Origin of the sequence: Flavobacterium endophyticum (assembly GCF_003634455.1) — a bacterium.
Lineage (GTDB): Bacteria > Bacteroidota > Bacteroidia > Flavobacteriales > Flavobacteriaceae > Flavobacterium > Flavobacterium endophyticum.
Window position 1 is genome coordinate 57,672 of record NZ_RBLC01000004.1, and the last position, 115,343, is coordinate 173,014.

The 115,343-nt window shown below is 38.6% G+C and carries 94 protein-coding genes and 3 tRNA genes (1 of these 97 only partly in view); 41 read left to right on the forward strand and 56 right to left on the reverse strand.

Annotated features, from left to right (window positions below):
• Positions 1–15: 15 nt before the first annotated feature.
• Complete coding sequence (locus CLV94_RS13375) at positions 16–414, reverse strand: glyoxalase (protein ID WP_121377006.1); 399 nt, start codon at positions 412–414, stop codon at positions 16–18.
• A gap of 69 nt (positions 415–483) precedes the next feature.
• On the reverse strand, positions 484–1,749 hold the full coding sequence (locus tag CLV94_RS13380; protein WP_121377007.1) for an OmpA family protein: 1,266 nt from the start codon (positions 1,747–1,749) through the stop codon (positions 484–486).
• 472 nt (positions 1,750–2,221) lie between these two features.
• Here CLV94_RS13380 and CLV94_RS13385 point away from each other — a divergent pair, with 472 nt between their 5' ends.
• On the forward strand, positions 2,222–2,611 hold the full coding sequence (locus CLV94_RS13385) for an acyl-CoA thioesterase (protein WP_121377008.1): 390 nt from the start codon (positions 2,222–2,224) through the stop codon (positions 2,609–2,611).
• A gap of 5 nt (positions 2,612–2,616) precedes the next feature.
• Here the strand turns inward: CLV94_RS13385 and CLV94_RS13390 are convergent, their stop codons facing one another.
• From CLV94_RS13390 to nhaA, 3 genes are read right to left on the reverse strand one after another with little or no spacing between them, the layout of a single operon-like run.
• Complete coding sequence (locus tag CLV94_RS13390; RefSeq protein ID WP_121377009.1) at positions 2,617–3,867, reverse strand: mechanosensitive ion channel family protein; 1,251 nt, start codon at positions 3,865–3,867, stop codon at positions 2,617–2,619.
• A 3-nt stretch (positions 3,868–3,870) separates the two neighbouring features.
• Positions 3,871–4,161, reverse strand: coding sequence for a DUF3817 domain-containing protein (locus CLV94_RS13395; protein ID WP_121377010.1), 291 nt, complete (start codon positions 4,159–4,161; stop codon positions 3,871–3,873).
• 17 nt (positions 4,162–4,178) lie between these two features.
• On the reverse strand, positions 4,179–5,519 hold the full coding sequence (nhaA, locus tag CLV94_RS13400; RefSeq protein WP_121377011.1) for a Na+/H+ antiporter NhaA: 1,341 nt from the start codon (positions 5,517–5,519) through the stop codon (positions 4,179–4,181).
• 135 nt (positions 5,520–5,654) lie between these two features.
• On the opposite strand from nhaA, the gene CLV94_RS13405 reads away from it, so the two are divergent.
• On the forward strand, positions 5,655–6,167 hold the full coding sequence (locus CLV94_RS13405; protein ID WP_121377012.1) for a DUF6155 family protein: 513 nt from the start codon (positions 5,655–5,657) through the stop codon (positions 6,165–6,167).
• Positions 6,168–6,170: 3 nt separating this feature from the next.
• Here the strand turns inward: CLV94_RS13405 and CLV94_RS13410 are convergent, their stop codons facing one another.
• Positions 6,171–6,878, reverse strand: a complete 708-nt coding sequence (locus CLV94_RS13410) for an endonuclease V (protein ID WP_121377013.1) — start codon at positions 6,876–6,878, stop codon at positions 6,171–6,173.
• A 173-nt stretch (positions 6,879–7,051) separates the two neighbouring features.
• Here CLV94_RS13410 and CLV94_RS13415 point away from each other — a divergent pair, with 173 nt between their 5' ends.
• Positions 7,052–8,587: a DEAD/DEAH box helicase gene (locus tag CLV94_RS13415; RefSeq protein WP_121377014.1), complete on the forward strand. Its 1,536-nt coding sequence runs from the start codon at positions 7,052–7,054 to the stop codon at positions 8,585–8,587.
• A gap of 31 nt (positions 8,588–8,618) precedes the next feature.
• A complete protein-coding gene (locus tag CLV94_RS13420; protein WP_121377015.1) occupies positions 8,619–9,965 on the forward strand; it encodes a DEAD/DEAH box helicase in 1,347 nt (448 codons plus the stop codon).
• A gap of 1 nt (position 9,966) precedes the next feature.
• On the opposite strand, the gene thrC is transcribed toward CLV94_RS13420, so the two are convergent.
• The 3 genes from thrC to thrA are packed head-to-tail and all read right to left on the reverse strand — an operon-like array spanning position 9,967 to position 14,643.
• On the reverse strand, positions 9,967–11,256 hold the full coding sequence (thrC, locus tag CLV94_RS13425) for a threonine synthase (protein ID WP_121377016.1): 1,290 nt from the start codon (positions 11,254–11,256) through the stop codon (positions 9,967–9,969).
• A gap of 5 nt (positions 11,257–11,261) precedes the next feature.
• Complete coding sequence (locus tag CLV94_RS13430; protein WP_121377017.1) at positions 11,262–12,194, reverse strand: homoserine kinase; 933 nt, start codon at positions 12,192–12,194, stop codon at positions 11,262–11,264.
• 4 nt (positions 12,195–12,198) lie between these two features.
• Positions 12,199–14,643 carry a bifunctional aspartate kinase/homoserine dehydrogenase I gene (thrA, locus tag CLV94_RS13435; RefSeq protein WP_121377018.1) on the reverse strand — a complete coding sequence of 815 codons (2,445 nt, stop codon included), beginning with the start codon at positions 14,641–14,643 and terminating at the stop codon, positions 12,199–12,201.
• A gap of 410 nt (positions 14,644–15,053) precedes the next feature.
• Here thrA and hutH point away from each other — a divergent pair, with 410 nt between their 5' ends.
• Entirely contained in the window at positions 15,054–16,562 is a 1,509-nt protein-coding gene (gene hutH / locus CLV94_RS13440) for a histidine ammonia-lyase (protein ID WP_121377019.1), read from the forward strand.
• Positions 16,563–16,609: 47 nt separating this feature from the next.
• Here the strand turns inward: hutH and CLV94_RS13445 are convergent, their stop codons facing one another.
• The 3 genes from CLV94_RS13445 to CLV94_RS13455 form a co-directional block, all read right to left on the reverse strand.
• Positions 16,610–17,125, reverse strand: coding sequence for a DUF421 domain-containing protein (locus tag CLV94_RS13445; RefSeq protein WP_121377020.1), 516 nt, complete (start codon positions 17,123–17,125; stop codon positions 16,610–16,612).
• A complete protein-coding gene (gene rimK, locus CLV94_RS13450) occupies positions 17,125–18,495 on the reverse strand; it encodes a 30S ribosomal protein S6--L-glutamate ligase (protein WP_121377021.1) in 1,371 nt (456 codons plus the stop codon). The genes CLV94_RS13445 and rimK overlap by 1 nt, the downstream gene beginning before the upstream one ends.
• A 90-nt stretch (positions 18,496–18,585) precedes the next feature.
• Entirely contained in the window at positions 18,586–21,132 is a 2,547-nt protein-coding gene (locus CLV94_RS13455) for an ATP-dependent Clp protease ATP-binding subunit (protein WP_121377022.1), read from the reverse strand.
• A 261-nt stretch (positions 21,133–21,393) separates the two neighbouring features.
• On the opposite strand from CLV94_RS13455, the gene gyrA reads away from it, so the two are divergent.
• Together gyrA and CLV94_RS13465 are read left to right on the forward strand one after the other, a co-directional pair.
• Positions 21,394–23,934, forward strand: a complete 2,541-nt coding sequence (gyrA, locus tag CLV94_RS13460; protein WP_121377023.1) for a DNA gyrase subunit A — start codon at positions 21,394–21,396, stop codon at positions 23,932–23,934.
• 24 nt (positions 23,935–23,958) lie between these two features.
• On the forward strand, positions 23,959–25,233 hold the full coding sequence (locus CLV94_RS13465; protein ID WP_121377024.1) for a tetratricopeptide repeat protein: 1,275 nt from the start codon (positions 23,959–23,961) through the stop codon (positions 25,231–25,233).
• A gap of 52 nt (positions 25,234–25,285) precedes the next feature.
• Here the strand turns inward: CLV94_RS13465 and CLV94_RS13470 are convergent, their stop codons facing one another.
• The 5 genes from CLV94_RS13470 to CLV94_RS13490 form a co-directional block, all read right to left on the reverse strand.
• The gene (locus tag CLV94_RS13470; protein WP_121377025.1) at positions 25,286–26,047 is read right to left on the reverse strand and encodes a C40 family peptidase; all 762 of its coding nucleotides are present in this window, start codon (positions 26,045–26,047) and stop codon (positions 25,286–25,288) included.
• Positions 26,048–26,147: 100 nt separating this feature from the next.
• Positions 26,148–27,326 carry an acetyl-CoA C-acyltransferase gene (locus CLV94_RS13475; protein ID WP_121377026.1) on the reverse strand — a complete coding sequence of 393 codons (1,179 nt, stop codon included), beginning with the start codon at positions 27,324–27,326 and terminating at the stop codon, positions 26,148–26,150.
• Between the two features lie 154 nt (positions 27,327–27,480).
• Positions 27,481–27,554 (reverse strand) — tRNA-Arg (locus tag CLV94_RS13480).
• A gap of 30 nt (positions 27,555–27,584) precedes the next feature.
• Positions 27,585–27,659 (reverse strand) — tRNA-Pro (locus CLV94_RS13485).
• 13 nt (positions 27,660–27,672) lie between these two features.
• Positions 27,673–27,756 (reverse strand) — tRNA-Ser (locus tag CLV94_RS13490).
• 259 nt (positions 27,757–28,015) lie between these two features.
• Here CLV94_RS13490 and CLV94_RS13495 point away from each other — a divergent pair.
• The gene (locus CLV94_RS13495; RefSeq protein WP_121377027.1) at positions 28,016–28,861 is read left to right on the forward strand and encodes an NAD(P)H-hydrate dehydratase; all 846 of its coding nucleotides are present in this window, start codon (positions 28,016–28,018) and stop codon (positions 28,859–28,861) included.
• Between the two features lie 13 nt (positions 28,862–28,874).
• Complete coding sequence (locus CLV94_RS13500) at positions 28,875–29,423, forward strand: GNAT family N-acetyltransferase (RefSeq protein ID WP_121377028.1); 549 nt, start codon at positions 28,875–28,877, stop codon at positions 29,421–29,423.
• 3 nt (positions 29,424–29,426) lie between these two features.
• Here the strand turns inward: CLV94_RS13500 and CLV94_RS13505 are convergent, their stop codons facing one another.
• Positions 29,427–30,062 (reverse strand): hypothetical protein, encoded by a 636-nt coding sequence (locus tag CLV94_RS13505; protein WP_147406631.1) that lies wholly within the window; start codon positions 30,060–30,062, stop codon positions 29,427–29,429.
• Positions 30,063–30,333: 271 nt separating this feature from the next.
• Here CLV94_RS13505 and CLV94_RS13510 point away from each other — a divergent pair, with 271 nt between their 5' ends.
• Positions 30,334–31,797 (forward strand): glycoside hydrolase family 130 protein, encoded by a 1,464-nt coding sequence (locus tag CLV94_RS13510; protein ID WP_121377030.1) that lies wholly within the window; start codon positions 30,334–30,336, stop codon positions 31,795–31,797.
• Positions 31,798–31,809: 12 nt separating this feature from the next.
• Positions 31,810–32,115 (forward strand): hypothetical protein, encoded by a 306-nt coding sequence (locus CLV94_RS13515; protein ID WP_121377031.1) that lies wholly within the window; start codon positions 31,810–31,812, stop codon positions 32,113–32,115.
• Positions 32,116–32,513: 398 nt separating this feature from the next.
• On the opposite strand, the gene CLV94_RS13520 is transcribed toward CLV94_RS13515, so the two are convergent.
• The 3 genes from CLV94_RS13520 to CLV94_RS13530 all read right to left on the reverse strand — a co-directional run bounded on the left by CLV94_RS13520 (position 32,514) and on the right by CLV94_RS13530 (position 34,331).
• Positions 32,514–32,801 (reverse strand): chaperone modulator CbpM, encoded by a 288-nt coding sequence (locus CLV94_RS13520; protein WP_121377032.1) that lies wholly within the window; start codon positions 32,799–32,801, stop codon positions 32,514–32,516.
• Between the two features lie 10 nt (positions 32,802–32,811).
• Complete coding sequence (locus CLV94_RS13525) at positions 32,812–33,705, reverse strand: DnaJ C-terminal domain-containing protein (RefSeq protein ID WP_121377033.1); 894 nt, start codon at positions 33,703–33,705, stop codon at positions 32,812–32,814.
• A gap of 119 nt (positions 33,706–33,824) precedes the next feature.
• Entirely contained in the window at positions 33,825–34,331 is a 507-nt protein-coding gene (locus CLV94_RS13530; protein WP_121377230.1) for a DUF2911 domain-containing protein, read from the reverse strand.
• Between the two features lie 175 nt (positions 34,332–34,506).
• Here CLV94_RS13530 and CLV94_RS13535 point away from each other — a divergent pair, with 175 nt between their 5' ends.
• From CLV94_RS13535 to CLV94_RS13570, 9 genes are all read left to right on the forward strand, one after another.
• Positions 34,507–35,373, forward strand: a complete 867-nt coding sequence (locus tag CLV94_RS13535; protein WP_121377034.1) for an EamA family transporter — start codon at positions 34,507–34,509, stop codon at positions 35,371–35,373.
• A 92-nt stretch (positions 35,374–35,465) separates the two neighbouring features.
• Positions 35,466–37,382 (forward strand): DUF294 nucleotidyltransferase-like domain-containing protein, encoded by a 1,917-nt coding sequence (locus CLV94_RS13540; RefSeq protein ID WP_121377035.1) that lies wholly within the window; start codon positions 35,466–35,468, stop codon positions 37,380–37,382.
• Between the two features lie 2 nt (positions 37,383–37,384).
• Positions 37,385–37,978 (forward strand): 3'-5' exonuclease, encoded by a 594-nt coding sequence (locus tag CLV94_RS13545; protein WP_121377036.1) that lies wholly within the window; start codon positions 37,385–37,387, stop codon positions 37,976–37,978.
• A 188-nt stretch (positions 37,979–38,166) separates the two neighbouring features.
• A complete protein-coding gene (locus tag CLV94_RS13550) occupies positions 38,167–39,255 on the forward strand; it encodes a sensor histidine kinase (protein WP_121377037.1) in 1,089 nt (362 codons plus the stop codon).
• A gap of 2 nt (positions 39,256–39,257) precedes the next feature.
• Positions 39,258–40,583: a sigma-54-dependent transcriptional regulator gene (locus CLV94_RS13555; protein ID WP_121377038.1), complete on the forward strand. Its 1,326-nt coding sequence runs from the start codon at positions 39,258–39,260 to the stop codon at positions 40,581–40,583.
• 167 nt (positions 40,584–40,750) lie between these two features.
• The gene (locus tag CLV94_RS16920) at positions 40,751–40,966 is read left to right on the forward strand and encodes a hypothetical protein (RefSeq protein WP_147406632.1); all 216 of its coding nucleotides are present in this window, start codon (positions 40,751–40,753) and stop codon (positions 40,964–40,966) included.
• 4 nt (positions 40,967–40,970) lie between these two features.
• Positions 40,971–42,251, forward strand: coding sequence for a Glu/Leu/Phe/Val family dehydrogenase (locus CLV94_RS13560; protein WP_121377231.1), 1,281 nt, complete (start codon positions 40,971–40,973; stop codon positions 42,249–42,251).
• 15 nt (positions 42,252–42,266) lie between these two features.
• Positions 42,267–42,674, forward strand: a complete 408-nt coding sequence (locus CLV94_RS13565) for a GreA/GreB family elongation factor (RefSeq protein ID WP_121377039.1) — start codon at positions 42,267–42,269, stop codon at positions 42,672–42,674.
• Between the two features lie 3 nt (positions 42,675–42,677).
• Entirely contained in the window at positions 42,678–43,064 is a 387-nt protein-coding gene (locus CLV94_RS13570) for a hypothetical protein (protein WP_121377040.1), read from the forward strand.
• A 106-nt stretch (positions 43,065–43,170) separates the two neighbouring features.
• Here CLV94_RS13570 and CLV94_RS13575 read toward each other — a convergent pair whose 3' ends face one another.
• Positions 43,171–43,695 carry a hypothetical protein gene (locus CLV94_RS13575; RefSeq protein ID WP_121377041.1) on the reverse strand — a complete coding sequence of 175 codons (525 nt, stop codon included), beginning with the start codon at positions 43,693–43,695 and terminating at the stop codon, positions 43,171–43,173.
• Positions 43,692–44,597 carry a hypothetical protein gene (locus tag CLV94_RS13580; protein ID WP_121377042.1) on the reverse strand — a complete coding sequence of 302 codons (906 nt, stop codon included), beginning with the start codon at positions 44,595–44,597 and terminating at the stop codon, positions 43,692–43,694. The genes CLV94_RS13575 and CLV94_RS13580 overlap by 4 nt, the downstream gene beginning before the upstream one ends.
• Positions 44,598–44,759: 162 nt before the next feature.
• On the opposite strand from CLV94_RS13580, the gene CLV94_RS13585 reads away from it, so the two are divergent.
• Positions 44,760–45,761: an SIMPL domain-containing protein gene (locus tag CLV94_RS13585; protein WP_121377043.1), complete on the forward strand. Its 1,002-nt coding sequence runs from the start codon at positions 44,760–44,762 to the stop codon at positions 45,759–45,761.
• 65 nt (positions 45,762–45,826) lie between these two features.
• On the opposite strand, the gene acs is transcribed toward CLV94_RS13585, so the two are convergent.
• The 7 genes from acs to CLV94_RS13625 all read right to left on the reverse strand — a co-directional run bounded on the left by acs (position 45,827) and on the right by CLV94_RS13625 (position 54,865).
• On the reverse strand, positions 45,827–47,734 hold the full coding sequence (gene acs, locus CLV94_RS13590) for an acetate--CoA ligase (RefSeq protein WP_121377044.1): 1,908 nt from the start codon (positions 47,732–47,734) through the stop codon (positions 45,827–45,829).
• 97 nt (positions 47,735–47,831) lie between these two features.
• Positions 47,832–48,200 carry a response regulator transcription factor gene (locus tag CLV94_RS13595; RefSeq protein WP_121377045.1) on the reverse strand — a complete coding sequence of 123 codons (369 nt, stop codon included), beginning with the start codon at positions 48,198–48,200 and terminating at the stop codon, positions 47,832–47,834.
• Positions 48,201–48,210: 10 nt separating this feature from the next.
• A complete protein-coding gene (locus CLV94_RS13600) occupies positions 48,211–50,907 on the reverse strand; it encodes an ATP-binding protein (RefSeq protein WP_121377046.1) in 2,697 nt (898 codons plus the stop codon).
• Between the two features lie 257 nt (positions 50,908–51,164).
• On the reverse strand, positions 51,165–51,389 hold the full coding sequence (locus tag CLV94_RS13610) for a DUF6814 family protein (protein ID WP_121377048.1): 225 nt from the start codon (positions 51,387–51,389) through the stop codon (positions 51,165–51,167).
• Between the two features lie 12 nt (positions 51,390–51,401).
• Positions 51,402–52,940: an MFS transporter gene (locus CLV94_RS13615; protein WP_121377049.1), complete on the reverse strand. Its 1,539-nt coding sequence runs from the start codon at positions 52,938–52,940 to the stop codon at positions 51,402–51,404.
• A 20-nt stretch (positions 52,941–52,960) separates the two neighbouring features.
• Positions 52,961–54,340: a porin gene (locus CLV94_RS13620; protein ID WP_121377050.1), complete on the reverse strand. Its 1,380-nt coding sequence runs from the start codon at positions 54,338–54,340 to the stop codon at positions 52,961–52,963.
• Between the two features lie 105 nt (positions 54,341–54,445).
• A complete protein-coding gene (locus CLV94_RS13625; RefSeq protein WP_121377051.1) occupies positions 54,446–54,865 on the reverse strand; it encodes an IS1/IS1595 family N-terminal zinc-binding domain-containing protein in 420 nt (139 codons plus the stop codon).
• 254 nt (positions 54,866–55,119) lie between these two features.
• Here CLV94_RS13625 and CLV94_RS13630 point away from each other — a divergent pair, with 254 nt between their 5' ends.
• Both CLV94_RS13630 and CLV94_RS13635 read left to right on the forward strand, forming a co-directional pair.
• A complete protein-coding gene (locus tag CLV94_RS13630; RefSeq protein WP_121377052.1) occupies positions 55,120–56,382 on the forward strand; it encodes a chloride channel protein in 1,263 nt (420 codons plus the stop codon).
• Positions 56,382–56,969 carry an HPP family protein gene (locus CLV94_RS13635; protein WP_121377232.1) on the forward strand — a complete coding sequence of 196 codons (588 nt, stop codon included), beginning with the start codon at positions 56,382–56,384 and terminating at the stop codon, positions 56,967–56,969. Before CLV94_RS13630 ends, CLV94_RS13635 begins: the two co-directional genes overlap by 1 nt.
• Positions 56,970–56,983: 14 nt before the next feature.
• Here the strand turns inward: CLV94_RS13635 and CLV94_RS13640 are convergent, their stop codons facing one another.
• From CLV94_RS13640 to CLV94_RS13675, 8 genes are all read right to left on the reverse strand, one after another.
• Complete coding sequence (locus CLV94_RS13640) at positions 56,984–57,418, reverse strand: DUF2147 domain-containing protein (RefSeq protein ID WP_121377053.1); 435 nt, start codon at positions 57,416–57,418, stop codon at positions 56,984–56,986.
• Positions 57,415–58,317, reverse strand: coding sequence for an outer membrane beta-barrel protein (locus CLV94_RS13645; RefSeq protein ID WP_121377054.1), 903 nt, complete (start codon positions 58,315–58,317; stop codon positions 57,415–57,417). Before CLV94_RS13645 ends, CLV94_RS13640 begins: the two co-directional genes overlap by 4 nt.
• 343 nt (positions 58,318–58,660) lie before the next feature.
• Positions 58,661–60,670, reverse strand: coding sequence for a glycoside hydrolase family 97 protein (locus CLV94_RS13650; RefSeq protein WP_121377233.1), 2,010 nt, complete (start codon positions 60,668–60,670; stop codon positions 58,661–58,663).
• Positions 60,671–60,697: 27 nt separating this feature from the next.
• Positions 60,698–61,939, reverse strand: coding sequence for a glycoside hydrolase family 71/99-like protein (locus CLV94_RS13655; RefSeq protein WP_121377055.1), 1,242 nt, complete (start codon positions 61,937–61,939; stop codon positions 60,698–60,700).
• Positions 61,940–62,012: 73 nt separating this feature from the next.
• Positions 62,013–63,515, reverse strand: coding sequence for a RagB/SusD family nutrient uptake outer membrane protein (locus tag CLV94_RS13660; protein ID WP_121377056.1), 1,503 nt, complete (start codon positions 63,513–63,515; stop codon positions 62,013–62,015).
• Positions 63,516–63,544: 29 nt separating this feature from the next.
• Positions 63,545–66,481 (reverse strand): SusC/RagA family TonB-linked outer membrane protein, encoded by a 2,937-nt coding sequence (locus CLV94_RS13665; protein WP_121377057.1) that lies wholly within the window; start codon positions 66,479–66,481, stop codon positions 63,545–63,547.
• A 21-nt stretch (positions 66,482–66,502) separates the two neighbouring features.
• A complete protein-coding gene (locus CLV94_RS13670; protein ID WP_121377058.1) occupies positions 66,503–67,582 on the reverse strand; it encodes a hypothetical protein in 1,080 nt (359 codons plus the stop codon).
• 4 nt (positions 67,583–67,586) lie between these two features.
• Entirely contained in the window at positions 67,587–68,105 is a 519-nt protein-coding gene (locus tag CLV94_RS13675; protein ID WP_121377059.1) for a DUF5004 domain-containing protein, read from the reverse strand.
• 450 nt (positions 68,106–68,555) lie between these two features.
• On the opposite strand from CLV94_RS13675, the gene CLV94_RS13680 reads away from it, so the two are divergent.
• Positions 68,556–70,154: a DUF6377 domain-containing protein gene (locus CLV94_RS13680; RefSeq protein ID WP_121377234.1), complete on the forward strand. Its 1,599-nt coding sequence runs from the start codon at positions 68,556–68,558 to the stop codon at positions 70,152–70,154.
• Between the two features lie 8 nt (positions 70,155–70,162).
• On the opposite strand, the gene CLV94_RS13685 is transcribed toward CLV94_RS13680, so the two are convergent.
• The 3 genes from CLV94_RS13685 to CLV94_RS13695 form a co-directional block, all read right to left on the reverse strand.
• Positions 70,163–71,068 carry a glycerophosphodiester phosphodiesterase family protein gene (locus CLV94_RS13685; protein WP_121377060.1) on the reverse strand — a complete coding sequence of 302 codons (906 nt, stop codon included), beginning with the start codon at positions 71,066–71,068 and terminating at the stop codon, positions 70,163–70,165.
• 212 nt (positions 71,069–71,280) lie between these two features.
• Positions 71,281–73,896 (reverse strand): DUF7619 domain-containing protein, encoded by a 2,616-nt coding sequence (locus CLV94_RS13690; RefSeq protein WP_121377061.1) that lies wholly within the window; start codon positions 73,894–73,896, stop codon positions 71,281–71,283.
• 174 nt (positions 73,897–74,070) lie between these two features.
• The gene (locus CLV94_RS13695; protein ID WP_121377062.1) at positions 74,071–75,033 is read right to left on the reverse strand and encodes a DUF4421 family protein; all 963 of its coding nucleotides are present in this window, start codon (positions 75,031–75,033) and stop codon (positions 74,071–74,073) included.
• A 114-nt stretch (positions 75,034–75,147) separates the two neighbouring features.
• Here CLV94_RS13695 and CLV94_RS13700 point away from each other — a divergent pair, with 114 nt between their 5' ends.
• The gene (locus CLV94_RS13700; protein WP_121377063.1) at positions 75,148–75,495 is read left to right on the forward strand and encodes a DUF2200 domain-containing protein; all 348 of its coding nucleotides are present in this window, start codon (positions 75,148–75,150) and stop codon (positions 75,493–75,495) included.
• A gap of 40 nt (positions 75,496–75,535) precedes the next feature.
• Here the strand turns inward: CLV94_RS13700 and CLV94_RS13705 are convergent, their stop codons facing one another.
• The 9 genes from CLV94_RS13705 to CLV94_RS13745 all read right to left on the reverse strand — a co-directional run bounded on the left by CLV94_RS13705 (position 75,536) and on the right by CLV94_RS13745 (position 87,457).
• Complete coding sequence (locus CLV94_RS13705; protein ID WP_121377064.1) at positions 75,536–76,684, reverse strand: hypothetical protein; 1,149 nt, start codon at positions 76,682–76,684, stop codon at positions 75,536–75,538.
• Positions 76,677–78,536, reverse strand: a complete 1,860-nt coding sequence (locus CLV94_RS13710) for an AAA family ATPase (RefSeq protein WP_121377065.1) — start codon at positions 78,534–78,536, stop codon at positions 76,677–76,679. Before CLV94_RS13710 ends, CLV94_RS13705 begins: the two co-directional genes overlap by 8 nt.
• Positions 78,537–78,538: 2 nt before the next feature.
• Complete coding sequence (locus tag CLV94_RS13715) at positions 78,539–79,663, reverse strand: DNA methyltransferase (protein WP_121377066.1); 1,125 nt, start codon at positions 79,661–79,663, stop codon at positions 78,539–78,541.
• Positions 79,656–81,035, reverse strand: a complete 1,380-nt coding sequence (locus CLV94_RS13720) for a DNA double-strand break repair nuclease NurA (RefSeq protein WP_121377067.1) — start codon at positions 81,033–81,035, stop codon at positions 79,656–79,658. The genes CLV94_RS13715 and CLV94_RS13720 overlap by 8 nt, the downstream gene beginning before the upstream one ends.
• Positions 81,019–83,166 (reverse strand): helicase HerA domain-containing protein, encoded by a 2,148-nt coding sequence (locus CLV94_RS13725; protein WP_121377068.1) that lies wholly within the window; start codon positions 83,164–83,166, stop codon positions 81,019–81,021. Before CLV94_RS13725 ends, CLV94_RS13720 begins: the two co-directional genes overlap by 17 nt.
• The gene (locus CLV94_RS13730) at positions 83,159–84,193 is read right to left on the reverse strand and encodes a PIN-like domain-containing protein (RefSeq protein ID WP_121377069.1); all 1,035 of its coding nucleotides are present in this window, start codon (positions 84,191–84,193) and stop codon (positions 83,159–83,161) included. The genes CLV94_RS13725 and CLV94_RS13730 overlap by 8 nt, the downstream gene beginning before the upstream one ends.
• A 101-nt stretch (positions 84,194–84,294) precedes the next feature.
• A complete protein-coding gene (locus CLV94_RS13735; RefSeq protein ID WP_147406633.1) occupies positions 84,295–85,890 on the reverse strand; it encodes a hypothetical protein in 1,596 nt (531 codons plus the stop codon).
• A gap of 239 nt (positions 85,891–86,129) precedes the next feature.
• Positions 86,130–86,771, reverse strand: coding sequence for a DUF6266 family protein (locus CLV94_RS13740; RefSeq protein ID WP_121377071.1), 642 nt, complete (start codon positions 86,769–86,771; stop codon positions 86,130–86,132).
• A 464-nt stretch (positions 86,772–87,235) separates the two neighbouring features.
• Complete coding sequence (locus tag CLV94_RS13745; protein ID WP_121377072.1) at positions 87,236–87,457, reverse strand: helix-turn-helix domain-containing protein; 222 nt, start codon at positions 87,455–87,457, stop codon at positions 87,236–87,238.
• 211 nt (positions 87,458–87,668) lie between these two features.
• Between CLV94_RS13745 and CLV94_RS13750 the strand changes: the two genes are divergently transcribed.
• From CLV94_RS13750 to CLV94_RS13795, 10 genes are all read left to right on the forward strand, one after another.
• Positions 87,669–88,274, forward strand: a complete 606-nt coding sequence (locus tag CLV94_RS13750) for a flavin reductase family protein (protein ID WP_121377073.1) — start codon at positions 87,669–87,671, stop codon at positions 88,272–88,274.
• A 90-nt stretch (positions 88,275–88,364) separates the two neighbouring features.
• A complete protein-coding gene (locus CLV94_RS13755; protein ID WP_121377074.1) occupies positions 88,365–90,662 on the forward strand; it encodes an oxidoreductase in 2,298 nt (765 codons plus the stop codon).
• 77 nt (positions 90,663–90,739) lie between these two features.
• Positions 90,740–92,353, forward strand: coding sequence for an AMP-binding protein (locus CLV94_RS13760; protein WP_121377075.1), 1,614 nt, complete (start codon positions 90,740–90,742; stop codon positions 92,351–92,353).
• Positions 92,354–92,406: 53 nt separating this feature from the next.
• The gene (locus CLV94_RS13765; protein ID WP_121377076.1) at positions 92,407–93,987 is read left to right on the forward strand and encodes an FMN-binding glutamate synthase family protein; all 1,581 of its coding nucleotides are present in this window, start codon (positions 92,407–92,409) and stop codon (positions 93,985–93,987) included.
• A 45-nt stretch (positions 93,988–94,032) separates the two neighbouring features.
• The gene (locus CLV94_RS13770) at positions 94,033–94,464 is read left to right on the forward strand and encodes an acyl-CoA thioesterase (RefSeq protein ID WP_121377077.1); all 432 of its coding nucleotides are present in this window, start codon (positions 94,033–94,035) and stop codon (positions 94,462–94,464) included.
• A gap of 93 nt (positions 94,465–94,557) precedes the next feature.
• Entirely contained in the window at positions 94,558–95,538 is a 981-nt protein-coding gene (locus CLV94_RS13775; RefSeq protein WP_121377078.1) for a carbon-nitrogen hydrolase family protein, read from the forward strand.
• Between the two features lie 112 nt (positions 95,539–95,650).
• Positions 95,651–96,259: a hypothetical protein gene (locus tag CLV94_RS13780; RefSeq protein ID WP_121377079.1), complete on the forward strand. Its 609-nt coding sequence runs from the start codon at positions 95,651–95,653 to the stop codon at positions 96,257–96,259.
• A 106-nt stretch (positions 96,260–96,365) separates the two neighbouring features.
• Positions 96,366–97,478, forward strand: a complete 1,113-nt coding sequence (locus tag CLV94_RS13785) for a cupin domain-containing protein (RefSeq protein ID WP_121377080.1) — start codon at positions 96,366–96,368, stop codon at positions 97,476–97,478.
• A 102-nt stretch (positions 97,479–97,580) separates the two neighbouring features.
• Positions 97,581–98,492: a fumarylacetoacetate hydrolase family protein gene (locus CLV94_RS13790; protein WP_121377081.1), complete on the forward strand. Its 912-nt coding sequence runs from the start codon at positions 97,581–97,583 to the stop codon at positions 98,490–98,492.
• 63 nt (positions 98,493–98,555) lie between these two features.
• Complete coding sequence (locus CLV94_RS13795) at positions 98,556–99,305, forward strand: maleate cis-trans isomerase family protein (RefSeq protein WP_317125123.1); 750 nt, start codon at positions 98,556–98,558, stop codon at positions 99,303–99,305.
• A 229-nt stretch (positions 99,306–99,534) separates the two neighbouring features.
• Here CLV94_RS13795 and CLV94_RS13800 read toward each other — a convergent pair whose 3' ends face one another.
• A complete protein-coding gene (locus tag CLV94_RS13800) occupies positions 99,535–100,251 on the reverse strand; it encodes a 3-ketoacyl-ACP reductase (RefSeq protein ID WP_121377082.1) in 717 nt (238 codons plus the stop codon).
• Positions 100,252–100,468: 217 nt separating this feature from the next.
• Here CLV94_RS13800 and CLV94_RS13805 point away from each other — a divergent pair, with 217 nt between their 5' ends.
• The gene (locus tag CLV94_RS13805) at positions 100,469–100,990 is read left to right on the forward strand and encodes a thioredoxin family protein (protein ID WP_121377083.1); all 522 of its coding nucleotides are present in this window, start codon (positions 100,469–100,471) and stop codon (positions 100,988–100,990) included.
• Between the two features lie 57 nt (positions 100,991–101,047).
• On the opposite strand, the gene CLV94_RS13810 is transcribed toward CLV94_RS13805, so the two are convergent.
• From CLV94_RS13810 to CLV94_RS13820, 3 genes are all read right to left on the reverse strand, one after another.
• On the reverse strand, positions 101,048–103,318 hold the full coding sequence (locus CLV94_RS13810) for a multicopper oxidase family protein (protein ID WP_121377084.1): 2,271 nt from the start codon (positions 103,316–103,318) through the stop codon (positions 101,048–101,050).
• A gap of 58 nt (positions 103,319–103,376) precedes the next feature.
• A complete protein-coding gene (locus tag CLV94_RS13815) occupies positions 103,377–104,219 on the reverse strand; it encodes a DUF3347 domain-containing protein (RefSeq protein WP_121377085.1) in 843 nt (280 codons plus the stop codon).
• A gap of 85 nt (positions 104,220–104,304) precedes the next feature.
• Entirely contained in the window at positions 104,305–104,673 is a 369-nt protein-coding gene (locus tag CLV94_RS13820) for a hypothetical protein (RefSeq protein ID WP_121377086.1), read from the reverse strand.
• A gap of 302 nt (positions 104,674–104,975) precedes the next feature.
• On the opposite strand from CLV94_RS13820, the gene CLV94_RS13825 reads away from it, so the two are divergent.
• From CLV94_RS13825 to CLV94_RS13840, 4 genes are all read left to right on the forward strand, one after another.
• Positions 104,976–107,072 (forward strand): glycoside hydrolase family 97 protein, encoded by a 2,097-nt coding sequence (locus tag CLV94_RS13825; protein ID WP_121377087.1) that lies wholly within the window; start codon positions 104,976–104,978, stop codon positions 107,070–107,072.
• Between the two features lie 140 nt (positions 107,073–107,212).
• The gene (locus tag CLV94_RS13830) at positions 107,213–108,013 is read left to right on the forward strand and encodes a TIGR00266 family protein (protein WP_121377088.1); all 801 of its coding nucleotides are present in this window, start codon (positions 107,213–107,215) and stop codon (positions 108,011–108,013) included.
• 52 nt (positions 108,014–108,065) lie between these two features.
• Entirely contained in the window at positions 108,066–108,521 is a 456-nt protein-coding gene (locus tag CLV94_RS13835) for a DUF2750 domain-containing protein (protein WP_121377089.1), read from the forward strand.
• A gap of 25 nt (positions 108,522–108,546) precedes the next feature.
• The gene (locus tag CLV94_RS13840; RefSeq protein ID WP_121377090.1) at positions 108,547–110,952 is read left to right on the forward strand and encodes a mechanosensitive ion channel family protein; all 2,406 of its coding nucleotides are present in this window, start codon (positions 108,547–108,549) and stop codon (positions 110,950–110,952) included.
• An 80-nt stretch (positions 110,953–111,032) separates the two neighbouring features.
• On the opposite strand, the gene CLV94_RS13845 is transcribed toward CLV94_RS13840, so the two are convergent.
• A complete protein-coding gene (locus tag CLV94_RS13845; RefSeq protein ID WP_121377091.1) occupies positions 111,033–112,778 on the reverse strand; it encodes a DUF885 domain-containing protein in 1,746 nt (581 codons plus the stop codon).
• Positions 112,779–113,543: 765 nt separating this feature from the next.
• On the opposite strand from CLV94_RS13845, the gene CLV94_RS13855 reads away from it, so the two are divergent.
• Positions 113,544–113,939: a hypothetical protein gene (locus tag CLV94_RS13855; protein WP_121377093.1), complete on the forward strand. Its 396-nt coding sequence runs from the start codon at positions 113,544–113,546 to the stop codon at positions 113,937–113,939.
• Positions 113,940–114,347: 408 nt separating this feature from the next.
• Here the strand turns inward: CLV94_RS13855 and CLV94_RS13860 are convergent, their stop codons facing one another.
• Positions 114,348–115,343: the 3' end of a T9SS type A sorting domain-containing protein gene (locus tag CLV94_RS13860; RefSeq protein WP_121377094.1), read on the reverse strand. Its footprint extends 3,351 nt past the window's final position; 996 of the gene's 4,347 nt are visible here — the last part of the coding sequence; the start codon falls outside the window, past its right edge; its stop codon occupies positions 114,348–114,350.

Sequence of the window (115,343 nt, forward strand, 5' to 3'; positions counted from 1 at the left end):
CATTTGCCTCTTTTTTTATTCTTGCATTTCAAAAAGCTGTACTTGATTTTTCAGCCTTTCAATCAGCATGTTCATCATTCTTTTGTTGAGAGAAGAGGAGTTCTTTATGTATTCGTTGTATTCGGCAATTGTAAACAATCCTATGACGATTCCTTTTAGCGAATTCCTGAACTTGATATCTTTTTGGATCGAGTTTTCGATATAGGCTAATTTCTTTTCGACAGAATAGGCATAAAAATCATTTTTGTACTTTGATATGTAATTTCTAAAAACGTCGATGAAAAGATCATTCTGCAGTTTTAAGATGGGGCGTAAGACCTGGTTTTGAAAAATTTCATCTGATGAAGACTGACTTGTGACTGTTCCTAAAGTTTCACCTCTGAATTCAGAAATGAAAGCGTCTCTATTTTCCATGGTTTTTCTTTTAAAGATAAAAAAAAACCGCCGTATTGCTACAGCGGTTTTAAAATATTTATGAAGAAATTATTTTACTCTAAAAGTAACTCTTCTTACGATTTGACGTGCTTCTTTAGAATTTTTATTCACAGAAGCATCTTCACCATTTCCGATAACAGTTAATCTTGAAGCATCAATTCCTGAGTTGGTAACAATTGCTTTTACAGCATCAGCTCTTCTTTGAGAAAGTTCTTTGTTGTAGTCTGAATTACCAATTTCGTCAGCATATCCAATAATTTCAGCATTAGCCGATGGATTTGCTTTCAAATATTTCACTAAGAAATCAACACCTGAAAGAGAAGAATTTGTTGGTTTTGCAGAATTAAAGTCAAAATACACGTTTACATAACCGCCATTGATTAGTTCTTCAATTGTGCTGTTAGATGCTGTTGCTTTACCATTTTGTCCGTAAGTCTTGTCTAAATAGCTTTCTAGCTCATCTGGAACACCATTTTGGTTTCTATCGATTGACTGGCCTTTTGTATTTACAGCAACACCAGCAATAGAATTAGGCTCAAGATCATACATGTCTGGCACGCCATCTTTATCAGAATCAGCTAATCCAGTTTCAATCATTCCAACTCTGTCTTCAAGTGCTTTCAGCTCATCGCTTTTATCTTCAGAATACCAGTCAGCATGCTTCTCGTTTTTACCTAGATAGAAAGTGAAACCTACAGAAGCATTAAGCAAGGTCCCATCAAAAGCTCCAGTAGTTGTATTTCCTTGGCCATCAAAATTATAGTTTTGCTTTCCATTAACGATTCCCGTTAGGTCACCTGTCAATACGATACTGTTACTTAATTTAATTTGTCCAGTAAGACCCAAGATACCATGTCCCATGTAGTCTTCGCCATCAAAACCATCTTTAGAAGTCAGCTGAGATGCACCAAATCCACCATGCGCCAATAAGCCGAAAGTATCTGTCCAGTCTTCAAAATTTAGGACTCTTCCTAAATTGACAACTCCTTGCAAGCTGGTTCTTAGGTAAGTGCTTTCAAATGGAGCGCTGTCATCATGCTCTTGGAATTTATCATACCCGAAATCCAGTTTCAAACCAAATTTTGGATTAAACATATACCTTACGCCTAAATCAGCATGGAAAAGGTTTAATGTTGATGTATAATAACCATCGGTCATTGTTCTAGTTGGCTTATTCACCCCTCCGTTTACCTCAATAGACCATTTGTTGTAGTCATCTGCTGGTGCTTTTTCCACAACGGCTGCGGATTCTTGTGCATTCGCCGAAGCAAAAGCCAGCAATAAAAACGATAGTAATGGTAAATTCTTTTTCATAATTCTTAATGGATTTTATTTAAGTTTTAATTTAAATTGTTCTTTACAACTTTAAAATTATGAGGCAAAGATAGACCATAAGATTTTAACATTTCCGGCTTTTTGTTATATAATTCCCATATTTATATTTTTTTTAATAATTCCATAACTTTTTTTTATGACGGTTATAAATCTCTTTTTTAATCGTTGATACTCTTGTATTTCCTAGAAAATACTATGTATTTCAGAGAGTTACAAATTAAATAAAATTAATAGTTAAGTTTGAGTTTTGGCTTTTTTATAGTAGGAACTATAAAATTGAGAAAGGACCATTAAGAGGGAATTTCTAAGAAAAAAATTAACATTTATTAAGAATTGGACGTGTTTCCAGTTTGTTTTTGCAAGATTAACTTAAGATTTTAGGCTAAATGATTGGCAAGAATTGTCTTAGGATGACAGAGAAATCGTTAATTTTGCCTTACAAATTAAGACTATGAGATTTCATACAAGAAAATGGGTCAAACCAGAGGATTTAAATCCTAACCAAACGCTATTTGGAGGAAAACTTTTATCGTGGATCGACGAAGAAGCAGCTTTATATTCCATAATTCAATTAGAAAACGAACGTGTTGTTACCAAACACATGTCCGAAATTAACTTTATAAGTTCGGCCAAGCAAGGAGATATTGTTGAAATTGGTATCGATGTGGTAAAGTTTGGAAAGACTTCTATAACGTTGAAATGCGAAGTGCGAAATATCATGACCAAAGAAACCATCATTACTGTTAACTCTATAACAATGGTAAATCTGGATAGCTTTGGACGTCCTTCGATGCATGGAAAAACTTCCATTGAATTTATCCGCGACCGGATGAAGAAATAGTTTTCTTATTCTGAAAAGACTCCTTTTTCTGAAGGAAGCTCATATATTTCCAAATCAAAATAAGGCACGGCTGCTATGATATGGTCAAAAATATCGGCCATAATATATTCGTAGTTAATCCATCTCTTGTCATTTGAGAAGGCATAAATCTCAATAGGAATACCCTTTTCTGTCGGCTGTAGGTGGCGGCACATCATGGTCATGTCTTTATTTATTCCAGGATGGTTTGACAGATATTGGTTGATATACTTTCTAAACAATCCTAAATTAGTCATGTTTCTGCCATTGATCGTCAGGCTTTTATCGATGTTGTTATTTGTATTGTACTTTTCGATATCCTGCTGCCTGTGTTCGATATACGACGAAACAAGCTGTATTTTTTTCAAGCCTTCTAGCTCGTCATTATGTAAAAAGCGAACACTGTTAGCCTTAATCAAAATGTATCTTTTTATGCGCCTTCCTCCTGAATTTTGCATCCCGCGCCAGTTTCGGAAAGAATCAGAAATCAAGCTATACGTCGGAATCGTAGTTGTAGTATTATCAAAATTTCGCACTTTTACTGTAGCCAGATTTATTTCGATTACATCACCGTCGGCGCCGAACTTTTCAAAAGTGACCCAGTCGCCAATCCTCACCAAATCGTTTACAGAGACTTGTATGCTGGCTACAAATCCTAGAATTGTATCCTTGAAAATCAAGATAACAATAGCTGAAATGGCTCCGAAAGTTGCAAATAGTTTTATAAACGAAGTTTCGAAAAGAATCATGACAATGGTCGTGATTCCAAAAATCCAAAGCACAATCATAAATACCTGAATGTAACTATCAATCGGCTTGTCGTTAAAATCAGGCAGTCTTTTAAGATAATCTTTTACGGCATTGAGGATGCTTCGTATAATCCAGAGGACCAAAAAGACGATATAAATTTCCAATCCTTTTCTGAAGAATCCTTCCCAATAGGCAAAATCCTTCAGAATGATCGGAACGGTTACATTTACAAAAAGAAGCGGAATCAGGTAGGCAATATATTTTGTGGTTTTATTAGTAACCAGCAAATCATCAAACTGAGTTTTTGTCCTTTCTGCTACGCTGCTAAATATCTCAATCAATATTTTCTTGAATATATAATGTATGATGTATACAGAAATGGCAAGTAATACAAAGTTAACGGCAACATTCACGTAAGAAGATACCGTTTCGCTGTAGCCCCAGCCTTTCAGAAGCTTATATGTCCAATTAAATATTTTTTCAATCATGTCTTAATTTGTGCTTGTGCTTAAATATTTCTTTTCAACATAAAAAGTTCCGAAAGGAATTACAGAAGCAATGGCGATGATGCCGAATTTTTTCCAGTTCCAGCTTAATTCAATCTTAAGCATGATAGATAAGATGATATAGCCGATAAATAAAAGTCCATGCGCCATTCCAATAGGGAATAAAAGCGTTTTGTAAAGTTCAGGATTGCTATTTTTAACGAATAGCATATTTGCAAATAAAACCAGATAGGACACTCCTTCTAGTATGGCGACGATTTTAAAAAGTTTAAGCATTGTAAAAGTTATAGAATTTATGAATTAATTGAAATTTTCTTTTTCTTGACAAGAAGGACATAACCTAATATACCACCAATCAAAGACGCTGCAAAGATGCCTAACTTGGCCTGTAGTTCATGCTCTGGGTTATGGAAAGCCAGATTCGTAACAAAAAGTGACATCGTAAACCCGATAGAAGCAAGGAATCCTACACCAAATAGGCTTTTGCTGGTAAGGCCATCTGGAAGGCTTGCCAGTTTCATTTTTATTAGAAGCGCAGATACACCATACACACCTATTACTTTTCCTGCTAGGAGTCCAAAGACAACACCTAATGTCACATTACTTGCTGCACTTTCAATAATTCCGCTAGAAAAAGTTACTCCTGCGTTAGCCAGTGCAAAAACAGGCATGATAATAAAACTTACAAAAGGATGCAGTCCGTGTTCCAGTCGGTGTAGCGGCGACATGGCATCTTTTGACAGTTTACGCATATCTTGCAGCACATGCAACTGATCTTCTGATAAGACAGGAGAATCCGTAGGATCAAGTTCTTTGAATTGGTTCAGCCTAGTCTTGATTTTTGAAATGAATAAATTTTCGTCTATTCTTGAACCGGCCGGAATGACAAAGGCAACCAATACTGCTGCGATTGTCGCATGAACGCCAGAAAGGAGGAAAGGAAGCCAAACGCCAGCAATTCCGATAATAGCATAAAACAGAATATTTCTAATGCCAAATCTACTGCAGACAAATAAAAATAGAAGGACTCCCAGTCCGATGCCTAATGCGATAAAATTAATAGAAGCAGTATAAAAAAATGCGATGACCAAAACAGCGCCAAGATCGTCGACAATAGCCAAAGCCGTCAAAAATATTTTCAGAGTTGCAGGAATCCTATCGCCTAAAAGATATAAAACGCCCAAAGCAAAGGCAATATCTGTTGCCATTGGAATTCCCCAGCCATGTGCTGAATCAGTTCCAAAATTAAATAAAGTATAAATCAGGGCAGGGAAGACCATTCCTCCAATTGCTGCTACTATAGGCAGCATTGCTTTTTTAGGCTGCGATAATTCGCCTCCAATGATTTCTCTTTTTAATTCCAGACCAACAACAAAAAAGAAAATAGCCATTAAGCCGTCATTTACCCAATGATGAATGGTGTAATTTAGATACAATTCATCATTAATCGTCAAGCCGATTTTATGTTCCCAAATATGATGATACCAGTCTTTCAATGGAGAATTTGCCAAAAAGACAGCCACTACAGCGGCCAGAAAAAGAATAATTCCTCCTGTTGTAGATTTACTTATGAAATTATTTAGAGGGTTGATAATCCATTTCTCTGCTGGGGTTGCTTTTAGCTGATCATCCATCGAGTCTTTTTTGAGATTTGTCAAATTTAAGCAATATTGACGAGGATTAAAAACTTGAGCGTGACGATCTAATAATTTTAATATAGTCTCTTAAATTATCGCATAATACTATCTTTGTAAAAAGAGAATTCTAAAATGAGCAAGAGAGATCTAAAAAAATATCTTAAAGAATTAGATAAAGAACAGCTGGAAGAACAGCTGTTGGAGCTATATGAGAAATTCTCTGACGTAAAAGTATATTACGATTTTGTATTTAATCCTAAAGAAGAAAAATTACTCCAGGAAGCCAAGCTCAAGATTTCAAACGAATATTTCCCTTTAAGAAGCAAGCGCCCGAAATTGAGACGTTCTGTAGCCCAAAAATACATCAAGCATTTTTTGAGTTTGGGTGTAGATCCTTTTGTCGTGGCCGATCTGATGCTTTATAATATTGAAGTAGCACAAAAATATTCAGCGCGACGAGAAATGCGCTATACTTCTTTTTACAAAAGCATGCTGAATTCTTTCGAGCAGGTTGTAAAGTTTAGTATTGAAAATGGAATGATTTCTGAATATAAAAACAGAATTTTTGAGATAAAAGATGTTGCTTTTAAACAAAATTGGGAAAACAAAAAAGAATTTGAAAGACCGCTGGACCTGATAGATTAGGCTTTAAAATAAAGGAAGCTGGTTATTGAATTCATGAAAACCAGCTTGGCGCTGTCCTGTCCTGAACAGATTGACCATCAAATGAGCATGTCTCGTAGGCTCCGGAATCCGATATTTCTGTATCGTATTAGTCATGATTTCAAGGCTGTCATCAACAGATATATGATGTCCGGGTGAAATAAAGACAGGCTTGACATTTGTTTTTGTACGCAACGCAAAGCCCAGTTTTTCTTGATTTTTAAAAATAGCACTGTAACTGAATTTTTCATCTTCCAAGACGCTGTATTCTCCATGAAGCATATTTTTAGCACAACCGATTGTTGGATGGTCAGCTAGGAGTCCGAAGTGAGACGCGATTCCCATTCTTCTAGGATGCGTGATTCCTTGTCCGTCTAAAATCAGCAGATCTGGTTTTATCGGAATTTGTTCCCAGGCTTTCATTAACGTCGGAACTTCCCTAAAAGCCAAATATTCAGCTTTATATTCAAAATTGGAATTTCCTTCTGCTAAAGAATAGGATAGTGGTATCATGTCAGGATAACTTAAAATCACAATTCCTGCAAATAATCTAGAACTGCCAACATCATGCGAAATATCAGCACCGGCAACGGTTCTGATGTTTTTGTTACGCGTATTTAAAGAAATATCCTCCTTCATCTTATTTTGAAGAAGGGTTGCCATTTCAATAGTAAAATCGTCGTAACTCAGCATGGAAAATTGTATTATGGATGAGATGATGCGCTTGTTTCTCAAAATTAGAGTATTTAAAATCGAACAGCGTTATATCTTTTGCTAATATTTATATAAAGTTTTTCAAATTAAACCGCTAAAACCTCGATTTAACCCTTTTTAGTACGTACTTTTGCAAATTATTCAAAACAGCAATGTCCCAAAAGAACCTAGAATTAGAGATCGAAGAAAAAAAAGAACTTTATGCCTATCAGCAAGGGGATATTGATGCCATTTTTGAACGAATCAATAATGCTCCTCACAACCATCATCTGCTTTATCAGCTTCCGACAGGAGGAGGAAAGACCGTAATATTTTCTGAAATCGTAAGAAGATATCTTTCTTATAATGATAAAAAAGTATTGGTTCTGACGCATAGAATTGAGCTTTGCAAGCAAACTTCTAAGATGCTCAAAGGCTTTAATGTTAAGAATAAAATCATCAACAGCAAAATTAAGGAACTGCCTGATCAGGACGAATATTCTTGTTTTGTAGCGATGGTTGAAACGCTTAAAAACAGGCTGAATGACGAGAAACTTCAGATTGAAAACATAGGCCTTGTGATTATTGACGAAGCGCATTACAATTCTTTCAGAAAATTGCTTTCGTCTTTCAAAAATTCATTCATACTCGGCGTTACAGCTACGCCTTTAAGTTCGAACATTAAGCTTCCGATGAATGAAAATTATGATGAATTGATAGTGGGCGACCCGATCAACAAATTAATAGAAAACGGATTTTTAGCCAAAGCAATAACCTATAGCTATGATGTTGGACTGACTTCGCTTAAGGTGGGAATTAATGGTGATTATACCGTTAAATCTTCAGACGATTTATATACAAATATGGCCATGCAGGAAAAACTTTTGCATGCCTATACTGAAAAGTCACTCGGAAAAAAAACCTTGATTTTTAATAACGGAATCAATACATCCTTATACGTTTTCGAAACTTTTAAGGAAGCCGGATATCCTATAAAACATTTAGATAATACCACTTCCAACGAAGAACGAAAAGATATTTTGACTTGGTTCAAACATACGCCAGACGCCATTCTGACATCAGTAGGAATTTTAACTACAGGATTTGACGAACCAACGGTAGAAAGCATCATCTTGAATAGAGCAACCAAATCGCTTACGCTGTATTTTCAGATGATTGGGCGTGGCTCTAGAAAATTGCCGCACAAAGATAACTTTACAGTAATTGATTTAGGGAACAATGCCGCTCGATTTGGGTTATGGAGCGAGCCTATAGATTGGCAGCACATTTTCAAATCGCCTGAATTCTATCTCGAAAATCTCCGAAATGATGCCGAAATCGAGATGCATTTCAAATACCAGATGCCGCCAGATGTCCGAGCAAAATTCAGCAAAACGGCTGTTGTTGAATTCGATGTAGAAGAAGAACACAGGCTTGCCATTTCGCAAAACCTTCGTTCAAAAGTAGTTTTAGACAAATCGTTAGACCAGCATGCTTCTATGTGCGTTGATAATACGGAAACTTTAAACGAAGCAAAAAATCTTTCTAAATTACTTCAGGAAGATGTTGAATGTCGTATCCGCTACTACACCAACTGCTTGAGCAAGAGCAGTAAAAACTACCGCGAATGGCTCGTAGAAGATTACAAGACCAAATTGCTTTTGTTGATCGGTAAAAAATACCGTGAAAAAATCATGAACGAAGACTAACAAATTATCTGCCTTTCAAAATATAAAAATTATGGCTAGCACATTTTCAGACTTTGGCTTTTCAGCCGCTATTACTAAAGGAATACAAAAATTAGGATTTTCTATCCCGACGGAAATCCAGCAAAAAGCAATTCCAGTTTTACTAGATACAACAGAAGATTTTGTTGGTCTTGCCAAGACAGGAACAGGAAAAACAGCCGCTTTCGGATTGCCTTTGCTTCAATTGATTGATATAAAAACTACAAGCATACAAGCTATAATTCTAGTGCCTACGAGAGAATTAGGGCATCAGATTTTTGATAATTTAACTGCTTTTGCCCAGTTTCTACCTGAAGTTTCAATTGCTTCAGTTTGTGGAGGAATCCCTATCAAACCTCAAATCGAACGTCTTTCTCAAGGGGGCCACATTGTTGTAGCTACGCCTGGAAGATTGATTGATTTGATAAAAAGACAAGCTGCGGATATTAGAAGCTGTAAATTTTTAATTTTAGACGAAGCTGACGAAATGATGGCTGCCCTAAAAGAAGGCTTGGATGAAATTGTACATGAACTTCCAAAAAATAGAAGAACCTGGCTATTTTCAGCTACGATGCCTGGCCCAATGAAACAATTGGTACAGCAATATATGTCAAAGAATATCGTCCAAGTGAGTGCCGATATGACCACTTCCGGAAATCAAGGAATCGACCATCATTACATTGTCGTGGAGCCTGAAGAAAAGTTAGACGTTCTTATGCACTTCTTGAATTCAAAAGAAGGACAGCGCGGTATTATTTTCTGCAAGACAAAAGCGGCAGTAAACAAACTGGCTAAAAATTTAGCAATCAATCGTTTTTCTTCTGGAGCGTTGCATGGAAGCCTGACGCAGCCGATACGCGATCGCATTATGGAACAGTTCCGAGAAGGACATATTTCAATACTGGTCGCTACTGATTTAGCAGCAAGAGGAATTGATGTGAAAGAAATTGCTTATGTTGTAAACTACCATCTTCCTGATACGTATGAAACCTATGTGCATAGAAGCGGAAGAACGGCAAGGGCAGGAGCCAAGGGACTTTCATTGACAGTTTTGCAACCCGAAGAAGTTGCCGAAATGGCTAATTTTGAAAAAGAATTAGGAATTACATTCAGTGAGTTCAAAAAACCTTCGGCCGAAAGTCTTGAAGAAAATACCGCTTTTTTATGGGCGAAACAGATTTTCAAGACCAAACCAAACCACGAGGTTTCAAAAGAATTTAAAGATAAGATCAAGACTGTTTTTCATCACTTGACTAAAGACGAGCTGATCGAAAAATTATTAGCCCATCAGCTTTTACAGACTAAAAATCCAGTTGCTGCAAAAACAGATGAGCCAAAGAAAAAGTTCAAAAAGAAATAATCTAAGATAACAAGAAAGCTTTCAAATCTTCATAGCTGCTGATTTTTAAGCTTTTTTTCTCTTTATCCAAAACGTTTTTAATTTGCTCAGGAATTGGAATCGTAAGCGAAAGTATTTCTTCCACAGTCTCTGAAAATTTTATAGGATGGGCTGTTTCTAAAAAGACTCCAATAGCATCCAGCTTATTCTCCAGCTCTTTTTTTAATCCCAAATAACCAATGGCTCCGTGCGGTTCGGCAATGTATTTTGAAGTCTTGTACAGGCTTACGATGGCTGTTTTAGTTTCTTCATCTGTAAAACTGTAGGAGGAGAAGTCCTTTTCAAAATTATCCGGATTATTTCCATACAGCTCTTGGATTCGTATAAAATTACTTGGGTCTCCGACATCCATTGCATTTGAAATTGTCGCTTTTGAAGGTTTTGGAATGTATTTACCCGTTTTTAAAAATTCCGGAACCGTGTCGTTTGCGTTAGTTGAAGCTACAAAATGATGAATTGGCAATCCTAATTTCTTGGCTAGGATTCCGGCGCATATATTTCCGAAATTACCGCTAGGACATGAAATTACCAGCGGCTTATTGTATTTTTTTAATTCCTTGTAAGCAAAAAAGAAATAAAACATCTGCGGAAGCCATCTTGCAATATTGATAGAATTAGCCGAAGTCAGTTTTTTAGACTTTAAATCGGCATCAAGGAAAGCTCTTTTGACCATGTCTTGGCAGTCGTCAAAAACACCATCAACTTCTAATGCTTTGATATTCTGACCTAAAGTTGTCAGTTGTTTTTCTTGAATATCACTCACTTTTCCGCTTGGATATAGTATTACGACTTCAACACTTTCTATACCTAGAAAACCACTCGCTACCGCTCCACCCGTATCGCCTGAAGTGGCGACTAAAACCGTATTCTTTTGATTTTTATCACGATTAAAATAAGCCAAACATCTTGACATAAATCGGGCACCCACATCTTTGAAAGCCATCGTCGGACCGTTGAAAAGTTCTAAAGAATAGCTGTTTTCATCCACTTGAATTAAAGGAAAATCAAAAGACAATGTTTCCTCGATTATTCTCTTTAATTCATTTTCTGGAATGTCTTTTCCGACAAATTGCTTGATGGTTTCAAAGGCGATTTCTTGATTGGAAAGTTTTTCAATTGAATCAAAAAAAACTCGAGACAGCGGTGTAATTGTTTCTGGAAAATACAATCCTTTATCGGGTGCTAGTCCTTGAATGACCGCTTCTCGAAAGCTTACTTTTAGAGCATTTTTATTGAGGCTATAATAGTTCATTTCTTTTAATTTAGAATTTTTATAGTTTTTATCCCTCCAGCATTTATTTTAGAAACATGTATTTCATATTTCAAATTCATTTCGTCATACACTTTGCTCATCGCTTTGGCCACTTTTTCAGCAGTATGCTTTCCTTTACTCAAAGCAAAAATCGATGGGCCGGAACCTGAAATACCGCCACCTAAAGCACCCGCTTCCAAAGCTTTTGTTTTTACGCTATCAAATCCAGGAATCAGCATGCTTCGTAAAGGCTCCACAATTTCATCTTGTAATGATCTTCCGATCAAATCATAGTCTTCTGTATAAAGTCCGCTGATTAGTCCTCCAAGATTGCCACACTGTATTACCGCTTGCTTTAAGGTCACATTTTGTTTTAAGACTGATCTGGCATCAGATGTTTTCAATTCAATCTGCGGATGGATTACGGTTGCATATAATTTCTCCGGACTTTCAATTCGTATGATATCTAAAGGATTGTAGCTTCGAATCAGGACAAAGCCGCCGAGAAGTGCGGGAGCAACATTATCGGCATGAGCACTTCCGCTTGCTAATTTTTCACCTTCCATTGCAAAAGGAACTAAATCTTTGATACTAAAAGGCTTTCCTAATAATTCATTAATCCCAAAAACAATACCTGAGGCACTGGCGGCACTGCTTCCGATTCCGCTGCCCGCTTTTATATTTTTGTAAATATCGATCTCAAATCCGAAATCTAAGTCCAATCCCGAAACCATTGCCATGGCAGCGACTCCGGCTACGTTTTTCTCTGTTTCAAAAGGCAGGTCAGCTCCAACAATTTTACTAATTCTGATTCCTTTTTCAACGATTTTCCGAACAACCATCTCATCTCCGATAGTATCCAAGCACAGGCCCAATACATCAAAACCGCAAGAAAGATTAGCAATTGTAGCAGGGCAAAAAAGTCTAATTTCTTTCATATGATTAATTATTTCCGATTCTGATTACATCTGCAAAAATTCCCGAAGCCGTTACCGCAGCACCAGCGCCAGCACCTTTTATGAGCAAAGGCTGGTCTACATAGCGGTCTGTGTAAAATAAGACGATATTGTCTTTTCCTTCCAGATTATAAAAAGGATGGTCTTTCGGAATAAATTGCAGGCTTACATTTGCTTTTCCGCTTTCAAATTCAGCAACATATTTCGGTCGGCAATCTTTTACTTTTGCTTCCTGAAGAATATCTTCAAAGTGAGAACTGTATGTTTTCAATGACTCAAAAAAATCATCCACTGAAACTGTTTCTAGGCATTCTTTAGGCAAGAAAGACTTGTTTTCAATTGCATCAATTTCCATCTCGTAATTGCTTTCACGAATCAGTATCAAGATCTTGCGCATGACATCAACGCCGCTCAAATCAATTTTAGGATCGGGTTCAGTATAGCCTTCAGCCTGTGCTTGTTTTACAACATCATAGAACGAGTTTTCTTCGCTGAAATTATTAAAAATAAAGTTTAAGCTGCCTGATAAAACAGCTTGGATCTTATTGACTTTATCTCCCGAAGCTACTAGATTTTTTAGTGTGTCAATAATTGGCAATCCCGCACCAACATTGGTTTCAAATAAAAAAGGAGCGTTAAATTTCCGTGACAGTTTCTTTAGATTTTTATAATTCTCAAACGCAGAAGAACAAGCTATTTTATTGCAGGTAACAACCGAAATATTTTGTTTTAAATATTGATCATACGTCTGCGATATTGCTTCATTGGCCGTAACATCGACGAAAACGCTATTGCGTAAATTTAGTGCTTTGACTCTAGCAATGAAAACTTCTTTGTCGGCAGCTTCTCCTGAGTCTAGAATCGTTTTCCAATCTTTTAGAGCAATTCCTTCTTCATCAAAATACATTTTTCTTGAATTAGAAAGTGCTATAACACGTGGATTTAGCTGTAAATTTTCTTTTAAATATTTTTGCTGCTGATAAATTTGATCAATGAACTTTTCTCCGACATTCCCAACTCCCATGACAAAGAGATTGAGCTGTTTTATATCGTCTTCAAAGAACTTTTCATGAAGAGAATTCAGCGCCTTCTTAACGTCTTTTTGAGCAATTACGGCAGAAATATTTCTTTCAGAAGCGCCTTGTGCTATAGCACGAATATTCACGTTGTTTTTCCCTAGGGTGCTGAACATCTTGCCACTCAATCCTTGATGGTTTTTCATATTTTCTCCAACAACAGCAATAATAGACAGATTGTTCTCAACAAGACAAGGATCAATTTTCTTTTGAGAAATTTCAAATTCAAAAGCTGTATCAATAGCAATTTTGGCATTTTCTGTATCAGCATCTTGGATTCCGAAACAGATGGAATGTTCAGAAGAAGCTTGCGTAATAAAAATTACGCTGATATTTTCTTTTGAAAGCACTTCAAATAATCGTTTGGAATAGCCCGCAACGCCTATAATTCCAGAACCTTCTACTGTCAAAAGCGAAATATTGCCAATATTGCTGATTCCTTTAATCGGGTTTCCATTGCCAGCATTGGCTTCAGAAGAAATATAAGTTCCGTCAAGCACAGGTTCGAAAGTATTTTTGATACGTATCGGTATGTTTTTATTCAGCACGGGCTGGATGGTTGGCGGATAGAGCACTTTTGCCCCGAAATGTGATAATTCCATGGCTTCCTGATAGCTTATCTTTCCGATAGATTGGGCTTGGCTCACAATGTGCGGATTGGCTGTAAACATTCCGTTTACGTCGGTCCATATTTCTAGAATTGAAGCATCAATAGCTCCAGCTATAATAGCGGCTGTATAATCGGAACCTCCGCGACCTAGCGTCGTTACATGTCCGTCATTAGAAGTAGCAATAAATCCTGGTAGAATTACAATTTCAGATTTAGTTTCTTTGAAGAAATCAGCTATTAAATCATTAGTTAAGGAAAAATCGACAGTAGCTTTTCCAAAATGCTTATTCGTAATAATCAGTTCTCGGCTGTCTTTGAACATAGCATTTTTGTTTTTTTGCTTTACAGCTTCGGAAATAATGTAGGACGATAGCAATTCTCCAAAGCTTAAGATGGCATCAGAAGAGCGATTCGATACTTCTCCAAGCAAGAAACAACCGTCTAGCAAGGTTTCTACGTGATTGAGCATTCGTTTGACTTGGCTTAAAATCGCACTTTGATCGTTAATTAAAATCAGTTCTTTTATCGCTAGAATATGCCTGTCTTCGATCGTTTTTAAAATTTCTTTATATTGAATATCTTTTGAAGCGGCGAGAAGTGAGCCCTCTAATAACAAATCGGTTACTTTGCCAAAGGCAGAAACGACAACGGCCAAAGGTTCTTTTTCGTTTTCTAAAATAGTAATGACTTTTTGTATATTTTCGGCATTATTTACGGATGAGCCTCCGAATTTTAATACTTTCATCTTGATGTATGTTGAGAATGAATAAATAGTTGAAGTCTTTATTTTGAAAAAAATAAAAACAGGTCGCGATGGTATGTAGATAGAAAACCCCTAAGGGGTTGTTGTAGTTGTAGCAACAGTCGTTACTGCCGAAGAAGAGGCAGTAAATTGTGAAGTGATTGTGTTGCTGTTAACTAACATATAAGAATTTATTCAAAACAAATATAATACTTTGATTTATTACTTTTAAATTAACATATGTTTTTAGTAATATATTTGTTTTTAGCTATTTATTTTACGGTATTACTATTTTAAATATTGAAATTAAATCATAATACTAAAATCTCCTCTCAAATAGCTATAATCTTATCCACAATAGTTGCTTTTTTGATAGTATTTGCGGAATTTTGAGGCATCAATAATCAAATAAAATGGACAATACACATTATATAAGCGCAGAGTTACTTTCTATAGAAAATTTAGACGAGATTATTAACCATAATAAGACATTGGCCTTGTCTGAAGAAGCAAAAGTCAATATCCAGAAATGCCGCGAATATCTTGACAAAAAGATGGAATCTCATGAAGAGCCGATTTATGGAATCAATACCGGTTTCGGTTCTTTATACAACATAAAAATTTCAAACGAAAATCTTACCAAACTACAGGAAAACCTAATGAAATCTCATGCCTGCGGGACAGGAGAGGAGGTTCCAAGAGAAATCGTAAAAATGATGCTTTTGCTGAAAATCCAATCATTGAGTTACGGTTATTCTGGCGTACAATTGGAAACTGTAGAACGCTTGATTGATTTTTACAACAATGATGTTTTTCCTATTGTTTACGAACTAGGCTCGCTAGGAGCTTCGGGAGATTTAGCGCCTTTGGCTCATCTTTCTCTGCCTTTGATAGGGGAAGGGGAAGTGTATTTTAATGATAAAAAGCACAATGCTATCGATGTCTTGAATCATTTTGGATGGAGTCCGATTCAGTTAAAATCGAAAGAAGGTCTGGCATTGCTAAACGGAACACAGTTTATGAATGCATATGGTGCGCATATTTTGATCAAAGCAGCAAAGTATTCTTATCTGGCAGATTTAATAGGAACCATTTCTCTAGAAGGTTTTGATGGAAGAATCGAGCCTTTTAATGAATTGATTCATTTTATCCGTCCACACAAAGGACAAATTGTTACTGCAAAAAGAGTGGCTGATTTTCTAGAAGGAAGCGAAATCATTACCCAAAAGAAACAACACGTACAAGACCCATATTCTTTCCGTTGTATTCCACAAGTACATGGTGCTTCGAAAGATGCAATTGATTATGTGAAGAAAGTATTTAAGACAGAAATCAATTCGGTTACTGATAATCCGAATGTTTTTATAGAAAGCGACCAGATCATTTCAGGAGGTAATTTCCACGGGCAGCCATTGGCTTTAGCTTTAGATTTCTTGTCTATTGCTTTGGCTGAACTAGGAAGCATTTCTGAAAGAAGAACCTATCAATTAATTTCTGGCTTGAGAGGCTTGCCAGCCTTTTTAGTTGATAATCCAGGCTTGAATTCAGGATTTATGATTCCGCAATATACTGCGGCCAGTATCGTAAGCCAAAATAAGCAGCTAGCAACTCCTGCAAGCATTGATAGTATTGTTTCATCAAACGGGCAGGAAGATCATGTGAGCATGGGAGCCAACGGAGCAACAAAAGCATTACGAATCATGGACAATCTGGAGCGAATTTTAGCTATAGAATTGATGAATGCTTCGCAAGCAATTCACTTCAGAGAGCCTTTAAAATCAAGCGATTTTATCGAAATGTTCCTGAAAACCTACAGAGAGGAAGTGCCTTTAGTTAGTGAAGATCGTATCTTGCATTATGATATCGAAAAAACTATCGCATTTTTAAAAAGCTTCCAGATAGATGAAAGTGCTCAAAACTAAAAACATAGCATTATAAAAAAAGTTGGCTTAAGCCAACTTTTTTATTTTTAATCTATTCCGTTTAAGGATTTATGGTTTCTTTTTCTCTTGTAATGCGTCTGTTTCAAATTTTCATTACCAGAGATAATACTGATGTTTCCGTCAATTTCTAAAATCGCCAGCTTTACATCTTTATAATATTCAACTCCGTGTTCGTGCATCGCTTCGGTCAATTCTTCAGAAGTAATATCCAGTCGAGCTAAGGTTTTAAAATCAATCTTTCCGTTGTGGACTAATATTTCTGGTTTTTGCTGCAATAAATTATTTAATCCTTTGTAGCGGAACATCAACTTTTTCAGTATAAAATTTACTAGGAATAAAGCGCCTGCCGCTATAAGTCCGCCCCAAAGCGAAGTATCGCTTCCGACCATTGCATTTTGGACGGAGTTGCTGATGAGCAAAATCAAGATGACATCGGCTGTATTTAACTGCGATAATTCTTTTTTCCCGAAAACCCTCAAGGCGATAACCATAAAAAAATATACGGCGATGCTTCTCAGTATTATGTCAAGGTAGGGATTCATTATTTCCACTTGAAGTTTTTCTCAATCGCTTTGATCATTTCTCCGGCAATATCTTTATTGGTAGCTCCTTCAATACCTTCTAATCCTGGAGAGGAATTTACTTCCAACAAAAGCGGACCTTTTGAAGAACGAATAATATCGACGCCAGCAACTTTTAGGTTCATTGCCTTAGCAGCTTTGATAGCGATTCTTTTCTCTTCTGAAGTTACTTTGATAATCGAAGCAGTACCTCCAAGGTGAATATTTGCCCTGAATTCTCCTGGCAAAGCCTCTCTTTGAATGGCAGCCACTACTTTTCCGTCAATTACGAAACAGCGAATATCTTTACCGTTGGCTTCTTTGATGAATTCTTGAACTAATATATTTGCATTTAAGCTTTTAAAAGCATTGATAACACTTTCTGCCGCTTTTTTGGTTTCTGCCAAAACGACACCTTTTCCTTGCGTTCCTTCTAATAATTTTACGATTAGGGGAGAACCGCCAACCATTTTAATCAAATCGTCGGTATCTAAAGGCGAATTAGCAAATCCTGTGGTCGGAATATCAACGCCATGATTAAGCAATAATTGCAACGAATATAGCTTATCGCGCGATTGCGTAATTGCAGAAGCGGAATTTAAACAGAAAACTTTCATCGCCTCAAATTGGCGTGTCAGAGCACAACCATAGAAAGTAATGCTTGGACGAATCCTAGGAATTACGGCATCAAAATCACTTAATATTTTTCCGCCGCGATAATGAATTTCTGGCTTAGTCGCATCTAACTTCATGTAACATTCCTTAATATTTAGGAAATGCATTTCATGGCCTCGCATTTCGCCCGCTTCCATGATTCTTTTGTTCGAATATAATTCTGGATTGCTAGCCAGAAGTCCTATTTTAAGGCCTGTCTTTGCTTTTTCAGAATTGTGATAGAGCTCTTTTAATGTTTCGCTGGAAGGCTGTCCCAATAAATATTTTTGTTCCGGATCGACCAAGACACGTCCGCTCATGGCTTCACGACCCAAAAGCATACGAAAACCCATGGAGTCTCTATTGGTCAAAGTCATTTCAATAGGCCATTTATTCTCTCCGAAATCTAAGGTTGTACGGATGACATAGCGCTGTTCGCGGAATCCGCTGGAGCTTTTTACAATTCGTTTGTCAACCAAAGGTGCCTCGCAATGAATAATCGTCTTCAGATTGTTCTGGATCGGGTTGATATCAAACTTTACCCAGTTTTCGCCATCTTTAACAAAAGGAGCGATGTTAACTGCATGAAGGGCAGAAGTTTTTGCGCCAGAATCAACGCGGGCTTTAATGGTAGGAATTCCTAGTTCTGGAAACGAGCACCATTCTTCGCTTCCAAGGATAACTTTATTTGCGGACATAGTAAATATTGATTGAAACAATAAACTAAAGTACTACTTATTTTAGAATGAAATAATAAATTTCCGTAATTATTATAAAAAGAAACCTACTTAATTAGTAGGTTTTTCAGCTTTTTTGACTTCAACAGTAAGTTCTTGAGAAGTGTCGTCCAAATCCATAAAGATTAGGTCGCCGCTGCTTATTTTAGAAGTGATAATCTCTTCTGCAAGCGCATCTTCAACATATTTCTGAATCGCTCTTTTCAAAGGTCTAGCCCCGAATTGTTTGTCGAAACCTTTCTCAGCAATAAACGCCTTGGCTTTGTCAGACAATTCTAGGTTATAGCCTAATTCAGCGATTCTTGCATATAGTTTTTTCAATTCGATTTCGATAATCAAATCGATATGTTCCTTTTCAAGAGCATTGAATACGATAACGTCGTCAATTCTGTTCAAGAATTCTGGAGCGAAAGCTTTTTTCAAAGCATTTTCAATAATACTCTTAGAGTTCTCATCGGTTTGAGAAATTTTAGCGGCAGTTCCAAAACCAACGCCTTGTCCGAAATCCTTTAATTGACGCGCACCGACATTTGATGTCATGATGATGATCGTATTTTTAAAATCGATTTTGCGACCTAAGCTGTCCGTTAAGAATCCATCGTCTAAAACTTGAAGCATCATGTTGAAAACATCAGGATGTGCTTTTTCGATCTCATCTAGAAGTACAACACAATATGGTTTTCTACGCACTTTTTCTGTCAATTGACCGCCTTCTTCATAACCAACGTATCCTGGAGGCGCTCCAACTAATCTAGAAATCGCGAATTTCTCCATGTATTCGCTCATATCAATGCGAACCAAAGCATCTTCAGAATCAAACAATTCTTTAGCCAAGACTTTAGCTAATTGTGTTTTACCGACACCTGTCTGTCCTAAGAAAATAAAAGAACCAATCGGACGGTTAGGATCTTTCAATCCCGCACGATTTCTTTGGATAGAACGAGCAATTTTTAGCACTGCTTCTTTTTGTCCAATTACCTTATTTTCAATAAGTTCTGGTAATTTAGCTAATTTATTGCTTTCAGTCTGAGCAATTCGGTTTACAGGAATTCCAGACATCATAGAAACAACATCAGCAACATTATCTTCGGTTACTTGGATACGGTTATTTTTAGAATCTTCCTCCCATTGTTCTTGGGCAATTGCCAAATCTTTTTCGATACGTTTTTCATCATCGCGAAGCTTGGCAGCTTCTTCATATTTCTGCTTTTTGACAACAGTATTTTTCAATTCTCGCACTTCTTCCAACTGACGCTCTAAATCCAAAATTTGTTTTGGAACATCAATGTTTGTAATGTGGACACGAGAACCCGCTTCATCTAAAGCATCAATCGCTTTGTCCGGAAGAAAACGCTCTGACATATATCTGTCAGTCAACTTAACGCAAGCTTCGATAGCTTCATCTGTATAAGTTACGTTATGGTGATCTTCGTATTTGTTTTTGATGTTATTCAAAATCGTAATCGTTTCTGCAACAGAAGTCGGTTCAACGATAACTTTTTGGAAACGTCTTTCTAAAGCGCCATCTTTCTCGATATATTGACGGTATTCGTCAAGCGTAGTAGCTCCAATGCATTGGATTTCGCCTCTTGCCAAAGCTGGCTTAAACATATTAGAAGCATCAAGCGATCCTGTAGCACCGCCAGCACCTACAATAGTATGAATCTCATCAATAAAAAGAATAATATCGTCATTCTTCTCAAGTTCGTTCATTACGGCTTTCATACGTTCTTCAAACTGACCGCGGTATTTTGTTCCGGCAACTAAGCTAGCCAGGTCAAGTGTTACGACGCGTTTGTTGAATAATATACGAGATACTTTCTTTTGGATGATTCTCAAAGCAAGTCCTTCTGCAATTGCAGATTTACCAACTCCAGGCTCTCCAATCAAAAGAGGGTTGTTCTTTTTTCTACGGCTTAAAATCTGCGAAACACGCTCGATTTCTTTCTCACGTCCAACAACAGGATCTAGTTTTCCTTCTTCTGCCATTTCGGTCAAATCACGTCCAAAATTATCAAGAACCGGGGTTTTTGATTTTTTGTTGGATTTGCTCGCCGGCGTATTGAAAGCACCTTCTTTTAAGCTGTCATCTTGTCCTGAATCATCATTGTAAGATTCGTTTTTTGGCAAGTCATTCAAAAATTCTTCTTCGCTGTTTGGTGTCATATTCAAGTATTGTTCTTTAGCTACGTCATAGTCGATTTTCATCTTATTCAGCAGCTTGGTTGTGGGATCATTTTCGTTTCTCAAAATGCACAATAATAGGTGTGCGGTACTAATAGAAGGGCTCTGGAAAACTTTAGCTTCAAGATAAGTCGTCTTCAAGGCTCTTTCCGCCTGACGGGTCAAATGAAGGTTCTTTTTTTCATTACTGGCTTCAACATTAGGGTTTGCAGGGCTTAATATTTCGACTTTTCTGCGCAAATGCTCTAAATCTATTGATAAATTATTCAGTATATTTATTGCTTTACCGTTACCATCTCTTAATATCCCCAACATTAGATGTTCCGTTCCAATAAAGTCATGGCCCAAACGGAGCGCCTCTTCTTTACTGTAAGTGATTACATCTTTTACTCTTGGTGAAAAATTATCATCCATAATATAAAATATTGGTCTTGTAAATTTAGTGAATTTGTTGAGTAAATACAAAAATCATACCCTGACATAAGTACTGACAGCTAAGTGACAAAAAAATACTCAGAAATAAAAAAATATCTGAAAATTTATTTATCAACTACAAAGTAGCTTTTTTATGTTGATAAATCACTGAAATTAGTGTTAAAAAATGCGATGAAAAAGTTCTGAAATGCGTATATTGGCACGTTTTGAAACAAATTTAATTTTTTAATATAAATACTTATGTCTGAAGGAGAAAAGTTGATTCCTATTAACATTGAAGACGAAATGAAATCATCTTACATCGATTATTCGATGTCGGTAATTGTTTCCAGAGCGCTTCCTGATGTTAGAGATGGTTTGAAACCCGTACATAGAAGAGTACTTTATGGTATGTATGAATTAGGAGTTTTTTCTAATAGAGCACACAAAAAATCCGCAAGAATTGTTGGAGAAGTTTTAGGAAAATATCACCCACACGGCGATACATCGGTTTATGATGCGATGGTCCGTATGGCTCAAGAATGGAGTTTGCGCTACCTTTTAGTAGACGGCCAAGGTAACTTTGGTTCTGTAGATGGCGACAGTCCTGCAGCGATGCGTTATACGGAAGCTAGAATGCGCAAGATTGCAGAGGAAATAATGGCAGATATTGACAAAGAGACAGTTGATTTTCAATTGAACTTTGATGATACTTTGGAAGAACCAAAGGTCATGCCTACAAAAGTCCCTACTTTATTAATAAATGGTGCTTCTGGTATTGCTGTAGGTATGGCAACCAATATGGCACCGCACAACCTGACAGAAGTTGTTGATGGAACTTTGGCGTACATCGACAATAATGATATCGAGATTGACGAACTGATGAATCATATCAAAGCTCCGGATTTTCCAACTGGAGGGATTATTTATGGATATGAAGGCGTTCGTGAAGCGTTCAAGACAGGAAGAGGAAGAATCGTGATGCGTGCTAAAGTCGGCTTCGAAGAAGTTGATGGAAGAGAATGTATCGTTGTGACTGAAATTCCGTACCAAGTCAATAAGGCAGACATGATCAAAAAGACAGCTGACTTGGTAAATGAAAAGAAAATTGAAGGCATTTCAAATATCCGTGACGAATCGGATAGAAACGGAATGCGTATCGTTTATATCTTAAAGCGTGATGCAGTACCGAATGTGGTATTGAATACGCTTTATAAATTCACGCAACTGCAGTCTTCTTTCAGCGTAAACAACATTGCGCTGGTGAACGGAAGGCCGCAGATGCTGAACTTGAAAGATTTGATCCACCATTTTGTAGAGCACCGTCACGAAGTTGTAGTTCGCAGGGCTCAATACGAATTGCGTAAAGCAGAAGAAAGAGCACATATCTTAGAAGGATTGATTATTGCTTCTGACAATATTGACGAAGTAATCCAATTAATTCGTTCTTCAAGCAATACTGACCAGGCTAAGGAAAAATTAATCGAAAGATTCAACCTTTCTGAAATCCAGGCAAAAGCAATTGTCGAAATGCGTTTGAGACAGCTTACAGGTCTTGAGCAAGACAAATTGCGTGCAGAATACGAAGAAATTATGAAGTTGATTACGCATTTGAAAGAATTATTAGCAAGCAAAGACTTGAGAATGGCGCTTATCAAAGAAGAATTAACTGAAATCAAAGAGAAATACGGCGATGCCCGTCGTTCTACAATTGAATACGCAGGCGGTGATGTTAGTATTGAAGATTTGATTGCTGATGAAAATGTGGTCATTACCATTTCCCATGCTGGTTATATCAAAAGAACCAATCTTTCTGAATACAAGACACAAAATAGAGGAGGAGTAGGCCAAAAAGGAGTGGCAACAAGAGATCAAGATTTCTTAGAGCATCTTTTCGTAGCTACCAACCACCAATACATGATGTTCTTTACTCAAAAAGGAAAATGTTTCTGGATGAGAGTCTATGAAATTCCTGAAGGAACAAAAACATCCAAAGGAAGAGCAATCCAAAACCTTATCAACATTGAGAATGATGATAAAGTAAAAGCTTTTATCTGTACACAAGATTTGAAAAACCAAGACTACATCAATTCACATTATGTAATTATGGCTACAAAACAAGGTCAGGTGAAGAAAACTTTATTAGAGCAATATTCTCGCCCAAGAGTAAACGGTATTGCCGCAATTACGATTAAAGAAGACGATGAGTTGCTAGAAGCAAAATTGACAAATGGTGAAAGCCAAATCTTGATTGCTGTAAAGTCTGGTAAGTTGGTTCGTTTTGAAGAAGGAAAAACCCGTCCGATGGGAAGAAGTGCTTCTGGAGTTCGAGGAATTACACTAAGAGACGACAAAGATGAAGTTATTGGTATGGTTTCTGTAAATGATATGGAAAGCGAAATCTTGGTGGTTTCTGAAAACGGTTACGGAAAACGTTCTTCTTTAGATGACTATAGAATCACGAATAGAGGTGGTAAAGGTGTGAAGACACTAAGTATTACTGATAAGACGGGAGAACTGATTTCTATAAACAACGTTACTGATGCTGATGATTTGATGATCATTAATAAGTCTGGATTGACTATTCGTATGGAGGTTTCTGACCTGCGTGTTATGGGTAGAGCGACTCAAGGCGTTAGATTAATCAATATTAAAGGAAATGACTCTATTGCGGCAGTAACAAAAGTTATTCGTGAAGAAGAGGCTATAGAAGAAATAGTAGACGATGTAGAAGGAGACAGCACTCTTGAAACATCTGCTGACGGAGATGTAGCCGAAGAAACAGAAAACACTGAAGAATAAACCATAACCTAAAAATTGAAAAATATGAAAAGTAAATATCTATTGCTGGCATCAGCTTTTCTAATTTCGGGCATGTCCTTTGCTCAAAAAGACGAGATGAAGGCTGCAGAAAAAGCCTTGAAAAATGGAAATCCTGCTGAAGCAAAAACATCATTAGAGAAAGCAGAAAGCCTTATTTCTAATGCTGACGAGTCTCAAAAAGCGCAATTTTATTTCCTAAAAGGAAATGCTTACCTAGGCCTTGCCGGGAAAAGAGTCGATGAAGGCAATAATCTTGTACAAGCAGCAAAATCATACAATCAACTGATTGCTACAGAACAGGCTTCTAAAAAGTCAAAATATACAAAAGAAGCTGAAGCGTCACTTGCAAAAGTGAAAAATCAATTAATCAATATGGCAATTGACGATAATAAGCAAAAAAGATTTAAAGAAGGAGCAGAGAAGCTATATGAAACTTATTTGTTAGACAAAAAAGATACGCTTTATCTTTATTATGCTGCGTCAAGTGCCGTAAACGGTCAAGAGTATGACACTGCTCTTAAATACTATGACGAGCTAAAAAAAATAAACTACTCTGGAAAAGCAACAATCTATTCAGCTAAAAGTAAAGCTAATGGTGAATACCAAAACTTTAAGACTGCGGCTGAAAGAGACAAGATGGTAAAACTTGGAACGCATGAAGCGCCAAAAACAGAAAAAGAACCATCAAAAAGAGGAGAGATTTACAGAAATATCGCCTTGATCTACAACAACAAAGGTGATGTTGATGCAGCTAAAAAGGCTCTTACTGATGCAAGAGCAGCGAATCCTGATGATATTTCCCTTACAATGACTCAAGCGGATTTGTATTTAAAAAGTAATGATGTTGCTAACTATAAAAAGTTAGTTGGAGAAATTATTGAAAAAAACCCAACCGATCCAGTTTTGTTTTACAATCTTGGTGTTCTTTCGGCTCAAGCTAAAGAAAATGCTGAAGCTGAAAAATATTACAAAAAAACCATTGAGTTAGATCCGAATTATGTCGATGCTTATTTAAATCTTTCTGTACTCAAATTAGAAAGCGACACTGCAATTGTTGAAGAAATAAACAAATTAGGCACTTCGCAAAAAGACAATAAGAGATATGAAGTATTAAAAGCAAAAAGAGAGGAAATTTTTAAAAGCACCTTGCCATACTTAGAAAAAGCAAATAAGCTAAATCCAAAGAATGAGGATGTTTATAAAACATTACTTAACGTATACAATTATTTGGAAATGACTTCAGAAGCTAAAGCACTGAAAGCCGCGAAAAATAATTAATTTGAGATAGCAACAAGAATAAAAAAACCGAAGTATTAAACTTCGGTTTTTTTTATATTATTTTTTTGATGACTCTCAGTTTGTGAGTATGTCTATTGGTTTCCGCATTATAAATTCCTAGATGATCCAGCCTGTCAATCCTGACTTTGCCGCTAGCGTGGATGATATAATTATCATCCATTATGATTCCTACATGAATAATTTTCCCTTCTTCATTATCAAAAAAAGCCAAATCTCCAGGTTCGCTTTCTTCAATAAAACTTAGGGCCTCACCTTGAGTTGCTTGTTGAGAGGCATCCCGCATAAGCTTGTATCCGTTTAATTTATAAACCATCTGCGTTAGTCCAGAACAGTCAATTCCAAAAGGCGTCTTTCCGCCCCAAAGATAGGGAGCGTTGAGATACATAAACGCAGTATTAATCAAGTTATTTTTCGGTTTGATACCGCTAATTTTCATTCCCTCAAAATCAAGATTGCCTTTATTGATTCCGGCATTGCTGAGAAAGGAGAGCGATGCTCCAAGTGGAATAGGCATCAATAAATTATTAGGAGAATTTACATATTCAATCAGGTCAGCATTAAGTATTATAGCATCATTGCATAACAAATTGTAATCAGATTCAGAAATAGCCTGGAATTGTTTTTCGTCTACCCAGCCTTCATAATCATCATAATGTAGCTGAATTTTTGACCATTGCTTGTTTTTTTCCAAAATCCTAAAATGTTCGCCAAAAAGCACTTGGGATACAATTTCGCTTCTGTCGCTAGGTTCAAATCTTAAAGGTATAATGGCTAAATTACAAATTCCAAACATTAGGGTTTGCTTTAAATTAAATGATGAATTTCGGATTTTAAAGATACGAAATCATTTAAATCCAAAATCCATCATTATAGAATATAATTGTGCTTTTTTCTTAAGCTCTCTCAATCACTATAGCAGAAGCACCGCCGCCGCCGTTGCAGATTGCAGCAGCACCAATTTTAGCATTATTTTGCTCCAATACATTTAGCAATGTAATGATAATTCTAACGCCAGAACATCCTAGAGGATGCCCAAGGGAAACAGCACCACCATTAACGTTTACTTTATCATTCTCTAATCCAAGGATTTTAGCATTTGCCAGTCCTACAACAGAAAAAGCTTCATTAAATTCGAAGAAATCTACGTCTTGGATCGTAATTCCTGCTTTGTCTAATGCTTTAGGCAATGCTTTTGCCGGTGCAGTAGTAAACCATTTTGGTTCTTGTGCTGCATCAGCGTAACTTTTAATATAAGCCAATGGCGTTAATCCTAAAGATTTCGCTTTTTCTTCACTCATCAAGACAACAGCTCCAGCACCATCATTGATTGTAGAGGCGTTAGCGGCAGTTACAGTTCCGTCTTTTGTGAAAACAGCATTTAGGGTTGGTATTTTATCTAACTTAACATTAGTATATTCTTCATCTTTGGTTACCATGATCGGATCACCTTTTCTTTGAGGCACAGGAACTGGAACAACTTCATTGTCAAATTTTCCTGCTTCCCAAGCTTTTGCAGAACGCTCATACGATTGGATTGCAAAATTATCTTGTTCTTCTCTTGAAATTTTATACTCAGTAGCACATAAATCGGCGCAAACACCCATGGCATTATGGTCATAAGCATCTGTCAAGCCATCTTTCTGCATTCCATCAACCATAGAAGCTGGACCAAATTTGTATCCGTTTCTCAAGTGAACATAATGTGGAATCAAGCTCATGTTTTCCATTCCACCAGCTACAATAATTTCTGCATCACCGCTAATAATAGCTTGAGCGCCCATCATAACTGCTTTCATTCCTGAAGCACATACTTTATTTACAGTTGTAGCAATAACTGTATTAGGCAATCCCGCAAATAGTGCCGCCTGGCGCGCTGGAGCTTGTCCAACACCCGCTTGTACAACGTTACCCATATAAACTTCATCAACAAGTTTTGGGTCTAGATTTATTTTGTCTAAAGCGCCTTTGATTGCAACAGCTCCAAGTTGAGGAGCACTAATAGTTGAAAGAGCTCCCATGAAACTTCCAATCGGGGTTCTGGCAGCAGATACGATTACAACTTTTTTATTCATAATTGTTTAGTTCTTTGTTTATTTTGCGAATTTAATTATTTTTTGAATAATCAGAAATGGATTTTTGAATTAAATTCAAAATTAACTAAAGTAGGGAAGAAGTAAAGTAGATAAAAACAAAAAAGCCTTGTTAAATGAATAACAAGGCTTTTTGTGAACGCAGAAGGATTCGAACCTTCGACCGCCTGCTTAGAAGGCAGGTGCTCTATCCAGCTGAGCTATGCGTCCATTATTTCAATAACTTTCTGAGAAAGTTCGTCGGGGTGGCAGGATTCGAACCTGCGGCCTCCTGCTCCCAAAGCAGGCGCGATAACCGGGCTACGCTACACCCCGAAAACAAAAAAAGCGGAGAGACAGGGACTCGAACCCTGGCGACGATTGCTCGTCGACAGATTAGCAATCTGCTCCATTACCACTCTGGCACCTCTCCTGAAATTACAAAGAACTTATCCTTTTTTGCGGTTGCAAATGTAACTTATCATTCTATAAATACCAACTATTTCGTTAGTTTTTTTATCTTTTTTTTGCATAAAAAATTAAAAACATTAACAGTCAGTCATATAGAAAAACGATTTTTGGATGGCTTTTGCTACTTATTGAAACTTTTCCAGTATTATTTTCTTAAAATGTATCGCTTCAGTATTTGTATCTTTACTCTACAGAAGCTGTATTGCTATCAAAAAAATCTAATGGACACAATTTTTATAAATGAAAAAGAAATTCTTGAACGCTATAAGTCGGTTCAGGCAAAAGCTCATAAAGGAACACAAGGGCATGCTTTGATTATTGGTGGAAGTTACGGAAAAATAGGGGCTATAGTCTTGGCATCTAAATCATGCTTGAAATCAGGATGCGGCTTAGTCACAGCTTTTATTCCAAAATGCGGTTATGAAATTCTTCAGACTTCATTTCCTGAGGCAATGGTTATGACTGATAGTACTGAAAAACATATAGCAGCAATTGAATTTGACCTAGAACCGGATGCCATCGCCATCGGCATGGGAATGGGACAAGAAAAAGAAACTCAAAAGGCTTTCCTTCAGTTTTTAAAAAGCAACAAGAAACCGCTGCTTATTGATGCTGACGGAATTAATATCATCTCAAAAAATCAAGAATGGTTTGATCATGTCCCAGAAAAAACAATCCTGACACCACATTTAAAAGAGCTCCAAAGATTACTAGGCGGCTGGGAATCCGAAGATGAGAAAATAGAAAAAGCCGTAGAATTTTCTCTATCTAAAAAGATAATTATTGTAGTAAAAGGGGCTCCAACAATGATTGTTGCAGGCCATACCGTTTATAAAAACGCAACAGGAAACCAAGCCTTGGCAACGGCAGGAAGCGGAGATACGCTTTCCGGAATTATTACAAGCTTTTTGGCTCAAGGCTATGAACCAGTTGACGCGGCAATTCTTGGCGTTTATATTCATGGATTGACGGCAGATATAGCTTCAAAAGTTATGGGCTATGAAGCTTTTATTGCTTCAGATATAATTGAAAATTTAGGAAAGGCTTTTCTATCTTTGAGGCCGTAACTATTTATGGAAAATGGAAAAACTATCAATACATACTGAAAAGCTGCATATTCGGAATCTTATGCAAGCAGACTTAAATGATTTTCATACGTATCGATCAAATCCTGAAGTCACCAAATACCAAGGTTTTGACGTGATGACGCTTTCAGAAGCATCAGAATTTATAGCAAGACAAGAAGATAAGTTATTTGGCAAGCCTGGCGAGTGGGTCCAATATGCTATCGAAAACAAAGAAACCGGCAGACTAGTCGGTGATTGCGCCATAAAACTAAATGGTTCTGACGAACGAATAGCCGAAGTAGGGATGACCATTTCTCACCTTCATCAGAAAAAAGGCTATGCAAAAGAAGCGTTTTCTGGGATAATGGATTTCCTTTTTGCAGGACATAACATCCATAGAATTGTAGAAACCGTCGATGCTGAAAATAGAGCTTCAATAAGCTTATTAGAAAGCCTTGGGTTTCGTCAAGAAGGTCATTTTATTGAAAATATTTTCTTCAAAGGAAGCTGGGGAAGCGAATTTCAATACGCTCTTTTACGAAGAGAATGGCTTGCCAGATAAAAGCTATTCTTTTATGATAATGACGGTCGCCTTAAAGCCTGTTGCCAGATTCCAACGATTAGCGGCTACAAGTTTTCCTTTGTCATCAAAGACATGAAACTCTGCTGTATTTGGACCGGATGTTCCTTGGTTGAGGGCTTCAAAATCAATTTTATTAAAACCAGGCTTTAATGGCAAATCCAATACTTGAAATTGAGAATACAAGGTAACTGAAGAGACGACTACGACATCGTTTACAGAAATCTTTATCATATCGCCATCAGGATATTCGTGGTCACGGAATTTTATGTTTACCAAATCTCCGTTATTTTTAAATTCTCCAAAAAACTGATTCCCTTTGACAGCCGATTGTGATTCACCGCCTTGCTTTTTATTAAGCTCTTTTTCGTATTTCTCTCCTGGATTTCCAAACTCTTCGCCGCCTTGTCCAAAGTTGACGCCTTTTGATTCTCCAACCTTATATTTATCAGATTTAGGTAATGATTTCGGAATTGTTACGCCATAATTAGGATCTACCGCAGGAACAGAAATAGTTGTATTGGTATTGGAAGACGGAATCGAAATCGACTTATTATAGTCAACCTGAGAATACATCTGGAAAGAAAAAAAGATTATAAATAGTAATGCAATAGATTTCATGGACTCTTTTTGATAGACAGTTTCTACAAAATTCATGCTAAAATTAAAAAACTTTTGAATTTTAATGACCTAATGGATAAAATAAAGGCGCAACTTATGAAATTTTAAAAGGTGAATCTAAATTTGTCTGCTGATTTTGGTTAATTTTAGCATTTGAGTTCCTTCTTATGTAGATTTAAAATTGTATTTTAGAGTGAAAAATTATTTTATCTTTTGTACTAATCAGATAAAATTTCAATAAAATTCATTCAAATCCTTTTAAATACTGCCTATGAGATTGTCCGTCGAACGTAAACCTATAAAAGTATATCCTGACTCTGGACGTGTCATCGCCCGATATTTTTTCAATGGTGAAGAGCGCGCTGTAGAGCTGATTAAAAAGATATTACAGTTAGATAACGAAACGGTTTTTGGGCTCATATCGCCTTTATTACAAGACTTTTCAAAAAGACACAGAAATATTACCAAAAAATTGCTCAAGCATTGTGATAAGGTCAAAGCTTATATAGAAAAAGCCGGAGGAAATTATGAAAAGCTTGATGAATATACAAAACTACTGGTAGGATCCTATTTTACTCATGAGTATTCTATTGAATCAGCCGCTTTCTTTAATCCGTCTATCGTTCCAGATCCTGACCAGAGCAATCTCGAAGAAGGTCAGCTTCGGGTATTAATAAGCTTTAGGGCAGTGGGAGAGGGGCATGTTTCTTCTGTAGTATTTCGTCGCGCCATGATTGACAAATTCAGCAATATCTCTGTAATTCCAGCAGGTAATTATATTGATGAGGCCGAAAAAATCCATAATATGGTGTATAACAAAAAACTTTTCCTGAAAAAAGCACAAGAGGCCGATATTAATAATGATTTTTTGAAAGATGTAGACGAAAAGCTTGGAGAACGTTTTGATTATGAGAGCTTGAAAAAAGTCGTTATTGAAGCGAAAGAAAAAACAAAAGAAGAAAAGATAATCACGCAGTATAATATGATTCTGGCATTGTCTGATAGCTATCGAAAAATCAGCTTTTCAAAAGATACAGACATCAGCGACAGGGTCATTTTCCCAATTTCTGACTTTGAAAGTAATGGAATTGAAGATGCTCGTTTTGTAAAATTTGAAAAAGAAAACGGAACAGTAATCTATTATTGCACCTATACTGCTTACGATGGGCATCATATAATGCCGAAATTGCTACAGACGTATGATTTTTATGATTTCAAGACCAGTCCGCTAAATGGATCGGGTGCAAAAAACAAAAATTTGGCGCTGTTTCCGAGGAAAATTAACGGCAAATATGCAATGCTTTCGCGCATTGACGGCTGGAATAATTATTTGATGTATTCTGACCATATTAATATCTGGGAAAATCCGATAAAAATACAAAGCCCTGAATATCCGTGGGAATTGGTACAAATAGGAAACTGCGGTTCTCCAATAGAAACCAAATACGGCTGGCTTATCATGACTCATGCCGTTGGGCCGATGCGTCGTTACTGTATTGGTGCGTCATTATTAGATATCAACAATCCAGAAAAAGAAATCGGCCGATTAAAAGAGCCTCTGATTATGCCAAATCCTGATGAACGAGAAGGTTATGTACCTAATGTAGTCTATTCTTGTGGTTCTATTATACATAATAATGACCTGATAATTCCTTATGGCTTATCAGACCATAGTTCCGGATTTGCCACCGTAAATTTAGACTTGTTACTCGAAAGGCTTGTTAGTGGAGGCTGATACATATTTCTTATGAAAACAAAAAGTTTCTATGTAAAATTGTTTTTATTGATTGTTCCCATTATCATCCTTGCTAGCGTTCCTTTTATTGAAGGAAATACTAATAGTATCGGCGGCGGCGGATATGATTTAACAGATTTATTTTACGGCATATATATTTTAATTGCGATAATCGCCTGGATATTTTTTATGATTATTCATTCTTTAGTTTTTAGAAAAAAGTCTGACGTTGTTGCAGAAAATTCAAAACTAATAGTCACTGGTATTGTGGTATTTATCATAGCTTGCTTAATTCTTTTTAATACATGGATTAAATGATAATTTGGATATGGAAAATTATTTGATTGTTCGTACATCTAACAGCAAACGATGTTTGGTTTTTATCAATAAGATTACGCACATACTCGAAGATGAAAACGGCAAAGCGATTATATACTTTGGAACAGAGAAAGTATATTGTTCAGAAAGTTATAGCGAAATTATGCATAAAATCACGCTTTAAAAACCGTATATAATTTGAATTATAATTTATATTATGTAAAATAAGAAATTGCGTAAAATAGCCTACTACTTAGTTTCTAAATCAAGAATATATTCAGGCTAACTATAATCATCTATATTTGCACTGCTAAAAACTTATTATGGAATACTTATTTATACTCTTGGTCATATTTCTTTTATTCTATGTTCCAAAATATTTTAGGAAGCGCAAATAATTATTCATGCAGTCGCAATCTGTTTTTTAAATCTTGAATTTCGTCTTGAAGTTCTTGCTGTTTCTGTAGCAGATTTAAAATTACGTCAATTCCTTCTGGATTTATATGCAACTCATAATACAATTGCCTGCAGCGATCTAAATCATGCAACTTTTCAGTATCTAAGAATTTCTCATTATTTCTATTCTCAAATTGAATGATTCCCATTTCATCAAGAATGTCAATAAATGTGGTCTCGATTTTATAATGGTTACAATAGTCTGATATGGTGATTCTTTCTATTTTCATTTTCTTCAGCTTAAAGTTTTGACAATTCGGTAAAGGCTTCTTTTTGTTTTTCCGACAGATTTGTAGGTATTTTTATGTCATACGATATAATCAAATCTCCAAAAGAACCTTCTTTCTTATAAACCGCTATCCCTTTATTCTTTAATCGAACCTTGGTTCCGTTCTGCGTTTCAGGCGGTACCTTTAATTTTACTTTGCCATCCATCGTTTCTACTGTAATCTCGCCTCCCAAAATTGCTGTAAAAATATCTAAGCTGACTGCTTTATAAAGATCATTATTAAGCCGCTTGAATTCAGCATCTTCTTCGATCCGAAACGTAATATACAAATCTCCAGCGGGACCATTGTTTGCTCCTGGTCCTCCATGCCCTTTCAATTTGATAACTTGGCCGTCGGCTATACCAGCAGGAACTGTGATCCTTAGATTTTTTCCGTTTACAGTAATGGTCTGTTTGTGCGTTTTGGTTATATCTCTCAGTTTTAAATGTAATTCTGCATTGTAATCCTGACCTTTAAATCCCATCTGTTGCCTGCTTCCACCTCGTTTCCCACCAAACATAGATTCGAAAAAATCAGAAAAATCAGCGCCTCCAAATGAGGCATCACCATAATCAGAGAACGAGCTTCCGCCATCTTGATATTGCGATTGCGACTGCCTTGCTTTTTCATATTCTTCAGCATGCTGCCAGTTTTCGCCATAAGCATCATATTTTTTTCTCTTTTCAGGATCGCTTAAAACCTCGTTGGCTTCATTAATCTGCTGGAACTTTTTATTAGCATCTGCATCGTTTGGATTCAAATCAGGATGGTATTTTCGCGCTAATTTTCGATACGCTTTTTTGATTTCGTCAATGCTTGCCTTTTTATCAATTTCCAATACGCTGTAATAGTCTATAAATGCCATAGTTATCAATTATTATGCTTCATAAATTTAAGAAATAATAAGCACTATCACAACATCGTTACATAAAAAAACACTGCCCTTTCGAACAGTGTTTCAAGCTAAATTAAGTATTGAAAAATCTATTTTACTTTTACAGGAATGTCCCAGTTTTCCCAGCTTAGGGTGACATTGTCCTTGTTGATTTTATAAGTAAGTTTTTCTGTCAGCGAAGCAGATTTTTTAGGAGTCACTTTTACTCTCAACTGCTCTTGCTTCGCATCCATTTTATAAGCGCCCCATTGTTTCCATTCTTTATTGAAAATGATTGTCGCCGCGTCTTTTTCAGGAATTACGAAAAAAGCATATTTTCCTGCTGGCAATTTTTTTCCTTCTATAGTAATTTCCTTATCTGTTTCAAATGTAGTAGCTTCATTCGCTCCGGCACGCCATACTTCGCCATATGGAACAAGTTCTCCCCAGATAGCTCTTCCTTTGACTGACGGGCTTCCGTAAGTAATCGTAATCGTAGCGCCGTTAATTTTTCCTGTCACTGTTTCAGCAGGACTCGCCTTTTTTTCTTGAGCATGTGCAAAAGCAGTCATGAATACTGCTACTAAAAATACTCCGATTTTTCTTTGTAATTTCATGGTCATTTTGTGTTGATTGTTAATTTGTTATGATTTTTGGTAAGTAAAGATACTTAAAGTAGTGTTTGTCTAATTTTCTATTATAATTCTTTTAAGAATTTTAACACAGAAAATAATATGTTTTTGGGCATAATAAAAACCTTCTCTCTATTTTTGCAAATAAAAAGGTAAGGAAATGTTCTATATTGTCTTAAGCATCATTTGTAGTGTTTCTGTCGGCGCCCTGCTTAAATTTTCAAAAAGATATTCTTTTGATATCGTACAGGTCATAGCCGTAAATTATCTTTTTGCGCTTTTCTTGTGTTATTTTACATTTAATCCAGATGTTTCAGCTATTGACAGTAGCTCCCCTTGGAAAATATACATTGGATTGGCTATTTTGCTGCCTTCTGTTTTTTTACTCCTGGCTGCTTCCATAAAGCATATCGGAATTGTCAAGACCGATATTGCACAGAGAATGTCATTATTCATACCCATCCTGGCAGCCTATTTTATCTTTAGAGAAGATTTTAGTAATCTGAAATTAATCGGTCTTGTCATCGGTTTTCCTGCCATATTTTTGACATTATCTAAAAAAAATAATGCAGATACTCAAGAAAATAAATGGATTTTTCCGGTATTAGTCTTGCTTGGTTTCGGAATTATTGACATCTTGTTCAAGCAAATTGCTTTGCAAAAAAACATTCCGTACACCACTTCCCTATTTGTAGTCTTTTGTGGTGCCTTGATTATAGCTTTATGCTGTTCGGTTTATTCCATTGCAATCAAAAAGAATAAAATACGCGTACAAAATTTAGTTATCGGTGCCTTTTTAGGAATACTAAACTTTGGCAATATTTTGTTTTATCTCAAGGCGCATAAGGAATTTGCTGAAAATCCTTCCACTGTTTTTGCAGCCATGAATTTAGGAGTGATCGTTTTGGGAAGCTTAGTCGGAATCATAGCTTTTAAAGAAAAAGTCTCCCTGAAAAACTACATCGGCATCATCCTAGCTTTGGCGTCAATAGTCTTCATAACGCTGTCGCAATTACAGGCATCGTAATTTGCGAATAATTGAAGTATTTTTAAACTTCTTTTATTGGAAAGAATCGGAATAAAGTTTATTTTTACTTATCATCTAGCTAACAAGATTTTATGAAAAACCCGATTGCGGAAAGGATTGTCGACTTTCTCAAGAATTATCCGCCTTTCAACAGCTTAAATTATCAAGAACTATTGCATATCGCTACAGAGGTACGCGTGCTTTATCTGGAAAAAAACAAGATTCTTTTTCAGATCGGCGATGTCTGCCATGATAGTTTTTATATTGTTGCCTCAGGCGCTATCGGACTTTCTGTCACTTCTGATGCGGAAGAAACTTTAATCGATAAATGTGACGAAGGTGATATTTTGGGCTTGCGTCCGTTTTTTGCAAAAAATAACTATCTCATGACGGCTAAAGCCCGTGAAGAAAGTATCGTTTATGCAATTCCGATTCATATTTTCCAGCCTTATGTGACGGCAAATCCTGATGTGCTGAGCTTTTTGCTAGAAAGCTTCGCCTCAAATACGAGAAATCCTTACGACAAGGAACACCGTGGTAAATTGATTTCTGAAAATATTATTTATAAGGAACAGCAGGCCGACATACAATATTTCCAATCCATTCATTATTCTAAAGAACCGATTACTGCTGCTCCAGAAGCAATTGTAAGAGATATTGCCCAAATGATGACTGATAAGATGATTGGCAGCGTCATTATCACAAGCGACGGTTTTCCAATAGGCATCGTAACGGACAAAGACTTGCGTTCTAAAATTGCTACAGGACATTTTCAGATCACGACGACAGCTTCTAAAATCATGACTTCGCCTGTAATTACAGTTCCAGAAGACCTTTCTTTGGCAGAAGCACAGTTGTACATGCTCAAATATAATGTCGATTACCTATGCGTGACAGAAGATGGTTCGGATCGATCTTCGGTTCGAGGAATCATATCAGAAAATGATTTGGTCGTGGCCCAAGCGAACAACCCAGGCGTATTGATTAAAGAGGTCAAGCGTGCTCAATCCGCTAAAGATTTGAAGCGTATCCGTGAAAAATTATCAGAACTGATACAGACTTCGATTACCAAAGACATTCCGCTTTCTCATATCATGAATATTTCCGGAGAGATTAACACGGCCATTACAAGACGCGCAATTGATCTTGCCATTTTGGAAATGGGCTCTCCTCCTGCCCGATTTGCGTGGCTGAGTATCGGAAGCCAAGGAAGAAAAGAACAGCTTTTATTGACAGACCAAGACAGCTTTCTAGTTTTTGAAGACGTTGCCCAAGATAAATACAGAGATGTAAAAGATTACTTTTTACGTCTGGCTAGAAGGACTACTTCTACTTTAGAAAAAGTAGGTTATTTCTTGAGTCCAGATGGTTCTGTAGCAAGCAATATGATGTGGTGTAAATCATTGACAGACTGGATAAAACAATATAACAATTGGATTAATACTCCAGGCGAAAATAGCGAAGCGATAAATAGTATTTTCTTTGATTATGAAATAGCTTTCGGAGAAACTTCTATCGAAGAAGCCATTACAGAAATCATCTTTAAAAACGTAAAAGGAAACAAGCTTTTCTTTGACTATTTAGGAAATGATGCCTTGAAAAAACCGCCACCACTAGGATTCTTCCGTCAGTTTTTAGTTGAAGAAGGAGGCGAAAATAAAGACACTTTTGATATCAAGACCAGGGCCTTAATGCCGCTGATTGATGCGGGCCGTCTGCTTATCTTGCAGCAGAATATAAAAGGAATTAATAACACCTACATGCGCTTCAAGCAATTGGCAATTGCCGATCCTAGAAACTCAGAGCTGTTTCTTAATTGTGCCGAGGCCTTTCTGACACTTTCCGAGTTCAGGACAGTAGAAGGTTTGAAAAATGACAGTTCAGGACAGTTTATAAATCTGGAAGAGCTTTCAAAAACTGATAAGGTAAAGCTGAAGAATTGTTTTATCCCTATAAAAGAAGTTCAAGAATTGATAAAGAGCCGATTCAAGCTCACCTATTTCTCATAATTATGCTGGATTGGTTAAAAATAAATAAAGATTACCCACAATTCTGGAAAGACTATCTCGGAAAATTTGAGAATAAGTCCAGAAGATTTGTGGCTTTCAGTACAGAAACCACAGGCTTGGATGTAGAAAAAGACGTTATCCTTTCTATCGGAGCTGTGGGAATTGAGAATAATTCTATAGTGGTCAAAGACAGTTTTGAGGCACTAATCTTTCAAGAAAAATTCAATCCCGAAGTAGCCATAAAAAACGGAATCTTAAAAGGCAGTCCTGAAGAAAAACATTCAGAAGCAGAAGCCATTGAAGCCTTTGTCAATTATTTAGGTAATGCTGTTTTGGTCGGACATCGCATTCATTTCGATATTGCGATAATCAACCAAGCTTTAGAAAAGCTGCATTGCGGAAAGCTTAAAAATGAAGCATTAGATGTAGAAGTCATGTTCCACAAATGGAAGCAATTGCCAGACGACAAGCAGTTTAGCTTAGATGAATTGAGTGCGTCGTTTAAGATTTCTAAAAGCGACAGGCATACGGCTTCTGGCGATGCTTTTATTATTTCACTATTATTTCAGAGATTAAAACAACGCTTAGGGCTATAATTTTTTTTAAATTTCTTCTATTTCATGAACTATATTTTGTGCCTTACTTTTGGCCAAATAGGTTATGTTTATAAGATTCAAATTGCTTCTTCCCTAATTTTAAAATTCGCAAATATTTTCCTCCTTCTGCTTTAATAAGTAACTTTGGCTTTTTCACGAGCCTAAATTTCCTCTAAAAACCAGAACTTATGCTTGAAATATCCACCGAAGAAAAACTCAAGGAACGCATCAAGGAGCTCAGCTGTCTTTATGACATCTCAAAGATGATAAGCGGCAACGTGACTTGTTCTGAAGCAATTTTAAAAGAGATTTGCAGTATCGTAAAGGTAGCTTGGAGGTTCAACGAAGCCAGTATTGTTGAATTAAATCTCAATGATTTTTATTTCTGCACATCAGAATTGCCAAAAGATTCTAATTTTCAAGCGAGTCCGGTTTTTATATTTGAAAAAGAATCGGGTTTTATAAAAGTGCATTATCCTTCAGAAAACACAACTTATTTTTTAGACGAAGAACAAAAGCTATTAGACAAAGTAGCGCTAGAAATAAGTGGTTTTGTTGAAAAAAATAGTATCAAAGAAAAAGAAAAACAACTTCAAAGAAGTGTCGAACGCATTGACCGTCTCTCTATTTTAGGAGAAATAACCGCAGGAATTGCTCACGAATTAAATACGCCATTAGGAAATATTCTTGGCTTTGCAGAATTGATCAATGAGCAAAACATAGACCGCCAGGTTTCACAAGATGTTTCAAAAATCATCAATGCCGCGATTTATTCAAGAGAAATTGTCAAAAAGCTAATGTTCTTTGCCTGTGAAATGCCTCAAAATATGGAAGTCGTTTCGATAAAACCAATCATTGTGGAAGCCTTGTCGCTGCTCGGTCCAAATTTCAGAAAGGCACATGTTTCCTATGAACTGATTTTTGACAATCCCGATTTAAAAGCACAGATTGATAATATCCAGCTTACTCAAGTGCTGTTTAATATCTTAATCAATTCGATTTATGTAGCTCCAAAAAACAGCCTGATAACTGTAAAAGTAATTTCGGATCCTGAAAATTTCTTTATTGAAATTGCCGACCAAGGTAGTGGTATTCCTGAAGAAATAAAATCCAAGATATTTGAGCCATTCTTTACCACAAAACCAATCGGTGAAGGTTCAGGCCTCGGATTAAGTGTTGTCCACGGAATTATCAAAAGCCACAAGGGCGATATCATTGCCATAGACAACCAGCCCACAGGCACTATTTTTCAAATAAGATTACCTTTAAATTCATAAAAATGCTGAAAAAAGAAAACATATTGATCGTTGATGATAATTATGATATGCTGGAATTATTGCAGCGTAATTTAAAGGCACAAAACTTTCATACGTATAAAGCTTCATCCGTTTTGGAAGCTATTGATATTCTCAAAGTGGTTCCTATTGATTTGCTGATTACCGATCTGCAAATGCCAGGTTTAAACGGAATCGAACTAATTAAATTTGCTCAAGAACATTTTCCTAAAATTCCCAAACTGGTTATAACAGGATTCCCATCTGTTGATACTGCTGTAAACTCAGTAAAATCGGGTGCCCTAGATTATTTGGTAAAACCATTTACGAGTGAAGAACTAAAAAAAGCAGTGCAAAATTCTTTTCAAGGAAAAATAAATACTAAAGCTAATTTTATTGCTTCTGATTCAGACAAAAAATTGACAAATTATGCAGGAATCGTCGGTGATTCTGAACAATTTGAAAACTTAGTCGATGTTATTGAACGTGTAAAAAACAACAAAGCGACCGTTCTCATCCAAGGGGAAAGCGGTACGGGAAAAGAACTGATTGCAAGGGCGATTCATTTCAAAGGCGCTTTTGCTTCTAATCCTTTTGTTGCTGTAAACTGTGGCGGTATTCCAGAAAACCTGATGGAATCGGAATTATTTGGCTATGAAAAAGGAGCTTTTACAGGCGCCAACGAAACCAAAATAGGTCTGTTTCAAGCTGCAAATGGAGGAACTATTTTCTTAGACGAAATCGGAACTGCACCATTGGCAGTACAGACAAGGCTTTTAAGGGTCTTGCAGGAAAAAGAAGTCACAATGATTGGATCTCAAAAAGCCCAAAAAATTGATGTAAGGATTATTTCTGCCACAAATAATGACCTTTACGGTATGGTTCAAAAAAGAAGTTTTCGTGAAGATTTATACTATCGATTAAATGTCGTTAGCATCGAGACAAAACCGCTACGGGAAAGAAAAAACGATATTTATCCTTTGATTACGATGTTCCTAAAAAAGTATGGCGCCGAATATGGAAAACCAAGCTGTACGATTTCAGATAAGGCCATCGAGATTTTAGTTCGTCATTCTTGGCCAGGAAATGTACGTGAATTGGAAAATATCGTCCAAAGAATGATTATTATGAGCGATTCAGAAATTGATGTTTCAGACATTCCAGACTATCTGAAATACCAGCATCCTACCGAAGGCGATTTCCTAAAAACATTAAAAGATATTGAAAAAGAGCATATCTTAAAAGTACTTCATGCTGTCGGCGATAACAAGACAAAAGCGGCAGAAATTCTTCAGATCGACAGAAAAACGTTACGTCAAAAACTGCTTTAAAATCGAGTAATTTTTACCCGATTGATTCTTTTCTCTCCAGCATTTTTTCGTTTTAATTACTAATATAGCATATAACAAACTGATTATCAATACATCTGTAAATTCATTTTTACAATGGCATGCAGTTTGTCAATAGCATGGCACAATAAAAACTGAATACAATTATCATGTCAAAAAAACTACAGGATTCTTCTTTAAGACATCCTCCTAATGTTGCGCTTCCTATTATCACTTGTACAGAGAATATTTTCAACGGCATCAAATCATGCGGTCTAGAATTTTTACAGCATCAGGTAAAAATTGGACTGTGTATCAACTGCGACAGAAATAATTACTGCATCTGGCAAGAAAACAAAAAAATATCCTGCGAACACTATCAATAAAATTATGATCACTATAAAAGAACCTGCGAAAAAAAGCATGTATGAAAATGTAATGGAACAGTTCAATAAGACGGCTGACATTATCAATCTGAATCCTGATATCAGGAAGATTTTATCCATAACAAATAATGAAATTATTATCCACTTTCCTGTAAAAATGGACAATGGGAAAGTTGAAGTTTTTACCGGATACAGAGTACAGCATAATAATGCCCTCGGTCCGTATAAAGGCGGCTTGAGATTCCACCCCACTATGGATGTGGATGATGCCAAAGCGCTGGCAATGTGGATGACTTGGAAAACTTCGTTGGCCGGATTGCCTTATGGAGGTGCCAAAGGCGGTATCCAGATCGATCCTAGAAATTATTCTCTTTCAGAATTAGAACGCATCACGCGCAGATTTACTTATGCTTTAGGAGAAAATATCGGGCCAGAATTAGACATTCCTGCCCCGGATGTAAATACAAACGAGCAGACGATGGCTTGGATTGCAGATACCTATATGTCTACGAAATCCCCGTCCGAAAGATCCAACAACAAACACGTCGTAACCGGAAAACCTGTGGGTTCTGGAGGCTTAGAAGGCCGCGACCGTGCTACAGGATTCGGTGTTTACCTGACTTTAAAGCTTTTCTTTGAAAACAAAAAGGAATCTTTGTCTGGAAAAAAATTCATCGTGCAAGGATTTGGAAATGTAGGATACTGGGTTTCCTACTTTTTAGAACAAGAAGGAGCTTTGCTTTTGGCCGTCCAAGATGCACATGCTACAATTATTAATGACGAAGGAATTTCTGTCCATGATTTATACGAACACTCTAAGCCCAGAAAAGGTTCCATCCAAGGCTTTTCAAGCGCAAAAGAAATGGATCCTAAAGATTTCTTCGGTTTGGATTGCGATTTCATAATTCCTGCCGCTTTAGGAAATCAAATTACAGGTGCCAATGCGTATGATATCAAGGCAAAAGTAATTGCTGAAGGTGCAAACGGACCAACAGATAACGAAGGAGAAAGAATCTTATTAGAAAATGGTGTCACAATCATTCCAGATATATTATGCAACTCTGGAGGCGTTATCGGAAGTTATTTCGAATGGCTTCAAAACCGTAACGGCGAATTGTGGCCTTTGGATGAAGTAATGGCCAAGATTGAAAAAAAGCTGACGGAAAGTTATAAAAAAGTACAAAATACCGTCAATACAAGCCATGTAGATTGGAGAACCGCAGCTTATATCTTGGCCATTTCTAGAATCGAAACCGCTTATGTGCAACGTGGCATTTTCCCTTAATAGCAGAAAATAATTATGAAATACGAAGAAATAATCATTGAAAAAAGAGAATATGAATTGCTAAGACAGATTATCTCTAATGCAGATCATAATAAAGACAAAACCTATAAAGCTTCGATCGAAAAATTAACTGATGAACTCAAATCGGCAACGATTATCAATAACGAAAACATGCCGATAGAAGTTGTCCGATTTAATTCGATTGTAACAGTACAGATGCCTTTTGGCGAACCTAAAAGTTTCCAAATCGTGACGCCAGATAAAAGCGATATCTCAAAAAATAAATTATCCATCTTAGCGCCCATGGGACTTGCTTTATTCGGATATGCTGTTTCTGATGAAATCATGTGGCAGTTTCCGTCTGGTATCAATGCCATCAAAATTTTGAACGTTGAACAGCCGGATGCTTTGCAAAAAGAATAGTTTATGAAAAAAGAGGTAATCAAAGTACATCAGGACCAAGACGATCTGCAGAAATTTTTTATCAACAGAGATGTAGATCGATGGAACGATGAAGTGGCTATTATAGAAGAAGAAATTGTTTTATTTTCTAATTTGTTAGGCATCAAAAATGACAAATTATATTCCAATATTATGGAGAGAATGAACGAGTTTAAGCTCTATAATCTAGCTTTTCAAGAAGAATTAATCGCCTATGACCGAAAATTAGAAGTATTGAAAGAATGTGAAGACCTTCAATGTGAAACTTTTTTCCTGAACTCACATAATGAATTCAAAGAAAAAATTGAAGCTCATTTTTATCAATACAGAAATTTCAAAAAGACAGTCTTTTCTGTAATCAATAATAAATAGTTTTTAATTGAATTAAAGTAATTGAGAATATACATGATTATTAAGTAAATTCGTTTGAGACAATTACTTTTTTAAAACACCGGTTTACCCAACCGGTGTTTTTATTTTATTGGATTTCTCCCAAAAGAATGCTCCAGATTTCCTTTCTTTTGCTGCCGAAAGATTTTTCTTCTGGATAAAAATATATCTTTTGCTGTACGTTTTTTTGCAATGTTTCTTTATCTCGAGAAATTGTCAACGCATACGAAGCTGTCCAAAAATTACTTGATGTTGCTTCTTTTTGAATATTTTGTAGTTCAAATTTTAGTCCTTTAGAAGCTATCTTCTCTAACAATTTTTCTATTGTAATTTTATCAGAAGTAAAGAAGTCGGAAACCAGGACGTTCTCTTTAAATAAGGAATAAATATTTTGTTTTACTTGTTTTTGTAAAGCTTCTGAAGAATTTTTAGAAGAATAGATTTCTAAAAATTGATAAAAATCTTTCACTTTCAAAAAAGAATTTTCTTCATACGCTTCTAGAACATTCACTGAAAAATTAGCTTTTATATCGCTTTTAATCATATTGTTATTTGCCTCTTGCGCAATAAGGCAATTGCAAAAAAAGAAGGCTATGACGACAAAATATCTCATTGTTTGATTCTTATAAATTCTATTTTTCCTGCTTCATTGTTTTTTATTTCCAAAATCTGCATTTTTTTCAATGATTCGGTCGGAACAATTAGCTTTTCTGAAAATTCTTTTTTGTTGAAATACTCGATTCCCAAATCATTTTTGAGTATTACAATTACTTCTAAGTCTACGGATAAAATTTTATCTAATTGAATTTTTCTCGTTTCCCAATCCTTGATGTCTGATTTCATAAAAGCTTTGAGCATCATCGCATAATCATCCGGCTGCAATAAAATTTCGTTTTTTCCAGAAACCTTAGCAATTTCTACTTCTTGTTTTTTATAATACGGACTTTGAATAACAACTTTTGTTTTTTCATCTTTAAGCTCGACTTCTATTTCGGCATTTTGAATGGGAACTTCAACTTTTTTGTTATTTTCGATCGTATAGGCTTTTACTTCTTTTGTTGAAATAGTTTCATTTGTAAATTGATTCTTTAATTGGAACTTTTGAGTCGTTTTTTTCTTGGAATATAAAAGAAGTCCAGCAATAGTTGAAGCAACTACAATTCCAACGATGATAAAATAATTTTTATTGCTTTTTTTAGGCAATTTTATTTTTTCTTCAAAAGCCACTTCCCTATTCTTAAAAACAAATTCATCCCAACCAGAAAATCCAGAAAATTGACTTAAGATGTCTAACATATCTTTTCTAGGCAATTTTGAATTTAGCTCTGGTTTCAAATGAGTATAAATCCATTTTTCGCTGATGCTTTGCTTTGTTTTCTCGCTTATAGACTCAATCAGATTCTGGATATCTTGTGAAGAAAAGCTTTTCCAATTTCCTTGAAAATAAGGGTACTGTTTCTGATAGGTCAAAAGCACTTCTTGTTTTAAAAATTGGAATAGTTCTAATTCGGACATCAATAAAAATAGGTTCAAATGTAGTTTGAAAGATATAAAAATCTACTGTAAATCTACTGTAAAAGATTGTAAAAAGGTTACAGCCAAAGGAAAGTGGTTTTGCCAAACTTGATTTTAGATCTCGTTGTAATCTTGCGACATAAACTTTAAATAACAATCAAGATGAAATTAAAAATCACTGCCGCTAGCCTTTTATTTTTTGGCATGGTCTATTCTCAACATGGCGCTAATCAGTTGTATGAGAATCAAAATTCCTATAATTATAAAAACGTAGGCATTGTTCAACAAAATGCAGGAAAGGTCGTCTACAATTCAGAAGGAGTTACGTATAAAATCAATATTTTGAATAATGTTATACCTGATTCTTATGTAGTTACTCTCGGACTTAACGAAGAATCTTTATCCGTAAAAGATTGCAATGCAAAGATTAATAAACGGTTGGATGGTTTTAAAAACGCCCTGAAAAAGATGGGAATTAAGGAAGATGAAATTTTTATAGATTTTATCTCTCAAACAAAAATTTACGACTATAAATCAACTTCAACATCGAATCAAGTTAATGTAAGTCAGGTCGATAAAGGATTTGAAATTAAAAAGAATATCATCATTAAGCTGAAAGAAATAAGCTTCTTTGACAAGGTGATTGATCTGGCTTCGGAACACGAAATTTATAATATCATAAAAGTAGATTATAAAAAAAGCGATACCGAAAAAATCTATAATGAAATGCTTGTGCAGGCAAATGAGCTTTTAAAATCCAGAAGCAAAATTTATGATACATTCGGGAAAAGAGATTTTGAAGATGAACCGCAACTTTCGATCAATTTTTATAGCATCCAGCCTGGAAAACAGTACAAAAATTATACTGCCTTTGAAAGTTCCGATGTGAGCTATTATAACGACTATTACAATTCCAACAAAGTATTAGTGAGGCAAGAACAGCGAAAAAGCAAGACTTTTTATTATGATGGCATTGATCCTGATTCTTTTGACATAGTCATGAATTCTGAGTCTCCGATTGTCAGTATCCAATATGTAATGGAATTTAGTATTACTTATAAAACGAAGAAAAAGGAGGAGAAAAAAGACAAAGAGGAAAACAAAAAAATATACCATATTATTACGCCTAATGGAGATGTAAAAACATTAGATTTAAAAAACTAGATAAAAAAACAGCTTCAACCAATTTTGATTGAAGCTGTTCCAACAATTAAATATTTAAATCAAAATTATAATCTTCCGTTCTTGATTTCTTCAACGATTTCAGGATTCAGCAATGTTGATGTGTCGCCAAAATTAGAGAAGTCACCTTCGGCAATTTTTCGAAGAATTCTTCTCATGATTTTTCCAGAACGCGTTTTTGGCAGTCCAGAAACAAATTGAATTTTATCTAATTTTGCAATCGGTCCGATATGCCCCGAAATGTGCTGATTGATTTCATTTGCCAAATTGGCTCGGTCTCTCGACTCTCCGTATTCTTTCAAGATGATGAAGCCATACAAAGCATTTCCTTTGATATCATGCGGAAATCCTACAATAGCAGATTCAGCAACTGCCGGATGTTCGTTGATAGCATCTTCGATCGGTGCTGTTCCAAGGTTATGTCCGGAAACGATAACTACATCGTCTACACGACCCGTAATCCTGTAATAACCTACTTCGTCTCTTAAAGCACCATCGCCCGTGAAGTATTTCCCAGGGAAAGCGGTAAAATAAGTTTCTTTAAATCGCTGATGATCGCCCCATATTGTCCGTGCCATTCCCGGCCATGGAAATTTGATACAAAGGCTTCCTACGACTTGGTTGTCTTCAATTTCATTACGCTTTTCATCCATCAATACGGCCTGAACGCCAGGCAAAGGAAAAGTAGCATAGGTTGGTTTTGTTGGCGTTACAAAAGGCAATGGCGAAATCATGATACCTCCCGTTTCCGTCTGCCACCACGTATCAACAATCGGGCATCTTTTCTTTCCTACATGATTATTATACCAGTGCCAAGCTTCTTCATTGATAGGCTCCCCTACTGAACCGATAACTTTCAATGTAGACAAATCGTGTTTTTCCACCCATTCGCTATTTTCTTTAGCCAAAGAACGGATTGCCGTTGGTGCTGTATAAAATTGCGTAACTTTATGTTTGTCAATTACATCCCAGAATCGTCCGAAATCTGGATAAGAAGGAATTCCTTCAAAAATTACAGTAGTCGCACCATTTAATAACGGACCGTATAAAATATAAGAATGCCCTGTAATCCAGCCAATATCAGCGGTACACCAATAGACATCGTTCTCTTCATAATTGAAAATATTCTTGAAGGTATAGGCCGTAAAAACCATATATCCGGCAGTAGTGTGCAACATTCCTTTTGGCTTTCCTGTAGAACCTGAAGTATAAAGAATAAATAAGGGATCTTCTGCATCCATGATTTCAGCTACGTTGTTAGGAATAGCTTCTTCTAATAAAGGCTGCAGCCACAAATCACGGCCAGTTTTCATATTGATTTCAGCATGAGTCCTTTTTACGACAAGCACTTTTTCTACTGATGGGCATTTTTCAAGGGCTTCGTCAATAATTCCTTTAAGGTCAATAGATTTGTTTCCTCTATAACCGCCATCGGAAGTGATGACCATCTTGCATTGCGAATCGTTAATTCTTGATGTAACCGCTGAAGCGGAAAATCCTGCAAAAACAACAGAATGTATCGCTCCTATTCGTGCGCAAGCTAAAACAGAAACAGCCAATTCGGGAATCATAGGAAGATAAATACAAACTCTATCCCCTTTTTTGATGCCTTGCTCGCGAAGAACATTGGCCATCTTTGCAACTCTGTCGTATAATTCATTATAGCTAATGTGCTGTGCTTCTTCTTTCGGGTCATTTGGCTCGAAAATAATAGCTGTCTTATTGCCTCTTTTCGCCAAATGCCTGTCAATACAGTTTTTAGTAATATTAACTTTCGCGTTTAGAAACCATTTCACATCGGCCTCCTGCATGTCAAATTCCACCACCTTGTCCCATTTTTGGTACCAAGTGAAATTTTCATCCGCAATTTTATCCCAAAATTTTCTAGGTTCGCGGATGGATTTATTATAGTGCTTGAAATATTGTTCAAGATTTTTGACTTGATAATAGCTCATAATCGTAAGGGAATTATAATGTGTATTGAATAAATGTAAATATACTAAACATTGTCCTAACTGTATATGTATTTATGCAAAATAGATATACATTATTTTACTCTTTTTCAAGAAGCAAATTGACCTGCTCTACTAGTTTTTTGACAGAAAAAGGCTTGGTCATATAGAGATCGGCGCCAAGCGAAAGGCCTTTTTCAATATCCTTTTCTTTGTTTTTGGCAGAAAGGAAAATGACTTTGGTGTCTTTTAGTTTTTCTTCTTTTTTAATCTGTTCTAAAGTGTTGTAGCCGTCAACATTCGGCATCATGATATCAAGGATGATAATATTAGGCTGGGCTGTCTGCAGGATGTCGAGAGCTTCTTGTCCGTCTCGGGCGATAAATACTTCAAAATTGTTTTTCTTAAACGTATATTCTAGCGACATGACAATATTAGGCTCGTCATCTACAATCAATATTTTTTTCATGGCAATGGTTTTATTCTTTCGTGTATTTTGGAATCGTAAACAGTATTTTGGCTCCTGAATCTAATGCATTTTCAGCCCAAATCTTTCCTTGATGGTGTTCAATTATTTTTTTGCAAATCGCTAATCCTAAGCCACTTCCGATAGGTTTCTTAATGTTTTGGTTTTGCGACTGATAGAACTTGTCAAAGATGGCTTCGAAATCATTTTTGTCAATTCCTTTACCGTTGTCTGCTACAGCAACCTCAATATACTTTTCGTTTTCCTTGATAAAGATAGTAATTATTCCGTCTTGGTTCGGACAGAATTTGATGGCATTTGAAAGCAAATTATGAAGTACTTGTATAATCCGATCCTCGTCATAATACGCCTTGACGATATTTTTCTCCGAAACAATATCTACTTTGATATTCTTGTTCTCGATAAGCTGGTTCAGCTGCTTTACCGTTTCAGAAATGGTATGGTAGATATTATTACGGGTGACGTAGATTTTCTGTTTTCCTGAATCAAATTTCTCCAAATCTAATATTTTGGAAATCAGTCTATTTAATCTGTCTGATTCCGAAATGATATTTTGAAGAAATTGCTTTCTCATTTCTTGCGGAATCTCGTCATCATCATGGAGAATCTCTGTCGCAGCGCGGATTGCGGTTATTGGCGTTCGCAATTCGTGCGAAATCGTATCCAAGAATTCGTCTTTTTGCTTGTCTTTTATTACCAAGTTTTCGTTCGCCATTTTCAACTGTGCGGTAATCGCTTTTAATTCGCGTGACGTTTCGGTAAGTTTCTTGTTAATGATAATGTTTTCCTTCGATTCTTCTAAAATTTTTAGAACTTCGGGCAACGTAATTTTTTCCTCCTTGACTACACTGGCAATCAATATCTTCGCTGAAGCCGTTCCGATATGTCCCGTCAATAGGTTTTCTGCAAACTTGATAAGCCTGGCATCTGCAAGTTCTTGGTTTTTGTCGATGTTATATTTAAGGCTAAAAAGATTCAAAGCTCTCTTGGTACGTTCTTCGCCCAAAAAGCGTTTTAATACTTTTTGAATATCGCTGATGTAAGCCGTTCCTTTCCAGATAAATGCATTCTCATGCATTGTAATATATTTGTCAATGTCCACGAACATTTCGGCATAATTGCGTTCCCTATAATTGCCTTTAAAACTTACAGAAACTGCCAAATAAATCAAGCAGTTAAACAGTATGCTCCAGAACAAAGCTTGTGGCACTGGGTCTAGATAATCAATTCCGAATAATTGGAAAGGCTTTAATAACTCGATTCCGAAAAGACCATTGGTAATAAAACTGTTATCAAAATTGGTAATTCCGATGGCATACGGAACTAATAGTGTGTAACCGCAGATAAAAAAACCAGCAATCATTCCAGCAATTGCTCCGTTTCTTGATCCTCTTCTCCACAAAATAGCGCCAAAAAATGCAGGTGCTAGCTGCGCAATGATTACAAAAGAAACCATTCCTATAGAAAACAGATTGTATTCCAACACAAAAATCCTATAAATAAAATAAGAAAGAATAATCAGCAGAAAAATACCGACTTTTCGAATCTGCACGATTTTTTTGGTATTTGTTTCTTGGGAACCGCTTTGCAATCGTCCTAAAAATCCATAGGGAATTAAAAGATTGTTACTGAGCATCGTAGATAATCCTATGGAAGAAACTACGATCATGGAAATAGCAGCTGAAAATCCTCCAAGAAATACCAATATGGTTACGACTTGGTTATTAAAAAACTGCGGAATCAATAACGAATAAGTATCTGGATTGACTGTTTTACCTTCAAAAAGAATATTGCCACCCCATGCCACAGGATAGACAAAAATATTGAACAGCAGCAAATACAGCGGGAAAAGCCATACCGCTGTTTTGATATGATTTTCACGATTATTTTCGACGACTGACATCTGAAACTGTCTCGGCAACAAGAAAATAGCAAAAAGCGAAAGCACGCAAAGGAAAAACCAGTTAATGGCTTGCGGAATCCCTCCTATCGTATTTTTTTCTTTAAAATTTTCCAAAACACTGGCTTGGGCATAAATATCTTCAAAACCATCAAACACAAAAAAAGTGACATAAATTCCCAGGAGAATAAAGAAGAAAAGTTTTAAGATAGATTCCATCGCAACAGCGGTCACGATACCTTTCCTTTTTTCAGAGGCATCAACATAGCGTGTCCCATAATAAGAAGCAAACAAAGCCAACGCTATTGCTACATAGGTAGTCGTATCGCTAAAAATATTTGACTGTGAAGAAGTCTTGCTTACTATATGAAAGGTCTCTGCAATGGCTTTTAATTGCAAAGCGATATAAGGCAGGATTCCAAAAATACTGATCAATGTTACCAATGCGCCTAAAAAACGGCTGTTTCCGTAGCGGAGCGAAATAAAATCGGCAATGCTTGAAATCTTATTGACTTTTGAAATGCGGATGATTTTCCGAAGGATAATAATCCAAGCGGGAATGATAATTATCGGCCCTACATAAATTGGAAGGTAATTTAATCCGGATGTAGCAGCAACTCCAATACTTCCGTAATACGTCCAAGCACTGCAATACACAGCGAGTGATAACGTGTAGACATATGGATTGTTAGTCCATTTTGTATTGCCTTTTTTCTCTGCCCAATGTGCAATCAAAAAGAGCAAGCCCAGATAGACTGAAAGAATTAGTAAAAGTCCGAAGCTACTCATAATATCTTTTGATTACGAGAAGAGAAATTAAAATCGAAAAAAGCCACAGAGAAAAAAAATAAATATAAATCAGAGGAATCCCTCCTATTGATGATGCGCTGTCAAACAACAGCATCAATGGCATGTTGAAGCCTAGCAATAGGATTAGCGAAACAATGATTAATTTTTGTTCGTGTCGTTTTTTCATACACAGGTAATGATAAAAAGCAATAGCCCTTGAGGAATCCCAAGAGCTATCGCCTTATTAAAAACTATTATTATTTTCTTTCGTCATATTCGCCAGTAAGGGCATAATACCCAAAAGTTCCCAGTCCCAATACAATCAATGGAGTCAGTACAAAAAGGATAATGATCCCGAATACCAAGTCTTCCTGCTTGTCAGAAACGAATTTAGGGTAGCCAAACTCAAAAATACAAAAATAAGCTGCGGCTGCGGCCAAGGCCAGCCATATTATTCCGAGAAATCTTTTTAATGCGTTCATATTTTTAGTTTTTTATTCGTTTTCGATATTGTTTTTTCTTTTCAAGTAGACCATTCCGATACAGAAACTGATAGCAGCGATTACAATCGGATACCATAATCCTTCTAGATAAAATTGAGGATCGCCATTTTCTTTAGCGTTGGTAACAAAGTAAGTCGATATGGCGGGAAGCAGTCCTCCAAAAATTCCGTTACCGATATGATAGGGCAGCGACATCGACGTATATCGAATCTTCACAGGGAACATTTCTACCAAGAAAGCGGCAATCGGGCCATATACCATCGTCACAAAAATGACTTGTATAAAAATAAGAAAAATAAGCGTCCATTTGTCGGTATCATTAATGTTTACCGTGGTTTTTGTATCTGATTTCACAGCTCCGTTATCATCAAGAACAGGTTGTCCGTCATGAAGATGGATCGTTTTCACCTGAGTCCATTTGGTTCCGTCTGCAAATTCTTTGGTAGCGGTATAAATCGAATCCAATTGCTGATGGCTATTTTCTTTAGTTATGGCTACCAGCTTTGCTTTGTCAACAATTTCTGTCTTTAGGCTTACATCTGTCGTTTCATACATCATTTTGTAAATCGGTCTGTAAAGCAATATTGCGCAGAGCATTCCCAACATCATGATGGCTTTTCGTCCTACCTTATCACTCAGCCAACCAAAGAACAAGAAGAAAGGCGTTCCGAATAATAAAGCGAGACCCAGTAAACCATCGGCTTGCGAAGAATCAACAAACATTACCGTTTTCAAGAAACTCATGGCATAAAACTGTCCGGTATACCATACGACTCCTTGTCCCATTGCAGCACCAAATAAGGCCAGCAAGACAAATTTCAGGTTGTATTTATTCCCAAAACTTTCTTTCAACGGATTGGTACTTGTTTTTCCTTCGGCTTTCGCTTTGGCAAAAACAGGCGACTCGTCCATTTTCTTTCTGATAATATAAGAAACAAATACCATCAAGATAGATACCCAGAAAGGCACTCTCCAGCCCCATTCGTCAAATTGCTCCGGAGTCAATACGCTTCTTGTCAAAAGGATAACCATCAAGGAAATAAACAATCCAAAAGTTGCTGTAGTCTGAATCCAAGATGTCCAATAGCCACGCTGACCCAGCGGTGAATGTTCCGCTACATAAGTTGCCGCACCTCCATATTCACCACCAAGTGCCAAGCCTTGCAATAGACGTAACACCAATACTAAAAGCGGTGCCATAAAGCCGATACTTTCATAACTAGGAACGCAACCAATCAAGAAGGTAGCCCCTCCCATGAGCAAAAGCGTAACCATGAAAGTATATTTACGGCCGATCAAATCGCCCAATCGTCCAAAGAATAAAGCTCCAAAGGGACGCACCACGAAACCTGCAGCAAAGGTGGCTAATGTGGATAGAAAAGCAGCAGTAGGGTTGTCTGCGGGGAAGAACTTGGTAGAAATAACCACGGCTAGACTTCCAAAAATGTAGAAATCATACCATTCGATCAAGGTTCCCAGCGAGGAGGCTGTGATTACTTTCCAAATTCCTTTTGTAGATGTTGTACTCATATAAAAATAGTTTTTAGTTTTTATAAATAGATTTGCAATTGAACGATAAATTCGCCTTTCTGCCCTTCGATAGTATCAGGCGAAGTATAAACAGGACGTGTAGAATATTGTGTGGTTACTTTTGCATGATGTCCGTCGATAAAGAAATTTGCTCCGATATCAAACTGACTGCTGGCTTTGTCTAAGGCTTCGAAATTTTTATAGGTATACGCTCCAAAAGGCTGGATTCTTACTTTTGGCTTTTCTTGCGCAGTCGGTAATAAAAAACCAGCTTGCGTATACCAAATATTTCCAGTTCCCATCATCGCTTGGAGATTTCCAGCACCGGCAAGCGCTCTGTCTCCAGTAAAATCTGGATCGGCAGAACCTACGTTCATAATACCTAAATTTCTAAGATAATTTGGACCGAAATCATAATTATAGAATACGCTATAAGCCGTCAAAGCCATTTTGTTTTCTGGCTTGCCGATCGGCATGTCAACGAATACATCAGCAGAAAGCAACGTAATATCGTGCTTATCAATATTTCCTGCTACAGAAGTCTGCGTAGCGTCTGGAGCGTTGTAAAATCCTGCTCCTAAATTGAACACTTTTTTAGTTCCTAGATACGAACCTACTTTATACGGCAAAACATTCGACTCTGTGTCTAGGAATTGATATTCAAAATAACCTGCTTTAGACCATTTGGTATTTCCGTTGTTATCTACGGCAACCGCTAAATCAGAAGATGCTACATCTACGGGAGCAATATTGGTCGCATATGGTTTATTGTAGCTTACGCGGTACTCGAATTTGCCATATTTCCCTTTTGCGAAAAGTCCCATCTGACGTGCAAACTGATCTGAGTTTTCAATAAGCGGCCAGCTAAAAATAGGTGAATCGATAGTCAAAAAATTTAAAGTAGAAGCCATTGTTAAACGTGAAAGTCCCATGTAATAATGCAATCCTCCACCAAGCGAAAGACTGAATTTTTTATCAGCTTCTGGCAGTACTATCGCATATTCATTCCATGCGTCATGAAAAAATAATCCTGGCTTTTTGCCTTGTCCATACCCTCCGGTTCCAGTAGTACCAGCTGCTCCTCCGTTGGTAAAAGTCTGGTTATTGATTCCGAAATGGGTCACGATCATATAGCGTTTTGAAAGCTGGGCTTGAAGTAGTATTCGAAGCCTGCGGTTTCCGATATCGGTACTGGTAGTTGCTTCTTCGCCATTAATCATTGTTCCGGGGTTCATTTCTGAAGAACGAAACCAGATTTGGTTCCACGCCAATACTCTGAGGTATTTTGAGCCTTCCTCGTTCAAGTTGAATTTGAGACCGCTACCATAATCGGGAGCGCCTTGCGAATAACCATTCAGGGAGGCCGATAAAACTACTGCAATCAAAAAAAATCGTTTCATAATCTAGTTAGTTTATTGTGTTAATACTTCGCTTATTGGAGTACCAAATTCAATAATTGAAACGATGAAAAAAATATAGATATATATAATTGTAAAGTGGTATAGCTAATCTTTGAAACGCTCCCATTTTATGAGCATAAACTTATCCCCTAGCTCGGTAATAATCATTCCTGCACCTGACAATTGTTCTTTGTTTTTAAGAAACTCAACTAACTCTAAATGACTGTATATCTTATAAGTAGGATGATAATCTGCATGAGATGGTTTTTTGACTTTAAACTCCTTGATCCAATTGCTGACGGTTACATGCGACACGCCTAGAATTCTTTCAATTTCCCTAAAACTTAGCCCTTCAAGATAGAGCTGAAGTGCCTTGGTAACATAGTAGTTATCTATCTTTTTGCCGATCTTATTAACAGTAAAATAATAATTGCATTTTTTACATAAGTACCGCTGTCTGTCTTTGATGACACCACTTTTTACAATTTCATTCCGTTGGCATTTTGGGCAGGCTAAAATCTCCATGTATATAAATTTTGCATAAATATACTATTTTAGCAAATATCAATAAAGAATATGATTAAAAAATTAAAATATTTTTACACACTATATAATTTTATTCTGAATTTCTTGATGATTCGTAAGCTTTTGCTCTCTTTATGTATATTGAAGTTTTTTGTAACAGAAAAACAAAAACTTTAGACCTTCAAAGGTTTTAAGAATTTAATAAGAAACAAACGAATATTGATGACTATCTTTGAATAAATCACATTCCAGAAATGCAAATTCGCAAAAAAGTAATTGGATTAAAATGGCTGAAGCTTGCCCTTGCCGCATCCTTAGTAGGATTTCTTGCTTCTCTTCTTGCCATTTCATTGAAACACGTTACAGAGCATTATGAAGAAATTTTCTTCAGGAGGACAGAAAAAAACAGCTTTCTGCTTTTGATACTCCCTTTTATAGGACTTTCTGTTATCTATTTTTTAAGGCTGTATCTATTCAAGAACAAAGAAAACAAAGGCATTAAGGAAGTTTTTGAAAGCACAAAGCCAGGCAAAAGCCTTCCTGCTTATAAAATTCCTTCCCATTTTATCAATGGTTTGATTACCGTCGCTTTTGGCGGCTCTACAGGTATCGAAGTTTCTACAGTCGTAGCTTCTGCAGCAGTAGGCTCGATTGCCCATTCCAAAGAAAGTTTTTTGAAGAAATACAAAACCGAATTAATTTGTGCTGGAGTAGCTGCTGGAGTGGCTGCCTTGTTTGCAAGTCCGATTGCCGGGCTTTTGTTTGCGTATGAAGTCATCTCAAAAAAATTATCCAAGTCTTTTTTATTTGTAGTTGCTATAGCCGTGGGCGTTGCAGGATTGTTTTTATTCTTTTTAGACGAAAAACCACTGTTTGCCGTAGGTCTTGAGCAATGGCATTACCATGCTATTCCTTATTTTATTTTGCTCGGAATTGTAGCAGGTCTGAATTCGGTCTATCTTACAAAATGTGTACTCAAGATAAAATCCTTGTTTTTAAAAATACAAACGCCGTATTACAGAGTTGTACTTGGCGCAGTAATTGTCGGAATTGGATTATTTGCCTTCCCTCAATTATTTGGTGATGGCTATCATACTGTAAAAGAAAACATTATAACATCCCATACGGCTATTCCCGCAGTTTCGGTGCTTCTGACATTGGCAGCATGTATACTGTTAAAACCTGTAATGACTTCTGTTACCTTGTCTTCTGGCGGCGATGGTGGCGTTTTTGCTCCTAGCATCTTTATTGGAGCCTTGCTCGGATTGTTGTTTGCTTTTGTATCCAATCGATTTTTTGATGCAGGTGTTATTCCGTTGAATTTTATGGTAATCGGAATGGCAGCCATGCTCAGTGCTAGTATAAGCGCTCCTTTTACGGCGTTATTTTTAGTGTGCGGACTCGTGGGAAGTTATGTCTTATTCTGGCCCATTTTGGTCGTTTCTTTAGTGTCTAGATACGTAGCTCAAAAGCTTTGTCCTTACACCGTATACACTTACGTCCAAAAAACCGTATGATGCCGATTCGAAAAATAAAACGCACTTATCGCAAGACAAGATATGTCCTATACAAAGAAACTCTTGTCGATTTCAGGGAACATTTTTGGGCCTTCATAGGCTCGTTTGTCGGAATGGGACTAATCGCCTATCTACAATATGGCAAAATGAACGAGTCGGATTTTGTGTTCTTGATCGGTTCTTTCGGAGCTTCGTGCGTTTTAGTTTATGGAGTCATTCAGAGTCCATTGGCGCAGCCCCGAAACTTAATCGGCGGACATGTGGTTTCTGCTCTGATTGGAGTCTCAGTACAGAAATTGGTTCCTGATCTTTTATGGATTGCTGCTCCCCTGGCTGTCTCACTTTCGATAGTGTTCATGCAGATTACCAAAACATTGCATCCTCCTGGAGGCGCTACGGCGTTAATTGCTGTTACAGGCGGTGCGCAGATCAAAGAGCTGGGATATATTTATGTCATTTCTCCTGTACTTAGCGGTGCGCTTATTCTTTTAATTGTTGCACTGATTTTCAACAACCTGACGCCCAAAAGGAAATATCCTGCCGTCCCAATCCTTAGAAAGCGAAAAAGAAAAAAGCTCCCAAATTAGAGAGCTTTTTAGTTTTATTTATCAACGCGAGTCCAATACTGCGTCCTTCCTAAGAGCGAAACGCCTATGTACCCCCGCACTTTTAGTTTGTTTGCACTTTCAAGCGTAATGTGGCATTTGTATTCTTTTCCGTTTTTAGGATCGAGGATTGTGCCATCTTCCCAAGTATCGCCGTCTTTGGTAAGGCCTTCAATAATTACCAGCCCTTTTATAGGCTTGTCTTTTTTAGCTCCTTTACACTTTTCACAGATTTTGTCTTCTTTGCCTTTTTCAAGGATTTCTAAAACCCTGCCATAAATCTTGTCATTTTTCTCATAAATTTCGACAATAGACTTGGCCGCTCCGGTTTCATCATCAAATGTTTTCCATTTTCCGGTAACTGTTTGGGATTGTCCAGATTGTATTCCCACGAATAGCAGAAAAATACCATATACTAGTAGCTTTTTCATTTTCCAAAACTATAACGGATTCCTACATTGATACCCACGCCGCTAGCATTTACGTATTGCGTCGGAATTCTTCGTGGTGAATTAGGATCTGGAGGTCCTTGTGTAAAAGTATCCGAAAAAATAAATTTCTTTTCGTTTACAGGCAGATCGGCTAGCTGTTGGCCCGGAACCAATACGGCATTCCCGTCTGTAACTGCTGTGGTTTCATATTTGGTTATTTCGGCTGACTTGCTTTTGATGCTTAAATTTTTAAATTCAAGCTCTCCAAAAACCTGAAGTTTTGGTCCAATAGGATACGTGACACCTACTGCACCTACAAAGCCAACGCTGAACTTAGATTCTACCTCCGATTCTGCATTAATATGTATATCGGTGCCCGCTCCGCCTCCATCGGTCTGGTTGGCCGTTGTTTCGATGTGTAATTTTCCTGCTGCTGGAATGATAAGTCCTATTCTAGCATAAGGATTCAGCTTGCTAAAAGCCGGTGTAAGATAGATAGCTGGAACAATATCGAGTCCTCTCAAATAAGCAATTTCTTCTGATTGTAGCTGTGGACTGGTAAATTTTCCGATGGTCTTGTCGTATCCAGAAAAGTAATTAAATCCGACCTCGGCTCCTACATAGGGATTGAACATATAACCTGCCGTGATGTTTGCCTTGAAACCGCCGCCAAGCGTACCGCTCAATGATTTTATCCTAGCGCTTCCATCCGGATTTATAGTAATATCCGTCGATTGCTGAATCATTGTCAGCCCATTTGGATCGGCATTATTAAACTCAGTCTTTCCTGATTCGGTAACATAACCCACGCCGCCGCGTATATAAAACTCTTGGGCATGGCTTTTCGCGCCTGTAAGCGCCATAAAAAGTGTACAAATTAGTAAGCTTACCTTTTTCATGATATAGATTTTAAATTAAAAGGAATTAGTTCTGCTCCTGTTAAGTCTTGGACAGGATGCATATTAAAGTTAGGCATTTTGAGCTAGAACAGTTCCTATTTTAGCCATACCTTAACAATTGGGACTAATCCTACAATCATGATTGGTCGTGACAAGCACTTATTTTCTCCAAAGATTTAAAATACTCTATGGCCTCTACTATCGCGTTATCAATAGGCTGATACTGGATTCCTAGGTGTGTGACTGATTTTCGATTGGTAAAAAAATTCACCAAAAAATAACGGAGCCCTTGAGCTCCGCTAATCACAATATACAAAATCTATGAAAATACTTTTAGAATCAACTATGGAATAGGCGTGAATTTTATAGCTGTTCCTCCACCCGCAGCCAGATTTATATCCAATATCGTAGTGCTGTTTACCGTTTTGGAAGACCTACTAACAGGATAAGGATTGGTCTTATAATCAGCTCCGTCTCCATCCGCATACACTTCTGCCTTATAGGACTTTCCAGAATCTAGGAAAGACAAAGACACTTTCAGCTTTCGAGCATCTTGGTTGGTAATAGAACCTAAATACCAGTTCTGTCCATCCCAATCTTTACGGACAATTGTAGTATATTCTCCTATTTTTGAATCGAGTACTTTGGTATCCGACCATATGCATGGAACTTCTTTTATGAATTTAAATTCAGGCTTGCCGACATAATTTTCCGGCAAGTCGGAAGCCATCTGCAACGGGCTAAAAAGAACAACATACAACGCCAATTGATGCGCGAGCGTAGTCAGCACTTTTGCTCCAGCCGCTGTTTTATAATCAAAATCAAAGTTGCCTGGCGTATAATCCATCGGACCAGAAAGCATTCGGGTAAAAGGCAACGTAACTGTATGTGCTGGCGTATTGCCTCCGTCTGCAGACCAGGCATTGTATTCTTGCCCCCTTCCCCCTTCTTGAGTCATAAAATTTGGATAGGTACGCTGTAATCCTGTCCCTTTTACAGGCTCGTGGTTGTCGATCATGATATGGTATTTGGCCGCAGTCTCGATTACTTTTCTGTAATGGCGGACGCCGTATTGGCTGTCGTGCCATTCCTTTTTATCCAAATATTTGTTTACGTAACCCGTCTTTACGGTATTGACACCCATCTTATTATACAATTTAAAAGCATCGTCCAATTGGCTTTCGTAATGCTTGGCAGCTCCAGCTGTTTCATGGTGGCCAATGAGACGGACGTTCTTCATCGCGGCATATTTACTTATTTCGTCAAGGTCAAAATCAGGATACGGTTTTACGAAACTGAAAGCAGTTCCGTCGGCAGTCCAATCGCCATCCCAGCCTTGGTTCCAGCCTTCTACTAAAACTCCATCAAGACCATTGTCTGCGGCAAAATCGAGGTATTCTTTAGTGTTTTTTGTAGTAGCACCATGTTTGTCGCCTTGTCCCCACGTATATTTTTCTAAGTGCATGCCCCACCAGATGCCTATGTATTTTGAAGGGGCTATCCATGAAATGTCTTTAATCCTAGAAGGTTCGTTCAAATTGAGCATCAATGTTGAAGTCACCAAATCACCAGGAGTCTTTCCTACAATTACGGTTCTCCATGGTGTATCAAATGGAGCTTGCGCATATACTTTTACGCCGTCTGCCCAAGGCACCAGTTCGCTTTTATACTGATTGTTTGGCAATTTTAGCAAGGTCATCGAGGCAAAATCTGTCAGGTTGGCTTCGTGTATTGCTACAAAAAGATTATTCTTGGTTTCAAAAGTAGCTGGCGTATTGATGGTATCGGTTTGGCTCATCGGAGTTTTTTTATAAAAGCTTTCATAATAGCTGTTATCAGAATGTACCGGAATTGACCAGACATCATTATCAAAAGGAAATGTGAACTGCGTAATCTCGTTGGAAATCTTCACTTTGTCCAGATTTGGCTGTTTCGGGAAAGAATATCGAAAGCCCAAGCCGTCGTCAAAAACCCTAAAGATGATATCGACCAGCCTTCCTTCTCCGTCTTTCAAGTGAATGATGAGCTCATTGTGATGATCTCTAATTTTTTTAAATTCTCCCCAAGGCTGTTCCCAAACAGTATCAGCTGTGTTGATTTCTGTGGCTACAACTTCAAAGCCTTCGGTCATTTTCCGGATGCCTTCAAATTCAAATCCTAATAAAGAAGGCTCGATTACTGACTTCCCATTAGAAGAAAATCGGTATTGTGGCTGTCCAGATTGGGTCAGATTAAAAATGAGCTCGTTATTTTGCCCTGGAGATTTTACGATATAGGTCTTTTTAGCACTGCAGGATATAAGCAAGATAGAAGCCAGGGCTATCAGGCAGAAACGGTATAGATTATTTTTCATTATTGAATTTTGCATTAATTTAGGTGCTTATTGAATTTCATTGAGTACCGCAGCGGCTTTATCAGGTTGCATGGAGACGAAATAATTAAAAGCAAGGTCGAGCTTGCGCTGGATGGCAGCATTATTTCTGTAGGTTTTTCTCAACGTATGGAGCCTGCTGATGGCACTGAAATAGTTTCCTGAATACTGGACTCCTGCAAATGTTTTTATCTTTTCGATATACGAATAACCGAATTCTACTGTCGGCTCAATCATGGTTCCTTCTCCGAAATCATTCCATGTAATGAGCTGCAAGTAATCTACTCCAGCATTTTGAGCCATCGAAAGCGTTTCGTCAAGCGTTGCCCCATTATTGTGATTGATGGTCCAGCCAATAGTTGTCGACGTACCTCCTTCTTCATAAAAATCATTAAAACCTGGATAGGCGCTTCCAAAAGCAACTCCTAGATTTGGAAGGTTGGAAGCATAAAAGCTGCTAAGTGAATTATTGTTTTGATACACCCAAGCAAATTCGCCAGAAGCGTTTGTACCTGCTTCGCCAGACTCGTTCCACAAAGTCAAAAAAGTAGGCTTTGGATTGAGTCCGCTAAAAGTACTTGTCCAAGCTGCAGGAGTAGTCAGCGTTATAGGACCAAAATTCAGCAACAGTGGACGGTTATTGATTTTTATGTAATTGGCATCGCCAAAATAATGGGTCTGCATATAGTTCATGTCTGTTTTGGCCGCGCCAGTTACTGTCGGAGCAAGTCCGGCATTTACAATATCGTTTAAGAAACGGTCTTCGTAAACGATGGCATATTCGAGGCCTACTTCATCGAGCATGTCAATAAGCTGTTCGGCGTTTTCCTTAAGTATTCTGTAATCGTTAAGGTTATACGTGCCATACCAGTCGATTAATATCCCGTCAATTCCGGCATATTTCATCAGCAGCAGATGGTTTTCGATGACCTCTTTGTCGCCAGAATGATACGGACCGATTAGCGGATAATAATGGGAAGCAATTTCCCTTCTTCCGTTGGCATCAACAGTATTCGGATTTTTGTTCGCCATGGTCCAATGATAGCCCCATTGGTTGTTGGGACTGCTTTCATTAGTTTCAAACCAAGGCATATAATGCATGTAGATTTTGGTATCGTTTGTCTTCGCCACCGCCACAGGAGCCAGAGGCTCTGAATCTGGAGGATTGGAATTGGAGTCGTCTTTGCTACAGCTCGACGCAAGAGTTACACTGAGAATGCTGATACATAAGGGCAATAGATATTTTTTCATCGTAATTCGATTAATTATTAAAAATGACAGCCTTCTATGACTAACTCAACACAGAAGACTGCCATTTGCCAACCTAATATCCGGGATTTTGGACTAAGTTTGAATTGGTAGCCAGCACCGTTGTCGGTATTGGATATATCGCTCTTGACGCTGGCGTAGCGCCTTTCTGCCACCATGGCTGGAAAAAGGTACCGAAACGAATATTGTCGGTTCTTCTTCTGCCTTCAAACGTAAACTCACGAAGCAATTCTTTATCGATAAAGTTAAGGTCGATAGTAGCTGGCATTTCTGTTCCGGCACGCGAAGTTATTTGCTGTACAAACGGAGCCGCAAGATCAGGCGAGCCTAATCGTACATAACATTCTGCCTGCATCATCAAGATTTCTGAATAGCGCATGAGTACCCAATCGTGATCGCGTTCCCACTTTTCGCCTGCTTTTATTTCGTATTTGCCCAGCCTTACGCCTTCGTTTTGTTTTGCATCTGTAAAATTCACGATGTCTTCTGTGTAGGTTAACGGCTGTCCGCTGTCCATGATGATGACTGAGCCTGTTGCCAAGTTGATCTGGTCGCCCTCTATCATACATTTTTTTCTTTTATCCGTATCTTGGAAACTAGAATACAATCCTGGCTGTCCGCAGATTCCGTTGGCGCTCCATGGATAATCTCCAGTAGCCGAAATCGTGAATCGGTGTAAGTAATGGCAGCTCATGGACGAAAGATAATTGCCTACAGTTCCTGCGTTCGAATCATACGGAATCGAAAGGATAATTTCGCTCGATGTCTGGTTCGTGGTAGCAAAATTGGCAAAGAAGTCTGTCGTTAGCGAATAGCCACTAATGTTTTGGCACATATTGATACAATCTTGCCAACGGGCAGTTCCAACAAAAGCTTCTGAATTCAAGTAAAGTCTCGCCAATAGGCCATAAACTACATTTTTAGTAAACTTTGAATAGACCACATTCGGACGTAAATGCGGCAATGCATCTAGCCATTCAGATTCCACAAAATCATACACTTCTTGTCTGGATGAATTCGATGGCAAAGACTGTTCTTCAAAATTGGTCACGATCGGCACGTTTCCGAACATGTCTAAAAGCAAATAATAATAGTAGGCTCTGATAGACTTTAATTCTGCATAAATCGGCACCTTGGCCTCTGCGCTCAAACCTGATTTATCAATCTGGTAGATGATCGCATTGATTTTTGCAATTCCCGAATAGCAGTAGCGCCATGCGGACAATATCATACCATTGCTCGCATCCCATGTATGTGTCTGTACTTGTTGGTATCTTCCGCCATCGTACCAATCGGTACCTCGGGTCGGAATAGTAGCCTCGTCTGAAGCCACCTCGTTCAAAAAGAATACATATTCGCAGGTCGGGAAAGAATTAGAAATTCCGTCGCTGAAGCCTCTCAAAGAAGAATAAGCCCCGCCTACAAGCGCTTCGATCTCGTTAGGAGTTGTTCCAAAATCATCATCCTCGACCCTATCGTATAGGTCTTCGCTCAAATCTGTACATGAAAAAGTAAAGAGAAGGCTCAGGAGTAATGCTGCTTTTATTTTGATTTTCATTTTAATTTATTTTAAGGTTATCAAGTTGCTTAATTCGTCAAGGTGAAATTAAGCCCGAATGAAATGGTCGTTGGCCTTGGATAGTTGTTGAATCGGTCGATACCAGGATTGGCTAATCCAGTCAGGTCGATTTCAGGATCTACACCATTATAATTGGTAAAGACAGCCAAGTTTTCACCCAACACGTAAAGTCTTAGTTTAGAACCTTTGTTTTTAAACGGTATCGTATATCCTATAGAAACAGTCTGCAGTCTGAAAAAAGAAGCATCTTCTATCCAATAGCTTGAAAATTTAGGTGCGGAAGTAATGCCGCTGCCCAAAAAACCGTCAGGAACATTATACGCTGGAAGGCGGTTCGGATCATACAGCATCATGTTTGTGGCATTCAGCACTTCTTGCCCGAAGCTTCCATAACCTGTAAATCCGAAATCAAAATTATGGTACGTAAAATTCATTCCCAAACCTAGCGTAAAGTCAGGCTGTACGTTGCCTATCGCCTTTTCTTCGGTACCTAAGATAAATTCTCCGTTTTCGTTCAAGCCAGAACTTTCAACACCCCAAAAAGTTCCTACAGGATAGCCTTCGGCAATAATCTGGGAGAATTGGTTTGACATTCCAGAAAGTCCGTGCAGAGAGCCACTGTAGATGGCTTCTGTTTCATAAATCTGGTTGGAAAGCTTTTCTATTTTTTGCTTGTTTTTTGCAAATACGACATTGGCATCCCAAGTAAACTTGTCTCTGTTGATGATGTTGGCGTTCAAAGTAAGCTCAACGCCTTTATTGGACAATTCTCCTACATTCGCAAGCATTGTTCCTACAAGATACGGCGGTTGTGGCACTTGGTAGGTGTATAACAAGTCTTTTGTCTTTTTAGAATAGATCTCAAGAGTTCCGGTTATTCTGTTAAAAAGCCCGAAATCAAGACCGATGTTTAGCTGTTCTGTAGATTCCCACTTCAAGTCTGGGTTCGGATTTTGTGTCGGCGAATACGCCAAGCTCCAAGTTCCGGTTACAGGGTCGTAATAGCTGTCTTGCCCCACTCCTAGTATGGAAAGCGACTTGTATTCTCCAATACCGTCTTGGTTACCTGTCACACCATATCCTGCTCTCAGCTTCAAGTTTGTAAGCCAATCTTGTGTCGAGCTCATGAAATCTTCTCCTGTAATTCTCCAAGCGACAGAAGCGGATGGAAAAACACCCCATTTGTTATTAGCCCCGAAACGGCTGGATCCGTCTCTACGGATAGTTCCCGTTACCATATATTTTCCGTCATACGAATAGTTCGCACGGCCGAAAAAGGAAACCAAATTGGATTTTCCTTTATACGAATACACATCGCCCAAACGGTAGTTGTACCCTGCTCCAAGATTGTTATAGCTAAAAAGGTCTGTTTCAAAGCCGCTTCGCTGTGCTCCAAAACCTTCGTAGATGTTTTCAAAAAAGGAGTAGCCCGCCAAAGCATTGATGCTGTGTTTACCGATTAGCTTGCTATAGCTGAGGTAGGTTTCGATTTGTGCCGTAGTATATTCGGCATAGGTCTTTTGGGCATAACCGCCTTCTGTCCTACCTTCCATTACTGCATAAGAAGGTTTGTAGGTACTTCCCTGCATTGCGTTATGTTCTAGCGATAAATTTACCGTAGCCTGAAAGTCGTTAAAGATCTGAGCTTCCGTCTTAAAATAACCCAATACACGGTGACGTTCATTATCTACAGTTCTGTTAGTCAATATCTCAACTGGATTTTCATAAAGCGTTCCTCCAACTGAAGTAAAATCGCCGTTTTCATCATAGACCGGAATTGTAGGATTCAAATTAAATGCTCTTTCGAAGATGCGATAATCTAGCGGATGCCATTTGTCGATATTGGCAAACAGCCCTGCATCAAACTTTAATGCTTTGTCTAGTGCATATTGATAGGTGCTGATATTAGCGCTCAGCCTTTCCAATCCTGTCGTTTTGATAACTCCTTCGCTATCAAAATACGATAAAGACGTACGAAGGCCGCTGGTTTCATTTCCTGATGAAATGCTCAATGTGTGCGATTGTGTTACGGCTGTCGGACGTTCTAATTCATCTTGCCAGTCGGTGTTTCCTCCATAATCGATAGCATCCGTCAGAGAGTTTTGACGCACATGGCTTCTCCATTGGTTGGCAGAAAGCATATCCAAATGGTTAGACGATTCGCTCAATCCTGTATAGCCGTTGTAAACAATAGACAAGCCTTTAGAGCCTCCTTTGGTCGTAATGATGATAACACCGTTAGCTCCTCTTGAACCATAAATCGCGGTGGCTGAAGCATCTTTCAATACGTCAATCGATTTGATGTCGGAAGGCTGTACCACGTTGATGTCTACTCCTGCTACACCGTCTACTACAATCAGCGGGCTATTGCTGGCCGTTAGCGAAGTACCGCCTCTTAATCGTATCGACCCGCCGTTACTCGGGTCGCCAGAGCCTCGAATAATCGTCAATCCCGCAACTTTTCCTTGAAGCGCCAATTCCGTTGAAGGAATAGCCCCTTTTACAAGATTTTCCGAAGTAACAGTCGAAATTGCTCCAGTAAGGTCTGACTTCCTCATGGTTCCGTATCCTACAGAAACGAGCTCGACAGCCTCAAGCATGTGTACGTCTTCTTGCATGTTAAGGATTAATGCAGAACCCGTAGTAGCATCCACGGTGATATTTTGGGTCAGGAAACCTATATAGGAAACTACGATGGTGTTTCCGAGAGTAACCTCCAGCACAAATTTTCCGTCAGAATCAGTCACTGTGGTATTGGTGGTGCCTGATTCTAGAACGGAAACACCCGGCAGTGCGCCGCCGGCAGAATCATAGATGGTACCCGAAATCAATTTTTTTCCTTGTGCAAACAGTCCTGCAGAAAGAAAAAGCATGAAAATCAGGAATACCAACGATTGGTTTGACCCGCATTCAGATTGGGCCGCTTTAGTATTTTTGCTATTCATTAGAATTAGTTTTAGTTGCTGTTAGTCGGTGGTTTTGAGAGGAATGTTGGTGTCAGAAATAGTCCTGTTTGTATTGTCTTTGACCAAGACATGGATCTCGCTCAGTCCCTGTACTCCGTTGAGTTCAGAAACCAGATTCACAAAACCTTTGATTTCGCTGGTACCGCCTGTAAATTCTCCTGTGAGGATACGGCTGCCCGCAGTAATTGTATAAATGAGCTTGTTTATTCCAGGTTCGTTATTTTTCCTGATGATGCCCAAAAAGTCTTTTTGGCTTAACTGCATCGGAAAGAATCGGAATTCCGGCGGTGGCGGCGGAATGTATTCTCCTGCATGGATAATCTGATCTGGAGTGGTTGCCGCCCAATTGTCTTTGACCATCAAAAAGACGATATTGTCCATCACATAGCCGTCTTCGGTGTTGTAATATTCAGACGGGATAAGATCCATTTTATAAAAACCATCGCCTAAATTTTTCAGCTTGGTCTTTTCCACGACATCTGGCAGCCAGGCTTGGTATTCTTGCAATACCGCCCAATTATTAAGTCCGCTATGAAAATGCACACTTGTCGCATCGGCAAACCCAGGAACCAAGTTTGAGTTAAATAAGATACTTAATCCTTTGTCTATAACAGGTGCTGTCGGATACGATCGGATCAGCTCATTGGCCGTATAAAAAGATGAAAAGCTAGTATAGGCTACCTGAGCCACGTCGCTCTGTTTGGTACCTGTCTTGTTTTTCAAACGAAACCAGAATCCGGCGCTTGCCGCAATGGCTTCAGCGGTTGTAGAAAAATAGGCTGTTGGCGTGAGCGTAAAGCTCCAAACCATATTGCCTTCATACGTAAGCTTGGCAAATTCAGAAGAGTTTTCCCAGTTGCCAGCATCAGGCTCGGTCGGCGACCAGATCCAAAGATACACATCGCTTTCAGGGGCAAATGTGGTGCTTGAAAGATCAAAATACCATGTAACTTGTTCATCGTATTTATAAATCACAGGATAGGATGAAATAGAAGCTATAGGACCAGCAGCTTCTTGCCCAATTGCTTGGCTTGGAGCCATCATGGCAATAAACAGCAATAGAAGTATAATTTTTTTCATATCGTTAATGGATTGCGCTTAATTTGAATAAATAGGACACAAAGGCAGTTCCGTTAGAAACTCGCGTCAGCTGGAATTCCATCTCTTCGTTGCTTCCCGGAACTGAGATAAGACGCAGCTCATCCTTCAGCTGCGTCTTGGCCGCATCGCTATACAGATAGATCAGTACTCCTTCGGCACGGGCCGGCTGGAAAGCGGCACTTAGTTTCCAATAGCCGCTTGGCGCGAACAACGGAGGCACGTCGCCTAGTACTTCATAAGTAGTAGGCTCCATTTTAGAGTCAACGGAAAATCGGATCTTGAAATCCTCATAATTAAAGAGTGTGCTCAAGTTTTGCTCAGAGGGTTCTACAGCATTTGACTTCGCAAACTCATCGACCATCTTCAGGCTCATCAGTCCCCACTCTCCGTTTACTTTTTCATATAAGGTAATCGGATCGGTAGGATTTCCGTCATCTGTTTCGTTGCATCCGAGCGCAAGAAAACCGACGAAAGCCAGCAGGTAAATAATTTTACATCTCATACGTTTTTTGGTTTTTTGTTAGTAGTATTATTCTTCAAAAAAGAATCATAACGAAGCTAGATGTTAAATTAGTCTTAAGAAAATGATAGGAGAAAAATCAAGGTTATAAAGACTACACATCTGAATTAACACTTTTAAAATCAATTATTTACAAATAATGAGTCAAAAAAAAATCAAGATGCTGTATAGGTAAAAAAGACCCTCTAAAACTTAAATTAATGACAATATGAAAATTAAAGAAGCTTATTTTTTTGGATAACACATATATATCCGCAATTTTTTATAGAATTATAAAATTTTGCTGTACATTTAGCAAAACCAAAACACTTTATTGGCAATCTTAAGCGGAAAAGGATAACACAATCTCTTTCAATAATTTCCCGCTGGCCAAGAACACCACTTAAATTGAAAACAGCTTAAAAATGGGCACAGCCCTAGCCAAACATGACCATGTGCAGACTACTTATTTTATTCTTTTTTCTAAGCGGAGCTACCCTTGCCGCTAAAGACATAAACCCCGTGCTTAAGGATCTGGATAAGGCGCTTCTTCACAAAGAAGTTTATATGAAGCAGAAATATGCGAAGATAAAAGCGCTCAAGATCAATATCCACAAATTTACCCTGAGCCGCGACAAGAAAAATCTGTATTCTAATTACATGCTGCTGTTTGACGAATACCGCTCTTTTAAATATGATTCGGCTTATTATTATCTCGAAAAAGCCAAATCGGAAGCCTTAGGTCTCAAAGATTTTCAATTGGTCGACAAGGCAAAGATTAAGGAAGGTTTTGTGTTGCTTTCGTCAGGACTGTTTAAAGAAGCCATAGATACGCTCAACAGTATTGATGCCGCAAAGCTTGACCAGAACAGCAAGTTTGATTATTATTCGGTAAAAGCCCGCGCCTACTACGATCTGGCAGACTATAACAAAGACCAGCGCTACAACATCAATTATGTGCAGAACGGGAATCTTTATCTTGAAAAAGCATTGGCCTTGATCAATACCAATACCAACGAATATTGGGCTACAGAAAGCCTAAAAAGAATGAAGCAGCAAGATTGGAAAGGTGCCGAATTTGCCTTCAGCTATTGGATCAATAATTTTAAGCTACCTGCGGAATACTACGGAATTGCTACTTCCAGCCTTGGCTATATCTATTCGGAAAGAGGATTTACCGAAAAAGCGATAGAATACCTGGCACTTGCCGCCATTGCCGACGTAAAGAATGCGACCAAAGAAACCGTAGCGCTTCGCAATCTGGCTAACGAGTTATTTAAGATGGGCCATCTAGAAAAAGCCAACGAATACATCAACTTGGCTATGGACGATGCTACTTTTTATAATGCAAGACACCGAAAAATCGAAATATCGTCTATACTTCCGATTATCGAAAAGGCACAACTGAATAAGGTAAACGATAAAAACGACATGCTCGAAAAAATCGTAATCCTTCTTACTGTCCTAGCCCTGATTATTATTCTTTTTCTCGTAATTATCTTTAAGCAGCTTAAAGAGAAGAATGCCTCCAAAAAAGCCATGGCAGCATCTTACAGCAAATTGCAGGAAATGAACATCAGCCTCAGCGAAGCCAATACGATTAAGGAAGAATATATTACGTATTTTATAAAAGCGACTTCCGACTTGATCAATAAGATCGATCATATCCAGAAGAGCACCATACAGAAAATCATTTCCAAAAAAACCGATGAGGTTATTGCAAGCCTCAAGAGATACGATGTGAGGCTAGAACGCGAACACCTGTTCCACCAGTTCGATGAGATTTTCTTAAAGCTCTTCCCTACTTTCGTTACTGATTTTAACGCACTCTTTTCTCCTGAAAATAAAAGCATTATCAAAAAAGGCGAGTTGCTCAATACAGAATTGCGAATCTTTGCCCTTTATCGTTTGGGAATCCAAGATTCCAGCCAGATGGCCGACTTTCTAGAACTTTCCGTATCAACCATATACACGTATAAGGCACGCATAAAAAGCAAATCCGATTACAAAGAAGTATTTGAGGATAAGATAATGGAAATCAAGACGATATAATCATCGTATTAGAGCTTTTTCAACACCCGTTCCGGATAATCCGTAATGATGCCGTCTACGTGCAGCTCGATCATTCGGTCGATATCTTTCTCTTCGTTTACGGTCCACGGAATAAGACGCATTTTCAATGTCTTGAGCGAATCTTTTAATGCCTGGTCTACAAGTCCGTAATGCGGACTGTAAATCTCTGGCTTAAAATTCAACTTGGCCAAATTCTTAGCCAGTCCTTTATCTCCAGTAAGAAAGGCAATCTTGATGTTAGGGTATTTTTTATGGAGCGCATTCAATATTTGAGCGTCAAAAGACTGTATATTGATCTTACTCTGGATGCCTTTTTCTTTGACGACTTTCATCACCAAATCTACAAATACATCAGGCTGCGGCTGTGATAAATCATATTGATCGGCGCCTGATTTGATTTCTATATTATAGCGGATAGGCTTGTTTTTTCTATTCTTGGCAGTGTAAGCTTCCATATCGTCTATCAGTTCCGAAAGCAGCGGCTTATAGGTTTTTATTTTTTGCTGTTCCGGAAAATGTACATTTCCTTTTGAACCGATATCAAATTTTCGGATGCTGTCATACGCCATCAAATACAAGTTATACCCTCTTTCTGTCTTGCGTGTCAAGGGCGTCCCATCAGGCAGCAGTACATATTCAGACGACATAAAAGGCTCATGCGAAACTACCACTTTTCGGTCTTGAGAAATTACCACGTCTAATTCGATGACATCGGCGCCTTTATCAATAGCGCTTCGGAAAGCCTCAAGGCTGTTTTCTGGAAAGTGACCGCGGTCTCCCCTATGGCCTTGTACTTCAATAGCAGGTATTTTTGCAGTGGATGTGTTGGTTGGCTTGCAAGAGCTGGCCGTTGTTAGTAGCGCGCTCAAAAAAAGGATGCTGTAGTTTTTCATTATCTTTAAGATTGTATGCTTCGGACTTTTTCAGTACGTATAGACCGTATTGCAAATATAAGCCTTTTCGATTTTTTGCCAATCTTACTTTCATAAAAGCCTTTCCAATTTCCTCAAAAGGCTTTTATTATTTTATTTAAACCGGAACTAGGTTGGTAGAAATTCCAATCCTGTTCCATACATTGATCGTAATAATTATTATGTTTCTATCCTTATTCCTTGACAAACTTGCCAACGGCACTGCCTTGTTCCGAATAGATTTTCATTACATAACTTCCAGAAGCCAAGTCAGAAATATCCACAGAGTTAACAGCTGCTGCATTACTTATGATTAGTACAGGCTGTCCCATCATGTTGTATACCGAAATTGACTTTAGCACAATATTGTCCTTGTTTTCAAGATGCAGCAGTCCTTTTGACGGATTCGGATAGATTGAGAAACGGTCTGATAAATCAATGCCTGGCGTACTTAGCGACTCTATAGTCGTAACAATACGGTCGGTCAAGATTGGCAGGTTATAATCAAAATAGATGCTGGCACTGTTGCTAAAAGTATCCCCGACAGCCAGCGAGGGTTTGATTTTGATCTTGAACGCCACATAGCCGTCGTTGAAGTCGTTATAAAAAGGAAGGTCGATATCCTTAAACACAAACTCAACCGTATTCCCGTTGCTGATCTTGGTCGTGAAAGGATGGCTGCTTTCGATAGGCTCCAAGCTTCTCATATCAAACCTATCTGTATCGATAATGTCTTTTACTATGATATTTTTGGCGATGGCCGTTCCGGTATTCTCAAAACGGACGATATAGTGCACATACTGTCCTATATACTCTGTAGAAACCCGGTCTCCCTGCAGGCAGGTCTTGTCATTTGGGTCAAAAGAATTGGTTACTTTCTGGCGTAAGGAAATGACATTATCTTCTGGCGATGCATCGAGCGCTGGAGTGGTTACGCTGGCCGTATACTTCAGGACGTCGTTAGCATTCAACGCAGGAGTATCTGTCGGCGTGTTCAGAGTAAAGCTCAACACAATCGTACGCATTTCAAGAGGCATCAATTCAGAAAAAGTCCATGACAGACGGTCTGGCCTTTCTTGCACCGCTTGCGGCACTGAAACACCCAGACGAAGGACAGGAGCGTCAAACTGCAATCCTATACTACCCGACTGTACGACGGTTCCCTTGTTTCGATACATAATCTTATAACTGCTGGCATATCCCGGAATAGCATCCCCTAAAGGCAGCATCACGATTTCCAAATCAGCATATTTCCCTTTAGGGCTAATGCAGAAATGCGGATTCTGTGCGCTGTTCTGACTTGGAAACGTAACCGAGGCACTCGGCGGCGTAACCATAAAATACGAAGCATCAGCCAGCAAGGGCGTAATGACCGAATTGCCAGACTGCAATGGCAGGTTGTATTTACCGGTACGATCCGACAGATAGATCGTTTCTGTTGTTCCGTTAACGACCTTATATCCGGCAAAAGGAAAGCCAGGATCGTTTGCTTCACAGCCATTATTGTCGTTATCAAAAGCAGTGACGCTTTCTACGGCATAATAACGTCCACCTGGTGCAAAAGAACAATACGAATTCACTTCGCATTGGCGTCCGGCCGTAGCAGCAATCAAGTGCTGCAGCTGTGTCGTCTCTGCCCCTTCATCTGCACAGATATAACGCAGACGCGGTACGGTCGGCAAGGCCATTGCTACAGACGAATGGTTGTTCTTTCCATTTTTTATAAAAAGCGTAGCCAGCTGCGGATTGGATTTAAAACTCAGCACTTCTGCACCAAGACATTGAGAAACGTCCAGCGAGGTCAGCCTGTTGTCGTTAAAAAGTATCGAGCTTACTGTTGGGTCGGCCATGACCGTCAAGGCGCCCGTCAGTCCGTAGTTATTGCAGGCAATAGAAGTCAGTCCTTCATAGCCTCGAACATCCAGCAGTGTTAATGGATTATTCCTAAAATTCAGGCCGCGTTCACCAAGACTAAGCGCTGGGCAGCCATACGCCTTAAGGCTTTCGAGCTGATTGTCCTGTACGCCCAATTCAGAGAGCAGCGGACATGAAACAACGAGCGAACGCATGCGGTTATTGCCTGCCTGTACCGATTTCAAATTGCGAAATCCTACAAGGTCGCTGATCGTTATCAATCTATTGTTTTGAGCCAGCAGCCGTTCTAGGCTGGCCAACCCCGAAAGGTCTAAGGCTGTCAGTCGGTTGTTTGAACAGTTAAGCGATTCCAGAGCTGTCTGACCCGAAAGGTCCAGCTGGACAAGAAGATTATAGCCACAGTGCAGTTCCTTGATCGGACTGCCTGCAAGGACTAATGATGTCAGTTCGTTCGTATCACACTTCACGTCACGCAGTGAAGCCTTTCCAGATACGTCTAAGGACGTCAGGCGGTTATGGCTGCACTCCAAATCCCGAAGGCGGTTGCATCCCAAAAGGTTCAGTTGAGTCAGTACATTAGTAGAACAGTACAGGTATTCTAAATCAGGCGAACCGCTTACATCCAGCGACATAAGCTCATTGTCATTACAAGCCAGATACTTCAATGCCGTAAAATATTCGATACCAGACAAATCGGCAATAGACGATGAAGCAATATTCAGGTAAGCAACAGCACTGGCTTCTGAAGCTTCAATCTCCCCGTTGTTGTTGCCGTCAATCGACACAAACTCTCCTTCTAAGTTTTTGGCCACCTTATTGCCTGTACTGGCAGACAGCAGCTTTGACTTAAAATTTGAATCCGGTATATGAAGTCCTTGCCCGTTCATTCCATGCCAGCAGCAGAACCCTAAAACAGCAAAGTACAATTTTTTCATACAGAATATTTACCGTAAATATATCTTAAAAAAATCATAAAAAAGAAAAACTATAAAAGTTATGGTAAAGATTTTTTAACAAACAGCAACTTTCGTAATCCATTTCTTATTTTCCAACCCAACCCCAAACTATCCACTTTCCACTATCAATTTCCCACTATCCACTATCCACTATCATCTCCCAAACAACCGATTCACCTTCTCCGGCGCCTTAAAACGATACCCGATATAAAACTCCAAAAACTGCTGCTGATCCTGTACATGAATCTTCGCTTCAGAACTGTATGAAAATGAGTTCAGGCTCGTAGCAGCGCCCGCATAAAACCGTTCCGAATTATAGCCTAGCGTAAGCCGAAACTGGGCCTGAAACGAAAGCCCGTCAAAAGTCTCGTCGGGCGTGCCGTCGCTATAAACGGTCTTGGACCTATTATAGCCCACGCCGCCATAGCCGCCTGCCGAAACAAGAAACTTGTCTTGGATCACCCAATTGTAATAATAACCGGGACCTACAGCAATATCAAGGATATGGTCTTCGCTCGGATCGTTATTTTTAATGGTCGTAAAATAATAGCTGATGCTGGGCACAAAGCTGCCCGCGCTTTTTCGCTGCCATTCACTCTGCAGAAAGATAGCGCGGAATGAAAACTCCCGATTAAAGATATACGAGCTGCTCCCTCCTATCTTCTGTACTTGGAAATGCGGAAACAAGATGTTTTCGTCCGACCCTATGTCGTCACGATCTACATAAAAGCCTTTGGTCTTGGCATATTGTAGTTCCTGCATCCAAGGACCCAAGTAAAACCGCGTCCCAAAATTATAAAACTTCGTGCGCCCTCGGATGGCATCGTCCTTGTTAAAACGAATAAACTCCGGCGTATAGCCCAAATCGATCTCGATAAACTTATACATCAGCGTAAGCGTTGACCGCAGCCGCTGGTTGGGCGACAGCGTAAAATCGAGACGGCTTGCCGCGTCTTTGATATGGAAGGAATTAAAGCTGTTGCTGAATCCCAAACGCAGCTTAACGTGGTCGCTGTATTTTTCTATAGCGGTTGCAGCCGCAGGAATCGAATCAGCAGTCTGCGCCTGGCAGAAAGCAGTAAAAAAGACGATAAAGAATAAGGCGTATTTTACCATAAGATATTGTGCTATCCTCTATGCAATGTACTAAATTGACACGAAACTTAATGCAATTCCTGTTTTTTATAGTGCCACATTTTTTGTAATTTGCCTTATCAAGCACACCAACCCATGGACAACACTAGAGTATTTAAGATGTCTTTTGCGGGCGTCTATCCGCATTATATCCACAAAGCAGAAAAAAAGGGACGTACCAAAGCGGAAGTCGATGCCATCATCTTTTGGCTTACGGGCTATGATGAAAAGGCACTGCAGCAGATTATTGACGAGAAGACCAATTTCGAAACTTTTTTTGCCAATGCCCAGATTCCTCCCAATGCGTCAAAAATTACAGGCGTTATCTGCGGCTATCGCGTAGAAGACATTGAAGACAAGCTGATGCAGCAGATCCGCTATCTGGACAAGCTGATTGATGAACTCGCTAAAGGAAAGGCAATGGAGAAGATTTTGAGAGAGTAAAAAATATTCCAATTATTTACAACTTTTATTACTCATAATCTTATAAAAAATACGGTAATGTTTTGCTCACAATATCTTTTGACATTTTAGCTAACGGTCTTTTATGAAAATCATTTTCATGAAAATAGTTACTAAAATAGAATCTATAAAATTCTGCTTTATTTGTTTTAAGTAAAGAAAAAAATCCATTTAAAGAATCGGCATAGCCCATACTTAAACTATCACATTTTACAATTAGTTCTCCAACAATATCTTTATGAGCATTATAAATTTCATTCAATTTAAAAAGATTAATATTCCCTCTGTGTTCACCAATATTAGGAGTCCTACTGAAAAATGTTTTTTGAAATTTTGGTTGAAAATCCTCTAGTTCTGTTTCTAAGAATAAATGATAATTTTCGGGATGGCTTTTATCAGGTTTATTGTCTTTAATTAGAATGTGAAATTTTATATCATTTCCGAAACCTTCCAAATAAGGATGCAAATGAGTGCCTAATTCCATTACTCTATCTCCTTTTAGGCTGGAATTACAATAATAGCAACTAGGAATTAAATTGTAAAAACTCAATGCCAATAAAGGATGATCTGTTTGTGAAAAAAAATGATCAAAAGTTGGACGAATTAATCCTTTTTTACGCTTGTCAATAATAGTATGAATATAACTACGATTGCAATAAGGACAAGTATTATAACCTAGTTCACTCGATATGCCATAAGCGAGATCATCAAACAACGAATAATCTATAATTTTATTTATAACAGATGAGATAGCTTCATAACTAACATTATTTACACCTATATGATTTTTAATGTCCGTTTCAATTTGTATAGAATTCTCAGGAGAACACAAGATTAATTCTTTAAGATTATCTTCAATACTTAAATAATCAGTAATTAATTCAATAGCATTTTGATAAGTGCCGACCCAAGGGCGACAGTTTGCAAGAACTAATTGATGATAATTGTTTTGATCCTCTAATTTATTTGCTGGTAATAAAAGCAAATTTGAAAGCGATTTTTTTGAATTACCATTTAATGGATCATTTCTAAGATCAATATGAGAAAGCCCATTAAAAATTACATTTAGATTCTTCCTTAAATATATTGCTCTTTCAATGCATTTATTTTTTATATCATCAAAATATTTTTCGGCTATTTTTTCGAGATTAGGGTGTATTATTTTAATCATCCTTTTTGCGATTTCTAATTTGACGTAATATTTCTATCTCATTATTTCTTCTGTCAATAATTTTATCTATGAGCTGAATGTCAGATTTTTCAGCTACTAATTCCAATATTTTCGCTTTTAAAAATTGTTCTCCAATAATTTCAATCCTGTTTTTATATTTACTATCAAAATCTTCTATAGTAATTTGTTCTTGTTGATTAATCTCATTAATAAGATCACTAATTTTTTTTCTAGAAAATTCTCCCATTAATCCATCTTGTAGAAAAAAGGCGTCTGTGAATAATTCATGGATATTTGCGCCAAATGTTTCTTTTGTTGATTGGAGACTATCAAATGTAATTGTCTTTCCATTTTCCTTTTTTAATAAAACAATGCAATTTGACGGAAGATCTGAAAGAATAAAAGGGGAGTGTGCAGTAAGAATAATTTGTACCTTATGATTTTTAAATCTGGTTTCAATAAAATCGACAAAATGACTAATGAACTGTTTTTGCCATTGAGGGTGTAACGCTAATTCTGCTTCATCAATTAAAATGATTAAAGGTTTTCTAGAATCAACTTTAATACTATTTAATCTTGAAAAAACTAATAATAATGCATATTCACCAGAACTCAAAGAAGAATTTGTACCTGGTGAGTGGCTAAAGAAAAAGTCTACATAACTAGAGATTCCTTTAGTGTCATAATATTCATCAATTAAAGTCTCCAGATTTCCTTTATTTACTTTTGTAAGTTCTACTGAAATTGAATTATTATCTTTGGATGTATAGATATTTCTTCCATGAACAAATTTATCTAGTCCCTCTAAAAATCCTTGTATAGAAGAAATTGTTTTGTTTAATATTTGAAATTCATCATCTCTTAAAACAGAATAAAAAATATCATGTATTTCTGGTACAATAGAGTTTTCATTTTTAGTATCTCTGTATTTATGTGTATTCAGATATTCTAATACTCTTTCAGGCACACTTCGATATTTATGAGCAACTATTTCTGGACCCACAATAAACTTAGTCTCATTTAGAATATATGCAATAGAAGCAATAAATGCGTTAATCAAAAACATGTTTCTTTCGCTTCTTCTTATGTTAAAATAACCTTCGGAAGCATATCTGATTTCTTTGAGTATATCTTGATATTCCTCATTTTCATTAAAAACTAAAGAGATATTGAGATGGGATGGAAGATTTACCGGAAATGGAACTCCTTTCTCTTCTTTCTGACCTATCCATCTTAAAAGTCTTACCATCCTAATCATTTCTTCCGCAGCAAATGCAGAAAAACGTTGATCATATGTAAGGTCTCTTCTCATAGCATCTTCTCCGGTTCTGTTTTGATAATCAGTATATAACAAATATTGTGTTGACAGATTTTTAGTTCCAGCTAGCTGCCCCTGAAGATAATCATGTGTATAATAAGAAGTTGGATCGAAAACATTAGACAAAAAAATAGTTACTAAAGAAGATCTAATGTCTTCGGGATCGAAGATTCTTTTTGGACTTTTAATATTTTCTTGCGATGAAATGATAATGTCATTTATACTAAAATAAAATAATTGACCTCTTTCCCTAAGAAACACAATACCATTTTCATCATTATGATTATGGATTCCTGCAGATAAATATTCTACAATATATCTTAAAACAGTTGTTTTTCCGGCTCCATTCTCACCAATAATTGCTGTTAGATTAGTGATGTTTTTTCCAAAAAAATCAGGTATATAGTGTTCTGCACTTGAAATAATAAGTTCATTTTTATCCTCATCAAACCTAAATTTAAACTCATTACTCAGGTTGATTCCTATATTATTGATTCCTTTATACTGTTTAATGTAGATGTATAGAAATTCCATAATTATCTTTTAGTCAATATTATATCTACTTCGCTATTTTCTTTAGAAGTATTGCCATGAAGTTGTGTTTGAGTCTTCTTTTTAAAAGGCTGTTTTTTGATTGTTACAGTATGCAATGGAAAATGTTTTTTTAGTATTTCCAACGTGGTATTAAAAGTATATTCTCGGACATCGGTTCTAACATATATTGTACTACGTTCCGGATCCATAATTTGCGAGCAGTAGCCAAAAATGTTGTCTAAAAGGTTATAGTATTCTACTTTAGAACCAAACCTGCCTTTATGCTTGTGTGAGTTAGATCTAGGAATAGCTGATTCTCCTAGCATCCATAATCTTAACCATTGATCTGCATAGTAATCTGTTATAGACCAATATGGTGGAGAAGTAAATAATAATGAGAATTTTATTTCAGAATCTTTTGCTCTTTGTGTAATTTTCTCTAATTCATCTGTACTATCTCCAAATAATATAGAACTGTCAACAATTTTGGGAGTTCCTTTTTTGTACCGCCATTTTATTTTTTTAGAAAGAAATTCCAAAGGATTTATTTCAGGAGGGGATAAGTAACCTTTTTCTCTCCACCATTCAATGGAATAGTTCATTCCCATAGCTTTGGTCATCCGCATCTGATTAGACAATCCTTCTCCAAGTTTTCCGTGCAAATAGACTATAATAATAGACATTAATGTCGCGTCTACTGAGTTTGTTTGCCATTTCAAATTTTTTCTTGCAGCCAACAAAAATTTTAGAACTTCGTCACAATAGCACAACCTATAAAATTCAGGAAGCTTTTCTATTGATTTTGTATAACGATTTCTTAATTTGTAAACAGACTCTAATCTATCCAGAACTAATTGTTGTTCTGCAGGGTTGAGTTTAGTAGACCCATAAAGCCACCCAACAGGGTTAATTTCTATTCCTAAGCTATATCGTTCAAGTACTCCACCAGCAAAAATACTGGATCCTCTGCCTGCAAATGGATCAATAATATAATCTCCTTTTCTGGAATACTGTTTTACTACTTTGAATGCAAAATCTATTGGGAACATAGCGTAATATGGGCCAAATTTTGCCCAACGTGATTCAGCTGTTTGCTGTCCTTTTACGATGTCGTCAATTTTAATCATTGTTGGATGAATTTGCTCTTATTTCTCTTGCTATTTCGTCAAAAATTGTTTTGCCTAAGTTAAGTGGTATAGCAGCTTCTGAATGTGCTGTTGCTAAAGGCATCACAGAATTATTATATCTTGCAGATACCAGTTTGTCTAGTAATGCTAAACAATCTGCTAATCTCGGAAACTGAGCAGTGTATGCGGTTGAGACTTCAGATTGATAGTTACTAAAGGTAGCTATAGATGGTACAACTCTATATCCTGATTTTGTTTTATAAAAGAATTTACGCCCAAATGAAGTGTCTTTTAAATAGATAAAATCTGGGTTTTCATTTAAAACAATATTGTTTTTTATATAATCATTCGTTAAAAGAAATGCAGATTGATTTGGGAAATTATCATCACGACCATCCTTTTGCGTATCTATATCTTCAAAATGATTTACAAAATTCCCTGTTCTTTCAATACCCATAATTAATAGATCTTGTCCACAATTTTCTTTTACTTTACTGTTGATTCGCTCTAATTCTATTCTAAAACATTTGGCTAGCCATGAAGAAGAACTAAATACGGCTAAAGTTCCCTCCATAAAAAATGCTATATTTTTTAATGTTGTAAACCAATCTTCTGTTTGTTCAAATGATCTTAATAAATGGATGAGCTGGAGTTTTTTTATTGTTTCCATAATTTGTCCATACATTTCTCCATTTGTGCCGGATGGTTTCATTAGCTCATGTAATCTTAAAGCATCTGTTGAGTAAAGTTTTCCTCCACAACTCTTACAGGTATATTCTCCATACCCATCTTCTAATTTTGCGTCACAATTATCATTAGGGCAATCAGGAGCATTTGAGTTTCCCCTTTCTCTTTTAATTTTTAAGAGATGTTCATAAGTATCAAGTAAAGTCTCAGTATTATCAAATATTTTTTCTTCTTTCAACTTATTAAATAATATTCTCCTCATTGTAGATTTGGCAGATGTTTCACCATTTAGAACAACATTACAACCCACAATTAGGCTATCAATACATCTGGTTTTCTCTGTTTCTCTAAAAAGTTTAGGATCGACAAAACGACTATTTTCTAGTTTTTTTAACTTATCCATTAAAATAACTACTGTAGAAATAGTTATATACCCAACTTCAGCTCCAGGAAACCCATTAGTTATTGATTGCTTACTATAGTCACCATCAATTGCTATAATCAATTGGGGTTTCCAAAATGATTGTTCCAAAGAAGAAAGAGGAATAGTTTTTTCATTCCAATCAATATCCTCTATATCAGCTCGAACTTTTATTTGGGAACGAAGTTCAGAAATTTTTGCATCAGATATTAACCTTCGTAATGGTTCATATGAGCTGTGAGAAGAATTACTTTCGTTGTTCATCAGATTTAATTTCAAATTTATCTATTTGCATAGGGACAATGAAAGGACTACTTAATGTCTTTACTCTTAGAAAACCTTTGTCCTGTGCTCGCCTGATTGATGGCTCAAAATCAATGAAATCATAATACTTTACCAATTCTTTTGTCTCATCAGTATTGTTTAAATGAGATATGAACCAATTTGCTGTATTACGAAGAATATTTTTTTGAATACTACTAACTTCCTGTGTTGCATAAACCATCCCAATATGATATTTTGATCCTTCTTTAGCTGTTCTAACCCAAACGTCTGTTAAATCCAAATCACTTCCTGCAGGTAAAATATTGTGTGCTTCTTCAACATATACTAATATTTCAGATGGTAATTGACCTGATCTAAAAGCTTCTTGATTTTTTCTGAATATATACCACATAATCCTCTCTGCAGATGATTTATTTAATAAAGGCTCCCCACTTGACTGGTCAATAATAACAAGCTTACCCTTGACTAAATCATTGTAAATGTCCTCAGCATAATCAGAAGTTGTAGAAGATGAATGATTATCTCTTACTGCTCCGATTTGTTTCGCTCCATTAGGTCTCCAAAGCATTTCAAGAATTTTTTCAAAATCTCCATCTGCCCAACTTTCTCCTGTCGAGCTCTGATCGATATACCATCTATCAAATGCCTTATATTCTTCAGTCTTCATGAAATCATAAAGTGTAGAAAATGCAGTGGCAAGACTTTTAAGCGATGAATCATTGGACTGAAATATTTTTGCTGCTGATTGATATTTCGCTGCATTATTTGTATCTGATTGAACATTTAGCATTCCGTTAAAACGTTCAGATGTATTTCTAGCATTGGGACGTCCATCAAATAATTCTGCTTTGAATAAGCCTGCAGTTGAAAAATTTAGATTAGACGGGATTTCAAAATCAGCTTTTGCAAGTAATGAGCGGTAAGCCAATACTCTGCGATTATATCTTGTTGTTGCACTTTTATCAGATTCTTCCGGTTTTTCAAAAAAAACTTGTTTAAAGTTTTCGATAAACTTTGCTTCTCCTTTTCTGAATGAAGCATCTATTATATCCTTTCCAATTGGGAGATTGTCATCAAGATAGAAATTAAGAAGCATCATTTTCCTATCAGGATCATTATCGTGTGAATGAATACCATAAGTAACAATTTCATCTTCCTTTTTCCCTTTTGGTAACAATTGCCAAATATTCTTTAATGCTGAATTATTATCCTGTACGTTCTCGTTAGCATATTCACCATTAGGATCAAAAATAATTTGTCCAATTCGTAAAGGCTTATCTGTATTAGTGTCTTTTGGGTGTCTTAATTCATAAACTGATTTTGCTATAATTTTTGTCGTATTAGATTTTCCAGTTCTTGTCATTCCAAACAAAGCTGATTTTTGCGATAATAAATCTGCCGGGAAAATATAAGTTGCTACATTATCGATTCCCTGATGTTTTCTATTTGTAGAAGCATATCGAATTTCTCCTAACTTGACTGATTGGGTATTTCCAAAATCATCTTTGTGGTCTTTTATGTTTTTAGGATCAACATAATTTGCAAAAACTCCTAAAGCATCTCCCTTTGGCTTATATACTTTTAGTGCCATGTTTGAATAGAAATTTGAAAGATCTGTTCCAAATTTTAATTCTAAGTTTCCATTATTATTTTTCTCTAAAAAAAATGTTCCTACAATTCTGCAGGCAATACCCGCAAACCCAAAAACAGATCGGGTTTTTTCGTCCATGTATTCTGAATGATCCCAGTGTTTATCAGTTAAACCTGTTACTCTTTGAGCTGTTTGTACTCTTACTCTTTCTACTTCTCCATCCTGCGGTATTGTGGTAGAATCAACTACCCTTAATAGAATTATTGAAGCATCTTCTCTTTTATAATCAATGTCCTCTTTGAGATTGATTCGTGTTGCTATTAAGAAGCAAAGACTAGGTATTCCACCTACCTTTTCTCGATAGGTGTCATGTACCAAAACTTTAGATTCTTCATAATTAGTAGCATATAAATCGCCAATATATTGATCTTCCTGAATTAATTTAGAAAACCATTCCTTGGCATCATTTTTTGGTTGGTCTTCATGAAAAGAATTTATAATGTTTTCAAAATCACTCATTAGTCTCAGATTTATTGTTATTTATATTTTCTTCTATCGCCAATTCAAAATCACTTTTTTTGTTTTTAAATTGCGCTGGAGTATTTTCATAAAAATTCTCAGTTATATTTTTAAATATTTTTTTAAGAGTCTTTTCAATGTCTTGTTCATCAGCTATGCGTATATCTCTAACTTCCTGAATGGCTTCTTTTGTAGTGTGTTGAGATAAGTTTTTATTAGCCATTTCAAGAAATTTATCGGCTTGATAAATATTGATTCTTTTTGTAGTTTCTTCTTTAAACTCTTTGATTAATTCAGGTCTTGGACTTAGAGTTTTTCCTTTGAATTTGTACCACCAATCTTCTTTTAAATCGTCGGTAATAAGAATTATGGAAGTATCTAGTATTTTAGCTTTTTCAATTACTTGTTTCCAAACAATTATATCTCCATACAATGATCGATTACCCTCATTTTGCTTTTCTTTCATATCCATATATCCGGGAGGAACCTTTTCATCATATCGCTTTTTTCCGTCTCGATATAATTTTTCTAACTCTTCTTTAGAAAAATCGTCTCCAACTTTTCCGTTTAATAAAGTACTTAGTTTATCCCAAACTGGGTCATTTTCTAAGTAATCGGGATGCTTGCCTTCAAGATTATCCAAATCACGACCTATAGAATCAAAAGCAGATTCAATTTGTTTTTTTAGTTCTGTAGTTTGTAAATAAGGATGTTTTTTAAAGCTATTGAGTTTAGCTTCTATTTCGCCTTTCTTTTTAGTCAGGGTTTCCCTAATATCTTTATAAGCTTCTCTTTGTGCATTTATTACAACGAGTCTATTTTTTTGATATTCAAAGGCAGCTTGATATGTAATCCAAATACGGTCTTTAACTTTCTCTAATAAACTAAAAAAAGCCTCTCTTGTTTTTGGAGAATAACGATATAGATTTAATAAAACATTGGCATCAAAACAGAAAATATCTTTTTCCCAATGCTCTTTGATTTCTGATTCACTTAACTTGTAATATTCACTTAATTTGCTTTTCATAGGTACTTATTAATCAAAACTATATTTTAATTAAAAAAGAGTTGAAATATAATTAATTAAATGATTGGTTTTAGATTTTAGAACTATAACCTTATATTTTATTAATTTACTCCCTCCAACTCCTTAAATTTATCCTTAATCTCCCTCGGCATTCTCCAACCAAAAGAAACATGCATTTTATTATAAATAGCCTTCCAGTCAAGAGTCCCTCCTTTTTTCTGAATTGGTTTTAGATAAAGTAAAATCTCATACACATTATCATGTCCGTTATTAGTATCTTCAGCCTTTTGAAAAGCATCGATTGCCTTGTTAATATCTTTGGCTATTAAAAAATTATACCCTTCATTCTTAAAATAATTGGCTTCAATTCGCTTGTCTGATAAGCCAAATGTAGAATTGACATCATTGCTTTTGATATTTATAAGCTTATTAGCTTGCGTAGTATCTGCAACTACTTCTTTTATCTTTTTATCAGAAGTGCGGTTTAATATCATCAGCAATTTGACATATCGTTCAAGATCACCATTATAAATATTCGCATTAAGCAAATTTTCTTTTCGGTCTCTGATAATCTCCATTTCCTTAATCACAGAATTGATTTTTTCTTCATAGATAGTCACCATCGCAGTATCAATCTTAGTATCTCCTTTTATATACTTTTGATACCTACCCTTTGCCCTTCGTAGTTTTTTAAGGCGTTTTTCTAAATCTTCTAAGGCCGCATAATAGGGCTTAAAGGATTGGGTAATAGAAGTACGGTATTCATCCATTACAGGAATCAGCTGCGGCTTGAATACGATAGTAGAATCGACGGAAGCCGGATATATTGCCTCTTTTCCGCTAAGAAGCTTTTTGTTTTCTTTAGAATCCTTTTTCTTTTCGTCGAATGTTCTGATAAAATCAATGATTTTTTGATAATCGGCATACGTATCTACATTAAAACTCGTATTATTCGGAATATTCAGCTTAGACCCCAATCCAGTAATTCCGATAGTCTTGACGGTAATATTGACTTTAAGAGAATTGATTTCTGCATTAGCCGCTAGACTGGCCAGACTGCTCTCTTTAATGTCCGTCTTATTGCTCCAGTTGCTGATGCGGATTTCGCTGCGGATTCCTACGCCATAGCGTATCTTAGGAAGTCCGGTGCAGAAATTATCCTTATATTGGATGTAATCAATAACGATATAAATCGATTCCGACTCGTAGCCGTTTTTTAAAATTCCAAACGCATTGATTGCGGCCTCGTTAGACGATTTAAACATATAATGATTGAACTGGAATCCGCCGTCAAGATCACTGAGGCTTAATGGAAGCTTATATTCGCAGCGATCTACGCCTAATAAATTAAGTTCCGGATTCGTTTCGTAGTTTGTATCGTCAGAATCATCAGAATTAGGAAACAATATCACGGTAGCCGCTCCGTTATCGATATCAAAGGCAGGCTTGTCTCTTGCCGTTGTCCTCTTGAGCGGAAGATTAGTAAGCTCTTTAGGAGGAAGATGCTTGATGATACTGTATTTGGGAAGAATCTTTTGCAAGATCTGGAACTGGATAATGGCCTGTGAATAAAATTCCTGATCTGATTTGATGGCATCAAGATCTAGAACATCCTTAAATTTCTTGCTTCCTTCTTTTTGGCCACACATCCAAAAAGGACAGCACACTACTGCTAAAAAAAACAATAACCGCTTCATAACTTCTAGAGTTTTAGTTTATAAATAAATTAATCTCGATACGTAGGGTAAGCTTTGTTTTCTTTTTGTAGCAATTGCAGTACATGCGTACTGCTTATTGCAATAGTACGCATAGCCAATAAATATCCCTTACGGTTTTCCTCATTCTCTTAAAAAAAGTTAAAATTTCAATAAGAGACATCAAAAAAAGCCCCGAAGTTTCCTCCGAGGCTTTTCCCGCCGTACCCCTATACAACCGACTACACCGCTTCAATCTCACCCAGATATACGCTGGTAGAATACAGCCTGTCGTCTTCCGAAACAAAAGACGCCCAGCAGTGCACCTGCGAACCGACAAAAGGCGCCGGCAGGGTTACAGAAGCCGACAGTGCCGAACGCAATCCCGCCTTTTCCATCGTCTCAAATTTGTCGGTTATCGGATCATAGACCGCCACCAGCAGTCGGTCGGTTGCTTTGGCCGTTCCCTGTCCCGAATTGTCTGTCCAAGAAAACTTCAAGATACCGCCCGCTTCTGCAGCAACCGCTGGCGTCTGCAATCCCAGTAGCACGCCGCGCGTAATCTGCACTCGGTTCAAAAGAATCTCAACGCTGTCGTCGATTTGCACCAGCGCCTCCTTCATATGATACGAAGTCGCCAAGTTGTTCTTCGACTTGTCGCCCATCGCTATTCCGTAATAACGTCCCATGACAGGCCTCAAATCGTGTAAAAAATTCGCAACCGTACGAAAACGCAGGCGCTGCATCTCCTGTTTGTCCGTCGCGATGCGGCCCGTCTTTTTCGGCAAGCTGCGCATCACGTCCTTGCCTCTCCAATTGGCACCTACTACCGTACCGACCTTGCCTGAAAAGGCACCTAAAATTCCCTTATTGTACGTACCCATTTTTATCTATTTTTTAGGGTTACTAAAGCCCCCTCGTGGAGCTTATCTGAAACGAAAGTACAGCAGCCGATACGGCAAACAAAGGCCCTGACGGGTTTTGAACGGTATTGAAATGATTTGACGGGCAATGACCGAAATTGGCTGCTTTTGACCGATTTTGACCGGTTGTTCCAGAAAAAAGGCCGTTTTGTTCCAGTCATGTTTTGGTCATGTTTTGGTCACGTTCGGAAAAAGAGGTGTTTTTGCGAAGAAAGGTGGGAGAAAAGTGGAATGAGGAATTACGAATTTAGGATTTATGATTTATGATTTCGGAATTAGGATTTAGGATTTGGGAATGGGGAGAGCAGGATAAGCAATAATCATAAACAATACGGTGTATTATATACAATTTTGTTTATCGCTTGAAGTGTTTGGGATGGTCAGCCGAAGGTTGTGAAGAGAAGCTGTCCTGTGAGACAAGAAGCTTAGAAACCTTGGCCTTTATTTCGGCACCTGTTGCCCAACGTGCTTACGAAAAAGCTTTTCGGATAGACGAACTTGCCGCCGATCTTTGTAAAAGGAATTTCTTTGCTGATTCTCAGGCGGTACAGGGTGCTGTCGCTGATGTTGAACATTCTTTTGACATCCGAGCTGTCAAGCCAGTAGTCGCCGATGTCAGTTCTTTTGGGGATGTTGTTTTTTTCCATTTTGCTGCATATATTTAATATTAAGTGGGGTAAAATTCGTTCAACCAAAACGCCACAACCAGCCCCTTTATTGCATCCCAGCCCTCAACCATAAATCCTAATTCATAAATCCTAAATCATTTTACACATTTCACAATTTTCCCTTCCCAAAAATACATTCCCTTAAAAATAATTCTAAAAATTTCCTTTAATTTGTACAAACGCAAATAAAATGGAATTCAACCCTGAAGAACTGGACCAAAAAGCCATCTACAAGCTCATCACCGGAGCCATCATCCCGAGGCCGATCGGCTGGATCTCAACCATAAGCGAGGAAGGCATACCCAACCTTGCCCCTTTTTCTTTCTTTAACGTCATTGGCGACGATCCGCCTCATGTCATGTTCTCTACGGCACACGGCAACCAGCATAAAAAAGACACCCTGAACAACGCCTTGGCAACCGGGCAGTTTGTCGTAAACATGGTTACCGAAGAAATCGTAGAAGCCATGAATGCCACGGCACAGTCTGTACATTCCGACATAGACGAATTCGAGCTGGCCGGGCTTACGCCCCTGCCTTCGGTCAAGATCAAGCCGCCAAGAGTAAAAGAAAGCCCGATTACGTTTGAATGCGAGGTAGTGCACCACTATTCGCTGGAAAACCATAAATACGGAGGCGCTACGATGGTCGTCGGCCGAATCGTCATGTTCCATTTCGACGAAGCCGTGCTGCTCGAAGACCATAAGATCAACTTAGACGTCTACAGGCCGGTATCGAGGCTCGCAGGAGCCAATTACTCCAAATTAGGAGAACTGTTCGCGGTCAAGAGAGGATAAAATAAAACATCATCCAACCAAACCTACCCCGTACCCTGTCAGGGTTTAAAACCCTGACAGGGTACGGGTAAAGATTAAAAAGATAAAAAAATGAAAATAACCGTAATAGGTGGCGGTCCCGGAGGACTCTACTTCTCCATACTATCCAAGAAAGCCAATCCGGAATTCCAGATCGACGTCTACGAACGCAACAAGGCCGACGATGCCTTTGGCTTTGGCGTGGTCTTTTCGGACGAGACGCTGAGCGAGTTCCTTACGCGCGACCCTAAGTCCTACGAGCTGATCCGCAGCCGCTTTGCTTATTGGGACGACCTTGATATTGTGCGCGACGGCGAAAAGGTACGCATTACCGGAAACGGCTTCTGTGGCTGTTCCCGCAAGACCCTATTGCAGCTCCTGCAGCAGCGCTGCCAAGAAGAAGGCGTCGGACTGCATTTCGACCACAATGTCGACGACCTGTCGCAATTTAAGGATTCTGACGTGATCGTGGCCAGCGACGGCATCAACAGCGCCATACGCGACCAATACCCAGACGATTTTGGCACTACTTCGGTGCTGCAGAAAAACAAGTTTGTCTGGATGGGCTCTACCCGTCCGCTCGATGCCTTTACCTATTTTTTCAGAAATACGCCTTACGGTCCTATCGTGGCCCATACCTATCAGTACGAAGAAGGAAAAAGTACCTGGATATTCGAGACTTCGCCACAGACGTGGGAAAAGGCAGGTTTTGTGACCGAAGACGAAGAAGATACCATCCAGAAACTGTCAGAACTTTTCAAAAAAGAACTCGACGGCCACGGGCTGATCTCCAACAAATCGCACTGGAGGAACTTTCCGGTTATTACCAATGCCGTATGGCACAAAGACAATATCGTGCTGCTGGGTGATGCCAAAGCTACCGCACACTACTCTATCGGCTCGGGTACCAAGCTCGCGATGGAATGCGCCATTGCGTTAGCCGATGCCATTGCAGCCCATCCGAACGACATCCCGCAGGCTTTCCAAGCCTACGAAAAGAACCGACGCAAGCGCGTCGAGATGATACAGCATGCCGCCAAGGTTTCTTTGGAATGGTTTGAGGACATCGACAGGCACATCCAGCAAGACTTCTTGCCGTTTGCCTTTGGCGTCATGACCCGCTCCAAGAAAGTCACTTTTGAGAACCTTGCCATCAGGGATGACTCTTTTACCGATGCCGTGCTTAAGGAATTCAATACGGCCGTAGCGAGCGAGAACCTAAAAACCCCTCCGGCTTTTACGTCCTACCAGTTGCGCAAGATGCACTTGAACAACCGAATCGTCATGGCTCCGATGGAACAATATACTGCCAAAGACGGCCTCGTGTCTGACTGGCATTTGGTACATTACGGCAGCCGTGCCATAGGCGGTGTCGGCCTTATTCTTACGGAAGCCGTAGCCGTTTCTGAAGAAGGAAAAGTTACTTTAGGTTGTCCACTGATAACTACTCAACAACAGATAGATAGCTGGAAAAAAGTTACGGATTTCGTACACCAAAACAGCAAGGCCAAGATCGGCATCCAACTAGGGCATTCTGGAAGAAGAGGCGCTACAAAAATGCCATGGGAAGGCTATAACGAACCGTTAGAAAATCCATGGGAATTGCTGTCTGCTTCTGCCATTCCATACAGCAGCAAGATGCCTGTACCGAAAGCAATGGACCGACAGGATATGGATACTGTACTGGCACAATTTGCACAAGCCGCAAAAAATGCCGAGCAAGCCGGATTCGACATGATCGAGCTGCAGGCCCATCATGGATTCCTGCTCGCCTCTTTCCTATCGCCGCTGACGAATACCCGTAACGACAAATATGGCGGAAGCACAGCCAACAGACTGCGATTTCCGTTAGAAGTATTCCAGGCCATCAGAGAAAACTTTAATACCGACCGTCCGATATCCGTACGGATTTCTGCTTCCGACTGGGCCGAAGGCGGCATCACGTCAGAAGAAGTGCTGGAAATAGCCGAAGCCTTTAAAAAAGCCGGAGCCGACATCATCAACGTATCTTCAGGATATACCGTCAGCCATCAAAAACCCGCCTATGGCAGGATGTACCAGACGCCTTTTTCAGATGCCGTACGAAATTCTGTTCACGTACCGACGATTACGGCGGGGTCCATACAAGACATCGATCAGATCAACACCATCATCCTGAACCGAAGAGCCGATTTGGTAGCCCTAGGAAGACCGTTATTGCTAGATCCAGGCTTTGTCAGAAATGCACAAGCTTACGAACAATATCCCACAGAAGACATCCCGCAGCAGTACGAAGCAGGAGTCTCACACCTTTATCCGTATAAGTTGAGCGAAAGAAAAGCTGTAGAAGGAATGAAGAAAGCGTTGAAACCGGAAAGCCATAAAAAATAATTTAGGAATTAAGAATTTCGATTTTAGAGTTCAGAACCGTCATAAATCGTAATTCATACATCATAAATCATATTAAAATGTACCAAGATAATTTCGCCCACAAGCACCTCCCTTCTCAAAAGCTGCAGCCAGAGTACATCTACAGCGATCCTGATTTTCAGCTTCCTGAAAACCTGAACTGCGTAGAAAGGCTATTGGACAACCATATCAAGGAAGGACGCGGCCACCATATCGCCATCCGTACTTTCGAGAAGACATGGACTTATCAAGACCTGTACGAAAAAGCCAATCAGATAGCACACGTCTTGGTTGATGATTTGGGATTGGTTTCTGGCAACCGCGTACTGATACGTTCTGCCAACAACCCGATGTTTGTGGCCATCTGGTTTGCGATACTTAAAGCCGGAGGCATCGTGGTCGCTACCATGCCGCTGTTGCGGGAAAAAGAACTGGAAGTGATGATCGACAGTGCCGAAATATCACACGCCTTCTGCGACTATCGTCTGGAAGAAGCGTTGGCAGCCGTAAAATCTCCTTTCTTAAAGCAGTCCATTACATTCGACGGCACCGAAAATGGCACGTCGAAGCTGGAAACCCTGATGCACAACAAGCCGAAGGAATTCCAGAATTTCCCAACCAAAGCCGATTCGGTCGCGCTTATAGGATTTACTTCCGGAACTACCGGAAACCCAAAAATGACATCCCATTACCATAAAGACATATTGCTGATCTGCGAGGCCTTTCCTAAATACGCGCTACAGCCCGTGCCGGAAGACATTTTTACGGGCAGTCCGCCATTAGGATTCACGTTCGGATTAGGAGGCCTTGTGCTGTTTCCGTTTTATTTCGGAGCATCTACTTTCCTTATCGAAAAGCCGTCGCCAGAACTGCTATTGCAGGCGATACAAGACCATAAAGTTTCTATCGTATTCACGGCACCTACAGCCTGGAGAATATTGGCAACCAAGGCAGCCGACTACGATATTTCATCATTACGCAAATGCGTATCCGCTGGAGAAACGTTGCCTGAAAAAGTCTGGGAAGACTGGTATGAAGCGACAGGATTGAAAATCATCGACGGCATCGGCGCTACGGAAATGCTGCATATCTTTATCTCTTCTAACGAAGACAACATGAAAAAAGGCGCTACCGGACTTCCGATACGCGGTTATGAGGCCCGTATTGTAGACCGAAAAGGCAACGAACTCGGTACTAACGAACCGGGAAGGCTGGCCGTAAGAGGAATTACCGGCTGCAAATACCTGAACCGCACCGACAAGCAGAAAGAATACGTACAAGACGGCTGGAACCTGACTGGAGATATCTTCCGCAAAGACGAAGACGGCTACTACTGGTTCGTAGCACGAGGCGACGACATGATTATTTCTTCGGGCTACAATATTGCAGCCATCGAGGTGGAAAGCGTATTGCTCAAGCACGACGACATTTCTGAATGCGCGGTGGTAGGACTGCCCGATGAAAACCGCGGCATGCTCGTATGTGCCTATATTGTCTTGTCCGATAAATCGAAGGCCTGCGACGAATTTGCCAAGACATTGCAGGACTGGTTTAAGGAGAATGCAGCACCTTATAAATATCCTAGAGAAGTGCGTTTTTTAGACAACCTTCCGAAGACCGAAACAGGAAAAATACAGCGATACAAATTGAAGGCAATTAGCAAGGGAAATTGATTAAAAATTACTAATATTATGGCTGGTAATTTATAATAAAACAGAGAGAGTATATGAGAAAAGTATTTGTAGTATTCAGCATCACGTCGTTGGCCATTATTGGCATCATGACCTACATCAACTGGAAGGCAAGCTTCCTGCTATTGATATTCATTCCTTTGATAATCATGGGCTTCTATGACATGTTCCAGTCCAAGAAAACCATCAGAAGAAACTTCCCGCTTGTGGGAAGGATGCGCTACCTGCTCGAGTCGCTAGGACCGGGCGTGCGACAATACTTTATTGAAAGCGACTTGGACGGCAAGCCTTTTAACCGTCTGGAACGCAGCCTTGTCTACCAGCGAAGCAAAAAAGAAACCGACTCTAACCCTTTCGGAACCCAATTAGACATTTATGAAGTAGGCTACCAATGGATCAACCATAGTATCAAGGCCATTCCGTTTTCGAAGGTCAACAGCAATCCGAGAGTACGCATCGGGTCTTCGCAATGCGAAAAGCCGTATGATGCCAGCCTTTACAATATCAGCGCCATGAGTTTTGGTTCCCTGAGCAAGAACGCCATACAGGCACTGAATGCCGGAGCCAAGCAGGGCGGATTCTATCATAATACAGGTGAAGGAGGACTTTCACCTTACCACCTCGAAGGCGGCGATGTCGTATGGAATATCGGTACGGGCTATTTCAGCTGCCGTGACGACGACGGAAATTTCTCTTATGAGCAGTTTGCCAAAAGAGCCGTATTGGATAACGTAAAGATGATTGAGATCAAATTCTCGCAAGGTGCCAAGCCAGGACACGGAGGTATCCTACCAAAAGAAAAAGTAACCGATGAGATTGCCGCCATACGTTTGGTGGGCAAAGGAAAAGACATTATCTCGCCTCCTACCCACTCCGCTTTCTCTACGCCGCTGGAACTGATGGATTTTATCAAGCTGTTGCGCAAGGGATCGGGCGGAAAACCTATCGGCATGAAGATATGTATCGGGAATAAGTCTGAATTTATTGCGATCTGCAAAGCCATGGTACAGACAAAAACCTATTTCGACTTTATTACCGTAGACGGCGGTGAAGGCGGAACCGGAGCAGCACCACAGGAATATTCAGACCACGTCGGCATGCCGTTGAGAGATGCGCTTGCCTTTGTATACGACTGTCTAAAAGGCTTTGGCATCAAAGACCAGATCAAGATTATTTGCAGTGGCAAAGTCATTACCGGTTTTGATATCATCAAGACATTGGCAACCGGAGCCGATCTCTGCAACTCTGCCAGAGGAATGATGTTTGCCTTGGGCTGTATCCAAGCTTTGGAATGTCATGCGAATACCTGTCCTACTGGAGTCGCAACACAAGACCCGAGGTTAGTAAAAGGACTGGTACCGGAAGAAAAGAGCATCCGCGTTGCCCGTTTCCAGCACGAAACCGTAAAAAGCGCTATGGAACTGATGGCATCGGCTGGAATCTGCCATCCGGATGAGGTAGACCGAAATGTTGTCAGCATGAGAGTTGACAGGACTAAGATACAGACATTTGCAGAAACGTATCCAGAGCTTGACAGCGGCTGTCTGTTGGATGAGAATGCGCTTCCGGAAAGCTTCCGCTATTTTTGGAAGAAAGCCACAGCAGAAAGTTTTTAAGAACAATAAAAAACATAAAACCCACTATGTAGTGGATTAGAGAATATGAGCAATTATTTTATAAAAGAAGAAAAGATACGTTTCCAACATATTGATTATGCAGGAATTGTCTTTTATCCCCGATTTTTGGAAATGCTAAACGCATTGGTTGAGGATTGGTTTGAAGAAGCGTTAGAGCGTCCGTTTTCAACCATACATGAAACGAATGGCATTCCGACCGTCGACCTAAAAGTACAGTTCAAAAAGGCCGCCCGCCTCGGAGAGACTCTTACCAAATACCTATGGGTCAAAAATCTGGGTGGCGCCTCCGTAAACTGCGGCTTCCGATTTAAGGATGCAGAAGGAAATATCTGCCTTGAAGGCGAAGTCACCTTAGTGAATGTCGCTATCAGCAAAGACCGAAACGCTATCAAAGCCGAGCCTTTTTCCGAAGACATGAAAGAGAAAATAACGCCTTATATCGTATCCGAATCTTAAGAAGCAAATTCATAATTCATAATTCATAATTCATAATTCATAATTCATAATTCATAATTCATAATTCATAATTCATAATTCATAATTAAAAAAATGGAGTTCCCTAAATTCAAAGCCGCCGCAGTACAGACCTCTCCGGTATTCCTCGATGCAGGAGCCACGGCAGACAAAGCTGTCGCGTTCATCAAGGAAGCCGCTGCCAACGGAGCTGCTCTTGTCGCATTTCCAGAAGTGTTTATTGCCGGCTATCCATATTGGAACTGGATTATGACTCCGGTACAAGGCAGCAAATGGTATGAAGTGCTTTACAAATGCTCCGTAACTACTGATGGTCCTGAAGTACAAAAATTGTGCAAGGCAGCCAAAGAACATAATGTACACATCGTCATTGGGATCAATGAAAGAGGCACTAGCTACGGCGAGATTTACAATACGAATCTGATTATAGATAACACAGGAAAGCTGATCGGAAAGCACAGAAAATTAGTTCCTACTTGGGCAGAAAAGCTTACATGGACAAGCGGTGATGGTTCTTCTTTAAAGGTTTATGACACGGAGATAGGTCCGATTGGCACATTGGCCTGCGGCGAAAACACGAATACTTTGGCGCGTTTTACGCTATTATCGCAAGGCGAGCTTATCCATATTGCCAATTACATTTCCTTGCCTGTAGCGCCGCCTGATTACAATATGGCAGAAGCTATAAAAATCCGTGCCGCAGCGCATTCTTTTGAAGGAAAGCTGTTCACGGTCGTGTCCTGTTCTACCATTTCTAAAGAAATCATGGACGCATTGAAAGAAGATGTACCGAATGTAGAAGAACTACTGACAAGAAAGAATTCTGCTTTTTCTGGAATTATAGGTCCAAATGGCGCCGTAGTAGGCGAACCGCTGATTGACGAAGAGGGAATCGTATATGCCGATATCGATTTATCGAAATGCATACAGCCGAAACAGATGCATGACATCTTGGGGCATTACAATCGTTTTGATATTTTCGACTTGAGAGTGAACGTCGCTCCGACAAGAAAGATTACTTTTATTGATACTCATGAGGAGTTTCATAAAAAATAAATATCCCTTTTCTTCGATATTCTACCCTGACAGGGTTTTGAACCCTGTCAGGGTAGAATATCGGTACCAAAAGGAAAGTGAATAGCAAAAAATAATTTAAACGCCATACAAAATGAAAATACAACCGCTAGAACCTGGAATGTTCTATCACGTCTATAATCGTGGAAATAATGGAATTGATCTTTTTTATGATACAGATTGCTACTATCATTTTTTAAGATTGTATGAAAAATATATGAATCCGGTAGCAGACACCTATGCTTGGTGCCTGCTGGGAAACCATTTTCATTTATTGGTATATATAAAAACAGAAGATGAGATCGATACCAGCAAGCTGGAATATTCGACAGTTGAAAAGCCGAAGGTCGTCAATGCATCCAAACAGTTTTCGCATCTGTTCAATGCATACACTCAGGCTATAAACAAGCGTTTCAAAAGAACAGGGAGCTTGTTTGAAAGGCCATTTCATAGAAAATTGGTATCGCCTGAGGATTATTTCCAGAAACTGATCTATTACATCCACAATAACCCTGTGCATCATGGTTTTTGTAAAAATATAAGCGAGTATCCATGGTCTTCCTACGGAAGCATTGTTTCTGAGAAGCCGACGCAAATAAAAAGAAAAGAAGTTATTGATGCTTTTTATGATTTAGATAATTTTATAGCCTATCATAATCAGGATCAAAATTTGTTTGATATTGATAATTTGATAATAGAATAAATATACATCTAGTTATACCTACCACCCTGACAGGGTTTTGAACCCTGTCAGGGTGGTGGGCGGTAGGTATCGAATACCGAAATAGAAGACTAAAAAACAAAAAAATATGGAATCAAAATTCAACGACGACGTAATCGGAAGAGCCCGAGTCCAGACCACTCCGGAATTGGAAGCCTATTATAAAGAACTAGAAACCTTGGGTGCAGGAGCCTTATGGACCGTTGCCAACGACATCGAGCCATGGGAGCCACGTACTTCTTCTGTTCCTATGCTTTGGAAATACGAAAGCCTGAGAGAGCTGGTACTTAAATCTTCTGAATTGGTGACACCAGAACAGGCCGGACGCCGCGTAGTGTATCTCGTCAACGACAAGCGCAAAGATGTCAGTGCGGCAGTAGGCTGGCTGTATACAGGAATACAGGTAACGCGCCCTGGAGAAAGCACTTCGGCCCACCGACACAAGGCATCGGCTCTTCGCTTTATCATGGAAGGCGAAGGAGGCTACACTGTGGTAGACGGCAACAAGATTACATTTGAAGTCAATGATTTTGTGATTACCCCTAACAGTACGTGGCACGAGCATGGTGTCGCAGAAGACGGAAAGACTTGCATCTGGCAGGACGGCCTGGATATTCCGCTAATCAATGCACTCGAAGCGAATGACTATGCTGTATACGACGGAAAACAAGACTTAAAGTTTCCTGTTAACTTTTCACCTCTAACATACGGAAATTCAGGATTATTACCAGCAGACAAAATCTGGGATAAGCCCTATTCGCCGTTATTTAAATACTCTTGGAAAACGGTCTATCCTGCCCTGCTAGAAGCCGCAAAAGTAAATGAAGGATCGCCATATGACGGCATATTGATGCACTATTCCAACCCAGTAACCGGAGGACATGTCATGCAGACTATGGGTGCTTCGATGCAGTTACTGCGTGCCGGAGAGCATACAAAAGCACACCAGCATACAGGTTCTTTTGTGTACCAATGCGCCAAAGGGAAAGGCTATTCAATCATCAACGGAAAACGCTACGACTGGAAAGAAAGGGATATTTTTTGCATTCCGTCCTGGGCTGTGCATGAGCATGTAAACCTATCAGAAACGGAAGATGCCTGCTTGTTCTCTTTTAATGACTTACCTGTCATCGAATCTTTGGGATTATACCAAGAAAGGGCTTATGAAGAAAATGGAGGGTTTCAGGTAGTGGAGAATTAAAAGTCTTAAAGTCAAAAGTCTTAAAGTCAAAAGTTGGAAAGTTGAAAAGTCCAAAAGAGAAAAGAAAAATACGATACAATCAAACCTTAGTACTACAATAAAATGAAATTAGTTACTTTCACGCATAAAAATTCAGATCCGAAGCTTGGGATTTTCAATAATGATACGGTTCTTGATCTTGAAGCCTTCGGGCACAAGCACAATGAGGAGTTTCCAACGACCATGTTGGAACTTATCGATAAGGGACTGGAAGAAGTCAGCAGAATTGCCGAAATAGTAAAGACTTCTTCTGAAAATGCCATAGCCTCAGCTTCGCTTCCTTTGAACGAAATAAAGCTGCTAGCACCGATTCCGAAGCCTAGAAAAAACATCATCGGCATCGGACTGAATTACACAGAACACGTAGCGGAATCGGCAAGGACATTAGATACGTCAAAAGAACTGCCGCAGCAGCCTGTTATCTTTTCTAAGCCGCCAACAGCAGTCATCGGAACTGGTGAAGCCATTCTCCACAATACCAAACTGACACAGCAATTGGACTGGGAAGTAGAATTGGCCGTAATCATCAGCAAAAAAGGAAAATATGTAGCCAAAGAAAATGCTATGAATTATGTTTTCGGCTATACTGTCATCAACGATATCAGTGCCAGAGACTGCCGCCGTGCAGGACAATGGATTGTCTCTAAAGGACAAGATACTTTTGCGCCTATGGGACCTATTTTGGTAACCAAAGACGAAATTGAGAATCCGCACAACCTGAACTTGTCGCTGACCGTCAATGGTGTCGAAAAGCAGAATTCCAATACGAAATACATGCTTTTCAATATCCCAGACCTGATTGAAGACTTGAGCACTGTCTTCACGCTTGAAGCGGGAGATATTATCGCAACGGGAACGCCAGCCGGAGTCGGTGCAGGAAGAAATCCACAAGAATGGATGTGGGACGGCGATGTGGTAGAAGCTACTGTAGAAGGTATCGGAACGCTTGTCAATACCATCAAAAAAATCCAGTAAGCCTTGCGCTTTATGACCTTTGACGTTATGACTTTAGACTTTACAACCTTACACTAAAAAACAATGAAAAAATATAAAATAGGCCAAATCGTTCCTTCTTCAAACGTAACTATGGAAACGGAGATTCCTGCGTTGTTTCGTTCCAGAGAAACGATAGCGCCAGAACGATTCACCTTCCATTCGAGTAGGATGCGAATGAAAAAAGTAACCAAAGAAGAACTGGAAGCCATGGATGCCATGAGCTTGAAATGTGCTCAAGAACTTTCGGATGCGCAGGTAGACGTTATGGGCTATGCCTGTCTTGTCGCTATTATGAGCATGGGACGCGGTTACCACTGCGTTTCGGAAACCAACTTGCATGAAGAGACCGTAAACAACGGCTTCCCTACTCCTATCGTGACGAGCGCTGGAGCACTTATTAACGGACTAAAAGTCTTGGGTGCAAAAAAAGTAGCCGTCATTACACCTTACATGAAACCGCTGACGCAGCTGGTCGTTGATTATATCGAACACCAAGGGTTTGAAGTCGTAGATTTTGTCGCGCTGGAAATAGCCGATAATCTTGAGGTAGCAGCACAAGATCCGATGAACTTGTTGCAGATTTACAAGCAGCTGAACTTAAAAGATGTGGATGTATTGGTAGCATCGGCTTGCGTACAGATGCCATCGTTGGAAGCTGTAGACCTAATCGAAAAAGAAATAGGCATTCCTGTGACTACTGCTGCTATCTGTACCACCTATGAAATGATGAAAAAGCTAGGACTGGATACGAAAGTACCTATCGGAGGCGCACTGCTTAGCGGAAAATATTAATAATTCTATCTTAAAATACTAAAGAACTTGAACGGAAATAGCTAACTTTAAGGAAAACCTTAAAAACCTAATACCATGAACGGATTCTTTAAAACCATACTGGCCGGATGGGGAGCCAAAAAACTTGGAGGCGGATGCCTCGGCACTATCATCTTATTCTTTATCATTTATTGGCTGTTAGGCTATCTTTAAAATAAAAAAATCCCTTCGTTTGAAGGGATTTTTTTATTTAAGGATTTGTAGACCAAAGTGAAGCAGACTTCAACAATGCCCTTCTATTCAATTTTAGCTGGGCTACGACCAATTCGGCAAAATCTTCTGGCTGCAGTACTTTTTCTGGGTTGCCGTCCGTGATATTTAAAGACAGCGACATTTCTGAAGCAATCGTGCTCGGCATCAAAGCAGAAACGCGGATATTGTGTTTTCTTACTTCCATCATCAGCGCTTCTGAAAGTCCGGCCACTGCAAATTTTGAAGCGGTATAAGCCGTAGTGTTGGCATTTCCTCGAAGGCCAGCCGTAGAAGAAACGTTGATAATATCGCCTGTATTTCTAGCAATCATCCCTGGAAGCACTTGGTGTGTCACATGGTAGATTCCCATGACGTTGACGTTCATGATTTCTTGCCATCGGTCCGGATCCATTTCTAAAAAGCTTCCGAATGAGGCAATGCCTGCATTGTTGATCAAGATATCTATGGTTCCGAAAGCTTCGTGTATATAGGCAATTCCTTTTTTTACTTGCTCAAAGTCGGACACATCAAAAACGGAGTAGATTGCTTTTACGCCAAAGGCTTGTAATTCGGCCACAGCCTCCAACAGCGTTGCCTCGTTTCTGCCTGTAATTGCTACGTGAACGCCTTCGGCTGCCAATGCTAATGCGGTGGCTTTTCCGAGTCCGCGGCTTCCTCCTGTTATTAATGCTTTTCTTCCTTGTAATTGTTCCATTTCGATAAGTGTTTTGGGTTTCTATACGATAACAAAGTTAGCCAATGCTCGTGGATTGGAATATCTTTTAACTTTTTGTTCGGTCCAAATTATTGCTCTTGGTTAATTTTTATAAAAAGGCAAGGAAATGTGACGGCTAATAATTAAGTTTGTTATTAACCAACTTCTAGGATTTTTACAATCCTTAATTAACTCGTAGAACACTAATTACAACATTATGAAATTAAAAACCTTACTGCTCTGCCTGCTTTTTGTGGGAGCCATGACACAAGCAACTGCACAAGAAAGTGCCGACAAGATTCTCGAAAAAGCTTTTGCACAGGCAAAAAAAGAAAAGAAAAACGTCTTTGTGATGTATCATGCTTCGTGGTGCAAATGGTGCAAAAAGATGGAAAACAATATGGAAGACCCGAGCGTCAAGCCTTTTTTTGACAAAAGCTACGTGACGACTTTTTTGGTAGTGCAGGAATCTAAAGATAAAAAGAATCTTGAAAACCCTGGTGCGGAAGACATCCTGAAAAAATACAAGGCAGACAACAGCGGCATTCCTTTTTGGCAGATTTATGATGCTAATGGAAAATTATTGGCTGATTCGTTTAATGCCAAAGGCGAAAACCTCGGCTGTCCCGCTACCGTTGAAGAAGTCGCCGAATTCACTGACAAGCTGAAAAAATCATCAAAGCTTAGTGAAAAAGACCGCAAAAAGATTGAAGATATCTTCGTGCTAAAGAAAAAATAGACAAATAAAAAGCCTCCTGATTGCTCGGAAGGCTTTTTATTTTTAGGCTGGATGCTATCAATAATTGAAGACTGCTCCGACACCAAAGCCCATATCACTATCATAGTGCGTACGGATGCCCATATTTTTATTGATTATATATCGGAGATCGAACATATATTCTAAATCGGTGTTGGCCATAAAACCGGCTCTCAATCTTTTTGAGATTGGAATATCCTCTCGCATCAAAGATAGTCGTGCTATGCCGTCATGATATACTTCTGCTTGAACGTTGACCAGCATCGGCAAGGTGTACATGACTCCCAAGCTTACGGCGCTTCGGCTGTCTTTTTTATTTTTTTGTCCGAATATATTTTTCTCATGCTCGTCTTCTCCCATTTTGCGGTAGCGCCAGTCAAAACCTATAAAAGGCATCAGCCATTGCATCTTGCCAATATACCTGCCTACATGTGTTTCTACTTCATAACCGTGCATATCGTTATAGCCTAGACGCCATTCTGTACCTACAGACCATCGTGCATTCTGAAACATGGCATCGCCATCATTGCCATTGATTGCAAAATCATTTTGAGCCATAAAATGCGGCATATTGCTTTCTTCTTGCAGCATCTTATAAGCCATTTCTTTATTTGGAAGCAGAGGGTTTTCGTAATCGCCTACTTCAAAAACACGATTCATCCCCGCCATCATATGATACAATATATGGCAGTGAAAGAACCAGTCACCTTCTTCATTAGCCAAAAATTCAATCGTATTGGTTTCCATCGGCATGATGTCCATAACGTTCTTTAACGGTGCATTTTCGCCTTTGCCGTTGATTATCCTAAAATCAAAACCATGCAGGTGCATCGGGTGTCGCATCATGGAATTGTTATAGATGGTGATTCGTAGAACTTCTCCTTTTTTTACTGGAATCTTATCGGTTTCTGAAAGGATTTTATTGTCCATGCTCCAGACATACCTGTTCATATTTCCAGTAAGTACAAATTTCAATTCCCGTATCGGCGCTTCTTTAGGAAGCACCGTATTGTGAGGCGATTGAAGCATGGCATAATTTAGAGTTACTATATCACCTAAAGCGTTGGAATTGTATTGATTTGGATCATTATCCCTATTCATTTCATGCTGGCTATGATCCATTTTTTGCTTGGCTTCTCCTGTGATTTCGGGATACATTACCACATTCATATCCATTTGATTTAGGCTCATCTTCATTCCCATATCGTCAAGGTCACCATTCATTTTCATCATATCGTTCATCATCTTCATACCTTCAAAATATTTTAGTCTAGGAAGCGGAGAAATCAACTGTTTGGTACCATTTCCGATAAAATAACTTGCGGATTGCGTCCGGTCTTCTGTAGTTGCTAAAAACTCATAAGCCAATCCTTCTTCGGGAATCGTGACTACCACATCGTAGGTTTCAGACACAGCAATTATCAGCCTATCGACTTCTACAGGCTCGACGTCATTCCCATCGCTCGCCACTACCGTCATTTTGCCTCCTGCATAACGAAGCCAGAAATAGGATGATGCGCCGCCGTTTGAAATACGCAACCGTACTTTATCGCCTGCCTTTAATGTTTTGCCATCAACGGTCTTAAGGTCTGTAGAATGATTTCCATTTATCAATATCTTATTATAATAGACATCGCTTACGTCCATCGCCATCATGCGCTTCCATTCGTTTTTGAGTTTGGTCTTGAAGTGGCCTTCTCTTATCGCTTCTGCGTAGGATTGTGTCGCTCCTTTTTTTATAGCCGCCCAATCGTTAGCATTATGGAGCATTCTGTTGATATTGTCGGGATTAAGATTGGTCCATTCGCTTAATATAATCGGAACGGTTGGAAGATCGTCTATTCCTTTGCGAAAGGTTGTATCGTCATTGCGTTTCTTCATCACAAAATTACCATACATCCCAATCTGTTCCTGCAAACCGGAATGGGAATGGTACCAATGCGTTCCGTTTTGTATGATTGGAAAACGGTAAGTATAAATAGTTCCAGGCGGAATAGGTTCTTGCGTAAGAAAGGGCACGCCATCTTCCTTGTTCGGCAAAAATACGCCGTGCCAATGCAATGATGTGCTTTCTTTCAATTCATTATGTACTACAATTTCGGCCGTATCGCCTTCTGTAAACGTTAGTGTAGGCATCGGAATTTGTCCGTTTACTGCGATTGCCCGTTTTTCTTTGCCGGCATAGTTTACCAGCGTATCGCGCACATATAAGTCGTAACGCACGACCTTTTGTGCCTGCAGATGAACAGCTGTAAGCAATAGGAATACCGCTATAATTCCTGCCTTGGCATGATTATATTTTTTTGTCATTTTGCTATCTTTTAAAGTAATTGCCATGCAAAATATGAGGCTTCTGCATGGCACTTGCCTATTTGATCGTTTCAACTGTTTTTCCACACGTGAGCATCTGCGAACCATAATACGGATTTTTTACCGCGTTTTCTTTGCTCAGCCAATTGGCACCTTTGTTGTCATTCGCCATCGGACAGAATTGGTAGTAGACAGGTACTTCGTATTTTGAAACCTTAAGCAATTCATAGATACTTTTAGACAGGGTCATAAAATGATCTCTTTGGTGTTTTGCATCGGCAGTTTCAGAAATGTGTTCTGCATCTTCCTTCAGGTCGTTCAAGACTTTCATCCAAACGGTATGCTCATCTGCTTTCAGTTCGTTCATCTTTACGGAACCGATCGCTTTTACTAAGGATTTTGCTTTTTCTGACGCCATCTTTCCGTCTGTTTTTACTAAAGCATCTTTTACGTCAAAATAGCTATCAAAAACGGATTTAAGCTGTCCTTGTTGCTGCGTTGCAGTAGGTGCTGGCATAGCATGTCCAGCATGGGCCGTTTCTGCTTTAGCCATTGTTTTTATGGGACGGTCGTATTGGCAGCATTCTGGAAGCTTGGCATAAGCGTCGTCTGGAGCACGAAAGGCATCGCTGTCATAGCCGGCCAAGGCAATACGTTTTAAGATGTCATCAAGATTGGTTGTTTTTTGGTCGTAGGCTATAGAAGCCATCTTGGTGTCTTTGTTCCATTCTACTTTGGCAGTCTTGCTGACATTTCCTGCTTTTTCAATCGTGCTTTTGCACATGTTGCAGTTGCCGTAGATTTTTACAGTCTCTTTTTTCTCGTTTTTAATTTGTGCCTCACAGGCCGTAAATGTAAATACCATGGCAATAACTGCCATTATTTTGGATAATGATTTCATCGTGAAAATTTTATGTAATGAGTATTATGTGTAAGCTTATAAATCGTTTTCAAAAAGACAGACGTATGGCTGTCATAAAAGGGTCTTAGCTTATTTTAGGACGCAACCAGATGGAATAGAAACCAGAAGCAAAGTTGGTTGCTGCATAATAAAATTTTAATTTCTTTTCTGTGGAAGAAATCACATTATTGGAAAACTCCTCATTAAAAAAAACGGCAGCGCTCACAGAAGAAACGGGACATATACATGAAGAATGTCCACATTTGCCTTTACAATTCTTATGATTGTTGTCTTTACAGCTATTGTTTTTTTCACAGCTGTCTTTCTTATGCTTGTGGGAAACCATTTCTTTAGAGCAGGCTTTTTTATGGGAACCTTTACTGCAAGCCCATGAAGACTCCGGTATCAAGAAGATTCCGAGGACGACCAGCAGTATGAAATAAAGTTTTCTCATTTGTCCATAAAAAGTAATTCCAAAATTAGAGATTTATTTTGAGTACTTCACTAATAAAGTGTTAAAACGATTTTAGAAAAATACTTCCGTTTACTTTTTTTGGAGTTTTAAGGCAAGATTGATAAAAATACTCCTGTCTGATGTCATAAAGGCCATTATTTATTTGAATTATAGTATTTTTGGCAGAACGTACTATCCAATAGGCTCGCAGTTTTTTATCATACTTATGAGGAAGTTTTTTGAAGAACACTTTTAGAGACTTGAGATTACAATCATCATTATTATTAACAAACTAAAATCCTATGAAAAGACTACTGTCAGCCTTTCTACTCGTGGCGTGTTGCGTTGCCAATGCCCAGCAGCTTGCCTCACCCGACCAGAACTTAGAATTAAAATTCGGTTTATCTCCAAAAGGAGAGCCTACCTATGAACTTTCTTATAAGAAAAAAGCCGTCATCAAGACCAGCAAGCTTGGACTAGAACTGAAAGGCGCCCCTTCTTTCCTTGACGGATTCCAAATCGACAAATCAGAAAAGAGTTCTTTTGACGAAACGTGGAGACCTATACTTGGTGAACAAAAAAACATACGCAACCACTACAATGAGCTTTTGGTAACATTGAGCCAAAAAGCTGTAAACGGAAGGTATATCCGTATTCGTTTCCGTCTTTTTAACGACGGATTGGGATTTCGATATGAATTTCCAGAACAAAAACACTTGAACCATTTCGTAATCAAAGAAGAAAAGACGCAGTTTGCTCTTGCAGGCGACCACAAGGCTTTTTGGCTTCCGGGCGATTATGACACGCAGGAATACAGTACGGTGACTTCCAATCTTTCTGAAGTGAGGGGAAAGATGAAAGATGCCGTAACGCCTAATGCTTCGCAGACTACGTTTTCGCCAACAGGATTGCAGACGCCTTTGATGATGAAAAGCAAAGACGGACTTTACATCAACATACACGAAGCATCATTGATCAATTATTCGTGCATGTCATTGAATCTGGACGACAAAAACATGATCTTAGAATCGTGGCTGACGCCAGATGCCATTGGCGACAAAGGTTATTTACAGGCCGCTACGCAATCACCTTGGAGAACCATTGTAGTAAGCGACAAAGCTGCAGATATCTTGACTTCAAGATTAATATTGAACCTAAACGAACCTACCAAATACAAAGACGTTTCTTGGATCAAGCCTGTGAAATATGTAGGCGTTTGGTGGGAGATGATTACCGGAAAAAGCACTTGGGCGTATAATGACCTAGAAAGTGTACAATTGGGCGTAACCGATTATTCCAAAACCAAACCCAACGGAAAGCACGCGGCTAATACAGCTCATGTCAAAGAATATATCGACTTTGCTTCCAAGCATGGTTTTGACGCCGTTCTTGTTGAAGGCTGGAACGAAGGCTGGGAAGACTGGTTCGGAAAATCGAAAGATTATGTTTTTGATTTTGTGACACCGTATCCTGATTTCGACGTACAGGAATTGCACCGTTATGCTGCCTCTAAAAATGTAAAGATGATGATGCACCACGAAACATCTGGCTCTGTGAGAAACTACGAGCGCCACATGGACAAAGCCTACCAATTTATGGTTGATAACGGTTATAACTCCGTAAAAAGCGGTTATGTGGGCGACATCCTTCCTAGAGGAGAATTCCACTACAGCCAATGGATGATCGACCATTATTTATACGCCATCACAAAAGCGGCAGAATACAAAATCATGGTGAATGCGCACGAAGCCGTACGTCCTACAGGATTGAGCCGTACTTATCCTAATTTGATTGGCAACGAGGCCGCAAGAGGAACAGAATACGAATCGTTTGGAGGGAATAATGCCGACCATACTACGATATTGCCATTCACAAGATTGATGGGCGGCCCAATGGATTATACGCCAGGAATCTTCCAGACTAAAATCAGCGCCTATAATCCGGAAAACAATTCTTTCGTGCATACCACTCTTGCAAAACAGCTGGCATTGTACGTAACCATGTACAGTCCGTTGCAGATGGCTGCCGACTTGCCAGAAACATACAACAAATTCTTAGATGCTTTCCAATTCATCAAAGATGTGGCGGTTGACTGGGACGATACCTATGTGATTGAAGCCGAACCAGGCGATTACATCACCATGGCCAGAAAAGCCAAAGGAAAGAACGAATGGTTTGTAGGTGGAATTTCAGATGAAAATCCAAGAACGGCTAACGTCACTTTTGACTACCTTCCAAAAGGAAAAACCTATACAGCTACAATTTATGCCGACGGAAAAGATGCCAGCTACGACAAGAACCCGCAAAGCTATGCTATCAGAACCATCAAAGTAACCTCTAAGACCAAACTGCAGCAACCTATCGCACCAGGCGGAGGTTTTGCTATCAGCATCAAATAAGTACTACTTTTGTTTATCTTTTTAGAAATGGAGCAAGGCAACTTGCTCCATTTTTTTATACCTTTAATTTTCAAGGACGGACTGTAACATTTTGGCGGCCTCTCCTACTCATAAGGTAATCAAACCAAAAAACGATACAAATGACAGCACACGAAATTGACTACCACATCTATGGCGAAGAAATGCAGTATGTGGAAATAGAACTAGATCCGCAAGAAGCCGTCGTGGCAGAAGCAGGAAGCTTTATGATGATGGACAGCGGCATTGCCATGGATACTATTTTTGGAGACGGCTCCAACCAGACCCAAGGCGTTATGGGCAAACTCTTTTCAGCAGGAAAAAGACTCCTGACCGGAGAAAGCTTGTTTATGACCGTATTCTTGAACCAATACCATGGCAAGCGAAAAGTAAGCTTTGCTTCTCCGTATCCTGGCAAGATTGTTCCGATTGACCTGACCGAATATGGCGGGCGTTTTATCTGCCAAAAAGATGCTTTCTTGTGCGCCGCAAAAGGCGTTTCCGTAGGCATTGAATTCTCAAGAAAACTAGGGCGCGGACTTTTTGGCGGCGAAGGTTTTATCATGCAGAAGCTGGAAGGCGACGGAATGGCCTTTGTTCACGCTGGAGGTACCTTGGCTAAAAAAGAACTTGCTTCGGGAGAAACCCTTAAGGTAGATACTGGCTGTATCGTAGGCTTTACCAAAGACGTGAACTACGATATTGAATTTGTTGGCGGTATCAAAAATACTATTTTTGGAGGCGAAGGATTGTTTTATGCGACGCTCACAGGTCCTGGAATTGTCTACATACAATCGCTTCCATTCAGCAGATTGGCGGGAAGAGTCTGGGCATCGGCACCTCAAGGTGGCGGCAAAAGCAGAGACGAGGGCAGTATCTTAGGCGGTATCGGCAACCTTTTAGATGGCGACAACAAATTCTAGTCCCTAGACTTAAAATTATCAATTATATTTACCCTCTATAACAGACCTACTTATGATCCAGGACATACTACAGCTACAGCAACGCCATGAGGAATTTATAAAGAAAATCTGCAAGACCGAAAAAGTTTACGGCCTTGAAAACCAAGTAGGGTTTGCCACCTTAGACTCCGCCAATTACGAAGACGAAAACGGAAAGTCCATGCCTGTCATGTGCTTTTGGTCAGACAAAAACGGCGCTAGGGCTTGTGCCAAAGACAAATGGAAATCCTACGAACCGTCGGAAATCCAGCTGGCAGAATTTATAGAAGAATGGTGTGTCGGAATGTACAACGAAGGCCTTTTAGCCGGAACTGATTTTGACGAGAACAAGCTGGGCAACGAAATCGATGCACTGGAACTGTTGCTGGAAATCGCTACAGAACTGCAATCACAGAACAAAGAACTGCAATTCAAGAAGTTTGAAAATCTTTCCGATCTGGAAGAGCAAATCCGAGAAATTTTAGAATAAATCCATACGCCTTTAATCCAATCTTATGAGCAAGAAAAAAAATAGCTACGCCGCGCTGCCCTTTATCCTAAAGCCTTCTTTCGTAAAACAATTTCTATTGCTCTTTTTCCTCCTATCTGGAATCTATTCTTTCGCTCAGGAAAAAGCAACAGCACCCGCTAGGCCTGTAGCAGAGAAAGGCAAGCCTTCTATCTTTACAGACGATGAACTGGCTTCTAGCGATTATCTGGCTTCCATAGAAAGAGCCGGAGAGCTGTTGGACGATGCCAAAAATAAAGGAGCGCTTGATGCGAGCGTATTGTTTCTGCTGGGCGAAGTCCATCAGACCAAAGAAGCCTTAAAGCTTATCGATTCGAACCTTGGGTCGCAAAATAACGGTAACGTGCGCAACCAGCAGATGTACCGAAAAGTGCTTTTGGAACTACAGCAAAAGTTCGAGATTTACTGGAAAGCGCTGAATGAGAACGATGAAAAGATTGTGAAAATTAGAAAAGGCAACAAAAGCATTCTTAAGGATACCGTTTTTGCCAAGCTGATAAAAGACACCTTGCGTATTAATGAATTTCGTCCGCAGCTGAAAGACTTAAAAGCAAAATGGATTACAACGGATAGCCTGCTGAAAGCCAATATCGATTCGCTTAACAGCTGGAAAAAAGGCATTACTGAAAAAAGAATGCTGATTTCCAAAGACCTTATCCTTGTGAATGAACGCCTGAACAAATCAGGAGTTTCTCTTTTTGGCAGTGAACATCCTAACTTATGGAGCACCGACCAAAAAGCCAAAACGCAAGAAATGCAGGCTTATCTAAAAGATAAATTCAATGCCGAGCAGAAAGCATCAGCTTATTATTTTAGTTACAGCTTGGGCAGTACTTTCATGCTCCTGCTGCTTGCCGGACTGTTATGGTGGTGGGTTAATTTCAACTTAAAATCCCTAAAAAAGGCACAGCGGCTTGAAAACTTAAATGTATTCCAGTTCCGCTATCTGAATCATAGTACTATATTCCCTATCATCGTGATAGGACTCAATATAGCGATTGCCATAAACCTGTATGCTCCTGCCCTGTTTATTGAATTCATGCACCTGGCACTTCTGGCAACATTGACTGTGCTATTCAAAAAGATATGGTCAGAAAAGGCATTCCGTAACTGGCTGCTGCTGGTTGTTCTTTTCGCTTTGTTCTGCTTCCTCGATCTTTTTGTAGAAATCAGTCAGTTACAGCGTTGCTTGTTTGTGCTGGTAAACCTTGCCTGTATTCGCTTCGGATTTGCCTACCTGCAGACTATCCGTGATGAAATGTATATCAAGGGTCTTTTAAAATATGCCAAAGTCTTGTTTATCAGCTTGAACATCCTTGCAGTACTTTTTAATCTTTTCGGACGCGTATCTTTAGCCCATACGTTGAGCCTAGCGGCTATCATCGCCTTGACGCAAGTAATCGCGCTTTCTGTTTTCTTGAAAATTATCTTAGAAATAATTACGTTGCAGATTTATACGATTCGTATCCGAAGGGGCATTGACAAGATTTTTGATTTCAAGAACCTTGAAAAGAACTTGAAAAAACCTTTCATGCTTCTTATTACTTATCTGTGGGTCATTGTTATCGCTTCGAACCTCAACCTTTCTAGCGTATTTTATGATGTCATCACTTCGATCGTAACGACAGAAAACAAAATCGGGAACTTTACCTTCACCGTCGGTAATATATTGCTTTTCTTGCTGATTGTCTGGATAGCCCATATCATCCAGAAATATGTAGCTTATTTCTTTGGAGAAATAGACGATGAAGATGAAGAAAGCGTTAACAAAAAACAACATTCCAAACTGCTTATCACAAGATTATTGCTTTTGATATTAGGATATCTATTGGCTATTTCGGCAGCCGGAATTCCTTTAGACAAAATTACCATCGTACTTGGAGCACTAGGTGTCGGTGTTGGTTTGGGACTTCAGAATATCGTAAACAATTTTGTTTCGGGCGTTATCCTGATTTTTGACAAGCCGATACAGATCGGTGACGTAATTGATGTAGGTGCCCAAACCGGAAAAGTCAAGACCATCGGATTAAGGACGACCAAAATCGATACGTCTAATGGCGCTGAAGTCATCGTTCCGAACGGAAATATATTGTCACAAAATATCGTAAACTGGACGTATACTAATAACTCTAAACTGGTTGACTTGAGTTTTACATTGCAGGGAGAGATTTCTCAAGAAGCAATCAAGAAAACGATCATAGACTGCATCAGTACTATCCCGCTAATCTATTCTGAAAAAGAGCCACAGCTTTTTTACAGTTATATTTCGGATACCAAGCATCAGCTTAAGATTCAATTCTGGTGCAATATTTATAGGACGGAAACGGCTATCAGTGAAGCAAGGATTGCATTGTATGACGGTTTTAAAAAACAGGGTGTTGTTTTTGAATAATACAGTACAATTCTAAACTAAAAACTGGGACACGCATAATACATGTCCCAGTTTTTTTTATGAATAAAAAAATAGCTTGTCTACATTTTTTCTTTTAGCATCAATTCTTTGATATATTTAACAGGAGCGCTGCCATAGCTAAGGAATTTCTCGTGGAAATGCTTTAGGTTAAAGCTTTTGCTCTGCTCCTTTTTAAGCTGTTCTCTAAAGTCATAGATTTCAGTATAGCCTGTAAAATACGAGCAAAGCTGTACTTGCGACAGGGTTACGCGTTTCCATTTGCCTTCTGCTTCAGCATCTTGCTGGAAAGCTTCTTTGGTCAGCAGATGGATTCCTTCTTCTTTAGACATATTTCGGGTATGCACGCTGTTGTCCAAAATAGTATTACAAATTGTTCTCAGATTCCATTTATAATACATCAGCCACATTTCGTCTGAATTCTTGTAACCGCTCTCTAGCATCATTCTTTCGGTATAGACTGCCCAGCCTTCAATCATTGCACCATTACCTAGGATGGCCTTGATAATACTCGGCGATTGGTTGCTGTAGACCAGCTGCGTATAATGTCCAGGAATCGCTTCATGGATGTTTAAAATCTGTAGGATATAGTCGTTGTATTCTCTCAGGTAGCTTTCGGCATCTTCTGCCGACCAGCCTGAAAGACTTCCGACGTTATAATAGGTATTTCCGTTTTTATCGTAAGGGCCAGGTGCCGAAATAGAAGCGCCTGCCACGCCCGCCATATAATCTGGTTCTTTGCGAACGACTAAAGGCTTGGACGGATCGATATAAATTAGGTCTTTTGTTTTTACATAAGAGATCAGTTCTGGAATCTGCATTTCAATCTGCGACTGGAACTTTTCAGGCGTCGTATGCTGTAGTGAAATCTTGTCAATTACTTGCTTGATTAGGTCTAGCCTATCTGTCGGTTTTGGCGCATTGCCTAAGTATTTGCTCCATAATTTATCTGCCAGTGCAAACATCTTGTCGTGCAGTTCTTTTTTCTGGCTGATGGATTTTTGATAAATCTGTTCGGCATTATAGCCCGACTGGATATCGAAATTAAACTTCTTGGCATACAGTTCTTTTCCGAGTCGGAAAGAGCGCGGTGTCTTATTGTCCAGCTTCTGAAGCCAGTCGGCATAGTCACGGATGGCTGTTACGGCTGTAGTCGCTTTTTCAAGAATAGCATCCTTCTCTTCCTTGCCTAGCTTGCTTTTGTCTACGGCTGCCTTAAGGTCTGTTTCAAAAACAGAAATACCGCCTAAGTTTTGCGCTATCGCTAGCTGCGTATGTTCTACCGTAGGGTTCTTGATATTTTTTTTCGCCGCGGCATAATAGGCCGGAATATTGTCCATCTTAAGGCTGATGTTTTTCAAGCGCGCTTCGAGCGAATCGTAATTGCCATTCAGCATTTCAGCAAAAGAACTACTCACGTTATAGGAAGAAGGATCCCATTCGTCTGATTTTACTTCCTTAATAGTAAAGACCACGTTTTCTAAAAGATTCTTGATCATATAGAAATCGGTCTTATTGTTGTCTGACAGGTTTTCGAGCGAATATTTCTTTAGCGAGTCCAATTGCGAATTGGAAAACTCCAGCTGTTTTTTCTCATAGGCCTCATCAGGAATCACCAAAACGCTATCGTATTTATGATAACCTTGGCTTGAAGCCCAACCAGGATTAAGCTTCCATAGCTCATCGACAAAATGTTCTTTGTAGTTTTCAAAGTGAATATCTGCAAACTCATCGGCCTCTACTTTGGCGGTCTTGTTGCAGGAATAAAGCAAACCTAAAACAACTAACGAAAGTAATGTTCTTTTCATATAAGGAATAAATTAAAGCCTAAAGATAGGAAAATGTTTATGAGGTTGAAATTATTTTGAGGTTTTATAGAAATCTAAAAGGAGTAATTTCGTTAGATAAATTTAATGAATATATTCGCTCCAAAATTGGAAATATTGCAAATCATTAATCAAGTTATTGCTAGGCTTATCCTATTCCATCACTTAAAAAAACAGCTGGAAGATGAGCATGCAGAATAAGCATGCAAATGAAGGGCAGTGGCTTGTTTTTAGTATATTTGATTTGTGGCATTTGCCGGAAGTCAACACTAACAAATAGCCATTCCTTATTTTGACAGTATGAAAGAAAAACAACATTATAAATACACTACCCTATCCTTTGTCTTGATAAACATCTGGACATTGTATGTTTTTTTTGATTATTTTGTTACAAGACATAAAATATTTAGCGAAACGGGATTATTCATTTTCTTCGTTAAAAGTATTTTTTTTTGCATAGTTCTTGGAGTGACCCTGATTCTTTTGAGACTTTTCTATTTTAAGAAAAAGCGAAAAGACAAATTGAGAGCCAACTTCTTTTATATTTTTGCAGGTGTATTTAATTTGTATGTTTTTATCATTTGGCTTATTTGTCTTTTCTTAAAATTACTTCCAGCTGATACGCCTTTAGCATTTTATATGCTTGGGAATCTCACGATAGCACTATTTATTGATTTTGATATTTACTATAAAAAATAAGCATAGCGTCATAAACGGCAATCACACATCTTTTTAACCAACAGCAACATGTCTATCACAGAATTCGAAGAATATAGAAAAATGGTTATAGGCAGGGTCCTGACAAACTTATTTTTCACGAAACAAGACGGCCCCTATGATTATATGCCTGGAATATCGCCTGCTTATTATTTTTGGACTGTTATGGAACTGGACAATAGCACAAAACTCCGCTTCGGGAATGACTATATAGTGGAATGGGATGGTAAAGAAGAATTGATTGTCTTAACAAATTATAATTGGGAACTATCCGAGGATATCATTTTTAAAAACCAAAAAATAACAAACTTAATAAAAGATGATTACGACCAATTAATCTTCCATTTAGAAAACGGAATAACAATAATTCATACTATCGACTATGGTGATGCATTGTTTATTGAGAACCAAACTAATATGCAATAACATCCAAAGCTATAAATTAAGCATACATATCAAAAAAATTGCCTATTATCTTAATCTTAATTTTTTTTACGCTTTCATTACATAAAATCTTATAATATCACTTATTCTACTACTGTCTTCTTGCACTTTTCTTCTAGGTGAGTCCATAGTGAGTCCATAATGACTCCATAGTGACTCTATAAAAAACATTATTCTTATAGACTCACTATAGACTTACTATAGAGTCAGTATAGAGTCATATGCAATGCAACAAAAAGAAAAGCCAAATAAGAATTAGACATTATAGTGCAGATTGCCAATAAAATTATGTCTTACGAACATAAAAAATCCCAAGAGAACTAATTCTCTTGGGATTTTAATTTTTAGGTTCAGGGTTTATCTAGCTTTCCCTGCTCCTATTGGTATTACTTAGTTTTTAACCAATTTGAAAGTCGCAGTACTTGCACCATTCTCTAGTTTTGCCGTGTAATAACCCGCTGACAGATGTGAAAGATCAATTACGTTATTCTCTTTCGGAGTCAGGGCTGCAGTGAATACTTTTGCACCCAATAGGTTGTACACATTAATTGAAGAATAAGGTGCGCTTTCTTGGCTCAAATCGATATTGAACAAATCGCTACTTGGATTTGGATATACCTTTATGTTGCTGAAAGTTGGATTGGTATCGATTTCAGGCTCGCTTACATATACTACGCCTGTACCTCTTGACTGCAATCCTGCATCGCCAGAAATTCTAGTAACAAATCCTGCAGATAATCCGTTAAATGTTTTGAACCTTCCGCCTACGATTACCTTACCGTCTGGCTGTAGTTTTAACGCTCTAATATGGTTGTAACAGAACGGACAGCTAGAAGAACCTGGCAGGTCTGTTGTTCCAGAGCCGATACTGAATGTAGTATCCCATGTTCCGTTGGTGTTTAGGCGTATCATCTTTTTCACGGCACTTCCGTTAAACGTAGTAAACTCACCGCCAATAATGATCTTGTTGGTAACCGGTTCCATGATTACGGTATTGATCCCTCTATCTACACCTGTAGTAGTATTAAAAGTCGGGTCAATCTGTCCGTTAGACAATAAACGCACGATACATTTTGTATTGGTACCGTTGTATTTAGTGAAGCCACCCACAACTACGATTTTGCCGTCTGGCTGCACAGTTGCTCTTGTCAATGGACTGTATATAGAAACGTCTAGATCTTGGTAATTTATCGTACCAGCAGTATCTCCTGCCAAGAATCCAGCATCCAATGTACCATTAGCATTCAATCGAACGATATTTTTTGCTGTAGCGCCTGCAACCGGAGGAGAGAATACACCTAGTAAAATGATTTTTCCATCAGGCTGTACCGTTATCGAATGAACAACCGATCTGAAATAGGTATTCAATTCTGTAGGATTAAAGGT

Bases quoted from the DNA above. Each gene is read 5' to 3' on its own strand.
- CLV94_RS13715 (WP_121377066.1), bottom strand. From the start codon at position 79,663: ATGATTAAAATTGACGACATCGTAAAAGGACAGCAAACAGCTGAATCA.
- CLV94_RS13670 (WP_121377058.1), bottom strand. From the start codon at position 67,582: ATGAAAAAAATTATACTTCTATTGCTGTTTATTGCCATGATGGCTCCA.
- CLV94_RS13530 (WP_121377230.1), bottom strand. From the start codon at position 34,331: ATGAAATTACAAAGAAAAATCGGAGTATTTTTAGTAGCAGTATTCATG.
- CLV94_RS13430 (WP_121377017.1), bottom strand. From the start codon at position 12,194: ATGAAAGAAATTAGACTTTTTTGCCCTGCTACAATTGCTAATCTTTCT.
- CLV94_RS13800 (WP_121377082.1), bottom strand. From the start codon at position 100,251: ATGGAACAATTACAAGGAAGAAAAGCATTAATAACAGGAGGAAGCCGC.
- CLV94_RS13470 (WP_121377025.1), bottom strand. From the start codon at position 26,047: ATGTTTGGAATTTGTAATTTAGCCATTATACCTTTAAGATTTGAACCT.
- CLV94_RS13660 (WP_121377056.1), bottom strand. From the start codon at position 63,515: ATGAAAATCAAAATAAAAGCAGCATTACTCCTGAGCCTTCTCTTTACT.
- CLV94_RS13680 (WP_121377234.1), top strand. From the start codon at position 68,556: ATGTGCAGACTACTTATTTTATTCTTTTTTCTAAGCGGAGCTACCCTT.
- CLV94_RS13580 (WP_121377042.1), bottom strand. From the start codon at position 44,597: ATGTCCGAATTAGAACTATTCCAATTTTTAAAACAAGAAGTGCTTTTG.
- CLV94_RS13750 (WP_121377073.1), top strand. From the start codon at position 87,669: ATGGAATTCAACCCTGAAGAACTGGACCAAAAAGCCATCTACAAGCTC.
- CLV94_RS13790 (WP_121377081.1), top strand. From the start codon at position 97,581: ATGAAATTAGTTACTTTCACGCATAAAAATTCAGATCCGAAGCTTGGG.
- rimK (WP_121377021.1), bottom strand. From the start codon at position 18,495: ATGTCCGCAAATAAAGTTATCCTTGGAAGCGAAGAATGGTGCTCGTTT.
- CLV94_RS13405 (WP_121377012.1), top strand. From the start codon at position 5,655: ATGAGCAAGAGAGATCTAAAAAAATATCTTAAAGAATTAGATAAAGAA.
- CLV94_RS13725 (WP_121377068.1), bottom strand. From the start codon at position 83,166: ATGAGTGATTTTGAAAACATTATAAATTCTTTTCATGAAGACCAACCA.
- CLV94_RS13675 (WP_121377059.1), bottom strand. From the start codon at position 68,105: ATGAGATGTAAAATTATTTACCTGCTGGCTTTCGTCGGTTTTCTTGCG.
- CLV94_RS13630 (WP_121377052.1), top strand. From the start codon at position 55,120: ATGCAAATTCGCAAAAAAGTAATTGGATTAAAATGGCTGAAGCTTGCC.
- CLV94_RS13540 (WP_121377035.1), top strand. From the start codon at position 35,466: ATGAAAAACCCGATTGCGGAAAGGATTGTCGACTTTCTCAAGAATTAT.
- nhaA (WP_121377011.1), bottom strand. From the start codon at position 5,519: ATGGATGATCAGCTAAAAGCAACCCCAGCAGAGAAATGGATTATCAAC.
- CLV94_RS13595 (WP_121377045.1), bottom strand. From the start codon at position 48,200: ATGAAAAAAATATTGATTGTAGATGACGAGCCTAATATTGTCATGTCG.
- CLV94_RS13650 (WP_121377233.1), bottom strand. From the start codon at position 60,670: ATGAAAAATAATCTATACCGTTTCTGCCTGATAGCCCTGGCTTCTATC.
- CLV94_RS13705 (WP_121377064.1), bottom strand. From the start codon at position 76,684: ATGATTAAAATAATACACCCTAATCTCGAAAAAATAGCCGAAAAATAT.
- CLV94_RS13730 (WP_121377069.1), bottom strand. From the start codon at position 84,193: ATGAAAAGCAAATTAAGTGAATATTACAAGTTAAGTGAATCAGAAATC.
- CLV94_RS13625 (WP_121377051.1), bottom strand. From the start codon at position 54,865: ATGGAGATTTTAGCCTGCCCAAAATGCCAACGGAATGAAATTGTAAAA.
- CLV94_RS13510 (WP_121377030.1), top strand. From the start codon at position 30,334: ATGAGATTGTCCGTCGAACGTAAACCTATAAAAGTATATCCTGACTCT.
- CLV94_RS13395 (WP_121377010.1), bottom strand. From the start codon at position 4,161: ATGCTTAAACTTTTTAAAATCGTCGCCATACTAGAAGGAGTGTCCTAT.
- CLV94_RS13465 (WP_121377024.1), top strand. From the start codon at position 23,959: ATGAAAAGTAAATATCTATTGCTGGCATCAGCTTTTCTAATTTCGGGC.
- CLV94_RS13505 (WP_147406631.1), bottom strand. From the start codon at position 30,062: ATGAAATCTATTGCATTACTATTTATAATCTTTTTTTCTTTCCAGATG.
- CLV94_RS13410 (WP_121377013.1), bottom strand. From the start codon at position 6,878: ATGCTGAGTTACGACGATTTTACTATTGAAATGGCAACCCTTCTTCAA.
- CLV94_RS13520 (WP_121377032.1), bottom strand. From the start codon at position 32,801: ATGAAAATAGAAAGAATCACCATATCAGACTATTGTAACCATTATAAA.
- CLV94_RS13685 (WP_121377060.1), bottom strand. From the start codon at position 71,068: ATGAAAAACTACAGCATCCTTTTTTTGAGCGCGCTACTAACAACGGCC.
- CLV94_RS13380 (WP_121377007.1), bottom strand. From the start codon at position 1,749: ATGAAAAAGAATTTACCATTACTATCGTTTTTATTGCTGGCTTTTGCT.
- CLV94_RS13390 (WP_121377009.1), bottom strand. From the start codon at position 3,867: ATGATTGAAAAAATATTTAATTGGACATATAAGCTTCTGAAAGGCTGG.
- CLV94_RS13570 (WP_121377040.1), top strand. From the start codon at position 42,678: ATGAAAAAAGAGGTAATCAAAGTACATCAGGACCAAGACGATCTGCAG.
- CLV94_RS13700 (WP_121377063.1), top strand. From the start codon at position 75,148: ATGGACAACACTAGAGTATTTAAGATGTCTTTTGCGGGCGTCTATCCG.
- CLV94_RS13560 (WP_121377231.1), top strand. From the start codon at position 40,971: ATGATCACTATAAAAGAACCTGCGAAAAAAAGCATGTATGAAAATGTA.
- CLV94_RS13375 (WP_121377006.1), bottom strand. From the start codon at position 414: ATGGAAAATAGAGACGCTTTCATTTCTGAATTCAGAGGTGAAACTTTA.
- hutH (WP_121377019.1), top strand. From the start codon at position 15,054: ATGGACAATACACATTATATAAGCGCAGAGTTACTTTCTATAGAAAAT.
- CLV94_RS13455 (WP_121377022.1), bottom strand. From the start codon at position 21,132: ATGGATGATAATTTTTCACCAAGAGTAAAAGATGTAATCACTTACAGT.
- gyrA (WP_121377023.1), top strand. From the start codon at position 21,394: ATGTCTGAAGGAGAAAAGTTGATTCCTATTAACATTGAAGACGAAATG.
- CLV94_RS13420 (WP_121377015.1), top strand. From the start codon at position 8,619: ATGGCTAGCACATTTTCAGACTTTGGCTTTTCAGCCGCTATTACTAAA.
- CLV94_RS13695 (WP_121377062.1), bottom strand. From the start codon at position 75,033: ATGGTAAAATACGCCTTATTCTTTATCGTCTTTTTTACTGCTTTCTGC.
- CLV94_RS13840 (WP_121377090.1), top strand. From the start codon at position 108,547: ATGAGCAAGAAAAAAAATAGCTACGCCGCGCTGCCCTTTATCCTAAAG.
- CLV94_RS13830 (WP_121377088.1), top strand. From the start codon at position 107,213: ATGACAGCACACGAAATTGACTACCACATCTATGGCGAAGAAATGCAG.
- CLV94_RS13690 (WP_121377061.1), bottom strand. From the start codon at position 73,896: ATGAAAAAATTGTACTTTGCTGTTTTAGGGTTCTGCTGCTGGCATGGA.
- CLV94_RS13745 (WP_121377072.1), bottom strand. From the start codon at position 87,457: ATGGAAAAAAACAACATCCCCAAAAGAACTGACATCGGCGACTACTGG.
- thrA (WP_121377018.1), bottom strand. From the start codon at position 14,643: ATGAAAGTATTAAAATTCGGAGGCTCATCCGTAAATAATGCCGAAAAT.
- CLV94_RS13720 (WP_121377067.1), bottom strand. From the start codon at position 81,035: ATGAACAACGAAAGTAATTCTTCTCACAGCTCATATGAACCATTACGA.
- CLV94_RS13495 (WP_121377027.1), top strand. From the start codon at position 28,016: ATGGACACAATTTTTATAAATGAAAAAGAAATTCTTGAACGCTATAAG.
- CLV94_RS13735 (WP_147406633.1), bottom strand. From the start codon at position 85,890: ATGAAGCGGTTATTGTTTTTTTTAGCAGTAGTGTGCTGTCCTTTTTGG.
- CLV94_RS13665 (WP_121377057.1), bottom strand. From the start codon at position 66,481: ATGAATAGCAAAAATACTAAAGCGGCCCAATCTGAATGCGGGTCAAAC.
- CLV94_RS16920 (WP_147406632.1), top strand. From the start codon at position 40,751: ATGTCAAAAAAACTACAGGATTCTTCTTTAAGACATCCTCCTAATGTT.
- CLV94_RS13740 (WP_121377071.1), bottom strand. From the start codon at position 86,771: ATGGGTACGTACAATAAGGGAATTTTAGGTGCCTTTTCAGGCAAGGTC.
- CLV94_RS13525 (WP_121377033.1), bottom strand. From the start codon at position 33,705: ATGGCATTTATAGACTATTACAGCGTATTGGAAATTGATAAAAAGGCA.
- CLV94_RS13600 (WP_121377046.1), bottom strand. From the start codon at position 50,907: ATGAGTAGCTTCGGACTTTTACTAATTCTTTCAGTCTATCTGGGCTTG.
- CLV94_RS13810 (WP_121377084.1), bottom strand. From the start codon at position 103,318: ATGACAAAAAAATATAATCATGCCAAGGCAGGAATTATAGCGGTATTC.
- CLV94_RS13550 (WP_121377037.1), top strand. From the start codon at position 38,167: ATGCTTGAAATATCCACCGAAGAAAAACTCAAGGAACGCATCAAGGAG.
- CLV94_RS13805 (WP_121377083.1), top strand. From the start codon at position 100,469: ATGAAATTAAAAACCTTACTGCTCTGCCTGCTTTTTGTGGGAGCCATG.
- CLV94_RS13785 (WP_121377080.1), top strand. From the start codon at position 96,366: ATGGAATCAAAATTCAACGACGACGTAATCGGAAGAGCCCGAGTCCAG.
- CLV94_RS13640 (WP_121377053.1), bottom strand. From the start codon at position 57,418: ATGAAAAAGCTACTAGTATATGGTATTTTTCTGCTATTCGTGGGAATA.
- CLV94_RS13615 (WP_121377049.1), bottom strand. From the start codon at position 52,940: ATGAGTACAACATCTACAAAAGGAATTTGGAAAGTAATCACAGCCTCC.
- CLV94_RS13385 (WP_121377008.1), top strand. From the start codon at position 2,222: ATGAGATTTCATACAAGAAAATGGGTCAAACCAGAGGATTTAAATCCT.
- CLV94_RS13755 (WP_121377074.1), top strand. From the start codon at position 88,365: ATGAAAATAACCGTAATAGGTGGCGGTCCCGGAGGACTCTACTTCTCC.
- CLV94_RS13575 (WP_121377041.1), bottom strand. From the start codon at position 43,695: ATGAGATATTTTGTCGTCATAGCCTTCTTTTTTTGCAATTGCCTTATT.
- CLV94_RS13545 (WP_121377036.1), top strand. From the start codon at position 37,385: ATGCTGGATTGGTTAAAAATAAATAAAGATTACCCACAATTCTGGAAA.
- CLV94_RS13565 (WP_121377039.1), top strand. From the start codon at position 42,267: ATGAAATACGAAGAAATAATCATTGAAAAAAGAGAATATGAATTGCTA.
- thrC (WP_121377016.1), bottom strand. From the start codon at position 11,256: ATGAACTATTATAGCCTCAATAAAAATGCTCTAAAAGTAAGCTTTCGA.
- CLV94_RS13555 (WP_121377038.1), top strand. From the start codon at position 39,258: ATGCTGAAAAAAGAAAACATATTGATCGTTGATGATAATTATGATATG.
- CLV94_RS13775 (WP_121377078.1), top strand. From the start codon at position 94,558: ATGGAGTTCCCTAAATTCAAAGCCGCCGCAGTACAGACCTCTCCGGTA.
- CLV94_RS13765 (WP_121377076.1), top strand. From the start codon at position 92,407: ATGAGAAAAGTATTTGTAGTATTCAGCATCACGTCGTTGGCCATTATT.
- CLV94_RS13780 (WP_121377079.1), top strand. From the start codon at position 95,651: ATGAAAATACAACCGCTAGAACCTGGAATGTTCTATCACGTCTATAAT.
- CLV94_RS13610 (WP_121377048.1), bottom strand. From the start codon at position 51,389: ATGAACGCATTAAAAAGATTTCTCGGAATAATATGGCTGGCCTTGGCC.
- CLV94_RS13645 (WP_121377054.1), bottom strand. From the start codon at position 58,317: ATGAAAAAGGTAAGCTTACTAATTTGTACACTTTTTATGGCGCTTACA.
- CLV94_RS13585 (WP_121377043.1), top strand. From the start codon at position 44,760: ATGAAATTAAAAATCACTGCCGCTAGCCTTTTATTTTTTGGCATGGTC.
- CLV94_RS13760 (WP_121377075.1), top strand. From the start codon at position 90,740: ATGTACCAAGATAATTTCGCCCACAAGCACCTCCCTTCTCAAAAGCTG.
- CLV94_RS13620 (WP_121377050.1), bottom strand. From the start codon at position 54,340: ATGAAACGATTTTTTTTGATTGCAGTAGTTTTATCGGCCTCCCTGAAT.
- CLV94_RS13445 (WP_121377020.1), bottom strand. From the start codon at position 17,125: ATGAATCCCTACCTTGACATAATACTGAGAAGCATCGCCGTATATTTT.
- CLV94_RS13535 (WP_121377034.1), top strand. From the start codon at position 34,507: ATGTTCTATATTGTCTTAAGCATCATTTGTAGTGTTTCTGTCGGCGCC.
- CLV94_RS13710 (WP_121377065.1), bottom strand. From the start codon at position 78,536: ATGGAATTTCTATACATCTACATTAAACAGTATAAAGGAATCAATAAT.
- acs (WP_121377044.1), bottom strand. From the start codon at position 47,734: ATGAGCTATTATCAAGTCAAAAATCTTGAACAATATTTCAAGCACTAT.
- CLV94_RS13415 (WP_121377014.1), top strand. From the start codon at position 7,052: ATGTCCCAAAAGAACCTAGAATTAGAGATCGAAGAAAAAAAAGAACTT.
- CLV94_RS13820 (WP_121377086.1), bottom strand. From the start codon at position 104,673: ATGAGAAAACTTTATTTCATACTGCTGGTCGTCCTCGGAATCTTCTTG.
- CLV94_RS13855 (WP_121377093.1), top strand. From the start codon at position 113,544: ATGTCTATCACAGAATTCGAAGAATATAGAAAAATGGTTATAGGCAGG.
- CLV94_RS13635 (WP_121377232.1), top strand. From the start codon at position 56,382: ATGCCGATTCGAAAAATAAAACGCACTTATCGCAAGACAAGATATGTC.
- CLV94_RS13770 (WP_121377077.1), top strand. From the start codon at position 94,033: ATGAGCAATTATTTTATAAAAGAAGAAAAGATACGTTTCCAACATATT.
- CLV94_RS13825 (WP_121377087.1), top strand. From the start codon at position 104,976: ATGAAAAGACTACTGTCAGCCTTTCTACTCGTGGCGTGTTGCGTTGCC.
- CLV94_RS13845 (WP_121377091.1), bottom strand. From the start codon at position 112,778: ATGAAAAGAACATTACTTTCGTTAGTTGTTTTAGGTTTGCTTTATTCC.
- CLV94_RS13515 (WP_121377031.1), top strand. From the start codon at position 31,810: ATGAAAACAAAAAGTTTCTATGTAAAATTGTTTTTATTGATTGTTCCC.
- CLV94_RS13835 (WP_121377089.1), top strand. From the start codon at position 108,066: ATGATCCAGGACATACTACAGCTACAGCAACGCCATGAGGAATTTATA.
- CLV94_RS13475 (WP_121377026.1), bottom strand. From the start codon at position 27,326: ATGAATAAAAAAGTTGTAATCGTATCTGCTGCCAGAACCCCGATTGGA.
- CLV94_RS13655 (WP_121377055.1), bottom strand. From the start codon at position 61,939: ATGAAAAAATATCTATTGCCCTTATGTATCAGCATTCTCAGTGTAACT.
- CLV94_RS13500 (WP_121377028.1), top strand. From the start codon at position 28,875: ATGGAAAAACTATCAATACATACTGAAAAGCTGCATATTCGGAATCTT.
- CLV94_RS13795 (WP_317125123.1), top strand. From the start codon at position 98,556: ATGAAAAAATATAAAATAGGCCAAATCGTTCCTTCTTCAAACGTAACT.
- CLV94_RS13815 (WP_121377085.1), bottom strand. From the start codon at position 104,219: ATGAAATCATTATCCAAAATAATGGCAGTTATTGCCATGGTATTTACA.